This window comes from Streptomyces sp. M2CJ-2, assembly GCF_016757295.1.
In the GTDB taxonomy this organism is placed as follows: Bacteria; Actinomycetota; Actinomycetes; order Streptomycetales; family Streptomycetaceae; genus Streptomyces.
Window position 1 is genome coordinate 1 of record NZ_JAESIF010000018.1, and the last position, 113,145, is coordinate 113,145.

Consider the following 113,145-nt stretch of genomic DNA (forward strand, 5'->3'; position numbering starts at 1 on the left):
GCCATTCTCGCAGGCCAGCCCGCGAATCCGCCGACCACGTGTGCCTACCTACTGATGAAGTCGGGGTGCAGGCCTCATGTGTGCTGAATCCGTTCTGGCGGGCCCTCCTCGAGGAGAACCGTTGGGCTTGTGAAGGGGAACGCCCGGCTTGACTTCAGGGCGACGGCAAAGGCGCACTCGGCGGACCGACGTCGGGTGCGAAGCCCGGAGCCGTGCGCCTATCGCGTGGGGTGATCAGCGGATTCGCCCCAGGGGTATGGGCGGCCCGCTCTGACGCTCGTCGGTCGTGACCGTTGTCGGCCCCGCCGTGTCAGCACGGCGACCGTCCGTCGGGGGCGGTCGCCGCTCCGACGCGTCATGCCCCAGCCGAAGCCGCGCGGCTGCGGCGGCACAGGGGCCGCCGGTGTAAAACCTTTCACTCGCATGGGCTGAAATCTGTCGTGTCTGCTGTAGACATGCGTACGCGGTGAGGTTAGCGTGTCTGCTGTATCCAGGAAGTCGGTGAGGCGTGGCAGACACGAACTGCCCGCGTGGAGACAGAGGTTCTGGCACGGCGGTGGAGTGGTGGGGCCAAAGAGGGTTTCGGGCTCCCTCGCTGACCGCCGGGCCTGGTGGCCGCAGGAGGGCTGCCGGCAGTACGCAGGAGTGAGAAGTTCGTCAGAAAAAAGAGAGAAGGAGGAGGACGCCATCAGGATCGCCCGGGCGGGAAGGGTCCGCCCGGGTGCCGCAGGCCCCCGGAACGGAAGGTGGTCCCACGGTCACGCATCCGCGATCCCCGCACTCTCCGCCCCCCGTCGGGGGCCGGTGCGGAAACAGAAGGCCGGCATCGCAGTAGGCCGGTCGATGGTGTTACAAATCCCTCGGGGCCTTGGTGCCGTACGGCACCAAGGCCCCTCGACGCATTCCCCATCAGAGGTGCAGATGACCACAGACACACCGCTCGACCCAATCGACGACGACGACTACCCCGCTTACACCATGGGACGAGCAGCGGAGATGCTCGGTACCACGCCCGCCTTCCTGCGGGCCCTCGGTGAGGCCCGGCTGATCACGCCGCTGCGCTCCGAGGGCGGCCACCGTCGCTACTCCCGCTATCAGTTGCGCATCGCCGCCCGCGCCCGGGAGATGGTCGACCAGGGCACCGCCATCGAGGCGGCCTGCCGCATCATCATCCTGGAAGACCAGCTGGAAGAGGCCCGGCGCATCAACGACGAACTGCGCCGCGGGGAGGTCGGGTCCAGCCACAAGGCGGACGCCTGACCCGCACCCGCACAGCGGACGGTGGCCCACCAGGCCCGCGGCCGGCAGCCGATCAGGCTGGGCATCGCGATCCGGCCTGGGAGGGCGGTCCGAGGAGACGGGGCACCGGCGCTGCCGTGTCGACGATCAGGCCGGCCATCGAGTCTCACCGTCCGGTCCGCACGCGATGTGCCGGGCGCGCAGGCCGCGGCTCACCGGGTGTCCTTCGTGGGAGCACCCGGAACCATGGTCGCCCTCGCCCTCCTCGCGCCGGGCCGACGCGGCTGTGGCCGCGGAACCGGGCGGGTGTGCCACCCGGAGCAGGGCACAGACCGACGGCGACGCTGTAAGAGATCGCGCCAACCTGCTCGACCGGCTGACGAGGTCGGGGAAACAAGCCGAATCGGGCTTTCGCTGCTGTCCTGGTACCGGCTCGCACCTCTCCCGTCGGTCAGATGGACATGGGGGCGCCAAGCATCGCGGAAGCCCGCTGGAGCGGGTCGACGATCCTCGCCGCTGAGGCCGCTGAGGCCGCTGAGGCCGCTGAGGCCGCTGAGGCCGCTGAGGCCGCTGAGGCCGCTGAGGCCTTGGGGACAGTGCGGCAGGTGAAGCCGAGCCGGGTCATGGCCCTGAGGACTTCGCCGTCGCTGAAATCACGGCGGTCCTGGCGGGTGATGACCTGGCCGACCTGCTTGGCGGGATAGTGGCGGCGCCCGATGACCACGGAGTCGCCGGTGACCGGCTCGGGTTTGACGCCCTTCATCGCTTCCAGCACGCCGCCCTTGGTGAGCTCGAACGGAAAGCGGGCGATGACACAACGCATGATGCCTCACAAGGAGAAGGGGAAGGGGCCGACCATGGTGTGGCGGTTCAGCGGGAGAGGGCGACGACGCCCAGGGCGTTGCCGTGCTCGTCGACCACGGGCAGGGCCCCGAGCCGCCGGTGGCGCATCGCGTGCTCGGCTTCGGCCACCGTGGTCAGCGGCAAGGCGAAGGGCCCGCCGTCGTCGGAGATGTCGCGCAGGCGGACCCGGTCGGTGTATCCGGGACTGTCCCGCACGGCGGTGAGCCGGGCCTGGGTGACCAGGTCGGTGTACTGGCCGTCCTCGTCACAGACGACGAGGTGACCCGTGCGGGCGGCGGCCATGACGGACAGCGCCACCTCGACGGTCATGGCGTCCCAGACCTGAGGCCCGGCCGAGTCCATGGCATCGGCAACCGTTCTGGGCACGGCGTTGGTGCTAGTTGAGCGGGAATGCATCTGGACCAGCGTCAAGAGGTGCCTCCTGCAGAGATGTGTCAGCTTCCTGATCAAGACGGTTCTAGGCCGCGTCGGAGACGGACCGTCGTGCGGGCGCGCGCCGGGTCGCCGAAACGGAGCGGCGCCGACCGCGTGAGGTGGCGCCACGCTTGGGGCGTTCGACCACCGGTGCGGTGATGACGACAGGGATGCCGGAGGGGGCCTGGGCACCGGTGATGCGGTGCAGGGCCTCCGCGCCCGCGCGGACCTGGGTGGTGTGCGGGACGATGCCGGCCATTGCCATGAGACGGGTCATGGCGCGGCGCTGGTTCGGGGTGACCAGGGTGACGACGCTGCCGGACTCGCCGGCGCGGGCCGTGCGGCCGCCGCGGTGGAGGTAGTCCTTGTGGTCGGTCGGAGGGTCGACGTTGACGACGAGGTCGAGGCTGTCGACGTGAATGCCGCGCGCAGCGACGTTGGTCGCCACCAGCACGCTGACGTGTCCGTTCTTGAACTGCGTCAGCGTACGGGTGCGCTGCGGCTGCGACTTGCCCCCGTGGAGGGAGGCGGCCCGCACCCCGCTGTTCAGGAGGTGCTCGGTGAGGCGGTCGACGGCGTGCTTGGTGTCCAGGAACATGATCACGCGGCCGTCGCGTGCGGCGATCTCGGTGACGGCCGCGTGTTTGTCGGCGCCGTGGACGTGGAGCACATGGTGCTCCATCGTCGTGACCGCGCCGGCCGACGGATCGACGGAGTGCACGACGGGGTCGCTCAGGTAGCGGCGCACGAGCAGATCGACGTTGCGGTCGAGAGTGGCGGAGAACAGCATGCGCTGACCCCCGGGGCGAACCTGGTCGAGCAGGGCGGTGACCTGCGGCATGAAGCCCATGTCGGCCATCTGGTCCGCCTCGTCGAGAACGGTGACCAAGACCTGGTCCAGCCGGCAGTCGCCGCGCTCGATGAGGTCCTTGAGGCGTCCGGGGGTGGCGACGACGATCTCGACGCCGCGGCGCAGCGCGCCGGCCTGCCTGCCGATCGGCATCCCTCCCACCACCGTGGCCAGGCGCAGCTTCACGGAGCGGGCGTACGGCGTGAGCGCGTCGGTGACCTGCTGCGCCAGCTCACGCGTCGGTACGAGGATCAGCCCCAGCGGCTGCCGGGCCTCGGCGCGCTGCCCGGCCGTACGGGCCAGCAGGGCCAGCCCGAAGGCGAGGGTCTTGCCGGAACCGGTGCGCCCCCGGCCCAGAACGTCCCGGCCGGCGAGGGAGTTCGGCAGCGTCGCGGCCTGGATCGGGAACGGGGCGGTCACGCCCTGGGAGCCGAGCGCGGCCAGCAGCTCCGTGGGCATGGCGAGATCGGCGAAGCTCGCCGCGGCGGGAAGCGCGGGGGTGATTGTCTTCGGGAGGGCGAACTCACCCTGCACCGCGGCGGGGCGGCGGCTGTGACCGTGGGAACGAACCGGTCCGCCGGAGCGGCTCGGGGACGATGAGCCGAACCGTTTGCCGTTCTTCCCGGGGGCGGTGCTGCCGTTCCGAGCGCGGGCGAAGCGGTCGTTCGTGCGTGTGCGGTTCATGCGGAACCTTCCTCGATGCGGCGCATATCAAGGAATTCCCGAGCAGTGCGCAGCATGGAGAATTGCAAGAACGGGCCGAGTGGGAAACGAAAATAAATCGTGCGCCAAAATGTGATCGAGGGGAGATTTTCTGGTTCCCCGAAAAGGAATCCGTGTGCGTAAGTCCGCGGATTCTTCGCAGTCGTCCCGCAGGCGAAACCACTACGGGAAGTGCATACAGCTGGGGCCCGCACCCCGAAGGATGCGGGCCCCAGCTGTAAGTGCGCGCCGACGTCAGGCGGGAACGATGTTCTCGGCCGTCGGGCCCTTCTGGCCCTGCGCGATGTCGAAGCTCACCTTCTGGCCTTCGAGCAGCTCGCGGAAGCCCTGGGCGGCGATGTTCGAGTAGTGGGCGAACACGTCAGCGCCGCCGCCGTCCTGCTCGATGAAGCCGAAGCCCTTTTCTGCGTTGAACCACTTCACGGTGCCAGTAGCCATGTCTTGTCTCCTTCGGGGCAGTGAGTCGGCATCCGCACTGCACGGACGCCGTGTCGCCGCGATGATCACCCCGCCCGGAAAAAGACCGGTGCCAAAAGGCGCTTCCAGTGGCGCAGAAGCCGACTGAGAAGAACTTGGAATTCGGGAACCACAACTGCAACTGAGACCGACAGTAGCACGTTGCGGCGGTCCGTGTGAGTTGAATAATTCTGCTCCGATCGTTCCTGCAAGGAAACTGCCCGCACGGTTTCGTAAAATCCTCACCCCGCGGATGCAGATATGCTGTTGTCCAGACCCTGCTGGCCCGTAAATCCCCGACTTAGGCCATGAGGACGACGGTCCGGACTGGTGAAGGCGGACAGGTGTACCGGGGCCCATTCCGATGTGTCCCGGCCGCCGTGAGTGGCAAGTGGAGGGCGACGTCGGCGACCAGCCGCCGGTCCGGAGCGGCACGCTGCTGCGGGCACCGGCGGACCCTGCGTAGCGGTTCAGCCGCAGGACAGGCCCTGGAGGCCGACCACGCGCAGCGGGCGCTTCCGGATCGGGACGGTTGCCGGGGTTGCTGTACTTCGCTGCTGCACAGCAACCCCGGCAGTTCGCGATGGCTGCGCCCGTCGCTCAGGCCCGCGCGTAGGTGAGGCAGTCGACTTGCTCGTGCTCGTAACCGACGGTGATGGATGGGGCATGGCACTCCAGTCCGGTGTTGTGCCGACAGTCGGCCATCTTGCACGCGCCGACCCGGCCGGTGACGGACGGCTCTCCACCCTCCATGTCCGCGCTCATGAACGTGTCACAGACGGGGGTGCTGGCGTCTCCTACGGTGATCGCCACGGCGTGGCAGGTGTGGTCGTGGTTGTAGGCGCAGCTCTCGGCCGCGCATTCGCTGATGACTGGCAGTTGCATGACGGGCGTGGCTGCCATGAGGGGGCCTGCTTTCTTGAGGTGCTGTACGGGACGGTCGCCGTGGTGGTGGCCCTCCCCGGGCGACGTGGCACACCGCCGCCACGATCAACGGTCACTGCTCCGGCTTGCCGGACCGGCGCCTCAGCTCATCCACGTCCCGCCGAAGCCTGGCGATCTCCTCCTGGAGCTGTCGCAGGTGGTCCCTGATTTCCTCCGCGGTTTCCTCCGCAACTGCGGCGCGGGCGCGAGGCTCCGGCGGCGGTGCGTAAGGATGGGGTGCCGGACAGCAGCCACGGGGTGGCGGGTGCGAATGTGGACATAGTGGTGCCAGGGGTCGTGTCCACACCAACGGCTCACGGAACGCTCCCTTCCCGGTTTCCACTTTCCGCGATGTTCGGTGTGGGCGCACTTCGGCTGGGGGCAGACGGCCTGAGGCCGACAAGCCGAACGCTTCCCTCTTCCCAGAGGGATGGGGCGATCGTCCCTCTCGGTGTGGTCCGTACAGCCGTGGACGTCGACGATGATCGGAGCGGTCCCTGGCAGCCACCGGGCGCCGGGCTGGAGATCGACGACGAGGGCCACGCCGGCTGCCCCGCCCCTGGCGCACGTCTACGGTTCGCCCGGGCAAGGTTTCCGTACCGGTGAAGATCGTCGGCCACCCCCGGCTCAAGGCCATGCAGAGGTGGGCGAAGATTTTTCGCGCGACTCGTATCGCACGTCCGTCGACGCCGCCGACGGTCCAGCGGCTCCGGCCGCGGGCCTCGCCCAGGGCTCGGGCCGTCCGCCGGGCCCGAGCCGGCCCGGGGTCGGCCAGGTCGGCGTGCCGTTTCCGGTTGGGGCATACGAGGCACAAGTGGCGCGCTGCCGGGTGATGTCCCATAGTGGACCGGACGTCACAAGGAGCAGGCTGCTCGATGAAGAGCGCCTGCGTCGCCTCGCGGCGGCCGGGACCGAAGTGCTGGGCCCCGTTCAGGGACCCGCCCGGGTAGCCCGCCCTCACTTCCGACAGCACAGCTGACCTCACCAGCGGCGCCACTCCCGACAGCACCCGCGACACCGACCGCGGCCGCGTGCGACAGCACGACGGTCGCCGGACGCCGGTGAGGGGTCGCTGGACACCCGGCCGAAGAACTCGTCGCGCGATGCATCCGAGAAGCCGCTCACCCGGAAGCCGGGCCCCACGTGTGTGACCGGGGTCCCCACGAAGGGAGTTCCGATGACGAACTCGCGCAGCAGGAAGATCGCCACCGCCACCGCCAGTGCCTGCGTCCTGTCCCTCGCCGTGGCCGTCCCCGCCTCCGCGGAGGGTGCGGCGCAGGAGGACGGCAAGGCGTCCGTGTCCGTCTTCCACGGCGTTCCGGGCCTCACCGTCGACGTGTACGCCAACGGGAACGAGCTGCTTCCCGACTTCAAGCCCGGCACCCTGACCGCACCCTGGTCCCTGGACCCGGGCACCTACGACATCGAGGTCTTCGCCGACGGCAAGGGCCCCGACGGCGAGCCCGCCATCCGGAAGAGCGTCGAGATCCCGGCCGGGGCGAACGCCACGCTCGCAGCCCACCTCGACGCACAGGGCACCCCCGTGCTCACCGCGTTCGTCAACGACACCTCCAAGGTCCCGGCCGGCCAGTCGCGGCTGACCGTCCGTCACGTGGCCGCGGCACCCGCCGTGGACGTCCGCGCGGGCGGCAAACCGATCATCGAGGGCCTGACCAACCCGAACGAAAAGTCGCTCGAGGTGCCCGCCGGCACGGTGAACGCCGATGTCGTCCTGGCCGGGACCGACACCGTGGTCATCGGCCCTGCCGACCTCGACCTCGCCGAGGGCGCCAACACGGTCGTCTACGCCTGGGGCAGCGCCAAGGACAAGAATCTCGCGCTGAAGACGCAGACGATCAGCAGCATGGAGTCCGCGCCGCGCGGTGTGAACGCCGGTGAGAGCGGCGCGATGGCCGCCGACAACGAGTCCGCCACCCTCTGGCTCGCCTGGGGCGCCACGGGTGCCGTCGCGGTCGCCGGTCTGCTGGCCGCCCGCCGCCGGTACACCCGGAGCGACTGACGGCCATGCCTCCCTCCCCCAGGGGCGGGCGGCCCTCCGCGGCGGCCGTCAAGGCCGCCGCGGTGGTCGCCGTCGTCCTGGCGGCGCTGCTGTTCTGGTCGCTGTGGCCGTCCGGAGCCTCGGTGCCGTCGGACTTCGGCACCCGGCCGAGGGCCCAGGAGCCCACGGCCAGGCCCTCGGCCGGGGTCCACGACAGTGGGCCGGGCGAGACGGAGAACGCGTCCGGCCCCGTACCCGAGCCGACGGCGCTGCGCGTCCCACGGGTCTCTCTGGACGCCCGGCTCCAGGACGTCGGCGTCAAGGACGACGGAACGGTGGAGATCCCCGACAGCGTGGGGCAAGCCGGCTGGTACCGCTACGGCCCCGCGCCGGGCGCCCCCGCCGGATCCGCCGTCCTCATCGGCCATGTGGACCACCGCACCGGCGACCTGGGTGCTTTCGCCAAGCTGTACGAGGTCCGGAAGGGCGACGACGCGACCGTCACCCGCGAGGATGCGCCCCCCGTGAGGTACAAGGTGACGGCCCGCGAGGTGGTCGACAAGGACAGGCTCCCCGACGAGGTGTTCCGGCGCCACGGACGGCCGGTCCTGACCCTGGTCACCTGCGCGCCCCCGTACGACCGCGAACGCGGCGGCTACCAACGGAACTTGCTGGTGTACGCCGTTCTCGCCCAGGAGCGCGACCAGGGGTGACCGGCAACGAGGCCCACGGCCAGGACCCCCGCCGACGAACTGGAGGCGGTGGCCTGATGGGCCATCAGCGCAAGCGGAACCCCAACGGCGCCGGCACCATCACCAAGCGCAAGGACGGCCGCTTTCAGTGCGCGGTCCACGTCCTCCAGCCGGACGGCACCCGTGCCCGCAAGTTCGCCTACGGCAAGACCTGGGCCGAGTGCGATGCCAAGCGTCGGGAACTGCTCGACAAGGTCGACCAGGGCGTGCCCGTGCCGACCCGGTCGGCCAGGCTCGCCGAGTGGCTGCCGTACTGGCCGGACAACGTCATCAAACCCCGGCGCAAGCTCAGCACGTACGACAAGTGCGAAGCGCACGTCCGGCTCTACCTGGTGCCGCTCCTCGGCGCGAAGCGGCTCGAATCGCTGGGCGTCGCCGCCGTGCGCCGCTTCCTGGTCCGCCTGGAGGAGAAGACCACTGCGGCGACGGCCAAGGAGGCACACCGCGTGCTGCGTTCGGCGCTGTCCTCGGCGTGCCGCGAGGAGCTGATCACGCGGAACGTCGCCAGGCTCGTCGAGCCTCCTCAGCGGGGGAGACCTGGCGCGAGTCGGGCTACGTCTTCACCACCCGCACCGGCCGCCCGATCGAGCCGCGGAACGTCTACCGGTCCTTCACCCGCGTCGCCCGGTCCGCCGGCCTCCGGGTGATCCGGCTGCACGACGCCCGGCACGGCGCGGCCACACTCTTCACGGTGGCCGGGGTCGCACCCCGCGTGGTGATGGAGATCCTGGGGCACTCCCAGATCAGCATCACCATGGATGTCTACACGCACGTCGTGCAGGACACGCAGCGCGAGGCCATGAGCCCCATGGACCGGCTGCTCAGGAAGAGGCGTCCCGGTCGTCGGTGACCGTCCTCGTTGATGTCAGACGTGGATGTCGAAGGCCCCGGACCGTGATCGGTCCGGGGCCTTCGCGCTGGTGCCCCCGGCAGGATTCGAACCTGCGACACCCGCTTTAGGAGAGCGGTGCTCTATCCCCTGAGCTACGAAGGCGAGGGCGTCCCCCGTGAGGAGGTGAGCCCACTGGTCGGACATGGTGCGCGGTGCTCCGCGGTCTTGCTCGGTTGCGTGGCGCGGCGTACCGATGACCGACCAGGGACAGCGTAGCGGATACGTGCCGGTGAGGGTCGTCGGTATAGGGCAGGGAGTGGGGGCGGGGCCCGGGATGGCAGGGTGTCCCGCCCGGGCCCCGCCCGCCCCACTCGTCCCCGTCAGGGTGTGATGAGGATCTTTCGGCCCTGGCCCGCTGCGAACTGGGCCAGTGCCTCCGGGTAGCGGTCGAGTGGGATGCGGTCGCTGATGAAGACGTCCGGGTCGAGTACTCCGGTGGCGAAGAGGTCCGCGGCGCGTTCGAAGCTGTGCAGGACGGCCATGGAGCCGGTGATGGTGATCTCCTGGTTGTAGATGCGGTACGGGTCGATCGTCACGCGGGTCGCGTAGTCGGCGACGCCGAACTGCAGGAAGGTGCCGGCCTTGGCCACGCGGTCCAGGCCGTCCTGGATGGCGGCCGCGTTGCCGGTCGCGTCGATGACGACCTCCCAGCCGTTCGGCCGCTGGAACTCCTCCGCCGAGGCGGCCGCCCTCGAGCAGCCCAGCTTCTCGGCGGTGGCGAGGCGTTCGGGGTTGACGTCGATGACGTCCACGGAGGCGGCGCCGGTGCGTTTGGCGAGCTCCAGCATCATCAGGCCCATGGTGCCGCTGCCGTAGATGAGCACATGCGCTCCCACCTTGGCGTTGAGCACGTCGTATCCGCGGACCGCGCAGGACAGCGGTTCGATGAGGGCGGCGTCGGCCGTTTCGACGTGGTCGGGCAGCTTGACGCAGTTGGCGACGGGGGCGACGGCGTACTCCGCGGCGCCGCCGGTGACGGTGACGCCGATCGCGGCCCACCTCTCGCAGAGGTTGTTGCGGCCGTGGCGGCAGTAGCGGCACTCGTTGCAGTACAGGGAGGGGTCCACGGCGACCCGGTCGCCGACGGAGAGTTCGGTCACCGCGCTGCCGACGCCGACGACCTCCCCGGCGAACTCGTGGCCGGGGACGATGGGCAGCTTCGGCGCGAACTCGCCCTGGAGGATGTGCAGGTCCGTCCCGCACAGCCCGCAGGCGGCCACGTCCACCACGACGTCGCGAGGTCCCGGGGTGGGGTCGGGGACCGTGGTGACGGTGACCTTGCCGGGGGCTTCGATGAGGGCGGCTTTCACTTGACTGCTCCTAGGGACAGACCGCGGACCAGCTTGTCCTGGGCGGCCCAGCCGGCGATGAGGACGGGCAGGGACACCAGGGTGGCGGCGGCGCACAGACGGGCGAGGAAGAGGCCCTCGTTGGTGATGAACCCGACGAGGAACACCGGGGCGGTGGAGGCGTTGGTGGCGGTGAGGTTGACGGCGAACAGGAACTCGTTCCAGCTGAAGATGAAGCAGATCAGCGCGGTGGCGGCGACGCCGGGCATGGCGACGGGGGCGACGATGCGCAGCAGCACGGTGGGGAGTCCGGCGCCGTCGACCTCGGCGGCCTCCAGGATCTCCTTGGGGACTTCGGCGAGGAAGGAGCGCATCATCCACACCGCGATCGGCAGGTTCATGGCGGTGTAGAGGACGATCAGCGTCCAGACGTTGTCCAGCATCCCGGCGTCCTTGGCGATCAGGTACACCGGCAGCAGCGCCGCGATGACGGGCAGGAACTTCGTCGACAGGAAGAAGAACATCACGTCGGTCCACTTCTCGACCGGCTTGATGGACAGCGCGTAGGCCGCCGGAATCGACAGGGCGAGGACGAGGAGCGTCGAAATGACGCTCGCCATGGCCGAGTTGAGAAGGTACGGCGTGATGTCCCGGCCCAGCAGCAGTTCGTACTGGTCCAGGGTGAAGGGCGCGAGCAGGCTGGGCGGGTTGGTGGCGGCGTCGGCCTCCTGGTGGAAGCTGGTCAGCACCATCCAGGCCACCGGGGCGAAGAAGACCAGGGTGGCGAGCCAGGCGACGAAGGCCCACACCGGGCTCAGCCGCGGTGAGTCGCCCTGACCGCCCTGGTCGCCCTTGCGGCGGAGGAACTTCTTGAGCCCGGCCGCGGGAGCGGCGGCCGGCGCCGCTTGGGTGGTGGTCACCGGGAGACCTCCTCGCGGAACAGCGACGCGATGGTGCGCAGGGCGAACGTGGCGACGACGATGGAACCGATCACCACGACCACGCCGGCGGCGGCCGCCTCGCCGTACTCGTACTTGCGGAACATGGTCAGGTAGATCTCGTAGGGGAGGTTGGTGGTCTGCGAGCCGGGGCCGCCCTGGGTGATGGTGAAGACCGCGTCGAAGGTCTGCACGACGTAGATGGTGCCGAGCAGGACGCCCAGTTCGATGTACTGCCGCAGGTGGGGCAGGGTGATGTGACGGAAGGTCTGCCGGGCCGAGGCGCCGTCGACCCGGGCGGCCTCCAGCACGTCGCCGGGCTGGGCCTGGAGCCCGGCCAGCAGGATGAGCATCATGAACGGGGTCCACTGCCACACCAGCGCGACGACGACGGCCGGCATCGCGGAGTTCGACACCCAGTCGACGGTGGGGCCGTTCTCGGCTCCGAAGAGGCGGTACACCGCGTTGAGGGTGCCGTTGAGGAGGCCGTAGTCGGGGTTGTAGATGGCGTGCTTCCACAGCAGCGCGGCGGCGACGGGCATCACCAGGAACGGTGTGATGAGCAGGGTGCGGGCCAGTCCCCGGCCGGGGAAGCGGCGGTCGAGGAGGAGCGCCAGCCCCAGTCCGAGGACCACACTGAGGATCACCACCGAAGCGGTGAGCACGATGGTGTTCAGTACCGCCGTGCGCAGCCTCTCGTCGGTGAAGACGAAGCCGTAGTTGGACAGGCCGGTGAAGTGCCGTTCGCCCGGCTTGAGGATGTTCCACTGGAAGGTCGAGATGACGAGCGTGGCCACGAACGGCAGCTGGGTCACGACGATCGTGAAGACCAGCGCCGGCAGCAGGGGGATGCGCCGCCGCCATCTGTGCGGTGTTTCCCGCTTGCCTGGCCGGTGCGGAGGGTCTGTGCGCACCGCTCGGGGTGCGGGAGTGAGCGTGGTCATGAGGGGTCCTTGAGCCGGCCGGTCGCAGCCGATCGCGGCCGGGGATGGGGAAGCGGTGCCCGGTCGGCCGAGGGCTGACGGGCAGCGTCCGCCGATGCGGTGGGAGTGCGTGCCGGGCACCGCGACGGGGGCGGACGCTGCCCGTCAGGTCTCCGGTGTCCGACGGGCGGGAGGAGTCACCGGAGAGTCACCGGGGGAGTCACCGGTAGTTCTTGGCGACTTCCTCCGCGAGCTTCTGGCCGTTGTCCAGGGCCTTGTCCACGCTGGTCTTGCCCGCGATGGCCGCGGAGATGTCCTGCGTCACCTTGGTGCCGAGGTCCTGGAACTCGGGGACGGCCACGAACTGGACGCCCACCGTGGGCCGCGGCTGCACACCGGGGTTCGTCGGGTTCGCCTGCTCGATGGACTTGACGGTGATGTCGCCGAAGGCCGCCGACGCCTCCTTGTACTGGGGGATCTCATAGGTGCTGGCCCGCTTCCCGGCGGGAACGCGCGACCAGCCCAGCTTCTCGCCGACGAGCTTCTCGTACTCCTTGCCGGACGCCCAGAGCATGAACTTCGAGGCGGCGTCGGCCTTCTTGGTGGTCTTCGGCATCGCCCACGCCCAGGTCCACAGCCAGCCGGAGCTGTCCGTCCTGTCCACCGGCGCGTAGGCGTAGCCGACCTTGCCCGCGATCTTGCTGGAGCTGGGGTCCTCCAGCGGTCCCGCCGCACTGGTCGCGTCGTACCACATCGCGACCTTGCCCTGGCTCATCGCGTTGAGGCACTCGGTGAACCCGGACTGCGCGGCGCCCGACTGACCGTGCTTCCTGACCAGATCGACGTAGAAGTCGGTCGCCTTCTTGAACTCGGCGCTGTTGACCTGGGCCTTCCAGTCCTCGGTGAACCAGGTGCCGCCGAAGGTGTTGACCACGGTCGACAGTGACGCGCCGAGTTCGCCCCAGCCGGCCAGGCCGCGCAGACAGATGCCCTTCATACCGGGGCGCGCGCCGTCGGCCTCGGCGGCGATGTCGGCGATCTGCTGCCAGGTCGGCCTCTCGGGCACGGTGATGCCCTTCTCCGCCATGACCTCCTTGTTGTACATGAGGAAGGACGACTCGCCGTAGAACGGAAGCGCGTACAGCTTGTCGTCGTCGCCGGACAGGGACTGGACCATGGGCTTGAGCAGGTCGTCCTTGTCGAAGGCGGAGTCCTTCTCGGCGTAGGAGCTCAGCTCCTGCAGCCAGCCGTTCTCGTTCCAGATGGGCACCTCGTAGGCGCCGATGGTGGCGACGTCGTACTGGCCGGCCTGGGTGGCGATGTCCTGGGTGACCTTGTCGCGCAGTTCGTTCTCGGGAAGGATCGTGAAGTTGACCTTGATGCCGGTGTCCTTGGTGAAGGTGTCCTTCGTCAGCTTCGCTATGTCCTCCATCTGCGGGTTGCCGACCATGAGGACGTTGATGCTCTCGCCTCCGGCTTCCGAACTCGACCCGCCGGCCCCGCTGCACGCGGCCAGCAGTGAACCGGCGGAGACGGCGACGAGCACGGCGCGGGTGGTTCTCCGGACTCGGGTGGTCTGGTGGGTGGGCATGGTTGGCTCCAGAGGTGTTCGAGGGCGTGGAAGGCCCGCGCCCGGTCGGGCGAGTGGCGAGTGCGTGGTGAGTGGTGCGTGGTGGGTGGTGCGTGGCGTGTGTGGAGGGGAGAGCCGCGGGTCAGGCCCGGATGACCTGTGGTCCCAGGAGGACGTAGCGACGGGCTTCGGAGGCGGGGAGCCCGGTGTCGGTGACGATCGCCTCCAGGTCCCCGATCCCGGCGAAACGGCAGAAGCTGGCCGCTCCGAACTTGCTGTGGACGCCCGAGAACACCCGGCGTCGGGAAACGGCCATGACCCGTGTCTTCACATCGCTCACCGCGGGGTTCGGAGTGGTGAGCCCCCATTGGCGGGAGATGCCGTTCGCGCCGACGTAGGCCAGGTCGATGACGAGGTCGGACAGCGTGTGGGTCACCCAGTGGTCGACGGTCGCCAGCGTGGCGCCGCGGACGCGGCCTCCGAGCAGCAGCACGGTGATGTTCTCGACGGAGGCCAGGGTGCCGGCCGCGGCGAGGGAGGAGGTGATCACGGTCAGCGGCCGGTCGCGCGGCAGGCCGGCGGCGATGAGCTGCGGGGTGTAGCCCTCGTCGATGTACACCGTCTTCGCGTCACCGAGCAGCTCCACGGCTGCGGCGGCGATCCGCGACTTCTCCCTGACCTGGCTGGTGGTGCGGTAGGAGAGCGTCGTCTCGAAACCGGCGCTCTCGACGGGGTAGGCGCCGCCGTGGGTCCGTCGCACCAGCCCGTGAGCCGCCAGCAGGTTCAGGTCGCGCCGTACGGTTTCCTTGGAGATGCCCAGGTCGGCGGCCGTCCTGGCGACGTCCACCGAGCCGTCCCGGCGCGTCACTTCCAGGATGGAGCGTCGGCGTTCTTCGGCGTCCACGGTGACACCCCCCTGCACGACTCAGGCCGACACCCGGTCGGGCCGTTTCCGGTGTGGCGCGATCGCGCCCCACAGAGTCCGTCCGTTCGGACTCTTGCGGACTATTTATGGCTACGCCCAGGGTTATGACCAGGCAAAACGTCATGCGTTCCGTGACCGGATGTGCCCGCTTCGCGGGGCCTGTTCCCGCAGACAGGGGCCTTCTTCGGCCAAAAACGGAGCATGATCCTCACCCGGTCCGCCCGGAACGGTGCCCGTTCGCTGCCCGCTTCCTTTCCGCGCCGCCTGTTTTCCGACGGTGGAAGTGAGCCCCCGCCCGCCCGGCCGGGCATCCGCGAGGGCCTCGGACGAGGGTTCAGCCTCGGGTGATCCGCACTCGGTACTCCGGCGTTCTCGAGCCCGATCCGGAGCCGGAACCGGAGCCCGTGTCAAAGGCCGAGTCCGTGTTCGGGGTGGTCGGCTCCAGCACCTTGACGCGGATTCCCGCCTTGCGGTCGATGAAGGTCTCGCCGGGGGTGAAGGTGGCGTCGGAGAGTTCCGCGTGGACGTTGGGGCTACGGGTGCAGCCGCCGCTGCCCCGGCGGGAGTCGTAGACGGTGACGGGACCCATTCCGGTGTCGACGTCCGCGTCGACCTTGTAGATGAGGACGCCGGGGCGGCACACCGCCTCGTCGTTGCCCGCCCGGGTACGGAACTCGACGGCGTAGCCGGAGCCGGTGTCCAGCGGGAGGAAGACGAGTTTCGGGCCGCCCGACTCGGCCAGCGGCGTCAGGGTGTGCTCGCTGGTGCCCTTGCCCGCCGCGCAGTGCACCTGGGGCGCGTCCAGCCAGCCCAGTTTCCACTTGTGCCAGCCGAGCAGGTCGTTGTTGGCGCCCCAGTCCTCGCTCATGATGTCCCAGTGGCCCACGGCGCCACCGCCCTCGGCCGTGTAGAGGTCGGGCAGGCCGAAGACGTGGCTGTTCTCGTGGGGGAGGACGCGGTAACCCGTGCGGTCCAGGGAGCCGGAACCGTCGTCCTGGCGGGAGTAGACGAACGACGCGTTGGCGACGGGGACGCCGTCCGCCGTCGGGGCCTCCGCGTTGCCGGCGAAGGTCACCGACAGGACCGTGTCCAGGGCGGAGGGCCCCGCGTTCGGGGTCACCAGTACGTTCACCAGGTCGTACGCACCGAAGTCCACCTTCGGATCCGCCTCCGCCACGAGGTCCCGGACCAGTTCGCGGTAGTCGGGGTCGAAGGGGGCGCCGCGCTCTATGCCGTAGTCCCGGAACGACTTGGGCATCCGCAGCCAGCCGGATATCGGCAGCTCGGGGCGGTAGTCGAGGCGGCCGTAGGAACTGGTCCGGAACCACTCCTGCGTCTGCGGGAAGAACTCCCGGTAGCGGTCGAGGGCATCGCCCTCGCCGGGGGCGTCCGAGAAGTCGATCATGAGGGTGAGGGCGCGGACGGTGCCGGTGGAGCGGGCGTAGCCGGCTTCCGTGGGGATGCCCTCCGACATCTGCACCTCGCGGGCGCTGCTGATCATGCACGGGCCGTGTGAGGAGGTGGGGGCCAGGGCGCTGGGGCCGGCGCCGGGGGCCGAGGTGTACGGGGAGAGGTGGCCGTTGCCGGCCGAGGGTATGGCGGTGAGGGTCAAAGCGGTCACGGACGCCAGGGCGGCCAGTCGGCGCGGGGATATCCGGCTGCTGGTCGACTGCGACTGCATGCGGGGGACCTCCGCTCCACACGGCAGCCGCCGGTCTCCGGCTGCACCCTTTCGATCACCCTCTGTCGCGGGGTACGCGGACGCGCGTTGGAGGGGCCGATCGTGCGGTTTCCGGGCGGGAGGGAGGGAGGGGAGAGGGGAGAGGCGGCGGCGGACGTCCGCGTGGGTGTGACTCAGTTCACATCGAGAGTTTCCCGGGTGGGAAATAAGCGGGGACTGCTTCCCCGTTTGGATCTGTGTTCGCGTGAAACGGGGAGTTCTTCCCCGGATCGCGAGAGCGGGCAGAACATCAGCGAGCAGAGCGCCGGTGAGCAGAGCGTCGGCGAGCAGAACGACAGGAGTGCATCGTGCGGACCGCCCCTTCCATATCGCGCAAGGTGTCCCGGCCCCGTGCCGACGCCCTGCGCAACCGGGAGCGGATCGTCACCGCCGCCCGGGAGATGTTCGTCGAGTTCGGCCCCGACGTGCCGTTCGACGACATCGCCCGCCGGGCCGGCGTGGGCAATGCCACGGTGTACCGCAACTTCCCCGACCGCGACGCGCTGGTGCGCGAGGTCGTGTGCGCCGTGATGGACCGTACGGCGGAGGCGGCCGAGCGTGCACTCGCCGAGACCGGGGATGCCTTCGAGGCGCTGGAGCGCTTCGCGCACACCGCCGCCGATGAACGGATCAGCGCGCTGTGCCCGATGATCGCCGGCACCTTCGACCAGAACCACCCCGACCTGGGGGCCGCACGTGTACGTGCCGAGGGGCTCGTCGCACAGATCATGGACCGCGCCAAGGCCGCGGGTCAGCTCCGTGCCGACGTGGACTTCGGTGATCTGCTGGTCGGTATCGCCCAGCTCAGCCGGCCGCCGGCCGGTACGGGGTGCCTCGACGCCGACCGGTTCGTCCACCGCCATCTTCAGCTGTTCCTGGACGGGATGCGGGCCCCGGCCCGCGGCGTCCTGCCGGGCGCGGCGGTGACCGTGGAGGACCTGCGCGCGCGTTGAGCGCTCCCTGACCGAGATTCGATCCGAGTTCCAGACCGACTTTCAGGCCGAGTTCCAGACCGAGTTCCAGCCGAGTTCCAGACCGAGATCCGTAGAGCTGCCTCAGCGGCCGTCCTCCGTGGGCGAGTCGTTCCCTGACGACATCGTTTTTTCATCGCAAGCTCTGAATTTTCCGTCACGAAGTCCCGAAGTGGGTATCCCCATGACTGAAACAGCGTCAAAGTCCCCCGGCGTACCGGGAGCACGGAACACGCCAGGAGCACAGAACTCACCGGATGCACGGAACGCACCGGACGCCAACCGCTGGAAAGCGCTCGTCTTCATCGCGCTCGCCCAGCTGATGGTCGTCCTGGACGCCACCATCGTGAACATCGCCCTGCCCTCCGCCCAGCAGGACCTGGGCATCTCCGACGGCAACCGGCAGTGGGTCGTCACGGCCTACGCCCTCGCCTTCGGCGGACTGCTCCTCTTCGGTGGGCGGATCGCCGACCTGTGGGGCCGCAAGCGGGCCTTCGTGCTCGGCCTGAGCGGCTTCGCCGCGGCCTCCGCGCTGGGCGGCGCGGCCACCGACGAGGCCATGATGTTCGGCGCCCGCGCGCTGCAGGGCGTGTTCGGCGCGCTGCTCGCGCCGGCCGCGCTGTCCCTGCTCGCGGTGATGTTCACCGACGGCAGGGAGCGCGCCAAGGCGTTCGGCATCTACGGTGCGATCGCGGGTGGCGGTGGCGCCGTCGGCCTGATCCTCGGCGGTTTCCTCACCGAGTACCTGGACTGGCGCTGGACGTTCTTCGTGAACATCCCGTTCGCCGTCGTCGCCGCGGCCGGCGCGTACTTCGTCATCCGTGAGCCGAAGGGCGGCCGCAACCGCTCGCCGCTGGACATCCCCGGCGTGGTGCTGTCCACCCTGGGCCTGGTCGCGCTCGTCTACGGCTTCACCCGCGCCGAGTCCGAGGGCTGGAGCGACTCGCTGACCGTCGGCATGTTCGTCGCGTCGGCCGTCCTGCTCCTGACGTTCGTCCTGGTCGAGTCCCGGGTCAGGGCGCCGCTGCTGCCGCTGCGCGTGATCACCGAGCGCAACCGCGGCGGGGTCTACCTCTCACTCGGGCTGGCGGTCATCGCGATGTTCGGCCTGTTCCTCTTCCTGACCTACTACCTGCAGGTCGTGAAGGGCTACTCGCCGGTCAGGACCGGCTTCGCCTTCCTGCCGATGGTCGCGGGCATGATCACGGGCTCCACCCAGATCGGCGCCCGCCTGATGACCCGGGTCGCGCCCCGGCTGCTGATGGGCCCCGGCTTCCTGGTCGCCGCCGTCGGCATGCTGCTGCTGACCCGGATGGAGATCGGCACCTCCTACGTCGCCGTGCTGCTGCCCGGCATGCTGCTGCTCGGTCTCGGCATGGGTACGGCGTTCATGCCGGCCATGTCGCTGGCCACCCAGGGCGTCGAGCCCCGGGACGCAGGCGTCGCCTCCGCGATGGTCAACACCTCGCAGCAGGTGGGCGGCGCGATCGGTACGGCCCTGCTGAACACGATCGCGGCCTCGGCCACCACGTCCTACATCGCCGACCACATCGGCGGCGCCGCGAGCCGGTCCCAGCAGCAGGTGGTGCGGCTCGAGGGCATGGTGCAGGGCTACACCAGCGCGATCTGGTTCGCCGTCGGCATCCTCGTCCTGGCCGCGCTCGTCGCCCTGGCCCTGGTCGACGCGGGCCGCCCGGGAACCACGGTCACCGGGTCCTCCGACGGGGCCGGCCGGGGTGCGGGGGGCGCCGAGGGCGCTCAGGAGGAAGCGGCGGTGCCGGTCGTCGCCCACTGACCGGCCGCCCTTTCGGGCCACCCGTACGGATGAGGAGGGGACGCCTCGTCCGTACGGCTCCCAGGACCTGCCCCGGCTCCCGCGCTCAGCGGAGCCAGGGCAGGTCCGCACCCGCTTCGCTGGGCTGGAGTCCCTCGGCGACGATCTCCATGATCTCGCCGAGGGACTTCTGCTGTTCGGGGGTGAGCCGGTCGAGGAGCGCCTGCCGCACGGCGTTCACGTGACCGGGCGCGTGCCGGCGCAGCACCTCGAAACCCTCGTCCGTCAGTACGGCGAACTGGCCGCGCTTGTCGGAGGGGCACTCCTCGCGGCGCACCCAGCCGTTCTTCTCCAGGCGGGCCACGGCGTGCGAGAGCCGGGAGCGGGTGATCTTCGCCAGCATCGCCAGCTCGGTCATCCGCAGCCGCCGCTGCGGTGCCTCGGCGATTTTGACCAGCAGGCTGTAGTAGAGGTGCGGCATGCCCGCGTCCCGCTGGAGCTGGCGGTCGAGGTGGTCCTCCAGGAGGGTGCTGGCCTCGATGTACGAGCGCCAGACGCGCTGTTCCTCGTCGTTGAGCCAGCGCGGTTCGTCGGTGTGCGCCGGGCCGGGGGCCGACCCCGGGGCCGATGCGGAGGTGGGTGCCGTCGTCATGTACTCCACTGTACGACGCTTCTGCTTGAAGGTTAAACAAAATTACGATAGGGTTTGTGGAAGAGGTTGAGGTTTCAAGTAAAAACCGTGCCAGCCCATGGCAGTCCGTGTCAGTCCATGACGGATCTGCGCCGATCACCGGAAGGAGTCGCAGCCATGACCGCCGCCACTCAGGAACGCATGCCCGCGCTGTACCTCAGCCACGGCGCCCCGCCGCTGGCCGACGACCCCATCTGGCCCGGTCAGCTGGCCGCCTGGTCCGCCGGACTGCCCCGCCCGAAGGCGATCCTCGTCGTCTCCGCCCACTGGGAGGAGGCCCCGCTCGCCCTCGGCGCCACCGAGACGGTCCCCCTCGTCTACGACTTCTGGGGCTTCCCCGAGCACTACTACCAGGTGAAGTACGGCGCCCCCGGCGCTCCCGCGCTCGCCGAATCCGTACGCAAGCTGCTGCGCGCCCCCGGTACTCCTGTGCAGGACGTTCCCGACCGGGGGCTGGACCACGGCGCCTACGTCCCGCTGGTCGAGATGTTCCCCGGGGCCGACATCCCGGTGCTCCAGGTCTCCATGCCCACGTTGGACCCGGTGAGGCTCATGGACATCGGGCGGAAGCTCGCGCCGCTGCGTGACGAGGGTGTGCTGATCATCGGTTCCGGTTTCTTCACCCACAACCTGGCCGCGCTGCGGCAGGGCGGCATCCCCAGGTGGTCGGTGGAGTTCGACGACTGGGGGAACCGGGCCCTGGACGCCGGTGACGTGGACGGGCTGCTCGACTTCACCCGCAAGTCCCCGGCGGGCGCGCTCGCCCACCCGCGCACCGAGCACTTCGCACCGCTCTTCGTGACCATGGGCGCCGCGGACGCCGCCGGCGACCTGGACACGCAGAAGTCGGTGATCGACGGGTTCTGGCTGGGGCTGGCGAAGCGGTCGGTCCAGTTCGGCTGAGGGCAGCGGTCGCAGTCGCGGTGACGGGCGACGGGTGGCGGGTGGCGGGCGACCGGAGCGCCCGGTGCCCGCCACCCGTCGCCGTTCGGAGCGACTCCGTGACAACCGTCGGACGGTACGGACCGCCTACAGGGAGGAGAGCAGTCCGGGGCGGGGCGGTACTCCTCCGGAGTGAGGACCACGGTGTCGAACGTGATTACCGTCTCACGCGCGTACCGGTCCTACGGATCGACGAGTGGTGTCAGATCACCCTCGGCCCCAGGCCTGACCTGGGCGTTCGCAGGAGGCGACGGCATCCGCGCCCCCTGCGGCCCGACAGGGTACTGCATGATCAGAAAATTCGGGGGGCAGGTTGGGAATTCTGTCCGGATTCCAGTCGTTGTTTCCAGCAGATGCCGGGCACTCGAGCAGAGTCCGCATGAGACCGAGACGCAGACCTGACCGTACGTGTCGAGTATCCGCAGGAACCACCCGCTGACCTCATCATCGTAAGGGAGCAAGCATGGCAACCCGTGCCGTCGCCCGTCGTAAGTCCGCCTCCGGCGAGACGGCCGACTCGGCAAGCAGTGTTCGCGCCCATCGCGGCGAGATAGCCGACCGTGACCTGGTCGGGATGTACCTCGACGAGATCGCGCGCACGCCGCTGCTCGACGCAGCCAAGGAAGTCGAGCTGTCCCAGATCATCGAAGCGGGTGTGTTCGCACGGCAGATCCTCGACGGCACCGAGGAGAACACGGTGGGGGCCACCACCGAGGAGCTCCAGGAGCTGTACGACGCGAGTGAGCGGGCCAAGGACGTCTTCATCCGTTCCAACCTGCGTCTGGTCGTCGCGGTCGCCCGCCGCTACCCCCGCAGCGGTCTGCCGCTGCTGGACCTGATCCAGGAGGGCAACGCCGGCCTGGTGCGCGCGGTCGAGAAGTTCGACTACCGCAAGGGCTTCAAGTTCTCCACCTACGCCACCTGGTGGATCCGTCAGGCCATCACGCGGTCGATCGCCGACCAGTCCCGCACCATCCGCCTGCCCGTCCACCTGGTGGAGGAGCTGGGCCGGATCCGGCGCGTGCAGCGCGAGTTCAACCGCGAGCACGGCCGGGACCCCGAGCCCACGGAGATCGCCGCCGAGCTCGGCTCCACCCCGGAGCGGGTGACGGACGTGCTCGACTGGGCCCGCGACCCGGTCTCGCTGAACATGTCGGTGGACGACGAGGGCGAGACCCAGTTCGGCGACCTCCTGGAGGACACGTCGGCGGTGTCGCCGGAGCAGTCGGTGATGACGCTGCTGCGCAGCGAGGAACTGGACGACCTCATCGGCCGCCTCGACCAGCGCACGGCCTCCATCATCAAGATGCGGTACGGCATCGAGGACGGCCGGGAGCGCACGCTGACCGAGGTCGGCAAGCAGCACGGCCTGACCCGTGAGCGCATCCGCCAGATCGAGAAGCACGCGCTGCTGGAGCTGAAGAAGCTGGCCCGCGACACCGGTTTCGACGCGGTGGCGTAGTGCCGGCGCGGAGCAGGAGTGTTGTGCCGTCGCCGTGAGTGCCGGATGGTGGAAGACGGCGCAAACCTGACGCCGTGACACTGCTTCAACTCCCCGGGCCCAGGGAACAAGAAGGCAAGGCCCAGGAGTTCGGGTCTCGGGGTCTCGGCCCCCTGGGCCTTTCGGACCACGTCCCGTCGCACCACCCCCCCCGGCGCCGGGACTTCCCGAGCCGGGTTCGGCGCCCTCCCCCCGGGTGCCGAACCCGGCTTTTCCCGTGCCCACCGGAACCCCCACCGGACGGACGGAAAAGAGCGGGCCACCCCGAACCTGAACCCCGGGGTGGCCCACCAGATGGCAGATTGTGCCACATGGGCATAGCCTGCTGGGCGTGAGCAGCACCACCCCCACACCTTCGACGCCTTCGGTGACAGCAGCGTCATCGGAGGTCTCGGCCCCGCAGACCCCGCAGACCCCGCAGACCCCGCAGACCCCGCAGACCCCGCAGACCCCGCAGACCCCGCGGGCCCCGCAGGACCCGTCGGCTCCGCGGGCCTCGCTGACCGAGCGGCGCAAGGCCGAGACCCGTATGGAGATCGCCCGCGCGGCGGCCGGCCTCTTCGTCCGTGAGGGCCTGCGGGCCACCCGTGCCGAGGACATCGCCCAGGCGGCGGGCATCGCCCCGCGTACCTTCTACCGGTACTTCACCGCCAAGGAAGAGGCCATCGCCCCCCTCTACGAGGCCGGGGCCCGGCGCTGGGTGGAGGCGGTGCGGGCGGCGCCGCCCGGAACATCCGTGCCGCAGGCCCTGGAGGACGCCGTGCGGTACACCCTGACGCCGGGTGTCGGGGCGTCGGAGGCCTCCTGGGCGTGGGTGCGCACCCTGATCCGGCTGGCCCACACCGACCCGTCCCTGCGCCGGGTGTGGGCGGAGGCGTGCCAGGCGTCGGAGCGTGCGCTGGCGGAGGCGCTGGCGTCGCGGCTGCCGGTCGGCGGGCCGGGGGAGGATCGGGTGACGGATGGTCGACTTCCGTCCGACAACGTTGCCGTGGACACACGGCTGCGCTTCGCCGCCGCCGTCGCCAGTGCCGCCGTACGCACGGCGACGGAGGGGTGGGCGGCGGGCGACGACCCGGCCGAGGGCCCGCGGGGGCCGGCGGAACTGGCCCTGGCCAACCTCGCGGTGCTACGGGACTTCCCCTGGGGCGATCTGACGGCGAGGTCCTGACGGCGATGTTCTGACGGCGAGGTCCTGACGGTGGAGGTCCGCGTGTCCTTCCTTCAGTGCTCTGCCGCCGTCCTCGTCATGCGTTCTCCCAACTTCCTTACGTTCTGCGCAAGTTCAGCGGGTTCCCGCACCGTGAAGTCGTAGCCGAGCATGGCCAGGCGTACCGCCGTCCAGTCCTTGGGGCCGTCCATCGTCGTGCGCAGTCGGCAACTCCGCTCGTCCAGCGGCTCGGGTGTGCCCAGCCAGTCCGGCAGCCGTGCCGCGACGGCCTCGGCCGGTGCGGCGAAGGTCACGTCGAGGTCGTACGACTCCTGCGCGCGGTACATGGACTGCCGCAGGTACTCCGCCGCGCTCCCGGTCGGCAGCTCACGCGGCGCGAACCTCGCCCCGGTCGCGAACGGCTCGCTCACCCGGTCGACGCGGAACGTGCGCCAGTCGGCGCGGTCGAGGTCGTACGCCACGAGGTACCAGCATCGCCCGCACCGGGTGGCCGAGGTCGCGCAGCCGGTCGATGTCCCGCCGGATCGTGCGCCGGGAGACCCCGAGACGGCCGGCGAGTTCGCCGCCGGGCCGTTCGCGGGGCGTCTGGAGGAGGGAGAGGAGTCGGAGGAGCCGGGCGGGCGTGTCCGTCGTCATGGGCTCGGGGGTGCCGCAGAACCAGGACACGATCTGACCTGTTTCGGGTGCCCGTTCACCCGTTGCCGTGTCGCCCGCAGGAGCGCCGCCAGAGAACAGACACAAACAGAAGTCCGTTCATGCCCGTTTGGATCCGTTCCTGTTTACTTTTCGGGCATCTCGCCGTAGCCTTCGAAGAGAAACCACGCATTCGGGCATTGGTCGGAGATGAGTGAGCATGTACGCACCGGAGCGTCAGCAGGAGATCCTGCGGCTCGCCCGTGACGGCGGCCGGGTGGATGTGGTCTCGCTGGCCGAGCATTTCCAGGTGACGGCGGAGACGATCCGCCGGGACCTGAAGTCCCTCGACCGCGCGGGCCTGGTCCGCAGGGTGCACGGCGGGGCCATTCCCGCCGGGCGCCTGGACCTCGAGCCGGACCTCGCCGAGCGGGAGACGACCGCCGCCGACGAGAAGGAACGCATCGCCAAGGCCGCCCTCGCGGAACTCCCGAACGAGGGCACGATGATCGTCGACGCCGGTTCGACGGCGGCGTTGTTCGCCGGCTCCCTGCCGATGGAGCTCTCGCTCACCGTCGTCACCCACAGCCTGCCCGTCGCGGCCCGCCTCGCCGACCACCCCGGCATCCAACTGCACCTGATCGGCGGCCGGGTGAGGCACCGTACGCGTGCCGCCGTGGACGCCTGGGCGCTGCGCGCGTACGGCGAGATCCGCGCGGACGTGCTGTTCGTCGCGGCCAACGGTTACTCCGTCGAACACGGTCTGACCACCCCCGACCTGGCCGAGGCCGCGGTGAAGCGCGCGGCCATGGCGGCCGCCCGTCGCGTGGTGCTGCTCGCCGACTCCTCCAAGCACGGCCAGGAGCACTTCGCCCGCTTCGGCGGCATGAACGACGTGGACCTGCTGATCACCGACAGCGGGCTGAGCCTCGAAGACGCCCTCGCGATCGAGTGCGGCGGCACGGAAGTAGTGCGTGCATGATCCTCACCGTCACCCCCAACCCGTCCCTGGACCGTACGTACGAGGTCCCCGCGCTGGACCGCGGCGAGGTCATCCGGGCCACCGGCGAACGCGTGGACCCGGGCGGCAAGGGAGTCAACGTCTCCCGCGCCGTCGCCGCGGCCGGCCGGCGCACCGTGGCCGTACTGCCCCTGGGCGGCGCGCCGGGCGCCCTGGTCGCCGAACTGCTGGACGCGCAGGGCATCGAGGTCGCTCCGGTTCCGGTGGCCGGTGCCACCCGCTCCAACATCGCGCTCGCCGAGGCGGACGGCGTCCTGACGAAGATCAACGCACCCGGTCCGGAACTGACGGCGGACGAACGGGAGTCGCTCCTGGAAACGGTCCACCTGCAGTCGCGGGGCGCCGACTGGATCGCCTGCTGCGGCAGCCTTCCGCGCGGTCTGGAGCCCTCCTGGTACGCCGAGCTGGTCGCCCGGGCGCACGCCTCCGGGGTGCGCATCGCCCTGGACACCTCCGGGCCCGCACTGGTCGCGGCGCTGCGCGAGCGGCCCGACGTGGTGAAGCCGAACGCCGAGGAACTCGCCGAGGCCGTCGGACGCCCCCTGGCCACCGTCGGCGACGCGGTGAAGGCGGCCGGGGAACTGCGCGAGATGGGCGCCCGTGCGGTTCTCGCCAGCCTGGGCGCCGACGGGCAGGTGCTCGTCGACGAGAACGGCACCTGGTTCGGCACCGCCCGGGTGGACGTCGTCCGCAGCAACGTGGGGGCGGGGGACTCCTCGCTCTCCGGCTTCCTCATCGCCGGCGGGCACGGGCCGGAGGCACTCGCCTCGGCGCTCGCCCACGGAGCGGCGGCCGTCCAGACACCCGGCAGCGTGATGCCCACGCCGGGCGACCTGGAGCCGGCCGCGGTGACGGTCACGGCGACGGTGCCGGTCGACCGTGCACTCAGGGAGCCGGTGTCGTGAACGCCCGTACCACCCGTACCACCCGTGCCGCCCGTACCGCGCACGCCGCCTCGGGCGCCGGTCGTGGCGCCGACCTCCGCAGCCCCACCGTCCCCCACCGCATCACCGGCATCACCGTCCCCGTTACCCCTTTCGCCCACCCCACGCCACGGGCGATACGCGTGCGAAGGAGCCCGCGATGAGCGAGATGATCACCGCGGATCTGGTCGACCTCGACCTGTCCGCCGACACCAAGGAAGCGGCGGCGCGAGCCCTCGCCGAGCGGATGGTGACCCTCGGCCGGGTGACCGACCTGGAGGGTTTCCTCGCCGACGTGGCCGCCCGTGAGGCCCAGATGCCGACGGGCCTCGACGGCGGCATCGGCATCCCGCACTGCCGCAGCGAGCATGTCACCGAGCCGACGCTGGCCTTCGGGCGCAGCGCCGCCGGGATCGACTTCGGTGCCGCGGACGGGCCCGCCGACCTGATCTTCCTGATCGCCGCGCCGCGGGTGCGGACGACGCCCACCTGACGATCCTTTCGTCGCTGGCCCGGAAGCTGATGAACGCCGAGTTCACCGACGCGCTCCGGTCGGTCGGCGACGCGGAGGGCGCGGCGGCGCTCGTCCGCGGGGACGAGCGGCCGACGGCGGACGAGTCGGCATCCACGGCGTCCACGGCGGGTACGGAGGGCACGGCTGGGGCCGACAGCCCCGCCGGTGCCACGGACACCGCGGACGTCACGGACACCGCAGACTCCGTGGCGGCGCCGGTGGCGGCCTCCACCGGTGCCGCCACGGGCACCACCGACGCGGCGGGCGCGTCCGGTGCGGACGAGGACGCACGTCCCTTCCGGATCGTCGCCGTCACCTCCTGCCCCACCGGTATCGCCCACACGTACATGGCGGCCGAGGCACTGGAGAACGCCGGCCGGGAGGCGGGCGTCGAGATCGCCGTCGAGCCCCAGGGCTCGGCGGGTTTCGAGCGGCTCGACCCGGCCGTGATCGCGGCGGCGGACGGTGTGATCTTCGCCCACGACGTGCCCGTCCGGGAGAAGGAGCGCTTCGCGGGCAAGCCGACCGTCGACACCGGCGTCAAGGCGGGCATCAACCGCCCCGCCGAGCTGATCGCCGAGGTCCGCGGCAAGGCCGAGCGCGGTGAGGTCACCGCGGCCGCCGCATCCACCGGCACACCCGTGGACCGCGCCGGTGAACCCGGCGAGGGCTACGGCACCAAGCTGCGCAAGTGGCTCATGTCCGGCGTCAGTTACATGGTCCCGTTCGTCGCGGCGGGCGGTCTCCTCATCGCCCTCGGCTTCGCGATCGGCGGCTATGAGATCAACGAGGCGCCGTCGGTGATGGAACACTTCGTGTGGACCCAGGCCGACAGCTGGGGCGCCCTGCTCTTCCAGATCGGCGGCGTCGCCTTCGGCTTCCTCGTCCCGGTCCTGGCCGGTTACATCGCCTACGGCATGGCCGACCGGCCCGGACTCGTGCCCGGCTTCGTCGGCGGTGCGATCTCCCTCACCATCAACGCCGGCTTCCTCGGCGGCCTCGCGTCCGGTCTGATCGCCGGTGCGGTCGTGCTGGCGATCCAGCGGGTGCGCATCCCGGCGGCGCTGCGCGGCATCATGCCGGTGGTGGTGATCCCGCTGATCTCCTCGGCGGTGGTCGGCTTCCTGATGTTCGTGGTGATCGGCAAGCCGATCGCCTCGGCGCAGAAGGGCATGACCGACTGGCTGAACGGCCTCACCGGAGCCAACGCCGTCCTGCTCGGCGCCCTGCTCGGCCTGATGATGTGCTTCGACCTCGGCGGCCCCGTCAACAAGGTCGCGTACACCTTCGCCACGGCCGGTATCGCGGTCGCGAGCCCCAGCGACTCCGCGATGAAGATCATGGCTGCGGTGATGGCGGCCGGTATGGTTCCGCCGCTGGCGATGGCCCTGGCCACCACGGTCCGCGGCAAGCTCTTCAACCGGACCGAGCGGGAGAACGGCAAGGCCGCCTGGGTCCTGGGAGCCTCCTTCATCTCCGAGGGTGCGATCCCGTTCGCGGCGGCCGACCCGCTGCGCGTGATCCCCGCCTCGATGGTGGGCGGTGCGGTCACCGGCGCCCTGTCGATGGCCTTCGGTGCCACCCTGCGCGCGCCCCACGGCGGTATCTTCGTGGTCCCGCTGATCGGCAACCCGTTCCTCTACCTGGTCGCCATCGCGGCGGGTGTCTGCGTCACGGCGGCTCTGGTGATCGTCCTGAAGGGCCTGCGCAAGTCGGCTCCGGGAGTGGACGGCGCGAGTGCGGGCAAGGGTTCGGTGGCCTCGTCGGCCGAGGCGAAGCAGCCGGTGGCCGCGTGACGCGGCAGCCGGGAACGGGCGACGGATTGCCCCTTTAGGCTCGTATAGATGCGCCCTGGGTGCATATAGGCAACTCGAGGCGGTTCGCAGCCGTTCACGTCAACTGCGATATAGATCACGTTCACCACGGTCCGGGACCAAAGTCCCGGACCGTGGTGTGTACTGGGGCGCATGCCTGAGCACGACTCGATCTTGAGGGTGGCGGGCGCCGCCGTCCTCACCGTGGTGGCCGTGGCCTGCACCGTGGGCCTGGCCGGTGTCCTGCGGCGCGAACGCGAACGCGGGCGGGGCAGGGGGATTCACCCCTGGCCGGAGCCGGAGCCGGTATCGGGGCCGCGGTCCGGACCGACGCCGGGGTACGCGGCCCCGGCGGGGCAGGCGCTCCAGGCGCTGCGCGCGATTCCGCGTCAGCGGCGGACGGGGCCGTGGGCGGAGGAGGTGCGGCTCACGCCGGCGGAGCGCGAGGCGTTCGCCGTGCTGGTGCGGCGCTTGGCCGACGGCACCGCGGGCGACCGTTGAACCGAATCGGGGCGGAGCCCGGGGCCGTCGGGGCCCGGGGTCAGGAAACCTGTGCCGCGCGGCGCTCCATCGCGTCCCGGGCGGCGTCCTCGGTGACGTACACCTCGCACATGTGCCGTCCGTCGGGCGTGGCCGTGTGTTCCACTTCCCAGAGGGACATCTCCACGCCGTCACGCAACAGGAACGCGTGCTCGTACAGGGAGAAGCTCAGTCCTGAACGCCCCGGGCGCCCCGGGCGCCCCGCGCGGGACGGGCGGCCGAAGGCCTGGGTGATCTGGTGGGCGAACGCCGTGGTCAGCAGCGCAGCCGTCCCGGGGCCCGGACGGTCCGCGTTCTCCGCCCGGCGCAGTAAGCGGCGCGCGTGGTCCGCCGAACCGTCGGGGACGTAGACCGGCCGGGGCGTGGGGATCCGGGACAGCTGCACCACCACCGGCAGCTCGAAGTCCGGGGTCTCCGGCGGCAGCGGCAACCGGGCGGTCGCGACCCGCAGTTCCTCCTCGTCCGCGTACACCTCGTGCTCGGGCTCGCCGCCCGGGGTGGCGTTGTGGACGAGTTCCCAGAGCGTGAGCGCCGAGCCGTCGGCGAGCAGCCAGGTGTGCCGGTACGTCTCCCGGTGCAGACCGGCGCTGTGATGCGCGGAGTGCAGCGAACTGTCGTGTGCCAGCGCGCAGTCGAGCCGGTGCACCGCTTCGTCGGGCAGTTCGAAGGAGTTCAGGGCACGGCCGAGCAGTCGCGCGAGGTGCTCCTCAGGAGACTCGGGCGAGTCGGCTGGTTCGTACGCTGCCGTCTCGTACGGAACGCTCAAGGTTTCTCCCGGCGTCGCTGCATGTCACCCAGTGGGTGCATACCGTAGCCCCTCGGGCGGACATCATGTCCGGGAACTGAGAAAAAGGTACGGCGGGGGAACGAACGAGAGGCGCGAGAAATTCCCCCCGCTGCGGCGGGCCTCCCGTACCTCCTGCTCAGTCGCCCCCCTGGTGCGAGCAGCCGGGTCGTCGGCCGTCGAACCCGGACCCCGCTCAGCGGTCACCGCTCTCCGCCCACCGGTCGGCGCCTGTTCGCCCGTCGACCCCCGCGTGTCCACGCGTCCGCCTCGCCGTACAACTCCCGGTACGACGGCCAGACTCCGCCCGGCCCGTCCACCGACTCGGCCGCGCGCACGGCCCGTACGATCGCGCGCGTCACCAAGTCGGCGCCGGCCGCGAGGATCCCGTTCAGGGCGAGGGGGTTCGCGGCGTCGAGCGGACGGGTGCCCGTGGCGAGGGCGAACACCGTGTCCCCGTCGTTGAGCAGATGCACCGGCCGCACCGCCCGCGCGATGCCGTCGTGCGCGGTGCCGGCCAGCTTCTGCGCCTGGGCCTTGGACAGGTCCGCGTCGGTGGCGACCACCGCGAGTGTGGTGTTGAGCGGGGGAGGGCCGTTCCGCTCGGCGAGGTCGGCGAGCCGCCGGAGCGCCGCCCGGTGCACCTCCGGGTCCGGGTGACGGACCCGGCCACCCTGGAACAACTCCCCGTACAGCACCCCTGTTTCCGGATCCGTCACCGCCCCCGCCGCGTTGGCCACCACCAGCGCGGCCACCGTGATTCCCGAATCCAGTACCCTGCTGGCGGTGCCGATCCCGCCCTTCACCGCTCCGACCACGGCCCCCGTGCCGGCGCCCACGCATCCCTCCGGCACCCGGGCCCCCGGTGCGGTCGCCGCTGCCGCCTCCACCGCGGCCCGACCGGTGGCCGCGTCCGGACGGGCCCGGAAGTCGCCGCCCCGGCCCAGGTCGAAGACGCAGGCGGCCGGCACCACCGGCACCACGTGCGCGGGTTCCGGCCCGACGCGGACCCCGCGGCCCCGCTCCTCCAGCCAGGCCATCACCCCGGAGGCCGCGTCGAGTCCGTAAGCACTGCCGCCGGTCAGGACGACCGCCTCGACCTTCTGCACGAGGTTGCGGGGATCGAGCGCGTCGGTCTCCTTCGTGCCGGGACCGCCGCCGCGTACGTCCACGGCGGCCACGGCCCCGCCCTCGGGCGCGAGCACGACCGTGGTGCCGGTGAGCAGGCCGCCGCCGGAGCGGGTCGCGTGTCCCACACGAACGCCGGCCACATCTGTGAGCGCGTCAACTGTCATGGCGCCAGTCTCGTGCAGGGCCCTCCTCCCGCACGGTCACCGACGGAGGAGGGGCATGGCGAGGCCGTACTCTGGGGGTATGAGCACTGCCCCCGAACCCCGGCCGCGCGAGCCGAAGCCCGCGCTGGTCTTCGACGACCCGCTGGACCAGCAGTCCTCGGACGACACGGACCGGGGATGGGGCGAGCGCCCGTCCGGCGACAGCGCCTCGGACCTGAAGCGCTTCCTCGACGAGAAGCCGCCCCACCACATCTGACCGGGCGCGGCCGGCGGTCCGACGACCGGACGCCGTGCCGGTGCCGGCTATCGCCCGCCGTTGTTCGAGCCGCGCTGTGCGACCAACTCGTCGCGGATCTCCTTGAGCACCTCCAGCTCGGAGATCTCGACGACCTCCTGCATGCCTTCCCTCGCCTTCCTGCGGGCCTCCACCCGGGCCAGGTAGCGAGCCATCGGCAGCACCATCAGGAAGTAGACGACAGCGGCCGTGATCACGAACTGGAGCGTCGAGCCGAGGACCGAGCCCCACAGGATCCTGACCCCCGTCGCGGCGTCGCCGGTGCCCGTGCAGGGGCCCTTCAGGCACGAGCTGTAGCTGTCCAGGTTCTGGGTGCCGAAGGCGCCGACCAGCGGGTTGATCACGCCCTTCACCACCGAGTTGACGATGTTGGTGAAGGCCGCGCCGATGACCACGGCCACCGCCAGGTCGACGACGTTCCCGCGCATCAGGAAGGCCTTGAAGCCCTGCCAGATGCTCGGTTCGTTCTTCTCGCTCACCTCGGAGCTCCATCTCGTATGCGTGACGCCGGGAATCGAACGCTCCGCAACCTACGACAGGGCACCGTCCATCTGCCCAGTGGGGCCCCTCGGACGAGGTGCTTGACATGAAGGTGGTGTCAACCGTCGGCGAACCCCTCACCCCAGCGTCACCGCCAGCCGTGCCGTGGTGCTCGCGGCCGCGAGCCCGGCAGCGGTGGCACGTGGAACCGACAGCACCACCAGGGCCCCGCCCGAGTCCGGGGCCTCCAATGGCTCCGGCACCTCCGTGACCCGTGCTCCACGCGCGACCACGCGGGCTCCACCGCCGGCCGCACCGCCCGTGCCCCGCTCCTCGGCGGCGATGACGTCGACCCGGTCGCCCGGCCGCAGCAGTCGCACCGTGGCGGCGTCGGCGATCCGCACCGGCGCCGTGACGCGGGCTCCCGCACGCCGGGTCCGTACGGCACGGTCTCCCGTGGACCCGCCCGCCGAGGCGGCCGACGCCGACGCGACGCGTGTGCCCGAAGCGCCGTCCGGATGCCCGCGGGACCGGTCCGTCTCCCGTGGGCCCGCCGCCACCAGCACCACCGCCGTGACGGCGAGGCCGACCGCCGCGGCCCGCCGCCGGTGCCGGACGAGCCGACCGGACCGCAGCAGACCGCCACGCACCCGCACCGGTGCGAAGTGCGGCACCTCGCACCGGGGCGGGACCCCGGCACGGGGCGGGTGCGGGACGGCGGCCGAGAGGGAGGAGGAGAGGGAGGAAGGCGAGGGAGAGGAGGAAGAGAAGGTGGGGGAGTGGCACGAGGACTCACGGGGCGGAGGGAACGGCACGGGGACACCACCTGCGGCGAGGGAACGGCTTGCGCACCCCACGATGGGGCTTCCCGCCGTTCTCCGCCGGAGCCTGTGGACACACCGCGCCCTGTGGAAAACTCCCTCACCCGAACGTGCGGCCCTACGGCAGCGCGAACCCCGGATCCATCCCACCCAGCGCCGAGCCGCACAGGCAGTCCCGCTCCTCCGCGGCGGGCAGCGCCGCCACCGTGTCGAAGAGCACGTTCCGCAGGCGGTCCACGTTCGCCGCGAACACCCGCAGCACCTCGTCGTGCGAGACACCCTCGCCGGTCTCGGCGCCGGCGTCGAGGTCGGTGACCAGGGTCAGGGACGTGTAGCAGAGCTCCAGCTCGCGGGCGAGCACCGCCTCGGGATGGCCGGTCATGCCCACCACCGACCAGCCCTGCGCCCGGTGCCACAACGATTCGGCGCGGGTGGAGAAGCGCGGCCCCTCGACCACGACCAGCGTGCCGCCGTCCACCGGCTCCCAGTCCCGTCCGCGCGCCGACTTCAGGGCGGCCGCCCGGCCGGCGGGGCAGTAGGGGTCGGCCAGCGACACGTGCACGACGTTCGGCACCGTGCCGTCGGGCAGCGGCAGCCCGTCGAAGTACGTGCCGACCCGGGACTTCGTACGGTCCACGAGCTGGTCCGGGACCAGCAGCGTCCCCGGCCCGTACTCGGGCCGCAGCCCGCCCACCGCGCACGGTCCGAGCACCTGGCGGGCGCCGACCGACCTGAGCGCCCACAGGTTGGCCCGGTAGTTGATCCGGTGCGGCGGCAGATGGTGGCCGCGCCCGTGCCGGGGGAGGAAGGCGACCCGCCGACCGGCCAGCTCGCCGAGGAAGAGGGAGTCGCTGGGCGCCCCGTACGGGGTGTCCACCCGGACCTCGGTCACATCGTCGAGGAAGGAGTAGAAGCCGGAGCCGCCGATCACGCCGATCTCGGCGTTCGCCTTGTGCGCCATGTTCGCCATGCTCCGCACCCTAACCGCCCCGAAAACGCCCCCGGGCCGCCCCGGAAAACGCCGAGGACCCCGTCGTCGGACGACGACAGGGGTCCGCGGGAAGGCGGCCTTACGCGGCGGTGGTGCTGGTGGACCCCGCCGACGAACCCGAACTCGAGCCCGAGGACGACGACGCCGAAGAAGCTGGCGACGCCGAGGACGACGACGAGCTCGTCGAGGAGTCGGACGACTTCGACGCCGCCGGGGTGCTGCTCGACGAGGAGCCCCGGCTGTCGTTGCGGTAGAAGCCGGATCCCTTGAAGACAATGCCGACCGCCGAGAACACCTTCTTCAGGCGGCCCTGGCAGTTCGGGCACTCGGTCAGAGCGTCGTCGGTGAACTTCTGCACCGCCTCGAGGCCCTCGCCGCACTCGGTGCACTGGTACTGGTAGGTGGGCACTGTCTTCCTCCTGGCACTCTCACTCGATGAGTGCTAAACGACGATTCATAGTGCCGTATTCCCCGTGCTCAGTCCACTGCGACGGGCGAGCGGTGACCCACGCCACGTGCGACGGTGCGTCCGTGCGGGGCCGGCACCAGCCGTGACCGCAGCGCCAGCAGGGTCACCAGGGCGAGCACCGTGCCGCCCATCGGCACCAGGAAACCGGCGCCGGCCCACAGGCGGTCCTCGAACTGTCCGGAGACCGTGACCGCGGCCGCCTGGCCGAGTGCCACGGCGCCGGTCAGCCAGGTGAAGGCCTCGGTGCGGGCCCCCGCCGGGACCAGGTCGTCGACCATGGTGAAGCCGGTGATCAGGGCGGGCGCGATGCACATGCCGACCAGGAGCCCGAGCCCTGCGAGGAGCAGCGGCGACTGGGCGGTCCACAGGGCGGACGCGGTCACCGCGAGCGCCGCGTACCCGACGACGAGGCGCCACTGCGGGGCGACCTTCCAGGCGATGGCGCCGCAGGCGATGCCGGAGAGCATGTTGCCCGCGGCGAAGACGCCGTACAGGACGCCGTTCAGGCCGGGTTCGCCGATCGACTCGGCGTACGCGGCCAGCGACACCTGCATGCCGCCGAAGACGGACCCGATGCCCAGGAAGGTGACGATCAGGACGCGCACCCCGGGGACGCGCAGGGCGGAGGCGTGCTTCACGCGCGCGTGCCCGCCGGTGGCGACCTCGGGCTGCGTGCCCTTCTGCGTGGCGAAGAGCAGACCGCCGACCAGGGTCAGCGCGGCCTCGGTCACCAGGCCCGCGGCCGGGTTCACGGCCGTGCACAGGGCGGTGGCCAGCAGCGGTCCGACGACGAAGGTCAGCTCGTCGGTGACGGACTCGAAGGCCGCCGCGGTGGTCATCAGCGGGGAGTTCTTGAGCTTCACGCCCCAGCGGGCGCGCACCATGGGCCCGATCTGGGGCACCGAGGCGCCGGTGGGCACGGCCGCGGCGAACAGCGCCCACAGCGGGGCGTCGGTCAGCGCCAGCGCGGTCAGGACCAGCGCGGACAGGGTGTGCAGCAGAACGCCGGGGACGAGTACGGCGCGCTGCCCGTGGCGGTCGGCGAGCCGGCCGCTGAAGGGCGCGAACAGGGCCATGGACACACCGGTGACCGCCGCGACGGCGCCGGCCGCGCCGTACGAACCGGTGGTGTGCTGCACCAGCAGCACGATGGAGATGGTGAGCATCGCGAACGGCTGGCGTGCCGCGAAACCGGGGAGCAGGAACGTCCAGGCGCCGCGGGTGCGCAGCAGTCGGCCGTATCCCGGACGGGAGGCGGCCGCAGAGTCCTTCGACGTGGTGACCGTGGATGCCACGGCCCGTGCCTTTCTGCCGCCTGGTGGCGCGCGGCCCTTCACAGTCGGGCTTCGGGCACGCCGAGAGCTGTCCTCTTGCGCTGACTGCGGTAGATGCCGGGTGCCACAGCTCGGGACGGGCCGGCCGCCATACGGTCGCGCCAGCTCTGCGTCAGGCAGAGTTGGTTCGATCTGGGTACTCCATGCATGGTACAGGCGTCGCCTCGGCGCGATCGGGTGTCCACAGGCGGCAAGGGCTTGTGAGCCTGTGAAACCGGGCGCCGCGGGACCGTGACCCTGTGAATGACGGGCGTGTCAGCGCCTCGGGCCCTCGCCGTCGGTGCCCAGCCAGCCGGCCAGTTTGCCGCCCTGGCCCACCGCGCGCAGGCGGCGTTCGGCGGCGTCCCGGACCGGGTCGGTGGCGACGACGAGGAGCTCGTCCCCGTGCCGCAGCATCGTCGTCGGCAGCGGGACGAACGAGGTGCCCCCGCGCACGACGAGTGTGACGGCCGCCCCTTTCGGCAGCCGGAGTTCGGCGACCTCCACACCGTGCATCTTCGACTCCTCCGGGATGTCGACCGACAGCAGGTGCCCGCGCAGCCGCTCCAGGGGCGCCGACTCGATGCCCAGGTCGGCGGCCTCCGCACCCGCGCCGAGACGCAGCTTGCCGGCCAGCCACGGCAGCGTCGGCCCCTGGACGAGGGTGTAGACGACGACCAGGACGAAGACGATGTTGAAGAGCCTCCGGCTGCCCTCGACGCCCTCCACCATCGGAATCGTCGCCAGGATGATGGGCACGGCGCCGCGCAGTCCCGCCCACGACATCAGCGTCTGCTCCTGCCAGGGCACCCGGAACGGCAGCAGGCACAGCACGACGCTCAGCGGACGGGCCACCACGGTCAGCGCCAGTCCGATGAGCAGCGCGGGCACGATGTCGTCGCCCAGTTCGTGCGGGGAGACCAGCAGTCCGAGCAGGACGAACATGCCGATCTGGGCGATCCAGCCGAGCCCTTCGGCGAATCCGCGGGTGGCGGGCCAGTGCGGCAGTCTGGCGTTGCCCAGCACCATCGCGGCGAGGTAGACGGCGAGGAAGCCGCTGCCGTGGGCCATGGCGCCCGCCGCGTAGGCGGTGACGGCGATGGCCATGACGGCGATCGGGTAGAGGCCGGAGGCGGGCAGCGCCACATGTCTGAGGCCCCAGGCGCCCAGCCAGCCCACCGCGAGTCCGATGACGGCGCCGATGGCCAGCTCCAGGGTGATCTCGCCGAGCAGGGCGTACCAGTGCTCGATCGGGCCGGCCGTGGAGAAGGCGAGCACCAGGATGACCACGGGGGCGTCGTTGAAGCCGGACTCGGCCTCCAGCGTGCCCGTCACGCGCGGGGGGAGCGGAATGCGCCGCAGCACGGAGAAGACGGCCGCCGCGTCGGTCGAGGACACCACCGCGCCGATGATGAGCGCCTGCCGCCACTCCAGCCCGACCAGGAAGTGCGCGGCCGTCGCGGTGACCCCGACGCTCACCGCGACACCGACGGTCGCGAGTGCGGCGGAGACGGGCAGGACGGGTCTGATCTCGGTCCATTTGGTGCCCAGACCGCCCTCGGCCAGGATCACCACCAGGGCCGCGTACCCGAAGACCTGCGTCAGCTCGGCGTTGTCGAACTGGATGTCGCCGATGCCGTCCTGGCCCATGGCGATGCCGATGCCGAGATAGACGAGCAGGCTGGGGAGCCCGCTGCGCGAGGAGATCCGGACCGCTGCGACGGCGACGAGCAGGACCAGCGAGCAGAGGAGCAGGAGCTGGTTGAGGTGGTGGACAGTCAGCGGCCGTTCCCTTCCCTGGCTCACGCGTGGTGCGCCCGACCTCGGCTGCGGGGCGCGGGGAGCCGACGCGTTCGCGGCGAACCGCTTCGTTACCTTACCTAACTCTTGACGCGTTCTTGACGCGCCCGCCTGGCATCATCGAACGTCCGTCCGGGCTGGTTCCCGACTCCGCGTCAAGCGGCACGGGGCCCTGCGCCTATCGTTGCTCCAGCGCTCAGTTAAAAGCACAGCCCGCCCTGCCGCTCGCGTAAGGACAGCAAGGACAGCGATGCCCACCGACACCACCGTCTCCACGGGTCAGCAACCCGGCAAGTCCGGCAGGAAAAAGGGGCGCAAAGCCCGTCTGCTCGTGTTCGTCCTGGTGCTGGCCCTGATCGGCGGTGTCGCCTACGGGGCGTACTGGTCGATCGGCACCGTGCGCGCCTCCTTCCCGCAGACCAAGGGATCGATCACGCTCAAGGGCCTGTCGGGCCCCGTCGACGTCAAACGTGACGGCCACGGCATCCCGCAGATCTACGCCTCCTCCGACGAGGACCTGTTCATGGCGCAGGGCTACGTCCAGGCGCAGGACCGGTTCTACGAGATGGACGTGCGCCGGCACATGACCTCCGGACGCCTGTCGGAGATGTTCGGCGAGAGCCAGATCGAGAACGACGAGTTCCTGCGCACCCTGGGCTGGGACCGGGTCGCGAAGCAGGAGTACGAGAAGAAGCTCTCCCCCGCCACGAAGAAGTACCTCGACGCCTACGCCAAGGGGGTCAACGCCTACCTGGAGGGCAAGGAGGGCGCGGACATCTCCCTGGAGTACGCGGCGCTGGGCTTCACCAACGACTACACGCCCGGGCCGTGGACCCCGGTGGACTCCGTGGCCTGGCTGAAGGCGATGGCCTGGGACCTGCGCGGCAACATGCAGGACGAGATCGACCGCGCCCTGATGACCGGCCGCCTGGGCCCCGAGCAGATCGCCGACCTGTACCCGGCGTATCCGTACGGCCGGAACAAGCCCGTGGTCCAGGAGGGCCGGTACAACGAGCTGACCGGGGCCTACGAGTCGGGCGGCGGCGAGAGCGGCACGGGCGACGGGGCCGGGACCGGAATCGGCGACGGTACCGGCGTGGGCGCCGACCCGGGCACGGGTACGGGCGTCGGCACGGGCACCGGCGGTGTGGAGGGCGAGTCCGGGACCGCCGCCGGCGTCGGGGACGGTCTGGAGAGCCAGCTGTCGGGCCTCCAGGAGGTCCTGCAGAACCTGCCCACGGCCGTCGGCGTCAACGGCGACGGCATCGGCTCCAACTCCTGGGTGGTCTCCGGCGAGCACACCGTCACCGGTGAGCCGCTGCTGGCCAACGACCCGCACCTGTCGGCCGCGCTGCCGTCCGTCTGGTACCAGATGGGCCTGCACTGCCGCAGCGTCTCCGCCGCGTGCCAGTACGACGTCACCGGCTTCACCTTCGCGGGCATGCCCGGCGTGGTCATCGGACACAACGCGGACGTCGCCTGGGGCCTGACCAACTCCGGTGTCGACGTCACCGACCTCTACCTGGAGAAGATCACCGGCGAGGGCTACCAGTACGACGGCAAGGTGGTGCCCTTCGAGGCGCGCGAGGAGACCATCAAGGTCGCCGGCGGCGCGTCGCGGAAGATCATCGTCAGGGAGACCGGCAACGGCCCGCTGCTCTCCGACCGGTCCCCCGACCTGGTGCGGACCGGGAAGAAGGCCACCGTCGACTCCGCCGCGCCCGACCGGGGCGACGGCTACGGCGTCTCGCTGCGCTGGACCGCGCTGGAGGCGGGCCGCACCATGGACGCCGTCTTCGCGATGAACCGCGCGAAGGACTGGGACGACTTCCGCGAGGCGGCCACCCTCTTCGAGGTGCCCTCGCAGAACCTCGTCTACGCGGACACCGAGGGCCACATCGGCTACACCCTGCCGGGCAGGATCCCCACCCGCGCGAAGAACCACGACGGTTCCGTCCCGGCGCCCGGCTGGAACTCGAAGTACCGCTGGACCGGCTGGGTCGACCAGGACGCGCTGCCCTACGAGTTCGACCCCGACCGCGGCTACATCGTCACCGCCAACCAGGCCGTGGTCGACCCCGAGGCGTACCCGTACACCCTGACCACCGACTGGGGCTACGGCGCCCGCAGCCAGCGGATCAACGATCTGATCCAGTCGAAGATCAAGGACGACGGCAAGATCTCCACCGACGACATGCGGCAGATGCAGCTCGACAACAGCAGCGGTATCGCCAAGCTGCTGGTGCCCGAGCTGCTCAAGATCGACGTCGAGGACCCGGAGGTCCGCAAGGCGCAGAAGCTGCTGGAGGGCTGGGACTACACCCAGGACGCCGACTCCGCGGCCGCCGCCTACTTCAACTCCGTCTGGCGCAACGTCCTCAAGCTCTCCTTCGGCCACAAGCTGCCCAAGGAGCTGCGGGTCAAGGGCCAGTGCCTGTGGGTGGACCCGGTCAACCCCACCGGGCCCGCCGACGAGAGCGCCAAGGTGCGCGAGTGCGGCATGCGCGAGGCCGACCAGGCCCAGCCCGACGGCGGCGACCGCTGGTTCGAGGTGGTCCGCACGCTGATGGAGAAGGAGGACAGCGACTGGTGGACGACTCCGAAGGCGGGCTCCCGCGACGGCGCGGAGAACCGCGACGAGCTGTTCAAGCGCGCCATGGTCGACGCCCGCTGGGAGCTCACCGCCAAGCTCGGCAAGGACATCGACACCTGGAGCTGGGGCCGGCTGCACCGCCTGTTCCTGAAGAACCAGACCCTGGGCACCTCCGGCCCCGACTTCCTGCAGTACGTCCTCAACCGCGGCCCCTGGAAGCTCGGCGGCGGCGAGGCCACGGTCAACGCGACCGGCTGGAACGCCGCGGGCGGCTACGGGGTGGTGTGGGTGCCGTCGATGCGGATGGTGGTCAACCTCGGTGACCTCGACAAGTCGCGGTGGATCAACCTCACCGGCGCCTCCGGCCACGCCTACAACTCCCACTACGTCGACCAGACGGACAAGTGGGCCGAGGGCGAACTGCTCGAGTGGGCGTACTCGGACAAGGCGGTCGAGGGCAGCACCAGCGACACGCTGCTGCTCAAGCCCTGAGAGGTCCGGCCCCGACGCACGAGGCATGAGGCATGGGAGAGCGGCCGCCACGCACGTGGTGGCCGCTCTCCCATGCCGGGACCGCCGGGACCGCCGTGGCCACCGGAACGGTGTCGTCTTTCAGCCGAACCGCCGTACCCCCGACGGGGTCACCGCCGCGTGCACCGGCCGGTCGTGGGGCTGCTCGGGAACCCGCTCGACCACCTCGGTGTCGTACAGCAGCACCACCAGGGCCGGATGCGCGCCCGCGCGCTCCAGCCGGGCCAGCACCCGGTCGTACGAGCCGCCGCCGCGCCCCAGCCGCATCCCGCGGGCGTCCACGGCCAGGCCCGGCAGCAGCACGGCGTCCGCTCCGGTCACGGCGTCCGGCCCGAGACGCTCCCCGGCCGGCTCGAGCAGGGCCATCCGCCCGCCGTGACGCACCCGCGTGAGCGAGCCCTCGCCGGTGTACGCGCCCCAGTCCAGATCGTTGTCGGGGAGCAGGGCCGGCAGCAGCACGCGTACGCCCCGCGCGCGCAGCGCGTCGAGCAGCACGAGCGTGCTGGGCTCGCTTCCGACGGAGACGTACGCCGCCACCGTGCGCGCGTGCGCCAGTTCGGGCAGCCCGAGCGCGCGGTCGGCCAACGCGGTCGCGGCCTCCCGCACGTCATCCGCCGTCAACCTGTTCCTCGCCTGGAGGATCTCCCGGCGCAATACCCGCTTGTCAGGATCGTTCGCGCGGCCGTCGTGTTTCAACTCTGTCCTTGAACTGTCTTATTGCGGTCATACGAGCATTAAGTATGCGGAGTCGCAGATTCCCCGCAAAGGCACCGGATATGGTTACGGGCATGATTCAGTCGCACCCTCGGATCAGCAAGGCTGTCATCCCCGCAGCAGGCCTCGGCACCCGGTTCCTCCCGGCCACCAAGGCCACTCCCAAGGAGATGCTGCCGGTCGTCGACAAGCCGGCGATCCAGTACGTGGTCGAAGAGGCCGCAGCCGCCGGTCTCGACGACGTCCTCATGGTGACGGGCCGCAACAAGCGCCCCCTGGAAGACCACTTCGACCGCAATTACGAACTGGAGTCGGCACTCGACAAGAAGGGTGACGCCGCCCGCCTCACCAAGGTCCAGGAATCCAGCGACCTCGCGACCATGCACTACGTCCGCCAGGGCGACCCCAAAGGGCTCGGCCACGCCGTCCTGTGCGCCGCCCCGCACGTCGGCGACGAAGCCTTCGCCGTCCTTCTCGGCGACGACCTGATCGACCCGCGGGACTGCCTGCTCCAGCGCATGATCGAGGTCCAGGAGCAGCACGGCGGCAGCGTCATCGCGCTCATGGAGGTCACCCCGGAGCAGATCCACCTCTACGGCTCCGCCGCCGTCGAGACCACCGCCGACTCCGACGTGGTCCGGGTCAGCGGCCTGGTCGAGAAGCCCGAACCGGCCGAAGCGCCCTCCAACTACGCCGTCATCGGCCGCTACGTCCTCGACCCGGCCGTCTTCGACGTACTGCGCAAGACCGAGCCGGGCCGCGGCGGCGAGATCCAGCTCACCGACGCCCTCCAGCAGCTGGCCGCGGACGAGAAGGTCGGCGGCCCGGTGCACGGCGTGGTCTTCAAGGGCCGCCGCTATGACACCGGCGACCGAGGCGACTACCTGCGTGCCATTGTCCGACTCGCGTGCGAACGTGAAGACCTGGGCCCGGACTTCCGGACCTGGCTTCGCCGTTACGTCACCGAGGAGATGCAGGAAAGTTGAGCACCGCCGCGCCCCGCACCGCAGGCCCGGACCATCTCTGGTCGGTGGACGAGCACCTGGACGACATCCTCGCCACCGTCCGCCCCCTGGAACCCATCGAGCTGAACCTCCTCGACGCCCAGGGCTGCGTCCTGGTCGAGGACGTCACGGTGCCGGTGTCGCTGCCGCCGTTCGACAACAGCTCCATGGACGGGTACGCGGTACGGGTCGCGGACGTCGCGGGCGCGAGCGAGCAGTACCCGGCCGCCCTCGAGGTCGTCGGTGACGTCGCGGCCGGCCAGTCCGACCTGTTCCGGGTCGGCCCCGGCCAGGCGGCACGGATCATGACCGGGGCCCCGATCCCGCCCGGCGCCGAGGCCGTCGTCCCCGTCGAGTGGACCGACGGCGGGCTCGGCGAGGGCCCGGTCACCGGGATGCGGGCCCGCAGCCTGGCCCCCGAGGGCGCCACCGGGCAGGTGCTCGTCCACCGCCCGGCTCGGGCCCGCGCGCATGTGCGCGCCGAGGGCAGCGACGTACGGGCCGGTGACCGCGCCCTGACGGCCGGGACCGTCCTCGGCCCGCCGCAGATCTCCCTGCTGGCCGCGATCGGCCGTGGCACGGTGCGCGTGCACCCGCGCCCGCGTGTGGTGGTGATGTCCACCGGCAGCGAACTCGTCCAGCCCGACGAGGAGCTGAGCGCCGGTCAGATCTACGACTCCAACAGCTTCTCCCTCACCGCCTGCGCCCGGGACGCCGGCGCCATCGCCTACCGCGTGGGCGCCGTCGCGGACGACGCCGACACCCTCCGCGACACCATCGAGGACCAGCTGGTGCGCGCCGACCTGATGGTCACCACCGGTGGGGTGAGCGTCGGGGCGTACGACGTCGTCAAGGAGGCGCTGTCGTCCGTGGGCGACGAGGACGAGCCGGGCAGCGGCATCGACTTCCGCAAGCTCGCCATGCAGCCCGGCAAGCCCCAGGGCTTCGGCTCCATCGGTCCCGACCACACCCCGCTGCTGGCCCTCCCCGGCAACCCGGTCTCCTCGTACGTCTCCTTCGAGCTGTTCGTGCGTCCCGCCATCCGCACCCTGATGGGCCTCACGGACGTCCACCGGCCGAGAGCCCGCGCGACCCTGACCGCGGACGGGCCGCTGACCTCGCCGAAGGGCCGGCGCCAGTTCCTGCGCGGCCGGTACGCCGACGGCGAGGTGACCCCGGTCGGCGGCGCCGGATCCCACCTGGTGGCCGCCCTCGCCCAGGCGAACGCGCTGATCGTCGTCCCCGAGGACGTCGAGTCCGTCGCGCCCGGCACCGAGGTCGAGGTGGTCCTGCTCGGCTGAGCTCCACCGGTTGGCGGTACCGTGTCGCGCACAGCAGGCCCGCGCGCCGCACCGGCGGCGGGCCCGGACCGGGAGCGCCACACGATCATGACCGTGCCTTCCCGGGGGGAGACCCCCGGACACCCCGACCAGCGCCGTCTGACGCACATCGACGAGGCGGGCGCCGCCCGGATGGTCGACGTGTCCGGCAAGGACGTCACCGCGCGCGCCGCCCGCGCCACCGGCCGCGTCCTGGTCTCGCCCCGCGTGATCGAACTGCTGCGCGGCGAGGGCGTCCCCAAGGGCGACGCCCTCGCCACCGCGCGGATCGCGGGCATCATGGGCGCCAAACGCACCCCCGACCTGATTCCGCTGTGCCACCCCTTGGCGGTGTCCGGTGTGAAACTGGACCTGTCGGTCGCGGACGACGCCGTGGAGATCACGGCCACGGTGAGGACGACGGACCGCACGGGCGTGGAGATGGAGGCGCTCACCGCGGTCTCCGTCGCCGCGCTCACCGTGGTCGACATGGTCAAGGCGGTCGACAAGAAGGCGGTCATCACGGACGTGCGGGTGGAGGAGAAGACGGGCGGCAAGTCGGGCGACTGGAGCAGGGCATGACACTGGACGCATCCGTCGGCGGCGCACTTCTCGCGCCGTACAGCGCCCTGGTGGTCACCGCCTCCAACCGGGCCGCCGCAGGCGTCTACCAGGACACGGGCGGCCCCCTGCTCGCCGAGGGTCTGCGGCGCTTCGGCTTCGCCGTCGACGGCCCGCAGGTGGTTCCGGACGGCGACCCCGTGGAGGCCGCGCTGCGCGCGGGCGCCGAGGCCGGGTACGACGTCGTCGTGACCACCGGCGGCACCGGCGTCTCGCCCACCGACCGCACCCCCGAGGCGACCCGCGCGGTGCTCGACCACGAGGTGCCCGGCATCGCGGAGGCCATCCGGGCGTACGGCCGGGACAAGGTGTCCACGGCGGCCCTCTCCCGGGGCCTCGCGGGCGTCGCGGGCCGGACACTGATCGTCAACCTGCCCGGGTCCAGCGGCGGGGTGAAGGACGGTCTGGCCGTCCTGGAACCGCTGCTGAAGCACGCGGTCGACCAACTGCGCGGCGGCGACCACCCCAGAACCGGCACCAGTGGCGGGGGTGCGAGCTGAACGGTTCATCCTGGCCCGTGGAGCTGGTGGTCGGCGACGTCGTCCTCCGGCCGATAAAGCTGCGCGACCAGCGGGCCTGGCGCGAGGTCAACCGGCGCAACCGCGACTGGCTGCGCCCCTGGGAGGCGACGATCCCGCCGCCCACCCCGTCCGGTCCGATCGTGCACCGGCCGACCTACCGCCAGATGGTCCGTCACCTGAGGGCGGAGGCGCACGCGGGGCGGATGCTGCCGTTCGTCATCGAGTACCAGGGGCGCCTGGTCGGCCAGTTGACGGTCGCCGGGATCACCTGGGGCTCGATGTGCTCGGGGCACGTCGGCTACTGGGTCGACGAGGCGGTGGCCGGCCGCGGGGTGATGCCGACGGCCGTGGCGATGGCCGTGGACCACTGTTTCCGTACCGTCGGACTGCACCGCGTCGAGGTGTGCATTCGCCCCGAGAACGGGCCCAGCCGCCGGGTCGTGGAGAAACTCGGATTCCGCGAGGAGGGGCTGCGCCCGCGGTATCTGCACATCGACGGCGCCTGGCGCGACCATCTCGTCTTCGCGCTCACGGCGGAGGAAGTGCCCGAGGGGCTGCTCGGGCGCTGGCAACGGGCACGCTCCCGGAACGAGCGGCCGGGCGGGGACGGGCAGCCCGGTGAGGAGCGAGCCGGTGACGAGCGCTTCGGAGACGGGCGGCGTAATCCCGGAATCTCGCACCGCCCAAATAATTGAATAAATGTTCGAATTTGATCGCGTGATGACCGTCTGAAGATGGGAAAATTCCCGGCTTAGGTGCCAGCTGATCGCATCGTTCGCAAAAAAAGTTCGAAATATCAGCCGGATCGTGCGACACACCGGCTCAATTGGCGGATGGCCTCACCTAAACCCCTCTACCGTGTGAGGCGTGAGCAGCAGCGGCCTCATCTACGCAGTCATTGTCGGGGCCTGGGCCGCCTACTTGGTGCCGATGTGGCTCCGTAGGCAGGACGAGCTGAACGAGGCCCGTCCGACGGAACGCTTCAGCACCGCCATCCGATTGTTGTCCGGACGGGCGGGAATGGAGCGCCGGTACGCCAAGGACCTGCGGGCGCGCTCCGCCGACGAGGGGGAGCAGGGCGTCCACGACCCGGACGCGGTCACCGATTCGGTGGACGTCCGGGCCTTCGCCGTGTCCCAGACCCGTCCGCAGCAGGTGCAGGCGCCCGTACGGCCGCACCCCGCGCAGCGGCCGGAACGGGGGGCGGTGCCCGAACCGGCCCCCGACGAGCCGACCGGACGCCCCCCGCGCGAGCGCGTCCCGCCCGCCCGGCGCGGAGCGCCCCCGCGAAGGGCGCAGCCCGCGCTCCCGGCCCAGCAGACCCCGCCGTCGCAGGCCGTCGCTTCCTCCCAGCCGTCCCAGCAGCCCCAGCCGTCTCCGTCGGCGCAGGCCGCCGCGGCGCGCGCCCGGCGCTCGAGGGTGCTCGCCCGACGCCGGCGCACCACCACGATGCTCTTCCTCGCCTTCACGCTCGGCGCGGTCGTCGCCGCGGTCGGCGGGCTCGCCTTCCTGTGGGCGCCCGGAGTGCCCGCGGTGCTGCTGAGCGTCTACATCGCCTACCTGCGCTCCCAGGAACGCCGCCGTTTCGCGTACCAGATGGACCGCCGTCAGGCCGAGGTCGCGGCGCAGCGGTTGCGGGAGCGCCAGCCGCGCCGCCGCCCGTCCGTCGACGACATCGATCCCGACGAACCGGAGGGACCCGCGCCGAGCCTCGACCCCGACGTCGAACCGGGTCCGGAGACCGACCCCGGCCTCCTGGCGCTCGCCGCCGACCGGCGCGCGCTCGTCGAGCAGACCGACCACGCCGAGTGGGTCGACCAGCAGCGGGAGCGCCGGCAGCGGCCCGGCCAGGGCGGCGACAGTTGGGACCCGGTCCCGGTGCCACTGCCCACGTACGTGACCGCCCCGGTCGCCCCGCGCGCCACCAGCGACGTGGACCTCGGCGCCGCGGACACCTGGAGCTCGGCGCGTTCGAGCGCCGTGGCCCCGGGCCCGGAGGGGACGGCCGGCTCCGCCGACGACACGGCTCCGGAAGGGGACCGGGCCGGTGCGGAGGAGCATGCCGGCGCCGACGGGCGCAATGACGCCCTCCGCGCGGCCTCCGCCCGCCGTGCCCGCGAGCGTGGCCGCACCCCGCTGTTCGACCAGTACGAGGACGGCGACCGCCCCCGGGCCGTCAACGAATGACCTTGGAAAACCCGCAGCCGACCCCCCGCCGGCAACGGATTTCCGAGCACCCCGATCGGGGTGCTAAGGTTTCACTCGTTGCAAGGGCCTGTGGCGCAGTCTGGTAGCGCACCTCGTTCGCATCGAGGGGGTCTGGGGTTCAAATCCCCACAGGTCCACCGCAGCTGAAAGCCCCCACCGGGAAACCGGTGGGGGCTTCTTCGCGTCGACGCGAGCGGCCCTCCTGGTCCTGTGGCGGGCGTCACGCCGTTCTCGTCAGCGATCCGTTGCCCGCGGATGTCCGGTGCTTGCGAAGGTGATCCAGCAGGTCGCCCGTGCGGTGTCGACGAGGTACCAGATGCGGCCTCCACCGGTGACCTCGATCTGCCACTGTTCGCAGGTCTGCCCGCGGTGGGTGCCATGCGCCAGACTGCCCTTGAGCCGGTGGTGCCGGGGCGTCTCCGTGGTCGGCTTGGGCGCGGTACGCATGGTGACCCAGGCGCGGTAAGTGTTCTCGCGGGCCTGCCGGGTGAGGCTCTCCCAGCCCTTGGCCGAGGCGGCGTCGGCGAAGCGGACTTCCCGGTGCCCCTCCGGCGCCGGAGGAGCGGCTCGGTCGCCGCGGCCCGCTGTCACGCGGCATCCCTCGGGTCGGGTACGGGCCCGTAGTCCTCGCCGTGGTCTGTGGTCAGCGCGGCCAGCAGCTCAGGGTCGGAGTGGATCTCCGCGGTGTGCTGCCAGGCGGTGAGCAGTTGGGCGACGGACGCACTGTTGCCGAGCGAATCGGCGGCACGCATGGTGTCGACCAGTTCGACGGCGAAGGCGTGCATGTCGGTCTCGGGCAGGAAGCGGACCCAGGGGAAGGCGTCCGGCAGTATGTCCAGGAGCAGCTCCATGCTGCCGGGCTCCCGGCGCGCCATCGCGGCCAGCATCCGGGTGGCTGCCGACACCACGGTCTGGTCCTGCTCGGCCCGCGCCGCAGTGGTGAGGACCAGATCCTCGCCGTCTCTGCGGTGCAAGAGCAGTCTCGGCGATTCCTGGAGCCGGGCAAGCGTCTGCTTGTTCTTGTTCACCAGCTCGGAGAAGTTCACGGCGGCGCTCTCGGTACCCATGACTTTGAAACTACTTTGAAACTCTTGCCCCCGCCATCACCCGAAAGAGGGGCGCACGGCCTGTCCGAGTGGACGATCCCACCCTGTCGGAAGCTTGCGGGGCTCATCGGCCGGAAGGGCTTCCCGCATCGCCTTTGCGACGCCGGTCGGTTCGTAGCCCTCGGGCACGCCTTCGACCAGGATGATGTCGCCCTCGATGTGCCGCGAGCGCAGCGGTGCGATCTCCCGGTACGCGGGTGAGTCCCACCAGGCCCGTGCCTCGGCGACCCCGGGGAAGCCGATCATCACGACGTGCCCGGGCCAGCTGCCCTCCTTCACCTCGTGCTGCGTGGCGTGCACGAGGAAGCGTCCGCTGTACGGCTCGAAGGTGGCGGGGATGCGCTCGATGTACTCGACGATCTCCGGGTGCGGAGCGGCCTCTTGCAGGTGAGCTATGACGTAGGCGGGCATGGTGTCCTTCCGGTCGGTCGAACTCCGTACACCGGGAGCTTGGCACGCCGAGGCGCCGGGGACGATGACCTGACAGGTAAGCGAACTCCGCGCGCAGCGTGGACTGGTGGCGCATATGCCCCGGCTGCCCGGATCCGGTTACGCGACTCAAGACGGGTGCTGTGCAGCATTCACGAGATCCCGGACGATCCGATGGGTGCGTGGGGTGTTCTGGGCGGTACGGCGGCGAAAACGGGGGCGTATCAAGCAAGTTCAGCAGTCACGCACCTGCTGCCCGTCGGCTTCCTGCTGCCGCAGGTCGCCAGGCTGCACCATGTGCGTCGCCCGCGCTGGTCGAGGAAGAGCCAGCCGCAGTCTTCGCTGGGGCAGGTACGGATCGTGAAGCGCCGCGGGTCCGCGAGCAGTTCGGAGGCGCTGCGGGCAGCCGCACAGACAGGCAGCCGCAGACCTGCGGCGCGGGACGTCAGCCAGCGCCCCAGGCCGTCCTCGCCGCGGGTGAACACCGACACCTTGGCGGCGTCCTCCACGACACCGGCCACCGCCTTGAAGGCGCGAGCGTCGTGGGGATCGGTCAGGCAGGCGTACAGGTTTCCGCGAAATTCCCGGGCCTCGTCCAGGGCGGCGACGGCCTTCTCGGGTTGCTGCCGCGCCTGTTCGAGCAGCCAGGTGACGATCCGGTCCTCCGCCAGGTCCATGTGTCCGGCCCACACGGCGAGCGTGGCGTAGCTGCGCAGCCACTCCGAGCCCGGTGGACGAGCGCCGCCCCAGCCTGCGTAGGTGTTGCAGAACTCCAGTGCCGGATGTCCGCTGGTGTTCCACGGCAGCCATTCTCCGCCGACCTGCACCGCGTAGACGGGCACGGGCGGCCGGTCCAGCCGGGGATCGTTCTGCAGGATGCGGTCGTGCAGCGTCCGTAACGCGGGGCCCGGCTCAATGCCGAATTCGGTCACCAGTACTTGGCGCGTGCTGCGGTACAGCTGGAGGGCATCGGCCTGGCGGCCGCTCCGGTACAGCGCGGTCATCTGGCCGGCGACCAGCCTTTCCCGCTCCGGATGTTCCTGGGCCGGCACCATCAGATTCGCCGCGACCCGCTCATGCCGTCCCATGGTGAGCTGGGACTCGGCCCACTGCTCCAGGGCGGACAGGCGCAGCTCCCCGATGTGGGCGCCGAGCCGGTCACGAAGCCGGTCGTCGGCCACATCGGCGAGCAGCGGGCCCCTCCACAGCCCGAGGGCCTGGTCGTAGAGGCGCACCCGCTCCGCGGGATCGCCCGTGGCTGCCGCCTGCCGGACGAGGAGGACGAACTCCTGCGCATCGATCACATGCCGACCGGGCTCGACTGCATAGCCGTCGTGTGTGGTGCCGATGTGCAGTCCGTACGGCTTGAGGCCGGCGCGCAGCCTGCCGACGTAGGTGTGGACGGTGCTGCGGGCCGAGGACGGCGCGTCGCCGTTCCACAACAGGTCGATGAGGCGTGCGGTCGTCACCGTACGGCCCGCGTGCAGCAGAAGGATCGACAGCAGGCACCGCTCCTGGCGGCGATTGCCCACCAGCACCCGCTGTCCCTCGTGGCAGGCCTGGAACGGACCGAGCAGCTGGAACTCCATGACTCGGGGCAGCCTAGCCGGAACCGGAAGGGCTTCCTACCCGTGGGGAACGCGGGAAACGCGGTGAGGATTTGGTCAGCGGCAGGGGCGAGGCTGGTGCCCGGATCACCTGAACGCCCCACTCGGACCAGCCTCACCGAGGAGAAGCCATGCGCCGAACCGTCTTTGTCCTGCTCGCTCTTGCCGCTGCCGTGCTCCCGGGTGCGGTGCCCGCCGCGGCGGCGCCCGCCGGCACCGGCAGGGGCTGGGAACCGGCGCCCTCCGCGCCGTGGGACGTCGCCGCAGGCGTTCGGTGCGACTTCCCCGTCCATGGCGAGCCCGTCGTCGACGAAGTGGTGCAGCGCGTGCTGGACACCCATCCCGACGGCTCCGCGAAGCGGGTCGCGTACAAGGGTGACCTGGTCGTGCGGGTCACCAACACCGGGACCGGTGCCTTCCACGACGCGGACGCGAGCGGCACAGCCGTCGTCGACCACCGCACCGACGGCTCCCAGCACTGGTCCGTGCTCGGCCCGGTACTGGTCGGCGTCGGGGAGGACCGGGGCAACCTGCCGCGCGGCCTGTACATCGTCGACGGGGTGTACACCTTGGACATCAGCTCCACCGGACACAAGACCGTGAACATGGCGTACGGGACGCAGGACGACCTCTGCGCGCGCATCGACTGACCACTCGGCAGCCTTACGGCGCGGTGTACGCCGGGGACGAGCCTTCACGTACACCCGGTCCGCCGCGCAATGGGTATCCTGCCGCTGCCGCAGCCCTCAGGGCACGGCCGGACACGTCCTCAGGAGATACATTCCCGGTCGGCTCGGCCTTCGTCGGGCCGCCGCCGACGCTCGCACCGTGGAATCCGCGGAAAGGACCGACATGCGGCTTCGCTGTGCCGTGCTCGACGACTTCCAGAGCGTCGCCACCACCCTGGCCGACTGGAGCCCCCTCCAGGAACGTGTGGAGGTCGTCAGCTTCACCGAGCACATCGCCACCGAGGACGAACTGACCCTCGCGCTCGAGGACTTCGACATCGTGGTGACCCTTCGGGAGCGGGTGCCCTTCCCCGCATCCCTGCTCGACCGGCTTCCCCGGCTCAAGCTGCTCATCGCCTCCGGCATGCGCAACTCGGTGATCGACTACGCGGCCGCCGAGCGCAACGGAGTGACCGTGTGCGGTACGGAAAGCACGTCGACCCCGCCGGTCGAGCTGACGTGGGCGCTGCTGCTCGGCCTCGCCCGCGGCATCGTCACCGAGAACGACGCGCTGCGCGCGAACGGCCCCTGGCAGTCCACGGTCGGCGCCGACCTGCACGGCCGCCGTCTCGGTCTGCTCGGCCTCGGGAAGATCGGCGGCCGGGTGGCCCGGGTGGGCCTCGCCTTCGGCATGGAGGTGGTCGCGTGGAGCCGGAACCTCACCGAGGAACGCGCGGACGAGGTCGGCGTCCAACTGGCCGGCTCCAAGGAGGAACTCCTCGCCACCAGCGACTTCGTCTCGCTCCACCTCGTCCTGAGCGACCGGACCCGCGGGCTGCTCGGCGCGCCCGAACTGGCCCTGCTCAAGCCGACCGCCTACCTGGTGAACACCTCGCGGGCGGCCCTCGTCGACCAGGACGCACTCCTCGCCGTGCTACGGGAGGGACGGATCGCCGGAGCCGGAGTCGACGTGTTCGACGTCGAGCCCCTGCCCGCCGACCACCCCCTGCGCACCGCGCCCCGGCTCCTGGCCACCCCCCACCTCGGCTACGTCTCGCAGAACAACTACCGCACCTATTACGGCCAGGCCGTCGAGGACATCGAGGCGTTCCTGGCGGGCGAGCCCGTACGACGCCTCGGCTGAGCCATGCGGTCGTAAATCCGTGAGCACTTCGGCCATCACTGTCCATATGCCGCTCGTTTGAGCGCGAAAGGGACACTTGCTCGCCATCTGCTCACGGTTTTCAGCAAGGTACCCGCCCCCGGTCTCTCGGTTCCGGGTCAGCGAGTTCCCGGTCGCTGCCCGCATGGCCGGCGTCGTCGCACGGTGCCCGGCAACGAAACACGGAGTCGACTGAGCAGGCGCGTCGGCGGCACCGTCGCCGGGTTCTCCTGCTCGCCGCCGGCTTCGGTGCCGACCTCGACCAGCACACCAGCGGCGTTCGGAAGGCGGCCGCGTGACGAACTCGCTCACCGCGCTCCGGCTGCTGCCCTGGCTGTCGCCGGAAGGCAAGCCCTGCTTCCTCGTCCCCGGCGAGGAGGGCGGGATCGTGTCCCGGTTCGCCGACGCGACGGAGGCCCGGCAACTCGCGGACGGGCTGGATGTCCTCCGCGCCGCCCGCCGGGTGTTGGGCGACCCCCTGACCCCGAACGTCGAGGTCCGCTACACCGCGCTCCGCCTCACCGAGTGCCTCGCCGACGCGCTGCGCGTCGCGGAGTCCCGAGGCCGACGCCTGCCCTCGCCGGAAAGTCCGGAAGGCGGAGGGGCGGACGGGTGGTCGGTGAACGGTGGTGCCGAGCGCTGCTACAGCGGCTTGGCGTAGCAGAGGCTGCTCTCGTGGAAGCGGTAGTAGCCGAACTTCTCGCAGGGCTCGTAGCCGCTGGAGGTGTAGAGGGCGACGGCCTCCGGCTGCTGGGTGCCCGTCTCCAGGACCATGCGGAGGCGGCCGGCCGCGCGGGCGTCGCCCTCCAGGGCGGCCAGGATGCGGCGGGCCAGACCCCGGCCGCGCATTCCCTCGGTCACGTACATCCGCTTCAGCTCGGCGTCCCCGTCGCGGTTGCCCTCGCCGTTGGTGTTCTGGACGCGCCAGCCGCCGGAGGCGACGGGGGTGTCGTTCTCGTCGTAGGCGAGCAGGTAGATGCCGTTCGGCGGGCGGAAGTCCGCGGGGTCCATGGGGGTGGCGTCGCCGCCGTCGCCGTAGCGGACGTGGTACTCGGCCTGGACCTCGTCGTTCAGCTTGACGGCGTCGGGGTGGTCGTAGGAGACGCGGCGGATATTCATGCGCAGTAAGGTATATCAATCCGGGTGGGGTGAGGGTCCGGTTTTCGGGCCCGGAACGGGACCCGTCCAGTGTGCCGGTATCGTGCCCTGATGTTCACTGTGACCTCCGTCAACGTCAACGGACTGCGTGCCGCCGCGAAGAAGGGCTTCGTGGAGTGGCTGGAGCGGACCTCCGCCGATGTGGTGTGTCTGCAGGAGGTGCGCGCGGAGCCGCAGCAGCTGCCCGAGCACGTCCGGGAGCCCGAGGGGTGGCATGTGGTGCACGCGCCCGCCGCGGCGAAGGGGCGCGCGGGGGTCTCGCTGTACACGCGGCGTGCTCCCGATCGCGTCCAGGTCGGGTTCGGGTCGGCCGAGTTCGACGACAGCGGGCGGTACGTGGAGGTGGACCTCCCCGGCGTCACCGTCGCCTCGCTCTACCTGCCCTCCGGCGAGGTCGGCACCGAGCGACAGGACGAGAAGCTCCGCTTCATGGGGGAGTTCCTCGCCTATCTGAAGGGCCTGCGGGAGCGGGCCGCCGTCGACGGCCGGGAGGTCGTGGTGTGCGGGGACTGGAACATCGCGCACCAGCAGGCCGACCTGAAGAACTGGCGCGGCAACACCAAGAACTCCGGGTTCCTGCCGGAGGAACGGGAGTGGCTCTCCCGCGTTCTCGATCCGGCCGAGGGCGGGTACGTGGACGTCGTGCGGACGCTGCACCCCGATGTCGACGGGCCGTACTCGTGGTGGTCGTACCGGGGGCGGGCCTTCGACAATGACGCAGGTTGGAGGATCGACTACCACGTCGCGACCTCCGGGCTCGCCGAGCGGGCGGTCAAGGCGTACGTAGAGCGGGCCGCCACTCATGCCGAGCGGTGGTCGGACCATGCTCCGGTGACCGTGGTCTACGACCGCTAGGAGTCGTACGTCAGTCCTGCTTGCGCAGGCGGCGGTCCATCGCCAGGGAGAGTTCGGCGTCGACCACGCTGCGGGCCAGGGGGCGCAGACGGGGGACGGCGTCCTCGGGGGCGTGGCGGAGGATCAGCTCGGCGAAGAGGTCGGCCATGGCCTCGGCGTGGGCGCGGACCTCCCCGCCCGCGCGCAGCACCTCGGCGAGCGGGATGCCCTCGCGGACCAGGGCGGAGGAGACGTCCAGCAGGCGGCGGCTGATGTGGAAGATCTCCTCGCCGTCGGTGCCGAGGTGGCCGAGGTCCATCGCGGCGGCCAGGTTCTCCGGGGTGACCTCGCCGGTGAAATGGTCGGCGAGTTCCTCGGGGGTGAGGCGGACCGGGGTCTCCTCGGTGGGGGTGTCCATGCCGAGGAGTTCGCCGACGTCGCGGCCGTGGTCGAAGGCCTCGGCGAGTTCCTCGGGGGTGAGGCGGACCGGGGTCTCCTCGGTGGGGGTGTCCATGCCGAGGAGTTCGCCGACGTCGCGGCCGTGGTCGAAGGCCTCGGCGAGTTCCGCTATGCCGTTCAGGGTGTGGCCGCGTTCCAGGAGTGCCGTGATCGTCCGCAGCCGGGCCAGGTGCCGGTCGTCGTACCAGGCGATGCGGCCCTCGCGGCGAGGCGGTGGGATCAGCTTGCGTTCGCGGTAGAACCGCAGCGTGCGCACGGTGATGCCGGCCCGTCGGGCCAGCTCCTCCATGCGGTACTCGCGCCGCTCACCGGGTCCTGCGTTCTCCTCTGCCACGGCAGCAGCCTAGGGCGTACCGGCGGTAACTTTCCTTGCGCGCACCCTACCCATCAGTACGGCACTGCTCTACGCTCCATTGCGCCAGTGGTCACTGGCAGGGTTCTCGGTGGTGCATGAGGGCGGGAGGCTTCGGGATGGCCGAGCACGAGCATGTACGGGTCGCGGTGGTGGGGTCCGGGTTCGGCGGGCTGGGGGCCGCCGTGCGGCTGCGGCGCGAGGGGGTCACCGGCTTCGTCGTCCTGGAGCGGGCCGGCAGCGTCGGCGGCACCTGGCGGGACAACAGCTATCCCGGGTGCGCGTGCGATGTGCCGTCCCATCTGTACTCGTTCTCCTTCGCGCCCAACCCCGACTGGCCGCGCTCCTTCTCGGGGCAGGAGCACATCCGCGCCTACCTGGAGCGCGTCACCGACACCTTCGGCCTGCGCCCGCACCTCCGCTTCGACTCGGAGGTGAAGCGGATGGTGTGGGACGCGGAGCGGCTGTGGTGGGAGATCGAGACCGGCAGCGGCACCCTCACCGCCGATGTCGTGGTCTCCGCCACCGGGCCGCTGTCCGAACCCAAGGTCCCCGACATCCCCGGGCTCGACACCTTCCCCGGCAAGGTCTTCCACTCCGCCCGCTGGGACCACGACTACGACCTGCGCGGCAAGCGGGTCGCCATGGTCGGCACGGGCGCCTCGGCGATCCAGATCGTGCCGTCGATCCAGCCGCTCGTCTCCCGGCTCACCCTCTTCCAGCGCACCCCGCCCTGGGTCCTGCCCCGCCTGGACCGGGCCATCGGCGGCGCCGAACGGGCCCTGCACCGAACGCTGCCCTTCACCACCCGGCTGCGCCGCGGACTGCTGTGGGGGGTCAGGGAGCTGCAGGTGCAGGCGTTCACCAGGCACCCGGGCGAGCTCGGCCTCGTCGAGCAGTTGGCCAGACGCAACATGGCGCGCGCCGTCAAGGACCCGGCCCTGCGCGCCAAGTTGACCCCCGACTACCGCATCGGATGCAAGCGGATCCTGCTCTCCAGCACGTACTATCCGGCGATAGTCCAGCCCAACGTCGAGGTCGTCGCCGGCGGGTTGAGCGAGATCCGCGGGTCGACCGTCGCCGCCGACGGGACCGAGGCCGAGGTCGACGCGATCGTGTTCGGCACCGGTTTCCATGTGACCGACATGCCCATCGCCGAGCGGGTCGTCGGCGCGGAGGGCAGGACCCTCGCCGAGACGTGGACGGGCGGGATGGAGGCCCTGCGCGGCGCCTCGGCCGCCGGCTTCCCCAATTGGATGACGCTCATCGGGCCGAACACCGGCCTCGGGAACTCGTCGATGATCCTGATGATCGAGTCCCAGTTGAACTACCTCGCCGACTACCTCCGCCAACTCGACGTCCTGGGCGGCCGGGTGGCCCTCGACGCCCGCCGGAGCGCCGTCCGCGTCTGGAACCACCGGGTGCAGCAGCGGATGAAGCGCACGGTGTGGAACACCGGCGGCTGCACCAGCTGGTACCTGGACGCGAACGGCCGCAACACCACCGTCTGGCCGGGCACGACCGGTGAGTTCCGGCGCGAGACCCGGCGCGTGGACCTGTCCGAGTACGCCGTCCTGCGCGCACCCGCGAAGAAGACCGCCGCGCCCCACGAGAACGCCGAGGTGGCCGCATGAGCAGGGGCAGTCTCGAAGGGAAGGTCGCCGTCGTCACCGGAGCGGCCCGCGGAGTGGGGGAGTTGCTCGCCCGCAAGCTCTCCGCGCGCGGGGCGAAGGTGGCGCTGGTCGGACTGGAGCCGGACGCGCTCGAGCAGGTCTCGGCGCGGCTGCACGGCGAGAGCGGCCACTGGCACGCCGACGTCACCGACCACGAGGCGATGGCCCGGGTCGCGGGGGAGGTCGGGGAACGGTTCGGGCGGGTCGACATCGTGGTCGCCAACGCCGGTGTGGCCAACGGCGGTCCGTTCGCCGACTCCGATCCGCAGGCCTGGCGGCGGGTCGTCGAGGTCAACCTGATCGGATCGGCGGTCACCGCCCGCGCGTTCCTGCCCCTGCTGATCGCGAGCCGCGGCTACCTGCTCCAGATCGCCTCGCTCGCCGCGATCACCCCGGCGCCGATGATGACCGCGTACTGCGCCTCCAAGTCCGGTGTGGAGGCGTACGCGCACTGCCTGCGGGCCGAGGTCGGACACCGGGGGGTGCGGGTCGGCGTCGGCTATCTCTCCTGGACCGACACCGACATGGTGCGCGGGGCCGACCAGGACGAGGTGATGCGGGAACTCAGGCAGCGGCTGCCGTGGCCGGCGAACAAGACGTACCCGCTGGGGCCCGCGGTGGACCGGATCGTGGCCGGGATCGAGCGGCGCTCGAGCCATGTGTACGGGCAGTGGTGGCTGCGCGGGATGCAGGGCGTGCGCGGGTACCTGCCCGGCGTGATCGGGACCGTCGGGCAGCGGGAGATGCGGCGGTTCGCGGATCGTCTCACCGGCATGCGCACGGGCCTGGTCGGGGCCGGCGGCAACGCCGACGAACAGCACAGGATTACGGTGCGTGACTGATCGACATGCGCGGGGTGACCGCTCGTGTGAATCTGGTCGGGCAAGATCCCCCACACCCCAACGGGAGTGAACCCACATGGGCATGAAGGACCAGTTCCAGGAGAAGTCCGAGCAGATGCAGGAGCAGGCCAAGCGGAAGGCCGGCCAGGCCAAGGAGCAGATCCAGAACCGCGGTCGCCGTCGCGAAGAGGACCCGAACAACCCGCAGCGCGGGCGGCAGGAGTCCGAGGAGCGTTACGACCGGGACTACGACGCCTGACGTCGTGTGCTGAACGCCGCTGCTCGGCACGGCCGTTGAAGGCCGTTTGCTGAAGCGGGAAGGGGCGCCTCCGCGGGGGGCGCCCCTTCCCACGTCTCCATGCCCCCTGCGGCCCCTGCGTCCCTTGCGCCTATGGCTCCTTCACGTCCTGCCCGTCCTCGGCGGCAGCTTCGGGCGGGAGCGGTCGGGGACGTCGCTGTAGGTCGGGGGAGTGGCCGGAGGCTCCGTCTCCAGGAGTTCCAGGGCCAGTCGGACCGCGTCGTCGAGCACCGGGTACCGGCCTTCCGCCCAGTCCAACGGAGTACGCAGCGCCTCGAGGTCGGGGGCGACGCCCCTGTTCTCCACCGACCAGCCGTACGCGTCGAACCAGGCCGCGTTCATCGGCACCGTGATCACCGTGCCGTCCCCCAGCCGGTGCCGGCCGGTCATGCCGACCACCCCGCCCCAGGTGCGCTGCCCGACCACCGGCCCCAGCTTCAGCAGCTTGAACGCGGCCGTGATCATGTCGCCGTCGGAGCTCGTCGCCTCGTCCGCGAGGGCGACCACCGGCCCGCGCGGGGCGTTGGCCGCGTACGACACCGGCTGGGCGTCGCGGGTGAGGTCCCAGCCCAGGATGGTGCGGGTCAGCGTCTCGACGACGAGTTCGCTGATGTGGCCGCCCGCGTTGCCGCGCACGTCGACGATCAGCGCCGGGCGGGACACCTCCATGCGCAGGTCGCGGTTGAACTGGGCCCAGCCCGAGCCGCCCATGTCGGGGATGTGCAGATAGCCGCACCGGCCGCCGCTCAACTCCCTTACCACCTCACGGCGTTTGGCCACCCAGTCCTGGTAGCGCAGGGGGCGTTCGTCGATCAGCGGGACGACGGCGACCCTGCGGGGCGGGCCCGTGTCCTCGGCCGGGGCGAACGTCAGCTCCACCGTCGTGCCGCCCGTCCCCGCGAGCAACGGGTAGGGCCCGGCGACCGGGTCCACCGGGCGGCCGTGGACATGGGTGAGGACCGCGCCCTCACGTATGCCGGTGCCGGCCAGCGGCGAACGCGCGCGGGAGTCGGAGGAGTCACCGGGCAGAATGCGTTTGACCGTCCAACCGTCCTCCCGGGGCACCAGGTTGGCGCCGAGGAAGCCCTGGCGGCGCTGGTAGTGCGGGGGGCCCTCGTTGCGGCGGGCGGCGGTGACGTAGGCGTGCGAGGTGCCGAGTTCACCGAGCAGTTCACGCAACAGGTCCGCGAACTCGTCGGGGGAGGCGACCCGTTCGATCAGCGGGCGGTACTGGTCGAGCGCCGCGCCCCAGTCGATGCCGCACATGCCGGGTTCCCAGAAGTAGGCCCGGATCAGCCGTCCGGCCTCCTCGTACGACTGCCGCCACTCGGCCACCGGGTCGGCCTCGTGCACGATGCGGCGGACGTCGATCCAGACGGTGGAGTCGCTGTCGCCCGGCTCGGTCGCGGGCACCGCGCGCGGCTCGCCCTCGTCGGCCACGACCAGTCGCGTCCCGTCGCCGCTGACCGCGAAGAGGTCCAGGTGACCGACGAGTTCGGACTTCTTCGCCTTGCCGATGTCGAAGTGCTCGAGGGTCGGCCGGCCGCTGGTGTCGTCCGGGTTCGCGAACGTCTCGCCGAGCGCGCCCGAGATCGGCCAGCGCAGCCAGACCAGCCCGCCGCCCGCGACCGGGTGCAGCGCCGAGTACTTGGAGGCGGTGACCGGGAAGGGGGTGACCCTGCTCTCCAGGCCCTCGGTCTCGACGGTCACCGCGCCGCCGCTGTCGCCGATGCCGCCGATGTCGTCCTCCTCGGCCTCCACCGGGTCCAGGCCCCCGGCGGCCGGCCGGCCCTCGGGGCTGAGGGCGAACGGGGAGAGGGTCGCCGAGGACAGCGGCACCAGGTACGGGCGGCAGCCCAGCGGGAAGGACAGGTCACCGGTGTGCACGTCGTAGACCGGGTCGAAGCCGCGCCAGGACAGGAAGGCGAGGTAGCGGCCGTCCCGGGTGAAGACCGGGTTCTCGTCCTCGAAGCGGCCGTTGGTGACGTCGATGACGAACCGGTCCTTGATCCGGGCCAGTTTGATCTGCCGCAGCGTCCGTCCGATGCCGGGATGCGACCAGGTGAGCCACCCGCCGTCGGGCGAGAACGCGAGGTCGCGCACGGGCCCGTTGACGGAACGGATCAGCTCGGCGACCGGGTTGTCGGGGTCGAGGTCGGAAGCGGGATCGGAGTCGGGGGCGGATCCCTGGCCGCCGTCGGTCCCGACGGTGCCGGTCTCGCTGGTGCCGGTCTCGCCGGTGTCGGCCTCGCTGGTGCCGACCTCTCCGGTGTCGGCCTCGCTGGTGTCGATGAGCAGCAGGCGGCCGTCGTGGGAGGCGACGGCCAGGCGTTCGCCGTCCGGGTCGGCCACCATCTCCAGCACCCGCCCCAGCCTCCCCGAGGCCAGCCGTCGGGTGGGGCGGTGGCCGCTCGCCCGGGGCAGGGAGACGATCTCGATCGCGTCCTCGCCCTCGGCGTCCGTCACATACGCCACCCGCCCGCTCACGCCGAGCATCTCCGGCAGCCGCACCCGCACACCGGGGGTGTCGGCGAGGGTGCGCGCGGGGCCGTCGCGGTGGGTGAGCCAGTACAGGCTGCCGCGTACGACGACGGCGCTGGCCCGGCCCGTCTCGTCCACCGAGACGCCGTCCAGGTGGTGCGCGGCGGGCACCTGGTAACGGCGCCGCCCGGCGCGCGGCCCGCTCAGCGTGATGTCCAGCCGGTGCGGCACGGAGTCCGGGGACAGGCCGTCGACGATCCACAGATCACCGGCGCACTGGTAGACGACCCGGGTGCCGTCGCTAGACGCGTGCCGGGCGTAGAACGCGTCGTGGTCGGTGTGGCGGCGCAGATCGGAGCCGTCGTACGCGCAGGAGTACAGGTTGCCGACGCCCTCGTGGTCGGAGAGGAAGGCGATCCGGCCGCCGGCGAACATCGGGGACTGCAGATGTCCGTCGACCCTGGCGAGCCCGTCGTGCCCGTCGAGCAGGCGTCGTCCGTGCAGCCACAGCCTGCCCGTCGCCCCGCCCCGGTACCGCTTCCAGCCGGCCGGCTCGTGCGGCGGGGTGCCGGTGAGCAGCAGGGTCCTGCGTTCCCCGTCGATCTCGGCGACCTGGATGTCGCTCACCGGCCCCCAGGGCAGTTTGCGGCCCGGATCGCCGTCGGCGGAGAGCTTGTAGGCCCAGCTGAAGTACGAGAACGGCTGGCCGTGCGAGGCGACGGCGAGGATCTCGGGGCTCTCGGCGCCGTCGGGGTTCGGGGGCGTCCAGCCGCAGACCCGGGTGTCGGGGCTGCCCCAGTAGGTCAGCCGGCGGCCCGGCCCGCCGTCCACCGGCACCAGATGGACCTCGGGGTCGAGGCTGCGCCAGCTCGTGTACGCGATGTGGCGGCCGTCGGGGGAGAAGCGGGGGTGGCCGAGCTTGGTGCGGTCCACGGTGAGCCGCCAGGCCCGGCCCGGGGCGTCGAGCGGGGCGAGCCAGAGGTCGTCCTCGGCCACGAAGCACAGCAGGTCGCCGTGGAGGTGCGGCAGGCGCAGATAACTCACTCTTCCCATGCTTTTCCCGGTGGCGGACCACAGCAACTCGTGCGGAGCTCCGACGGCTTTCCCGACGTGACCCAGCGCACGTACGAAACGGTTTCGTTCCCATGGGGGCTGCGGTACATTCTTCGTGTACGAAACCGTGTCGTTCGGCGCGGTGAGATCCGGAGCGAGAAGAGGTGGGCGGGATGACCGAGGCCGCGACGGCGCGGCGCAGCCGGATCACCCCGGAGCGCGTGGCCGAGATCTACGCGGCCGTGCTCGACCTGCTCCGCGAGGTCGGGTACGACGCCCTCACCATGGACGCCGTGGCCGCCCGCACCCGGTCCAGCAAGGCCACCCTCTACCGCCAGTGGGGCGGCAAGGCCGAGCTGGTGGTGAGAGCCATGCGATACCAGAAGCCGGGCAGCATCGGTGACATCGACACCGGTTCCCTGCGGGGCGACCTGCACGGTCTCATCGGCCGCGAGAACGACTGCGTCATGGAGCAGAACGCCGCCCTGATGCGGGCGCTCGCCATGGCGGTCCACACCAACGACGACCTGCGGCGCGCCTTCAGGGACCTGTTCGTGGAACCCGAGGTCGACGAGTTCCAGGGGATCGTCCGGCGCGCGGTCGAGCGCGGCGAGGTCCGCCCGGACAACCCGGCGCTGGACTACATGGTGCACATGCTCGTCGGCGCGTTCGCCACCCGGACGCTGATCGACGACCTGCCGCCCACGCGGGACTTCCTCACCTCGTACATCGACGCCGTGGTCCTCCCCGCCCTCGGCGTGACCCCCCGCTGACCGCCCCGGTCGGCTCTCTCCCCCCATCACCATCCTCGCCACCCTCACCACCTGACGGACGCCACCGCTCACGTCGTCGGGCTGGACCACCCTGCCCTGAGAATCCACGACCTGACCGGGAGTACTCCCTCGTGGCCACATTCCTCTATCGACTCGGACGCTTCGCCTTCCGGCGACGACACTTCACCGCCCTGTTCTGGGTGGCGCTGCTGGCACTCGCCGGCGTCGGCGCGGCCGGCGCTCCCGCGGCCGGCAACACCTCGTTCTCCATCCCCGGCACCGAGGCCCAGAAGGCCTTCGACGTGCTGGAGGAACGCTTCCCCGGCGCCAGCGCCGACGGAGCGACCGCACGCGTCGTCTTCAAGGCGCCCGCCGGCGAGAAGATGACCGACGCCGACAACAAGGCGACCGTCCAGAAGACCGTCCAGGAGCTCTCCGGCGACTCCCAGGTCGCCCTCGTCACCGACCCGTACCAGGGCGGAGGCGTCAGCCAGGACGGCGCGGTCGCCTACGCGTCGGTGAGCTACAAGGTCTCCGGCATGGAACTGGAGGACTCCTCGCGCGACGCCCTGAAGGCCGCCGCCGAGGGCGCCCGTGACACCGGACTGACCGTGGAGATCGGCGGTGACGCGCTGCAGGCCGTCCCGGAGACCGGCGCCGCCGAGATCATCGGCATCGGTGTCGCCGCGGTCGTCCTGGTCATCACCTTCGGCTCGCTGATCGCGGCCGGCCTGCCGCTGCTCACCGCGATCATCGGCGTCGGCATCGGCGTCGCGAGCATCTCCGCGCTGGCCGCCACGCTGGAGCTCGGCTCCACCACCTCCATCCTGGCCACGATGATCGGCCTCGCCGTCGGCATCGACTACGCGCTGTTCATCGTCTCCCGCTACCGCGCCGAACTGGCCGAGGGCAGGGAACGCGAGGAAGCGGCGGGCCGCGCCGTCGGCACCGCGGGCTCCGCGGTGGTCTTCGCCGGACTCACGGTCGTCATCGCCCTCGTCGGTCTGTCGGTCGTCAACATCCCGATGCTGACCAAGATGGGCATCGCCGCCGCCGGCACCGTCGCCATCGCCGTCCTCATCGCGCTCACCATGGTCCCGGCGCTGCTCGGCTACGCGGGCGGCAAGGTCCGCCCGGCCGGCGAGAAGAGCAAGCTGCTCGGCGGCGGTCGCGACAAGGGTGCGGACAAGGCGCAGCGCCCGAACATGGGCACCCGCTGGGCGAGCTTCGTCGTACGCCGTCCCGTGGCCGTCCTCCTGCTCGGCGTCGTCGGCCTCGGTGCGGCGGCCGTCCCGGCGGGCTCCCTGGAACTGGGCCTGCCCGACGACGGTTCGCAGCCGACGTCCACCACCCAGCGCCGTGCCTACGACCTGCTGTCCGAGGGCTTCGGCCCCGGCTTCAACGGTCCGCTGGTCGTCGTGGTCGACGCCAAGAACAGCGACGACCCGCAAGCCGTCTTCCAGCGGACCGGCGACGAGATCAAGGGCCTCGACGGCGTCATCACGGTGGCCCCGGCGACACCCAACGAGGCCGGCGACACGGCCACGATCACCGTCATCCCGGACTCCAAGCCGTCGTCCGTGGCGACCGAGGACCTGGTGCACGACATCCGGGACACCGGAGCGGACATCAAGGCCGACGCCGGCGCCGACATCCTGGTCACCGGCGCCACGGCGATGAACATCGACGTGTCGCAGAAGCTCAACGACGCGCTGGTGCCGTACCTGACCCTGGTGGTCGGGCTGGCGTTCCTGCTGCTGATCGTGGTCTTCCGGTCGATCCTGGTCCCGTTGAAGGCGGCCCTCGGCTTCCTGCTCTCCGTGCTGGCCGCCCTGGGTGCCGTGGTCGCGGTCTTCCAGTGGGGCTGGCTGTCCGGCCTGATGGGCGTGGAGGAGACCGGCCCGGTCATGTCGATGATGCCGATCTTCATGGTCGGCGTGGTCTTCGGACTGGCCATGGACTACGAGGTGTTCCTCGTGACCCGGATGCGGGAGGCCTTCGTCCACGGGGAGAACCCCAGCCAGGCCGTGGTGACCGGCTTCCGGTACAGCGCCCGGGTCGTGACCGCCGCAGCGGTGATCATGATGGCCGTCTTCTCCGGCTTCATCGGCTCCAGCGAGGCGATGGTCAAGATGATCGGCTTCGGCCTCGCCGTCGCCGTCCTCTTCGACGCGTTCGTCGTCCGCATGGCGATCGTCCCGGCGGTGCTGGCGCTGCTGGGCAAGAAGGCCTGGTGGCTCCCGAAGTGGCTGGACCGCGTCCTGCCCAACGTGGACGTCGAGGGCGAGGGCCTGCGCACGCAGGACGACAGGAAGGACGAGGACCGGGAACTGGTCCGTGTCTGACGGCAGCGGATGACCGCACCGGACCGCAGAGTCGACGTCCTGCGGTCCCCAGTACCAGCCGGTGAGGGCCCCGTGGGGACGGGGAGCCCTCACCGGCTTCCTCGTTCCGCGCCTGCCGCGCCCGCCACCGGGACAAACCCGGTCGCCCGCCGCCCGCGCCGCCCGCTAGCGTGCCCCGCATGACGACAGCCGTCACTGACCACGAGGGCTCCGCCGCCCACCCCCGATTCGCCGAGGCCCTGCGGGAGATGGGGCTTCCGGAGGTGATCGGGCAGGTCCGGCGCTTCCCCGACGCAGCCCGTACCGCCCCCGAGGCCGCCGCCGCGATCGGCTGTGAGCTCAGCCAGATCTGCAAGTCGCTGATCTTCGCGGTATGGGGGTCCCCCCTGCTCGAGGGAAGTCGAGAGCCTGGGGGAAGCGTGCCCGTACTGGTCCTGATGGACGGCGCCTCCCGGGTGGACCTGGAACGGGTCCGGCAGGAACTCGGCGCACAGAAGGTCACCCGCGCGAAGGCGGACGTCGTACGGGAGACCACCGGGTACGCCATCGGCGGCGTGCCGCCCTTCGGGCACCGCACCACGACCCGCGTCCTCGCCGACCGCTCCCTGCTGGAGCACGATCTCGTGTGGGCGGCGGCCGGCACCCCGTACACCGTCTTCCCGATGGAACCCAAGACGCTGATCGCCCACGCCGACGGCGTCCTGACGGACGTGCGCGAGCGCCGGGCGTGACCCCACTGGTCACCGCGGCCGTCCTGCTGGCCGCGGTCACCCACGCCGCCTGGAACGCCATCGCGCACCGGATCGCCGACAAACTGGCCGGCTTCGCCCTGATCTCGGGCGGCGGCCTGCTGATCGGGCTCGCACTGCTGCCGTTCGTGCCGCTACCGGCGGCGGGGGCATGGCCGTACCTGCTCGGTTCGGCCGCGATCCACATCGCCTACTACGCCCTGCTGATGAAGTCCTTCGAACTGGGCGACTTCGGGCAGGCGTACCCGATCGCCAGAGGCAGCGCGCCGCTGCTGGTCACGGTCCTCGCCGCCGTGTTCGCGCACGAGGTGCCCGACGGATGGGCCGCCGCCGGGATCACCCTGTCCTGTGCGGGACTGACCGGCGTCGCCCTGTGGGGGCTGCGCGGGCACCGGCCCGACCGGGCGGCGATCGGGGCGGCACTGGCGACCGGGCTGACCATCGCCGCGTACACCGTCGTCGACGGCCTCGGCGTACGGGCCGCCGGCTCCTCCCTCGGTTATATCGCCTGTCTCATGGCTGTCCAGGGCACGGTGATCCCGGCGTACGTGCTCTGGCGCCGGCGGGGCGGCACCACCGCCCTGCTGCGTCCGTACGCGGCCCTCGGCCTGCTCGGCGCGGCCCTCTCCGTCACCGCGTACGCCCTCGTCCTGTGGGCCCAGACCCGCGCCCCCCTCGCCCCGGTCGCGGCCCTGCGGGAATCGTCGATCATCGTGGGAGCCGGTATCGGGGCGCTGTTCTTCCGGGAGCGCTTCGGTGCTCCGCGCGTCGCCGCGGCCGGGCTGCTGGTCGTAGGGATCGGGCTGATGCTGCGGGCCGGGTAGCGGCGGCGGGGCCGGGCGTGATGGAGTGCGGCCGGGCGGGAGGAGGGGCACCCTGGAAGCAGGACTTCCGGAGGTGACCGTCATGACGAGCACGATGCGCACCACGGTCGGGTGGCACGTCGACATGGAGTTCATGGAGGACGACCAGCACACGCGCGCGGTGGCGATGGTCCGGCTGCCCGACGGGACCGAGGTACGGGCCCACGGGCACGCGAGCCGGCACCACGTCGACGCGAACCAGCCCAGGGTCGGGGAGGAGGTCGCCGGCGCACGCGCGTTGAACGAACTCGCGATGCAACTGCTGACCAAGGCGCACGACGAGATCGACGAAGTGTCCGGCCGGACCTCGCACCCGATCCACGTATGAGTCAGCCGGCGAGAGCCGAGCGCACCGCCCGCACCAAAGCCTGGGCGCGGGGGTCGGAGGTCACCGTCGTGCGGAAACCGTTGGTGACGTAGCCGAAGGCGATGCCCGACTCCGGGTCGGCGAAGCCCAGGGAGCCGCCGCGGCCGGGATGACCGAAGGAGCCCGGGGCCAGGAACGGCGACGCGCTGCCGTGCAGCATGTAGCCGAGGCCGAAACGGGTGCCCACGATCAGGACGCGGTCCGGGCCCGCCGACTCCTCGGCGCGGGCGCGTGCGACGGTGGCCGGGTCGAAGAGGCGTACGCCGTCGACCCGGCCGATCAGCGAGGCGTAGAAGCGGGCGAGTCCGTCCGCCGTCGCGATGCCGTTGGCGGCGGGCTGGGCCACCGCGCGGGACGCCGGGTCGTTCGGGTCCGGGAACGGGCTGATCGCGGCGAAGGCCCGGCGGGTGACGGAGGCGGGGTCGTCGTAGGCCGCGGTGACCGAGCGTTTGGGGCGGGCACGGAGCGCGCCGGACGGCTCGGGCCCCTCGACCGGGCCGACCCGCCCCACCCGGCCGGCCTCCGCGGCGGGCAGTCCCAGCCAGAATTCGAGCCCCAGCGGAGCGGCGATCCGGTCCGCGATCCACTCGCCGGCTCCCCGGCCCGTCACGCGCCGGACCAGTTCGTCGAGCAGCCAGCCGTAGGTGAGGGCGTGGTAGCCGTGGTCGGTGCCCGGCTCCCACACGGGCGCCTGGGCGGCGAGCGCCTCGGCGCCCCGCAGCGGGTCGAGCGCCTCCGCCGGGGTGAGCGGGCGGTCGAGGAGCGGGAGTCCGGCCCGGTGGTTCAGCACGTGCCGGACCAGCACCCGCTCCTTGCCGTGGGCCTTGAACTCCGGCCAGTAGTGGCCGACCGGTGCGTCCAGGTCCAGTTCGCCGTACTGGTGCAGCAGCAGGAGTGCGGCGGCGGCGACGCCCTTGGTCGCCGAGCGCACGACCTGGGCGGTGCCCCGCCGCCAGGGCTCGGCGCCGTCGGTGCCGTCAGTGCCGTTGGCGTTCTTGACACCGCCCCACAGGTCGACGACCCGGTGCCCGTCCCGGTAGACGGCGACGGCGGCGCCCCGGTCCCCGAGGTGCTCGAAGTTCCGTGCGAATGCTTCCTCGACCGGCTCGAAGCCCTCGGTCACCGTGCCGTGCACCTCGACGCCCACGTCCGTCGGTCCTCTCTGTCCACCTGTCGCCAGTCCCGGCGTTCACCTCTGACATGGGGTGCAACAGCGGCCGTCTGCCTGTGATTCCTGGGCTGTTTCGAGCGGAGACCGACTCATCAGTGACGGGAACCGTACGGAGGGTGGGATTCCGGAATGTGTGCGACATTGTACGTACACGTGGGTATACGGCTTTCGTACAGGTAGAGCACCGTGAGGGGCCACCCATGAACGCAGTCGAGCAGTACGCACGCGCGCAGATCGTCACGGACGCGGACGCCCCGCAGGCCGCGGACCGCGGAGCGGTACCCGTGACGCTGAGCTACGACGCCGAGCGCGCCCCCCGCACCGTGACGGTGCGGATGCCGGGCCCCGGGAACCGCGAGTGGACCGTCCCCCGTGCGCTGCTCGAACAAGGGCTGCGCACCCCCGTGGGAAGCGGCGACGTGCAGGTGTGGCCGTGCGGCCGGGTGCAGACCGTCGTGGAGTTCCACTCCGCGCAGGGGGTGTCGGTGGTGCAGTTCGATACGAAGGCCCTGACCCGGTTCCTGCGGCGTACGTACGTGGCCGCGGCGCCCGCCGAACCGGTCCCGCACTGACCGCGCCGACGGGCGGCGGCCGGTGAACCGCCGCCCACGCCCGGGTCAGCCGCCGAGCTTCAGCAGGCTCGCCACGATCGGGCCCGCCGTCTTGCCGCCGTGGCCGGCCGACTGCACGACGGCCGCCGCCGCCAGGTCCCCGCGGTACGCCGTGAACCAGCCGTTGGGCTTCTTCTGACCCTCGACCTCGGCCGACCCGGTCTTCGCGCCCTTGTCACCGCTCACCCCGGCCATCGCCGTCGCCGCCGTGCCGCTGGTCGCCGTGTACGACATCAACTCCCGCAGCTGCGACAGCGTTTCCGGCGACATGGTGCGCGAGGCCGTGGCCAGCGCGCGGTTGTCCACCTCCGGCGACACCAGGTACGGCTGGTGGAACACGCCCGCCTTGACGGTCGCCGACACCGACGCCATGTTCAGCGGGTTCATCCGCACCCCGCCCTGACCGATCAGGGAGGCCGCCATGGGGGCGTCCTTCTGCACCGGCACCGCACCGTCGAAGGACGACACCCCGACCTGCCAGTCGTTCTTCGCGAGCCCGAAGACCTGCTGCGTGTGCTTGGTCAGGTCGTCGTCCGCCAACTCGGGCGCCTGGCTGATGAAGGCGGTGTTGCAGGAGGCGCCGAAGCTGTCCCGGAACGTTCCGCCCTTGATGTCGAACTTGTCGAGGTTCTGGAACTTCCAGCCGCCGTAGCTGAAGTACTTCGGGCACGGGTGCTTCTCGTCGATGGACGCGAGGCCCTTCTCGATCAGCATCGAGGCGGTGAGCACCTTGAACGTCGAGCCGGGGGCCAACGACCCCTGGAACGCGGTGTTGAAGCCGCGCGAGGCGTTCGCGGCGGCGAGGATCTCGCCGGTCGACGCCCGCAGCACCACCACCGACGACCTGGCCTTCTTGGCCACCTGCTCCTCGGCCGCGGCCTGGAGCTTCGGGTCCAGCGTGGTCCGCACCGTGCCGGGGGTGCCCTTGCTCAGCTCCAGCACGGTCTTGTCGGAGGCCTCCGCCTTCTTGGACTCCTTGCCGCGGACCACGCGCAGTTCGATGCCGGCCTCGCCGCCCGCCGTCTTGCCGTACTTCTCGCGCAGCCCGTCCAGGATCAGCCCGATGGACGGATAGGTGGCGGTGGTCAGTTCACCGCCGTCCCGGTCCAGCGCCTTGACCGGCGGGGTGCCCGCCTCCTCGGTGACCAGCCTGTCACCGTCCTTGAGGTCGGGGTGCACGACGGAGGGCGCCCACGCGACCTGCGGTTCGCCGTCCCCGTCCCGGCGTACGACGGTCAGCGCGCTGTCGTAGGCGAGCGGCTCGGTGAAGTCCCCGTACGTCACCGTGCCCTTGACGGAGAACGGGACCTTGTCGCCGGTGCGGGCGCCGGCGGTGAGGGTGACGTCCTCGACGCCGGCGTCCTTGGCGTAGCCGGTGAGCAGGGCGGTGGCCGCCTCCGGGTCGTCGGTGGCCTCGGCGGCCTCGCTCACCTTGCCCTGCTGCCAGGCGGTGAGGAAACGGTCCGCCGCGGCGGTGACCTCGGCGGCGGACAGCGGGCCGGTCCTGGCCTCCTCGGCCTGCTGGGCGGAGGACGTCCGGGTGCCGTCCCCGTCCCCGCCCCCGAACAGCGCGTAGGCGCCGAGCCCGGCACCGCCGACGACGACGGCGATCACCCCGCCGAGCACGGCGGGCGGGGTCTTCCGTCGCTCGGCGACGCGCTTTCTGTTGCTCACTGCTTGTCCGATCCTCCGCAAGAAACTCCGCCGGGCTCCCCCGATGCCCGCACGCTGCCCTCGTGGCGCTCACCCGCCATGGCTCTCACCCGCCATGACGCTCACATGCCAACGACGGCCACCAGCCTAGAGTCCCCCCTCCCGCGCGTCGCGCTCAGCCACCCGCTCGTAGCACGGCTGCGACAATCGGACCGGCCGCGTCGCCGCCGTGGCCGCCCTGCTGGCTCATGGCCGCCGCCGCCACGTCGTTCCGGAAACCGGTGAACCAGCTGTCGGAGGTGGCGTTGCCGTCGACCTCGGCGGAGCCGGTCTTCGCGCCGATGTCGCCGCCGAGCCCGGACATGGCCTCCTGGGCGGTGCCCCGGGTGGCGGTGAGCCGCATCATCTGCTTCAACTGGGCGGCGGTGCCCGCCGGAAGGCCCTTCGCCTGAGCCAGCTGCCGGCCGTCGAGCTCCGGGGAGACCAGGTACGGCTGGCGGAAGGCCCCGGTGATCGCGGTCGCCGTCACCGACGCCATGTTCAGCGGGTTCATCTGCACCTGGCCCTGGCCTATGGCGCCGGCGGCCCGGTCCGGACCCGCGACGGCGGGAACACTGCCGTCGAAGGAGACGATGCCGGTCTTCCAGTCGTCCCGGCCCAGCCCGAACCGCTCCTGGGCCTCCTGGGTCAGTGAGGCGTCCGTGAGCGGGTCCTCGTCGACGAGCTTGATGAAGGCCGTGTTGCAGGAACGCAGGAAGCTGTCGGCGAGGGTGGCGTTCTCGTTCGGCTCCATGCCGGTGAGGTTCTTGAACGTCTGGCTCTGCCAGGTGGCGGTGGGCGGGCAGGGCGCCGGGCCGTTCATCGAGGCCACGCCGTTGTCGATGAGCATGGCCGCGGTGACGATCTTCATGGTGGAACCGGGGGCGACCCGGCCCTGGAACGCCGCGTTGAACCCGTCCTCGCGGTGGTTGGCGACCGCCAGCACCTCGCCGGTGCTCGGCCGCACCGCCACCACCGACGACTCGGCGAACCCCTTCACCGCCTTCTCGGCCGCGGCCTGCACCCCCGCGCTGAGCGTCGTACGCAGTCGGCCGGGTTCGCCCTTGGCGAGGGTCAGCAGCGTCGTGTCGCCGGCGTCCTCGCCCGCGGCCCCGGCGGCGTGCCGGATCACCAGCTCGACGCCGGGGGTGCCGCCCGCCTCGTCGCCGTACTTCTCGCGCAGGGTGTCCAGGATCGGGCCGAGGGAGGGGTACTTCTCCTCGGTGAGCACCGTGCCGTCCCGGCCCAGGGCCTCGATCGGAGGCTGCGCCGCCTCTTCGGTGACCAGGGTGTCGCCGTCCTTCAGATCCGGGTGGACCACGGACGGCTGCCAGTCGACCAGCGCGCGCCCGGTGGTCTCCCCGCGCACGACGGTCAACTCACTCCTGTAGTCGAGGGGTTCGGACTTCCCGTCGTAGGAGACGGTCGCCTTCACCCGGAACGGCACGGTGGTGCCGGTGGCCGTGCCCGGTGTGATCTCGACGTCGGTCAGGTGGGCGTCCTCGCCGTAGGCCGCCAGCAGCGGGGTCGCCTCCCCGGCGTTGTTCGTGTACGACGCGGCCTGCTCCGCCTGCGCCTTCTCCCAGGCCGCGAAGAACGCCCCGCTCGCCTCCGCGACCTCCTCCTCGTCCGGCGGCCCGGACTTCTTGGTCACGGCCGCGTCCGAACCGCCGCCTCCCCCGCCGCCGTTCACCGCCGACACGATGTTGTAGACCCCGTAACCGGCCCCACCCACCATGACCGCGAACACACCACCGATGACGGTGGCCTTGACCCCCTTGCCCATCGGGCTTCCCCTCCCCGCCGGACCCCCCACGTCTTCTGAACGTGTTCAGGACGTTCGGCGAGTGAGCACTTTACGCACAAGGAGTGACGACCGGGACGGCTGTTTCCGATTGTTGTCCGAACGGAGACGGGTGGTCAGGGGGGCCCGAAGGCCGTCGCCTGTCTTCTCCGGCTCGCCCGGCTCGCCCGGCTCGACACCCTCCGGCGACCGGGGGTGGCCCTTTTGTCCGGGCTGCTCGGGGTCCGTGCGGTACGTTCGCGCTCATGGCGCGGAGACGATGGCTGTGGGTGGGGATCGCCGCGATGCTGACCGCTTGCTCGGGTCCGGGCCGCGTCCCCGGCGGCCGGAACGCGGCGATCGAAGGGACATGGCAGAGCACCGGGTACGGCTACGTCTTCGACATCGCCCGGGACGGTGCGGGAAATACGCGGCTCACCTCCTACGACCGGACGGCGGGGAGCTGCCTCGGCGGGGACTCGTCGGCACCGGTGGGCCGCGAGGGCGACGCGACGTCCTTCGGTGAGGACGGTGAGGCCGAGCTGGTCGTCCGCAGGCGGGGAGACCGCCTGATCGTGCGGGAACCGGGGTCGGCCGGGCACATCCGCATGAACCGGCTCCAAGAGCTGCCCGACTGCCCGTCCGCGATCTCGGGGAACGCGGCCGACCGGCGTCTGCAGACCTTCGACGTCTTCTGGCAGAACCTCACCGAGCACTACCCGCCCTATGCGCACCGGAAGCTCGACACGGCGGACAGGAAGCGCGACCGGGCGGCCCTGGCCGAGCACAACACCGACCGGACGCTCGGCGAGCTGCTGGGTGACACGGTCCGCGAACTCGGCGACATGCACACCGGCGTCGAGGGGGAGGACCTCAGCCTCTACGGCAGACGGCCGGGCACGCGCGAATCGGACGACGTGGACACCGACGCCCTCCGACCCGCGATCGAAGCAAGGCTGGGCGAGCGGCTCACCCCCGTCATCGACGACAAGGTGGAGTACGCCGGCGGACTGCCGGACGGTCTGGGATACCTGCGCGTCACCCAGTTCGACGACTTCGCGGACGAGTCGTACGACGCCGACCGGAAGAAGTTCGAACAAGCCCTGGACACGGTGTTCGCCGTCGCGGAGCAGGACGGCTGGCGCGGCCTCGTGCTCGACCTGCGCCTCAACGACGGAGGTTTCGACGACCTCAGCCTCGCACTCGCCTCCCGACTGACGGACGAGCCGCACTTCGCGTTCCAGAAGCGGGCGCGCGACACGCGGGCGGCCTCGGGGTTCACGCCGTACCAGAAGCTGCGGGTGTCGCCCAGTGCCCGCCCCGGCTTCCACGGGCCGGTCGCGCTGCTGGTCAGCGACCTCACGGTGAGCGCGGGCGAGACGGCGGTCATGGCGCTGCTGAACCGCTCGCCGAAGCCCACCTTGATCGGCCGCCCGACGCAGGGCGTCTTCTCGGACCAACTGTCGCGGACACTGCCCGGCGACTGGTTCCTCGACCTCAGCAACGAGGACTACCGGGACGCGGCCGGACAGAGCTTCGAGGGCCGCGGCATCCCGGTGCCGCGGGAATTCCGCACGCCTGTCTTCACGGCCACGGAGATCGGACGCCGCTGCGACTCGGCCGTCGCCCGTGCCCTCGACCACCTCGCCGACAAGCCGCCGGGAACGACAAGGCCGTGCCCTCGCGGATCCACCTGACGGCATCGTCGGCCGACCGGCCTGAAACGACCCGGGAGCCGATCGTGCCGGGGAGAGGAACCCCGGCGGCGGTCATGCCGTCCCGGTGTCGTCCGCCTGCTCGCCCTCCGCCTGGGACGGCTCGGTCCTGGGGACGTCCGGGTGCGTGGCCGCGCGTTCGGCGGGATCGTCACGCTCGCCTTCGGCCTGTGAGGGAGTGTGGGAGTACAGCCACGGGTCGTAGGCCGATTCTCCGGTGTCTCCGGTTTTCATGACGGGCCTCCTCGGTCGCTCGCCTTCCATGCTCCTCCGCTCCTGCGCGGACCGCAGCAGAGCCGGGGTCGGGCCGTCCGAGGGGGCCGACGAGGACCACCGACGAGCACGGGGGCGCGGCGGTCCGCCGCGCCCCCGTGTCGCGTCCGCCCGGCTGGACCCAGGGGTCCAGCCACATCCGGGAGCGCCAGTCGTCGATGGGGATGGAGGTGCCGGTGTAGATGGGCCAGAAGTAGATGAAGTGCGCGTGATCCGGCCCTGTGGGGCCCCGACCAGGGCGTCTGCCTCTGTACGGGGCCGGGTCAGGCGGCTTGGACCGTCTCTGGGCCGTGATCTTGAGGACTCGACGCCAGATAGAGGCTGTCGACGGCCTTCCGCGTACGCCCCTCGCTGCTCGGCATGAGATGTGTGTAGGTCCGGAGCGTGAAGCCCGGGTCGCTGTGACCGAGGTGCTGACTCAGGGCCCGGATGTTCTCGCCCGCGTCCAGCAACACGGACGCGTAGAAGTGCCTGAGCGCGTGCATCCCGTGCTCGCGAGCGGATGTGCTCGGGCTTGAAGGAGCCGAGCGGGCGCGAGCCGATGTGGGGATAGGCGTGCAGCCGGAGCCGAGCCTCCGCAGCCTCACGGCTGTTGATCTCGCCGGTGTGCGTCTGCACCCAGCGTTCTGCGTACTGCCGGAACGTCGTTCGGGAGGCTCGGGGGTCGACGTAGTGGCCGCGGGACATGTCCGCCTCGATGTGCGCGAGCCACTGCTTGGCGAGCCGCAGTTCCTTGTCACGGAACGACTTGCTCTTCTCGGTGCCGTCCGGGCCGACGTACCGGGCGCGGTGGCGGAGACCCGTTCCGTGACGGTCGGTCCTGGCCTTGACGGGCTTCCCATCGGCGTCGGTTTCGGTCTTGTACCAGCGGTCTTGGATGTGGCCTGCCATGTGGCGGCGGTCCTCTCTCGACAGACAGCAGGGAGAGCCGCACACGGCGGCTCTCCCTGCTGTCTGTGGTGGTGTCCGGCTAGGCGGCGGTGGTGGCGGGCGGCGCGGAAGCGCTGCAACCGCTCCTCCCACTCCTCGGCCGCCTCCAGGTTCCCCGCGGCTTCCGCCGCCCGGATCATCCGCTCGTACCGGGCGCCGGTGCGGCCGTCCCAGGTGCGGCGGGCCACGATCCGGCCGCCGTTGAGGGTGTAGAGGCCGTGCCGGGCCACGGCGCGGGCGGTCGCCCGGGTCGTCTCGTGGGTGACGGCCGTCTTCACCGCGCGCCCGGAGCGGACCCACAGCGGCACCGGCCGGGCGGGCGGCGCGTCGGGGACGACGGTGAGGACGGTGAGGACGGTGGGGGCGGTGTCCGGGGTCGGGGGGTCAGTGGGCTTGTGGAGGTGGACGACGTTCTCGGACATGCTGGAAGTGCTCCTGACTGCCCCGACAGGGGCGGGAGTAAGGGAGAGAGCCGGGGTGGCCGGGTCCGTGGAAAGAGCGGCCACCCCGGCGTGATGGCTGGTCAGAACCAGCCGGACGACTTCCGCTTGGCCTTGTCGTGGGCAGCCTCGGCGATGAGCCGCTGCCGCTCGCCGTGCAGGGCGGTCAGCTCCGCGCTCAGCCGCATCTCGGCGGAGTTGCCGGTGGCGTCCATGCGCTGCTCCTCTCGGCCCGCGCTACGGCCCCGGGCCACTTTGTAGCCGCCGGCGGCCAGGGCCCGGGCCATGGCCCGGCGCTCACTGCCGTTCAGCGGCCACACCTCACCCCGGCGGACCGCTTCGAGCTTCTTCGTGGTCGCCTGGATCTCGCGGTCCAGGCGGCGGATGTCGGCGTTGCGCATGGTCGGGTGCTCCTCGGGTTGGTTGCGAGGGGTGCGCCGCTACGGTGTGCGGCATGGGTGGGGGATCCGCAGGTCGTACGCGGCCGTGCAAGTGGTGTCATGCGCCGGTGCAGCAGCCACGCAGTCGGTGGCGCAGGCGGCGGTACTGCAGCAAGCGGCATCGCCGCTGGTATCGCCTCTGGGAGGCCGGCTGGACCTTCCTGGACAGCCTGTAGCGGTCAGGGGCCAGAGCCCGTGGTGTCGGGGTAGGCGCAGGTCACGCACATGCCGAGCGCGGCGGGGATGACGTAGCCGGCATCGCGCGGGCAGGTGCGGCGGGCGGCGCCGGCCTTGGCCGGCGCCGCCCGTCGGGCCGGGGTCATCGGCCGGACCGGCACGGCCAGGTCGACGCGGTAGAGGTAGGCGACCAGCGGCCCGCGCCGACGGCGGGGGCGTTCGAGCTGCGCGGCCACGTCCTGACCACCGGGCCGCAAGCCGCGGGCGCGGAGTTGGCGGCGGGTGGCGTAGCCGTCCGGGGCGAGCCGCCAGCGGTACACCGGCAGCGCCCCCATCACGCGACGCGCTTCCACGCGGCCCGCAAACGGACCTCGGAGGCGGAGCGGCCGGCCGCCCGGAACCGGGCGGCCATCTCCCGGTACGACAGAGCGGGCGTCTCGCTGGTGCGGATCTCCTCGACGATGACGTCCAGCGCCTCATCGGTGAGCGCGGGAGCCGCCTCCAACGAGAGGGCGGCGACCGGCTCGGTGGGCCCCCAGACCGGGAGCTCCCAGCGGGGTGTGACACCGGGTGTGACGCGGCTCGTCACGCTGGTCAGCGCCCTGCCGGTATCCTTGCCCTCCCGCGCGCTCTCCAGCGTCGACCACGCCTTTGCGAGGGTGTCGGCGGTGGTGGCCTGGACGCGGGCGACGCGCGCCCCGGCCTGCGTCACGGCCGTCAGCCGGGTCTCCTCGGTGGCTGCCTCGGCGCGCAGCCGGGCGCGGGCCACGGCCGCCTCGTCGCGGGCCTCCTGCTGAATCCCGCGGATCGCATCCAGCGCCACCGGGGTGAGCGCGGTCCGCTCCCACAGGCCGTGCGCCAGCCACAGCGCCTTGGCCGCGATCGGCAGCCACGCCACGGCCAGCCACGCCCCGGCGGAGTGCTCCGCGGTCAGCGCGTGCGCGACCAGAACGGCGGTGGCGACCAGTCCGAAGCCCCAGCCGACGGCGGTCACCGTGCGGTTGTGGTCACCCTGCGCGGCGAGCCGGCGTTCATAGGCGAGGGTGGCCAACCATCCCCCGTCGATGCCGAGACCGACGACCAGGGCGACGGGCCACGGCATCGCCGTGCCCAGCCACATCACGACCACGGCGAGGGTGAGGACCATGGACACGGCCGTCATGGCGACGGCCGGCAGTACGGTCTTGGCACTCATGCGGCGCCCCCGTCCCGGCCGCGCACCGTGACGGCCGCGATCAGCAGGACCGGGGTGGAGTCGCCGTCGGGGTCCCGGCTGTCCTCCGTCCAGGACCACGCCGCGCCCGGCGCCACCTCGTAGCCGAGGGCGGCCAGCACGCACCGGCGCTCCGCCCCGGTGGGCACCGGGCCGGTGCGCTCCCAGCGGAAGGTGGGCCAGTCCGGCTCGCCGTACAGCACGACGTACAGCCGCCATGCCCCGCCGTCGCTCGACATCTGCGCGGTCAGCGTCTTCACGCCGAACCCCCGGGCAGGCTCGCGCCGGCGGTGCGGTTGACCAGCGCGACCCGGGCGGCCAGCGCCCGGCGGCGGGCCCGGCGGATGCGCCGGGCGTCCAGCTCGGTCGGCGTGCGGTCCAGCGTCACGATGTGCGCGTCCAGCAGCTTGACGTCCGCCAGGATGACGGGCATCTCCCGCTCGATCGCGTCCAGCTCGGCGTCCGTCGGCTCCACGAAGTCGGCAGATCCGAGAACTGGTCGAAGCCGGTGAAGGGTCGAAGTCCACAGTCCACGCGGCCTACAAGGCGTTGGAGTCCGAAGGGCTGGTCACCTCCTCGCGTGGGCACGGCACCGTCGTGCGGGAGCCGAGGCCTTTGAAGCGGCTGGGGATCGCCCGGTACGACAAGGCGAAGTGGCGCGACGGCGACGAGGTGGCGTTCATCGCCGACCGGGTCGCGTCCGGGCGTACGTACCAGCGGAACGAGCAGACGCAGACCGTCCGCAAGGAGAAGGCGTCTGCCGCAGTCGCCGAAGCTCACGGACTGCCAGAGGGGGCGGACGTCTACGCACGCGCCTGTGTGGTCAAGGAGGGTGCACAGCCGTCGCACACGTTGACCAGCTACTACCGTCCCGAGCACGTCGAAGGCACGCGCATCGTGGACCCGACGCCGGGCCCCGCCGGCCGAGGTGGTGGATTCCGCGTCCTGTACGACGCCGGATACGAGATCGACCGCATGAAGGAAGAACTCTTCGCCCGTGTCGCCACCGCAGAGGAAGCCCAGTTGCTTCAGCTCTCACCGGGTGAGTGGGTCGTTGAGTTGCACCGCACGACATACACGGCCGACGGGACTGTGGTGGAGTTCGCCATCGGAGTGCACGCAGCCACACGATTCGCGTGGGCCTACGAGTTCAAGGTCCCCGACTCGGCGAACACGGAGGACGAGAGCACGTGATCTCGACACAGGCATGGGCCGACGCTCAGCGGCTCTGGGACTTCCAGCAGATGGGCCACGAGCCGCGCCCGTGCTCTGTGGCGATCGGCCTCGGCAGCCACGACCTGGGTGTCGCCGACACCACCGCCGAGCTGTACCACCGAGGCATGGCGCCGGTGATCGTCTTCACCGGCGCCACCAGCCGCACGACGCGCGAACGAATGCCCCGCGGCGAGGCCGAGCACTACCGAGAGCGCGCGATCGAGCTGGGGGTGCCGACGAGCGCCATCATCGTCGAGCCCGATGCCAGGAACACGGGCGAGAACCTCCGCTTCTCCCGTGCACTGCTGGAAGCACGAGGTATTCCGGTGTCATCCGCTCTGCTGGTCAGCAAGCCCTATGAAGAGCGACGGGCGTACGCGACGGCGTGCGAGGTCTGGCCCGAGGTGGAGTGGGTGAGCGCGTCGACTCCCATGTGCTTCGCCCAGTACGTCGACTCGCTCCAGGACGTGCACCTGGTCGTCGACATGCTGGTCGGGGCTCAGCAGCGACTCGAGGTGTACCCGCGGCAAGGGTTCATGATCGAGCAGCCAATCCCGGACGACGTGGCCGTCGCGTACGAGCGGTTGAAGGCTGCAGGGTTCACGAGCCGACTCGTAGCGGAAGAAGCGCGGTAGAACTTCCTCTGCTTCATCAAGCACGCGTCGTCGCTCCGCTCCTCCGGGCGGGCGCGGGCGGCCGGCGGCGCCCGCGCCCTTGTCTCCGCCCCGCTCGGCATCGCCGGCCGCCCGCTCCCGCCCAGGAGGCAGGCACACGGGCATGAGGTCAGAACACGTCGTGGCTGGGGCGGTCGGCTCCACGGCTTCAGGCAGCCACTTTGGGGCGAGCCTCGAAGATCATGGCCCCAACGTCGTGCTTTAACAGGCAGGTCCACAGACTGCCCGACGCGCCGGAAGCTTACGGGGCCATGATCACTCGCTCCAAAGCAGCTCACAGGCTCAGCCGCAGTGAGCCGCCGCACGTAAGAGACCTGGCTCATCACTTCACCTGGTTCCTCGGCCGACGCGAGGGCTGAGCACCACGGGCCCCGCGGCTCGGATCGGCGCATCGGTATGCGGTGAATGCTGCGTTTTCCCCTGGCTGGCCCCATGGCGTCACACCTTGAACATGTACGAAATGACAGCTATGAGGGCCTTCGCTACGTTCATCGCAGGTCGGTCGCCCGGCCGACGTCCGTGCGACAGAGAGAAGTGACATGCCCACGCGTACATTTGCTGTGGCCGCTGCCGGAGTAGGCGCGGCGGTCCTTGCAGCCACCGGTATCACCTACGCCTCGACCTCCGGATCCGCCCCGGCGTCCCTGTCTGTCCACCAGGCAGCCGCATCTGCCCAACGGGTGGCCAAACCTGTCCAACGAGCCGCCCCTGCCGCGGCTCCCGCGAACGGCGGCAGCGCAAGCGGAGAGAAGAAGGACGAGGGCCGCGACCGCGAGGGCGGCGGACGCGGCTACGGCCACAAGGAAGAGGGAAAGATCTACTTCAACGAACGTGTGTACTCCGCCTCCGCTGAGGGCTGCGTCACTGCGGCCAGCGGACTGGGCTCCAGCAGCTTCAATGTTTTCAATGACAGCCGAAGGACTGTCGAGGTCTTCCGCGGCCTCACCTGTGACAACGGCGCTCCGGTCGCCACCGTGGGTCCCCACGGCGCCACCAATGGCGTTGTGACCCGTACCGTCCACGGAAGCCTGTTCGGTGACGATGGCGTCGTGGGCAGCTTCCGGGTGCTCGGCGACTACGACGAGTGGTGACAGCGCCGCCCGGAGTGCAGGAAAGATCCCGGCCCGCCGTAATCGGGCCGATGTTCCCGGCTTCGTGGATGTACGTGGGGCCACGGCGGGCACCTGCGCGGATGGTTGATTTTCGAATCAGACTCCGCCGGACTATTCGTTCCCCCACCGCAACCACAGCGTCTCGTGCCAGTAGTCGGCGTCGGGAGCGGGACGAGCCACTGAGGGCACCGGTCCAGGGCCCGTCTCGATCAGGTGCACCAGCGTCCAGGCGACGCCGTAGCAGTCGTCGGGCCCGAAACACGTGGCCAGCGCCTGTGCCTCCTCCGTCGTAACCGGTCGGGAGATTGCCCGAAGCTGCTTGTCGCGCCTGTCGATCTCTTCTTCACTCGCGTCGCAGTCGGGGAGTGGACCGTCGGCGACAAACGTCTGCACTTCGGGTCTCATGCTCGAATGATCGGCAGCTGTAGCCGTCGCGGCAAGGCGTCTTGGCAGATCATTCGGCCACTGCCTCAGTCGGCATGGCGCCCGTGCCCGCTGTGTACCCGTCCGGTCAATGGGGGCCGCCTCCGGGCCGTCGGAGGGCACTCGACGACAACCAACGCTGACAACCAGCGACAGCTAAGTCGCAGGTCGCAGCATTGATCGATTACATGGCCGCAGGTCAGAGACCCGGCTCTTCACTTCTTCGGCATCTGGTAGCAACTGGGGGCTTGACTGGCTCCTGAGCATGCCGCGTCTGCAGCTACGGACAGGCACAGCCGGTCGGCAGCTACGGGAGGTCGCTATTGCCTCCGAGGTTGGCGATCATCCGGCGGAGCACGTTCAGGGTGGTGACATAGTCGTCGGTCTCCACGCCGTTGTGCATCTGCTCGTGGACCTTGAGGTTGCGGGCCGTCGCGCGCTGTCGTCCCTCTTCGCCGGCCTCGGTGAGTGTGAGGCAGCCATTGAGCTCCGCGGTCCAGCCGCGGGAGGCGAGGTCGGCGTAGACGGCCTCAAAGTCGGTGTCCTGGCGGTCGAAGGGGGAGAGCTTGGCAGTGAGGGAGACGCGGGTCCACTGCGCGGGGGCACCGGCGACGTGGTTGAGGATCCACCAGTGCGGTTGCGTGAGCCCTTCCTCCGCGAGGGCGGCACGGATGCTGCCGACGATGCTCTCGTTTGCGACCCCGCTCCAGTAGCCGATGGGCTGGGCAGCAAGCCGGTCCCGTGAGTACTCCGTGATCGTCATGCCGGGAGCGTAAAACCTGAAGCGCAGTTGAGGTCAACAGCTGACATCCAAGCCTGACATCAACGGCGATGGACGACCGTGCATCGTGAAGGTTGGTCATGGAGCCGACAGTGCCGACTGGAAACCGCTGAGTAGCGTAGAGACGACAGGCGGATCGAACTCCTGAAGCGGTGTTCTTGGGACCTCCTCCCCCAGGCATGCCCCAGGGGTGCCTATCAATGGAGAAGCCGCAGGTGAGCAGGGTTGAGGGGAGCCCGCTGTAAATCTGCTGCGGGGCCAGTGACGGGCCGTCTCCGGGCCGTCCGAGGGTGGCCCACGACAACCGCTGACGACCAACGACGACCACGAGGGCGCGGCAGGCTGCCGCGCCCTCGTGGTGGGTCTGGCCAGCTAAACCCACGTGTCCAGCCACATCCGGGAACGCCAGTCGTCGATGGGGATGGAGGTGCCGGTGTAGATGGGCCAGAAGTAGATGAAGTTCCAGGCGATCAGGAGGACCAGGACGCCTGCCGCCGTCGCGCCCGCGACCCTGCGGGTGTCGCTGGAGCGGGGCGGGCCGACGAGCGCGCCCAGGAGCATCGCCACCGTCAGGCACAGGAACGGCAGGAAGACGATGGAGTAGAAGAAGAAGATCGTGCGCTCCTGGTACAGGAACCACGGCAGATAGCCGGCCGCGACGCCGCAGGCGATGGCGCCCGCACGCCAGTCACGGCGGAAGAACCAGCGCCACAGGACGTAGAGGAGCGCGAAGCAGGCCACCCACCACAGCATGGGCGTGCCCAGGGCCAGCACCTCGCGGGCGCACTTCTCGCCCGCGTCGGCCGGGCAGCCGTCCGTGCCGGGCGCCGGGGACTCGTAGAAGTAGGAGACCGGGCGGCCGGTGACGATCCAGCTCCACGGGTTGGACTCGTAGGTGTGCGGCGAGGACAGGCCGACGTGGAAGTCGTACACCTGGTTCTCGTAGTGCCAGAAGCTGCGCCACCAGTCGGGGAACAGCCAGGACCAGCTGCTGTCCTTGCCGTCGGTCACCGCCCAGTCGCGGTAGTAGCCGCCGCTGCCGTCGTCCGCGGAGAGGAACCAGCCGAGCCACGAGGCGACGTACGTCGCGAGCGCGACCGGGACGGTGGAGAGGAACGCCCAGCCCAGGTCGCGCCGCAGCACCGCCCGGTAGGGGCGGCGGGCGCCGGCGGTCCGGCGCGCGCCGACGTCCCACAGCACCGCCATCACGCAGAGCGCGGCCATGACGTACAGCCCGTTCCACTTCGTGGCGAACGCCAGACCCAGCATCAGCCCCGCCGCCAGCCGCCAGGGCCGCAGGCCCAGCCGGGTGTTCTCGGCGATGTCCGGGTCCGGCGGGGTCCGGCCGTCGGGGCCCACGGGCAGCGCGGCGGCGAGCCGCGCCCTGGCCCGGTCCCGGTCGACGAGCAGGCACCCGAAGGCCGCGAGCACGAAGAACATCAGCACCCCGTCGAGCAGCGCGGTGCGGCTCATCACGAAGTGCAGTCCGTCCACCGCCATCAGCGCGCCCGCGAGGCAGCCCAGGAACGTGGAACGGAACAGGCGCCGGCCGATACGGCACAGCATCAGGACGGAGAGCGTCCCGAGCAGGGCCGTCATGAACCGCCAGCCGAACGGGTCGAACCCGAACATCAGCTCGCCCAGCCCGATGACGTACTTGCCGACCGGCGGATGCACGACGTACGCCGCTTCGATCGGGACGGGGACGTCCGAGCCCCGGGAGAGGACCAGGTCGTTGGCGTTCTTGGCCCAGTCGACCTCGAAGCCGCGGTGGACGAGCGCCCACGCGTCCTTGGCGTAGTACGTCTCGTCGAATATCACCGCCTTGGGGCTGCCCAGGTTCCAGAACCGCAGCACCCCCGCGAACAGGGTGACCAGCAGCGGGCCGCCCCACGCCGACCAGCGGGTGATCCGGTCGGCGAGCACCGGAGGCACCCCGAGCGTGCTCCACAGCCTGCCGGACGGCTCGGCGTACGGCGGGACCAGGCGGTCACGGATGTCGGGAACCGCGGGGGCACCGCCCCCGGTCCCCGTCGCCGGGTGGCCGAAGCGGCGCAGCCGCTGCTGCCACGACGGTTGCCGCTCCTGTGGCGACTGGTCCTGCCGGGTGTCCGTGGAGGACGCGGTACTGGTCACCGCGCCATCGTAGGGAACGGCGCTGTGGGAGTCCCGCGCATGGGCGGTATGCCCGGCTCTCCCTCGGTTCCGCCCCTGGCCGGAACCGAGGGAGAGCCGGGGTCCTGGGAGGATGGGGGAGTGACCGGAATCCTCGTACTCGCAGGCACCCCCATCGGCGACGTCTCCGACGCCCCGCCCCGGCTCGCCGAGGAACTGGCCGGCGCCGACGTCGTCGCCGCCGAGGACACCCGGCGGCTGCGGCGGCTGGCCCAGGCGCTCGGCGTCACCCCCAAGGGCCGGGTGGTGTCGTACTTCGAGGGCAACGAGTCCGCCCGTACGCCCGAACTGGTCGAGGAACTGGCCGGCGGCGCGCGTGTGCTGCTGGTGACGGACGCCGGCATGCCCTCCGTGTCCGACCCCGGGTACCGGCTGGTCGCGGCCGCCGTCGAGCGGGACATCAAGGTCACCGCGGTGCCCGGACCGTCCGCCGTGCTCACCGCGCTCGCCCTGTCCGGGCTGCCCGTCGACCGGTTCTGCTTCGAGGGCTTCCCGCCCCGCAAGGCCGGGGAGCGGCTCGGGCGGCTGCGGGAGGTGGCCGGGGAACGGCGCACCCTCGTCTACTTCGAGTCCCCGCACCGGCTCGACGACACGCTCGCCGCGATGGCCGAGGTGTTCGGTGCGGAGCGCCGGGCCGCCGTCTGCCGCGAGCTGACCAAGACGTACGAGGAGGTCAGGCGGGGCTCGCTCGCCGAGCTGGCCGCGTGGGCGGCCGAGGGGGTGCGCGGGGAGATCACCGTCGTGGTCGAGGGCGCGCCGGACCAGGGCCCCGAGGAGGCGGACGCCGCCGAGCTGGCGCGCAGGGTGCGCGTGCGCGAGGAGGCGGGAGAGCGGCGCAAGGAGGCGATCGCGGCGGTCGCGGTGGAGGCGGGGGTGCCCAAGCGGGAGGTCTTCGACGCGGTGGTGGCGGCGAAACGCCCCGCGGGGTGAGTGGGGCGGAGGCGGCTCGGGACGTCGCTCAAGCGCTTGGGAGCCTTCGGCAACGAAACCCTTAAAACGGCGCCAATACTCCGCCGCCCCTACTGCTTTCGCGCCTCCTGAGGAGTCCACTGGAAGCAGGGACGGGTCGCATCGGTCCGTCCCGTCGTGGACCGACAGGAGCCGGGATGACCGAGATCGCAGGAAGGGCCGGACACCGCGCCGACGGCATCGTCAGGGAGTCGTACTCGTTCGCCTGCATGCGCTGCGGGTACGGCTGGGAGCAGTCGTACGAGATAGAGCACCACACGGACACCGACGGCCACGACACCGTGCGCTACGTGGCGGACGGTCGGGTCGTGCCCTCCCCGCTGAGCCGTCCGACGTGCCGGCACTGTGACGGCCACGTCGTGCGGATCATGCGGCCCGGCCGGGTCGCCTCCGCACGGGGCGCGGCCCACAGGGAGCACCACGAGCACCACGAACACCGCAAGCATCACGACCACCGCTGGCACCTGTCCGACCTGCTGCCCTCCTTCCGCAGGGCGGGCTGACGAGCCGGTGCCCCGGCGGTGGAACGGGTCCCTTCCGCGCGATCCGTAGGATCGGGGCATGCCTTCGAACACCCCCGACAAGAACGCCGCCCCGCCGCTCCCGGAGCCCCTGCGGGTACCGGTCGCGGACTCGCACACCCACCTCGACATGCAGTCCGGCACGGTGGAGGAGGGGCTCGCCAAGGCCGCGTCGGTGGGCGTGACGACGGTGGTGCAGGTCGGCTGCGACATCGAGGGGTCGCGCTGGGCGGCGGAGACGGCCGCCCGGTACGACAGCGTGCACGCGACGGTCGCGCTGCACCCGAACGAGGCCCCGCGCATCGTGCTCGGCGACCCTGGGGGCACCTCCCAGCCCCCCAGGGCTGGGGGAGGGTGGTCGCGGCAGGGGGCGCGGGAGCCGGGCGGGGACGCCGCGCTGGACGAGGCGCTCGCCGAGATCGACCGGCTGGCCGCGCTGCCCCAGGTCAAGGGCGTCGGCGAGACCGGACTGGACTACTTCCGCACCGGGCCGGAGGGCAAGGAGGCGCAGGAGCGGTCCTTCCGTGCCCACATCGAGATCGCCAAACGGCACGGAAAGGCCCTGGTGATCCACGACCGCGACGCCCACGCCGACGTGCTGCGCGTCCTCAAGGAGGAGGGCGCGCCGGAGCGCACCGTCTTCCACTGCTACTCGGGCGACGCCGAGATGGCGGAGGTCTGCGCCCGCGCCGGGTACTTCATGTCGTTCGCCGGCAACATCACCTTCAAGAACGCCCAGAACCTGCGCGACGCGCTCGCCGTGGCCCCGCCGGAGCTGATCCTGGTGGAGACCGACGCCCCCTTCCTGACGCCGGTGCCGTACCGCGGCCGGCCCAACGCCCCGTATCTGGTGCCGGTCACGGTGCGCGCCATGGCGGCCGTACGCGGTGTCGACGAGGACACCCTCGCCACCGCGCTCGCGGCGAACACGGCCCGCGCTTTCGGTTATCCACAGGCGTGACCTGCGGGGTGCCCGCGCCCCGTACCCTTGTCCCGTGACCAGCCCCACCCCCGACGCCCTCCTGGGCCCCGCCGACGTCCGCGAACTCGCGGCCGCCCTCGGCGTGCGGCCCACCAAGCAGCGCGGCCAGAACTTCGTGATCGACGCGAACACGGTCCGCCGGATCGTCCGCACCGCCGAGGTCCGCCCCGACGACGTGGTCGTCGAGGTCGGCCCGGGGCTCGGCTCGCTCACCCTGGCGCTGCTGGAGGCCGCCGACCGGGTCACCGCCGTCGAGATCGACGACGTGCTGGCCGCCGCGCTGCCCACCACCGTCGCGGCCCGCATGCCGGAGCGCGCCGAGCGGTTCGCGCTGGTCCACTCCGACGCGATGCACGTCACCGAGCTGCCCGGCCCCGCCCCGACCGCGCTGGTCGCCAACCTGCCCTACAACGTGGCCGTGCCGGTGCTGCTGCACATGCTGGAGACCTTCCCGAGCATCGAGCGCACCCTCGTCATGGTCCAGTCGGAGGTCGCCGACCGGCTCGCCGCCCCGCCCGGTTCGAAGGTGTACGGCGTGCCCTCAGTCAAGGCCAACTGGTACGCGCAGGTCAAGCGGGCCGGCGCCATCGGACGGACCGTGTTCTGGCCCGCCCCCAACGTCGACAGCGGGCTGGTCTCCCTCGTCCGCCGGAGCGAGCCGCTGAGGACCACCGCCTCCCGGCGCGAGGTCTTCGCCGTCGTCGACGCTGCCTTCGCCCAGCGCCGCAAGACCCTGCGGGCGGCCCTCGCCGGCTGGGCGGGCTCGGCTGCGGCGGCCGAGGCCGCCCTCGTCGCCGCCGGAGTGTCGCCGCAGGCGCGCGGCGAGTCCCTGACCGTCGAGGAGTTCGCGCGCATCGCCGAACACAAGCAGCCCGAGCAGCCCAAGCAGTCCGAGGAGTCCGCCGCGTGAGCGTCACCGTCCGCGTGCCCGCCAAGGTCAACGTCCAGCTCGCGGTCGGCGCGGCCCGCCCCGACGGCTTCCACGACCTGGCCAACGTCTTCCTCGCGGTCGGCCTCCACGACGAGATCACCGTGACCCCGTCGCCGGACGGGCTGCGCGTCACCTGCGCGGGCCCGGACGCCGCCGAGGTGCCCCTGGACCGTACGAACCTCGCCGCCCGCGCGGCCCTCGCTCTCGCCGGGCGGTACGGCCGGGACGCCGACGTGCACCTCCACATCGCCAAGGACATCCCCGTCGCCGGCGGCATGGCGGGCGGCAGCGCGGACGGCGCGGGCGCGCTGCTGGCCTGCGACGCGCTGTGGGGGACCGGCGCCTCGAGGGCGGAACTGCTCGACATCTGCGCCGAGCTGGGCAGCGACGTGCCGTTCGCGCTGGTCGGCGGGGCGGCGCTGGGCACCGGGCGGGGCGAGAGGCTGACCGAGCTGGAGGTGGGCGGCACCTTCCACTGGGTGTTCGCGATGGCCGGGCGCGGGCTGTCGACCCCGGCGGTCTTCCGGGAGTTCGACCGGCTGGCGGAGGGCCGGGACATCCCTGAGCCGGTGGCCTCGCAGGACCTGCTGGACGCCCTCGCCAAGGGCGACCCGGACGCGCTGGCCGCCACGGTCTCCAACGACCTTCAGCCGGCGGCGCTGTCGCTGTTCCCGGAGCTGGCGGACACGCTGGCGGCGGGGCGTGCGGCCGGGGCACTGGCTTCGCTGGTCTCGGGCTCGGGTCCGACCACGGCGTTCCTCGCCCGGGACGCGGAAGCGGCGGACGGGATCGCCGACGCGATGGAGGCTTCCGGCACCTGCCGCACGGTGCGTACGGCGGCAGGGCCCGTGCCGGGTGCGATGGTGATCTGAGAGGGCTCCGATCAGAGCTCGTCGATGGCTGTGAGATCGATGTCGATGGGGTATGGCTCGTCGACCTTGATCCGGTCGCGGTGCATGCCCATGTGCACGTATGAGCGAGTGAGCGGGTCCAGCTCGTACACGTGAACGAGTGGGATGCGGCCGCTTCCGTCCCGCTCGACGCGCCAGAAGTGGGGGATGCCTGCGGTGCCGTACTTGTGCGGCTTGGTCGTACGATCGCGGGACTCCGAGTCCGGGGACACGACCTCGATGGCCAGGATTACGTCCTGGGCCTGGTAGCTCGTCTGGTCCGGGCCCCGGACCGCATCGGCGAAGACCACGCTCACATCGGACTCTGGTCCGTTGCGCCGGTCCAGGACGATGGTCATCTCCCGTTTCACCCTGTACTTCTTCGGCGCGCTTCGCCGCAGGCCACTGACCAGCAGGTCGATCACGTCTGCGTGGAAATTGCGCTGCGGACTCACGGTGATGAGGCTCCCGTCGATCAACTCGGTGTGCGGCGGGAGATCGGGCAGTGTGAACAGGTCGTCCACGGTGTAGCCGTCCACGGGCGGCACCTGCCAGTGACGGCGGTGCTCTACGGACTCGGCGGTCATGGTTCCTCCCATGGACGGGATCCTGCTGCCTGCCCTCTACGGTAGCCGCCTGTTTCCGATCACGTCATCACAATGAGTGACTGTCGCCTCGCGCGTCGGCCGCTCTCCGGCAGGCCCTACGCTTGAAAGCTGATCGATCCACCGGGCAGGAGAGAAATGGCCGTCAATCTGGTCAATGTCGAGAACGTCAGCAAGGTGTACGGCACCCGTGCCCTCCTCGACGGCATCTCCCTCGGCGTCTCGGAGGGGGACCGCATCGGTGTCGTCGGGCGCAACGGCGACGGCAAGACCACCCTCATCCGGATGCTCGCCAAGCTGGAGGAGGCGGACACCGGGCGGGTGACGCACTCCGGCGGGCTCCGCCTCGGCGTGCTCACCCAGCACGACTCCCTCGACCCCGCCGCCACCGTCCGGCACGAGGTCATCGGCGACATGGCCGACCACGAGTGGGCGGGCGACGCCAAGGTCCGCGACGTGCTGACCGGGCTGTTCGGCGGGCTGGACCTGCCCGGCTTCCCCAAGGGCCTGGACACCGTCATCGGACCGCTGTCCGGTGGCGAACGGCGCCGGATCGCGCTCGCCAAGCTGCTCATCGAGGAACAAGACCTGATCGTCCTCGACGAGCCCACCAACCACCTCGACGTCGAGGGCATCGCCTGGCTCGCCCGGCACCTGCGGGAGCGGCGCTCCGCGCTCGTCTGCGTCACCCACGACCGCTGGTTCCTCGACCAGGTCTGCACCCGCATGTGGGACGTGCAGCGCGGTGCCGTGTACGAGTACGAGGGCGGCTACTCCGACTACGTCTTCGCCCGCGCCGAACGCGAGCGCATCGCCGCCACCGAGGAGGTCAAGCGGCAGAACCTGGTCCGCAAGGAGCTGGCCTGGCTGCGCCGCGGGGCGCCCGCGCGGACGTCCAAGCCGCGCTTCCGCGTGGAGGCCGCCAACGAGCTGATCAAGGACGTGCCGCCGCCGCGCGACAGCAGCGAGCTGATGAAGTTCGCCTCGTCACGGCTCGGCAAGACGGTGTTCGACCTGGAGGACGTCACCGTCCAGGCAGGGCCCAAGGTGCTGCTCAAGCACGTCACCTGGCAGCTCGGTCCCGGTGACCGGATCGGCCTGGTCGGGGTCAACGGCGCGGGGAAGACGTCCCTGTTGCGGGCGCTGGCGGAAGCGGCCCGGAGCGAGGGCGAGGTGCAGCCCGCGGCGGGCCGGGTCAGCGTCGGCAAGACGGTCAGGCTCGCCTACCTCTCCCAGGAGGTCGCCGAACTCGACCCCACCTGGCGGGTGCTCCAGGCCGTACAGGCGGTGCGGGAGCGCGTCGACCTCGGCAAGGGGCGGGAGATGACCGCCGGGCAGCTGTGCGAGACGTTCGGCTTCAACAAGGACAAGCAGTGGACACCGGTCGGCGACCTGTCCGGCGGTGAGCGGCGGCGGCTCCAGCTGCTGCGGCTGCTCATGGACGAACCCAACGTCCTCTTCCTCGACGAGCCCACCAACGACCTCGACATCGAGACCCTCACCCAGCTCGAGGACGTCCTCGACGGCTGGCCCGGCTCGATGATCGTCATCTCCCACGACCGGTTCTTCGTCGAGCGCACCACCGACCGGGTGTTCGCCCTGCTCGGCGACTGCACCCTGCGGATGCTGCCGCGCGGCATCGACGAGTACCTGGAGCGGCGCAAGCGCATGGAGGAGGCCGCCGCGGCCGCCGCCGCCGGACCCGCGGCGAAACCGGCCCCGGAGGTCCCCGAGAAGAGCGCCGCCGACGTGCGCGCCGCCAAGAAGGAACTGCAGAAGATCGAGCGGCAGCTGGACAAGCTCTCCGAGAAGGAGTCCACGCTGCACGCCGCCATCGCCGAGCACGCCACCGACTTCGCGAAGGTGGCCGAACTCGACGCGGAGCTGCGCGAGACGGCCGGTCAGCGCGAGGCGCTGGAAACGCGGTGGCTGGAACTCGCCGAGGACGCCTGACGCCCGTACCGGGGTCCGTACCGCCCCGCAGCGCCCCGCGCACAGGTCCGTGCGCGGGGCGCGCGTTGTGTGAAGGGTGTGTGGAGGCGCGTGGGGGCGCGTAACGAGGGCATCACAGGCCGGTCCTCCCTTGGGAACAGGGGTGGACGCGGCCCGGTGACCCGTCGGTACCGGGTGATAGAAAGACCCCGTCTGAGAACTGTAAGGACCACCTCAAGACGACTCTGGGAGCATCGCGTACCTCAGGGTGTGGCTAAAAAATCAGTGAGCAAGGGGGGAACGCGCTGATGGCTCAGCCGCCCAACCAGCCGCCGCAGGGCGGCTTCGGAGCACCACAGGATCCGTCCGCGTCGGGTGGCGGCTTCGGAGCTCCGACCCCGCCGCCCCCGCAGGGTCCGCCCCAGACCCCGCCGCCCCCGCCGTCCGGTGTGCCGCCGCAGCCGGGCTACGGCTACCCGCAGCAGGCTTCGCCCCAGCAGCCGGGCCCGTACGGTCAGCAGCCGGGTCCGTACAACCAGCAGCCGGGGCCGTACGCCTCCGGCCCGTACGCCTCCGGGCCCTACGGCCGGCCGCAGCAGCCCGGCCCGTACGGGCAGCCGGGCTACGGCTACCCGCAGCCGCAGTACCCGGGCGCGCCCGGTGCCCCGCAGCCGGGGCCCGGCTCCCGCAACCCCTTCAAGGGCAAGCCCGCCATGATCATCGGTGCCGCGGTGGTGACGGCGCTGCTGGTGGTCGGCGGCACCGTGTGGGCGGTCTCCGGCGACGACGGGAAGCCGGACAAGAAGCCCGTCGCCCAGCAGAGCGACGACCCGAAGCCCGACGCCTCCGGCGCCCCGGTCGATCCGGGCGACGGCAGCGGCGACGGCGGCTCGGACCCGGAGGACCTCAACGAGGGCCGCAAGTCCGGCGAGTCCAAGGTGCTCTGGTACAAGGAGGCGCCCGACGCACCCGGTTCCGGAGCCGAGGCCCCCGGCATGTGGATCACCGACAAGGCGGCGGTGAAGGCGGCCTACAAGGAGCTCTCCGCCTACAACGTCGCCGACGGCAAGCCGACCTGGGAGCCCGTCACCTTCCCCGAGAAGATCTGCGCGGTCACCCCGGAGAAGACGTCCGACGACAAGGTCGTCATCGCGTACATGAGCGGCAGCAGCGACCGGGCCAAGTGCAACCAGCTCCAGCTCGTCGACCTCGACACCGGAGAGAAGGGCTGGACGCAGAAGGTCGAGGACGGCGCGCTGTTCGACTCCGTGGTCTCCATCAAGATGACCCTCAGCGGCAACACGCTGATGGTGAGCCGCTCGCAGTCCGGCACGGCCTTCGACGTCACCTCCGGCGACAAGATGTACGACAAGAAGAAGTACGGCGAGGCCTGCTTCCCCGCCGGTTTCGCGGGCGGCGAGCGGCTGATCCAGGTCGCTTCCTGCGGCGCCGGCGGCAACAACGAGCACGACGAGGTCCAGGAGCTCGACCCGAAGACCGGCAAGGTGCAGTGGACCCGGAAGTTCGGCAAGGGCTGGCGCGTCGAGCGCACCTACTCCGTCGACCCGGTGGTCGTCTACAGCACCAACAAGGACAAGAAGGCGTGGAACATCTCCACGCTCGGCGCCGGCGGCTCGGTCCGCTCCCAGGTCGCCGTCGACGAGGACTTCGCCGCCGATTGCGGCTGGGCCATTTTCGCCCGTGACCTCCAGGGCTGTGAGGGCGTCGCCGCCGACGCGGACACCCTCTACCTGCCCACCAAGGCGACCACCGGGGCCAACGAGATCGTCGCGATCAGCCTCGCCACCGGCAAGGAGAAGTGGCGGGTGAAGTCCCCGGTGGCGGACTCGATGGTGCCTATGAAGGTCGAGGGCGACAAGCTCATCGCCTACGTGGAGCCGTCGTACGACGCGGGCGGCCGGGTCGTGTCCGTCCCGACCACCGGCAGCAGCCACGAGCCGGTCACGCTGATGCAGAACCCGCAGGGCGCCGCGAAGATCGAGAACGGTTTCTTCAGCAGGGCGATCGACTGGGTCGACGGCCGTTTCTACGTCTCGACGACCCGGCTGTCCGGCAACGACGAGTCGAAGGAGAAGCTGATGCTCGCCTACGGCAAGTGAGGCGCGCAGCAGTGGTGGGGCGCGTCGGCCGGGTACGGCCGGCGCCCTCGCTCCGTCCGGCCACTTCCCCGCCGTCCTTCCCCTCCTTCGAGTTCTTCGGGCTCTTCGATCCCTTCGAGGTCTACACGTCATGACGCAGCCGCCCCAGCCGCCCAACCAGCCTCCGCAGCAGCCCGAGCCGTCACAGCCCGAGCAGCCGGCCGCACCGGCTCCGCCGCCGGGCTTCGGTCCGCCGACCGAGCCGTCGCAGCCGCCGGCCCAGCAGCCGCCGTCCGCCCCGGGCGGGCCGGACCTCAGCAAGGCCCCGGCGCCGGGATACGGCTACCCGCAGGCCCCGCCCACACCGACGGGCCCGACGCCGCCGCCCGGGTACGGCTACCCGCAGCAGCCCCCGGCCGGTTACGGCTACCCGGGTCAGCCCGGTCAGCCGAGCCCGTACGGCCAGCCGCAGCAGCCGTACGGCCAGCCAGGTGCGTACGGACACCCGCAGCAGCCGTACGGCCAGCCCGGTTACGGCCATCCGCACCCGACCGTGCCGATGCAGCCACACCCGGGCGGCGGCGTCGGGTCCGGCGGCGGGCGGAAGATCAACGCGCAGCTGGCCATCATCGTCTCGGCGGTCGTGGCCATCGCCCTGATCGTCGGCGCCGGCGTCTGGTACTCGTCCTCGTCCTCGTCCGGCGGCGACAAGGAGACCACCGCGGACTCGGGCGGCACCGACGGCGGTGAGAAGGACGCCAAGAACGGCGGCGGCTCCGCCGCCGGCAAGGAGAAGGCCCCGGCCGACCCCTCCGCCAAGGTCCTCTTCCAGGTCCCGGCGCCGAAGGTCTCGAAGGACGACTCGACCGTCTCCGTCTCCGGTTCCTGGCTGACCGACACGGTGTACGCCAAGAGCGGTGTCGCCGAGGTCGTCGGCTACGACGCCGTCAAGGGCAGCAAGGTGTGGACGCTCGACCTGCCCGGGCCGGTGTGCGAGGCCAGCGGTCACGTCACCGAGGACGGCAAGACGGCGATCGTCTACAAGCCGAGGATGCCGAGCAAGAACGATCCGCAGCGGTGCACGCAGGTCGCGGCCTTCGACCTCGCCACGGGCGAGAAGCTGTGGTCCGAGACGGCCAAGTCCGGCACCCAGGAGATCAGCTTCAACAACGTCACCGTCAGCGGGAACACCGTCGCGGCGGCCAGCACCAGCGGCGGCGCCGCCTGGGACCTCACCTCCGGCAAGCCCCTGTGGGCGCCCAAGACGTCCGACTCCTGCTACGACTCCGGGTACGGCGGCGGCCCGAAGCTGGTCGCGGTGCGCAAGTGCGGTTCGTACGAGCAGCGGCAGCTGCACATCCAGACCATCGACCCGAAGTCCGGCAAGGTGCTCTCCGAGTACAAGATGGCCGAGGGCATCGAGTACGCCGCGGTCGTGTCCACCGACCCGCTGGTCGTGGCCGCCGACGTCGGCGACTCCGCCGGTGACGGCAGCGGCATCTCGGACTTCTTCTCCATCGACAACAAGACCGGCGAGCTGCGTACCCGCATCTCCGCGCCCGGTGAGGAGTTCGCGGCCGACTGCGACGGCATCACCAGGATCGAGCACTGCAGCGGGCTGGCGGTCGGCAACGACCGGCTGTACATACCGACCGAGGAGCACGAGGGCACGGGCGAGTACAGCAGGACCAACGAGGTCGTCGCCTTCGACCTGGCCACCGGCAAGCAGACCGGCCAGCGCGCCGACGCCGGCGACGGCTACACGATCACCCCGCTGCGCATGGACGGCGGCAACATCCTGGCGTACAAGCAGCCGCCCTACGACAAGGGCGGGCAGGTCGTGAGCATCGACGGCGGCACCTTCAAGCAGACCAGGCTGCTGGAGAACCCGGCGACGGATGCGGTGCGGGACGTGGAGACGAGCATGTCGCCCGAGCACTCCGAGGTCCTGTTCGGGCAGGGACGCCTGTACATGTCGGAGGTGTACGCCAGCGAGTCCACTTCGGACCGGGAGGAGTACCTGGCGATCGCCTTCGGTACCGACTGATCGTTCCGTCGGCCCGTCCGTACGGCCCCGCCCCTGCTCAGGGGCGGGGCCGTACGCGTACCGCTCATCGGGTGCCCATCGCCACCGAATGCGAGAATTTCGGTGATCCGGGGCGATTCTCGCCGTTAGGGGGAGCGCGACGTCGAACAAGCGTGTAGCTTCCGGGACCGGACGGGGAGGCGGCGCACGGGGGTGCGCTCGCGGTATGGGGGGTTGATACATGGGCGTGCGGTTGATGGTGGTCGACGACCACCGGCTGCTCGCCGAGGCGCTGGCCTCGGCGTTGAAGCTGCGGGGACACCGGGTGCTGGCCGCGGCGGCACCGGTGGCGGGGGCTGCGGATCTGGTGATCAGCAGGGCGCCGGAGGTGTGCCTGCTGGGGACGGCGGCGCCGGCGGAGCCGGGCATCTTCGATCCGGTGGTGAAGATCAAGCGGGAGCGGCCGCAGGTGGCGGTGCTGGTGCTGGGTCCGGTGCCCAGCCCTCGCGGGATCGCGGCGGCGTTCGCGGCGGGGGCGTCCGGCTACGTGCGGCACGACGAACGCATCGAGGGCGTGGAACGGGCGATCATGAAGGCGCGGGCGGGGGAGGCCGCGGTGGCGCCGCAGTTGCTGCAGGGGGCGTTCGGCGAACTGCTGAATCCGGCGGCGCAACCGGACGACGAGGGGCAGCGGCTGCTGCGGATGCTGACCCCGCGCGAGGTGGAGGTCCTGGTCCGGGTGGCCGACGGTGAGGACACCCGGCTGATCGCGGCGGGCATGGGCATAGCGCCGTCCACGGCACGGACGCATGTGCAGCGCGTGCTGATGAAACTGGGCGTGGGCTCCAGGCTGGAGGCGGCGGCACTGGCGGCCCGGACGGGACTGCTGGACCGGGTGGGGCCGTTGCGGGGGACGGCGCACTCGGGGCAGTAGGGGCAGGGAGCAGAGGTGGGGGCGTCCGCGATGCCGGACGCCCCCACCTCTGCTCCCTGCCCCTCTTTCCCCGGCGTGGTGCCCGCGAGGGTGACATTGACGGCTGTGGTGTGTTGTGTTTTGGTGTGTTGGGTTCTGTTGGAAGAGTGTGAAGGTGGCGCTGTGCAGAAAACAGCGCTGCGCGGAAAGCAGTGCGGTGAACGGCTCGAATGGAGCGTCCGGCGTGAAGAAGACCTCGACCCGGCTGGCCGACGGTCGCGAACTCATCTACTACGACCTGCGCGACGACACCGTGCGCGACGCAGCCGACCGCCGCCCCCTGGCCGCCACCGTCACGACGTCCGAGATCCGCCGCGACCCGCTGCTCGGCGACCGTGTCGCCATCGCCTCCCACCGCCAGGGCCGGACCTACCACCCCCCGGCCGACGAATGCCCCCTGTGCCCCTCCGAGGGCGACCGGCTCAGCGAGGTCCCGGACTCCTCGTACGACGTCGTGGTCTTCGAGAACCGCTTCCCCTCGCTGGCCGGTGACTCCGGGCGCTGCGAGGTCGTCTGCTTCACCTCCGACCACCACGCCTCCTTCGCCGACCTGAGCGAGCGGCAGGCCCGGCTGGTCCTGGACGCCTGGACGGACAGGACGTCGGAGCTGTCCCATCTGCCCTCCGTGGAGCAGGTGTTCTGCTTCGAGAACCGGGGAGCCGAGATCGGCGTCACCCTCCAGCACCCGCACGGGCAGATCTACGCCTATCCGTTCACCACCCCCCGCACCGCCCTGATGCTGCGCCGAGTGGCCGCACACAAGGAGGAAACCGGAGGGGGAAATCTGTTCGACGCCGTCCTGGCGGAGGAACTCGCGGGCGAGCGGGTCGTCCTGGAGGGGGAGCACTGGGCCGCCTTCGTGCCGTACGCGGCGCACTGGCCCTACGAGGTCCACCTGTACCCGAAGCGCCGGGTGCCCGACCTGCTCGGGCTCGACGAGGCGGCACGCGCGGAGTTTCCCCGGGTCTACCTGGAACTGTTGCGGCGGTTCGACCGGATCTTCGACGGGGAGGGCGAGTCTTCGACGCCGTACATCGCGGCCTGGCACCAGGCCCCGTTCGGCACGCCGGCGGAGCTCGGCGGGGTCACGCGCGACGACTTCGCGCTCCATCTCGAGCTTTTCACCATTCGCCGAACACCCGGCAAGCTGAAGTTCCTCGCGGGTTCCGAGTCCGGTATGAACGTGTTCATCAACGACGTGCCGCCGGAACGCGCGGCCGAGCGACTGCGGGAGGTAGCGAGTTCATGAGCGGGAAGTACCTGGTCACGGGTGGCGCGGGCTATGTCGGAAGTGTCGTGGCCCAGCATCTGCTGGAGGCCGGCCACGAGGTCGTCGTCCTCGACAACCTCTCCACCGGACTGCGCGAGGCCGTTCCGGCCGGTGCGTCCTTCGTCGAGGGCGACATCCGCTCCGCCGCCGCCTGGCTGGACCCCTCCTTCGGCGGCGTCCTGCACTTCGCCGCGTTCTCCCAGGTCGGCGAGTCGGTGGTGCGACCCGAGAAGTACTGGGAGAACAACGTCGGCGGCACCATGGCGCTGCTGGACGCGATGCGCTCGGCGGGCGTGCGCCGGCTGGTCTTCTCCTCCACCGCGGCGACCTACGGCGAGCCCGAACAGGTCCCGATCCCCGAATCCGCCCCGACCCGGCCCACCAACCCCTACGGCGCCTCCAAGCTCGCCGTCGACCACATGATCACCGGCGAGGCGGCGGCGCACGGCCTGGGCGCGGTCTCGCTGCGCTACTTCAACGTGGCCGGCGCGTACGGCGACTTCGGCGAGCGGCACGACCCCGAGTCCCACCTGATCCCGCTCGTCCTCCAGGTCGCCCAGGGCCGGCGCGAGGCGATCAGCGTCTACGGCGACGACTATCCGACGCCGGACGGCACCTGCGTACGCGACTACATCCACGTCGCCGACCTGGCCGAGGCGCACCTGCTGGCGCTGAAGGCGGCGACCCCCGGCGAACACCTGATCTGCAACCTCGGCAACGGCAACGGCTTCTCCGTCCGGGAGGTCGTCGAGACGGTCCGTCAGGTCACGGGCCACCCGATCCCCGAGGTCGTGGCCCCCCGCCGGGGCGGCGACCCGGCGGTCCTGGTGGCGTCGGCCGCCACGGCCCGCGAGAAACTGGGCTGGAAGCCGTCCCGCGCGGACCTCAAGGGCATCGTCGCGGACGCGTGGGAGTTCGCGCAGCGGCACACCGGGCAAGGCGTTTAGCAGTATGTGACACAGGTGACGAAGGGTCAGGGGCAGGGTATGAGCGAGTCCGACGCCGACGAGACGGCTGCGGGAACGGCCGGCGAGCGGTTCCGGGAACTGTACGGAGCCGCACCGCACGGCGTCTGGGCGGCACCGGGCCGGGTCAACCTCATCGGCGAGCACACCGACTACAACGACGGCTTCGTCATGCCGTTCGCCCTGCCGCACACTGTGGTCGCGGCGGTCTCCCGACGCGACGACGGCGTCCTGCGCCTGCACTCCGCGGACGTGGACGCGCCCGTCGTGGAACTGACGGTGGACTCCCTCACCCCCGGCACGGACAAGGACTGGACCGCCTACCCGGCGGGCGTCGTATGGGCCCTGCGCGAGGCCGGCCACGCGGTGACCGGCGTGGACATCCACCTCGCCTCCACGGTCCCGGTCGGCGCCGGCCTGTCCTCCTCGGCGGCCCTGGGGATCGTCGTCGCCCTGGCCCTGAACGACCTGTACGAACTGGGCCTGCGCGGCTGGCAGTCGGCCCGCCTGTGCCAGCGCGCGGAGAACGTCTACGTCGGCGCCCCCGTCGGCATCATGGACCAGACGGCGTCCGCCTGCTGCGAGAGCGGCCACGCCCTGTTCCTCGACACCCGCGACCTCTCCCAGCGGCAGATACCCTTCGACCTGGCCGCCGAGGGCATGCGCCTGCTGGTCGTCGACACCCAGGTCAAGCACAGCCACAGCGAGGGCGAGTACGGCAAGCGCCGGGCCGGCTGCGAGAAGGGCGCCGCCCTGCTGGGCGTCGACGCCCTGCGCGACGTGGCCCACGCGGACCTGGACGCGGCCTTGGCCCGGCTGGGCGACGAGGAGGAGGTCCGCCGCCTGGTCCGCCACGTCGTGACCGAGAACGAGCGGGTGGAACGGGTGATCGCCCTGCTGGAGTCGGGTGACACCCGCGCCATCGGCCCGGTCCTCGTCGCCGGCCACGCCTCCCTCCGGGACGACTTCCGCGTCTCCTGCCCCGAACTCGACCTGGTCGTCGACACGGCCCTCGCCTCCGGCGCCCTCGGCGCCCGCATGACCGGCGGCGGCTTCGGCGGCTCCGCCATCGTCCTGGCCGAGGCGACGGAGGTGGCCACCATCACCGAGGCGATACGGAAAACCTTCACGACGGCCGGCTTCACGACCCCCCGGATCTTCGAGGCGGTGCCGTCGGCGGGGGCGCGACGGCTCCGCTGAGCACCGGACGCACCGTGCCGCGCAGCGGGAGAAGCGCTCGGGCTCCGATGACGTGATGTGGTGGCGGGGCGGTGTCACCCTCGGCGTGGCCGGCGGGTTTCAGCGGCCGGCTCCAGGTGCTTGGTCAGGGTGTACTCCGTGATGCCCGGGGGGTAGTCGGGGATGGCGCAGACCACCTCGTAGCCGTGGCGGCGGTAGAAATCCGGGGCCTGGAAGTCCCAGGTCTCCACGCGGGAGGAGCGGCAGCCGCGCCGGTCGGCGGCGATGCGTTCCGCCGTGGACAGGAGGAGGGTGCCGAGGCCCGCTCCCCGGTGGCGTCCGTCGACCCACAGGTACGTCACGTGCAGCCAGGTCGTCCAGGTGTGGCCGACCAGGCCGCCCGCCAGAACGCCGGCCGGGTCCGATGCCCACACGTGCAAAGGGGACTCGCGTTCGTCGGGGGTTCCGCGCAGGGCGCGCAGCACCGGTGAGGCAGCCGTGTTCGTGTCCCGCAGCCGCCTGCGGAGCAGATCACGTCGGGCTCTGTCGACTTCTGTCTCAAGACGAAACATGCGGCTCACCATAAACGCGCAAGGCCGCCAGTTCTGCAAATAACCTTCCGCCGGCCGCCCCCGCCCGTACTCTGATGAACAGCGCCGGTGGGGGCCGGCGCCGTTCAGGGGGCGAGACACTCGGGTACGAAGCCCGGGGCGGGGCGGCGGGGGCGCACGGCGGCGGCCGGGCGGTGCCGAGCGGTCCGTCCCGGGTCCGGTCGAGCCCGGTCCGGTGAGTCCGGTACCGGGCTCCGGGTTCGCACCCGCACCGGGGTGGGCGTCGTCCTTTGACCATGGGGTAGTCCCCAGCTCTGCAGAGAGCTCGGGGAAGGGGGTTTCGTGCAACGTGTCCGAGTCCTGGTCGTCGATGACCATCGCATCTTCGCCGAGTCGCTCGCCGCGGCCCTGGCCGCGGAGCCCGATGTCGAGGTGTCCGCGGCGGGCAGCGGCCCGGCCGCGCTGCGCTGCCTGGAGCGCGCGGTCGGCGAGGGGCGGCGGTTCGACGTGGTCCTCGTCGACGCCGACCTGGGCGGCACGGTGACGGCCGGCCGGTCCGCCGTACCGGTGCAGGCGGCCGACGAGGACGGCCTAGTCGACGGGATGTCCCTGGTCTCCGGGGTGCGTTCGGTCCACCCGCAGGTACGGATCGTGGTGCTCGCCGAGAAGGACGACCCGCGCCGCGCCGCGCTCGCCCTGCAGGCCGGCGCCGGCGGCTGGGTGGCCAAGGACTGCTCGTTGAGCCGGCTGCTCACCGTCATCCGGGGCGTGCTGCGCGACGAGACGCATCTGCCGCCCGCCCTGCTCACCGGCGTCCTGCGCGAACTGACCGCCGCGCGCAAGCACCGCACGGAGAGCGAACGGCTCGTGGAGGCCCTGACCCCGCGGGAACGGGAGGTGCTGCGGTGCATGGTCGCGGGCCTGGGGCGCAAGGCCGTCGCCGAGCGCCTGTATCTGTCCCCGCACACCGTCCGTACGCACATGCAGAACGTGCTCGGCAAGCTGGGCGTGCACTCCACGCTCGCCGCCGTCGCCCTCGCCCGGCGGGCGGGCGTGGGGCCCGTCGACCTGGGGCAGACCTCAGCCCGGGACGTTGTCGAACGGGGCGGTCAGCCGGCGTAGCAGGCCCGCCAGTTCGCCGCGCTGGGTGTGGGAGAGCTCGGCGAGGATCGCCCGCTCCTGCGCCAGCAGTCCGGCCAGTGCCTGGTCGGCGCGGTCGCGGCCCTCGTCCGTGAGGCGGACCAGGACGCCGCGCCGGTCGTTGGGATCGGGCAGCCGAGCGACCAGGCCCTTCTTGGTCAGGCGGTCGATGCGGTTGGTCATCGTGCCCGAGGTGACCAGCGTCTGGGTGAGCAGTTGTCCCGGCGAGAGCTGGTAGGGGGTGCCCGCGCGGCGCAGTGCGGTCAGTACGTCGAACTCCCAGGGCTCCAGCTCGTGCTCGGAGAACGCGAGCCTGCGGGCCCGGTCCAGATGCCGGGCGAGCCTGCTCACCCTGCTGAGGACCTCGAGCGGTTCCACGTCGAGGTCCGGGCGCTCCCGGCGCCATGCTGCGACCAGCCGATCGACCTCGTCCTCCATGGCGATCAGTGTAGTGGTTGTGTCGATGTGAAGTCTCTTGAGGTCAAGTTTCTTGACGGCGAGACAGCGTGTGCGGGACGCTGGGTACCCGTCGGCCGACTCCAGGAGGCGCCATGTCCGCGGTCACCGATCCCACCTGGGACCCCGTCCAGTACCTGCGTCACGCCGGTCCGCGCACCCGCCCCTTCCTCGACCTCCTGGCCCACGTCCCCGAGCTCCCCGGTGACCCGCCCCGCATCGCCGACCTCGGCTGCGGCGCCGGAAACGTCACCGCCCTGCTCGCCGACCGCTGGCCGGCCGCCCGCATCACCGGCTACGACAACTCGCCCGAGATGCTCGACAAGGCCCACGTCGACCACCAGGGCCCGACCCCGGGCGGCGGCCGGCTGGACTTCGCTCGCGCCGACGTCCGCACCTGGACGCCCGACCGGCCGTACGACCTGATCGTCAGCAACGCCACCCTGCAGTGGGTCCCCGGGCACACGGACCGGTTCGCCGACTGGATCGCCTCGCTCACCCCCGGCGGCACCCTCGCCTTCCAGGTGCCCGGCAACTTCGACGCCCCCAGCCACACCCTCCTGCGCGAACTCGCCCACTCCCCCCGCTGGCGGGCCCGCCTCTCCGGCACCCTGCGCCACGCCGACGCCGTCCTCACCCCCGCCGCCTACCTGGACCGCCTCACCGGCGCCGGCTGCGCGGCCGACGTGTGGGAGACGACGTACATCCACCTGCTGCACGGGCCGGACCCCGTCCTGGACTGGGTCGGGGGCACCGGCCTGCGGCCCGTCCTCACCGCCCTCGCCGACGACCCCGAAGCGCGGGACGCCTTCGTTGAGGAGTACCGCACCGCCCTGCGCGCCGCCTACCCGACGGGCCCGCACGGCACCCCGTTCCCCTTCCGCCGCGTCTTCGCGGTCGCCGTCAAGGAGGCGTGACGGATGCTCGCCGCCGTCGACCATGTGCAGCTCGCCGCACCGCCCGGCTCCGAGGGCCGCCTCCGCGTGTACTACGCCGATGTCCTCGGCATGACCGAGGTGCCGAAGCCGCCTGCTCTGGCCGTGCGCGGCGGCTGCTGGTTCCGGGCGGGAGGCGTACAGCTCCATCTGGGCATCGAGGACGACTTCCGGCCCGCCGGGAAGGCCCACCCCGGCCTGAGGGTGACCGGCATCGAGGCGTACGCCGCCCGCCTGGCGGGCCACGGTGCCCCGGTCATCTGGGACGACGACCTCCCCGGCCACAGGCGCTTCTACTCCGAGGACCCGGTGGGCAACCGGCTGGAGTTCCTGGAGCCGGCCGGCTGACGTTCCCGTCGGCTCACGGACGCAGGCCCAGCAGGCGTCCGACCTCCGCGTGCGGGATGCCCTCTCCGAGGGTTCCCTCGGCCTTCTGGCGTCGGTACTCGGCGATGGCCAGGGCGTCTTCCAGATCCTCGATCACCTGGGGAGCGACGAGGAGCGCGGTCACGCCGTTCTCGTCGGCGAGAGCGACGGGCTCGCGGCTGCCACCCAGCCGGTGGACCAGATCCTCCAGCCGGGAGGCGGCCTCGCCGATCGTCATCTCGGTCACGGGCACACGATGCCACGTGCCCGGACCGGGGATTCAGTTCTTGCGGTGTCCGATCAGCCGCGGCTTCGGCTCCAGGCCGTCCAGGCCGTGCCAGGCCAGGTTCACCAGGTGCGCGGCCACCTCCGCCTTCTTCGGCTTGCGGACGTCCAGCCACCACTGGCCGGTCAGCGCGACCATCCCCACCAGCGCCTGCGCGTACAGCGGAGCCAGCTTGGGATCGAAGCCGCGGCTCTTGAACTCGCGGCCCAGGATGTCCTCCACCTGGGTGGCGATGTCCGAGATGAGGGAGGCGAAGGACCCCGTCGACTGCGGGATCGGGGAGTCGCGGACCAGGATGCGGAAACCGTCCGTGTACTCCTCGATGTAGTCCAGCAGTGCGAACGCCGCCTGCTCGCACAGCTCCCGCGGATGCCCCGCGGTCAGCGAACTCGTCACCATGTCCAGCAGGCGCCGCATCTCGCGGTCCACCACCACCGCGTACAGGCCCTCCTTGCCGCCGAAGTGCTCGTACACCACCGGTTTGGACACCCCGGCCTTCGCCGCGATCTCCTCCACCGACGTGGCCTCGAAACCCTTCGCGGCGAACAACGTACGGCCGATCTCCAGCAGCTGCTGACGGCGCTCCGCACCGGTCATCCGGGTGCGGCGCGTCCGCCGCGGCTTGTCGTTGCTCGAGGTGTTGCTGGAGTCGGTCGCCACAGCGACCATCATGCCGCCTCAGCCGTCTCCCGCCCGCGCCGGGAGCCGCCCTCCCCGGTATCACGGCGGTTACGGCGCGAATCGATACGCGAGCGTGACGGCCACCGCACGTCGTACGCCCAGCCCAACTGCTCGAACCAGCGGATCAGCCGGGCCGAGGAGTCCAGCTGCCCCCGCTCCACCCCGTGCCGCGCTGACGTGGGGTCGGCGTGGTGCAGGTTGTGCCAGGACTCACCGCAGGACAGGACCGCCAGCCACCACACGTTGCCCGAACGGTCCCGCGACTTGAAGGGCCGCTTGCCCACCGCGTGACAGATCGAGTTGATCGACCACGTCACATGGTGCAACAAAGCCACCCGAACGAGTGACCCCCAGAAGAAGCCGGTGAACGCGCCCCACCACGACATCGTCACCAGACCGCCGATCAGCGCCGGCAGCGCCAGCGACAACGCCGTCCACAGGATGAACTGGCGGGAGATCGCACGCAGCGTCGGGTCCTTGATCAGATCCGGTGCGTACTTGTCCTGCGGGGTCTGCTCCTCGTCGAACATCCAGCCGAGATGAGCCCACCACAGCCCCTTCAGCAACGCCGGCACCGACTCCCCGTACCGCCACGGCGAATGCGGGTCGCCCTCCGCGTCCGAGAACTTGTGGTGCTTGCGGTGGTCCGCCACCCAGCGCACCAGCGGCCCCTCGACCGCCATCGACCCCGCCACCGCCAGCGCGATCTTCAACGGCCGCTTCGCCTTGAACGAACCGTGCGTGAAGTGACGGTGGAAACCGATGGTGATGCCGTGGCAGCCGAGGAAGTAGAAGAACACCAGCAGCCCGAGATCCAGCCAGCTCACCCCCCAGCCCCACCCCAGCGGCACCGCCGCCAGCAGTGCCAGGAACGGCACGATGATGAAGAGCAGCAGAGTGATCTGCTCGATGGAACGCTTGCGCTCGCCACCCAGCGTGGCGGACGGGACGGCGGCGGTGTCGGAGTCGGGCGCGGGCCTCTTGGAGGCTTCGTCGATGACATCGGGGCCTGAGGTCATGCGTGTCCCCTGTGAGGTATGAGGGTTGAGGGTGATGCCGGGCAGCGGAACCACGCGACACTCCCTACGGTCCCGTAACCTACGGCAACGTAAGTATGGCAGTGCGCGGCCCGGCGGCACGAGCCCACGAGCCTGCGCGCCCCGGCCGAGACCTATCCTGGAAGCCGGTCGGACAGCGCGGTCCGCTCTGATTCCTTCCCGGATGCCCGGCCCGTATGCGGCACCAGCCGCCCGAGAGGCCGTCCGGGATTCCTCCAGACCAGCTTCAACACTGCAAGGAGCCGCACCTGTGAGCAGTGCCGACGACCAGAACGTGTCCACGGCGACCACGAGTAGCGAACTGCGGGCCGACATCCGCCGATTGGGTGATCTCCTCGGAGAAACCCTCGTCCGCCAGGACGGCCCCGAACTCCTCGACCTCGTCGAAAAGGTCCGCCGCCTCACCCGCGAGGACGGCGAGGCCGCAGCCGAACTGCTGCGCGGCACCGAACTCGAAACCGCCGCCAAGCTGGTCCGCGCCTTCTCCACCTACTTCCACCTGGCCAACGTCACCGAACAGGTCCACCGCGGCCGCGAACTGCGCGCCCGACGCGCCACCGAGGGCGGACTGCTCGCCCGCACCGCCGACCGCCTCAAGGACGCCGACCCCGAGCACCTGCGGGAAACCGTGCGGCACCTCAACGTCCGCCCCGTCTTCACCGCCCACCCCACCGAGGCCGCACGCCGCTCCGTCCTCAACAAGCTGCGCCGCATCGCCGCCCTCCTCGACACCCCCGTCATCGCCTCCGACCGGCGCCGCCTCGACATCCGCCTCGCCGAGAACATCGACCTCGTCTGGCAGACCGACGAACTGCGCGTGGTCCGCCCCGAACCCGCCGACGAGGCCCGCAACGCCATCTACTACCTCGACGAACTCCACGCCGGCGCCGTCGGCGACGTCCTCGAGGACCTCACCGCGGAACTCGAACGCGTCGGCGTCAAGCTCCCCGACGACACCCGCCCCCTCACCTTCGGCACCTGGATCGGCGGCGACCGGGACGGCAACCCCAACGTCACCCCCCAGGTGACCTGGGACGTCCTCATCCTCCAGCACGAACACGGCATCAACGACGCCCTGGAGATGATCGACGAACTCCGCGGATTCCTCTCCAACTCCATCCGCTACGCCGGAGCCACCGAGGAACTGCTGGCCTCGCTGAAGGCCGACCTCGACGCCCTCCCCGAGATCAGCCCCCGCTACAAGCGCCTCAATGCCGAGGAGCCCTACCGGCTCAAGGCCACCTGCATCCGGCAGAAGCTCGAGAACACCAAGCAGCGCCTCGCCAAGGACACCCCCCACCAGCCCGGCCGCGACTACCTCGGCACCGGCGACCTCCTCACCGACCTGCGGATCGTCCAGGCCTCACTGCGCGAACACCGCGGCGGCCTCTTTGCCGACGGCCGGCTCGCCCGCACCATCCGCACCCTCGCCGCCTTCGGCCTCCAGCTCGCCACCATGGACGTACGCGAGCACGCCGACGCCCACCACCACGCCCTCGGCCAGCTGTTCGACCGGCTCGGCGAGGAATCCTGGCGCTACGCCGACATGCCCCGCGACTACCGCACCAAGCTCCTCGCCAAGGAACTGCGCTCGCGCCGCCCCCTCGCCCCCGTCCCCGCGCCCGTCGACGCGGCCGGCGAGAAGACCCTCGGCGTCTTCCAGACCGTCAAGCGGGCCCTGGAGATCTTCGGCCCCGAGGTCATCGAGTCCTACATCATCTCCATGTGCCAGGGCGCCGACGACGTCTTCGCCGCCACCGTCCTCGCCCGCGAGGCCGGACTCATCGACCTGCACGCCGGCTGGGCGAAGATCGGCATCGTCCCGCTCCTCGAAACCACCGACGAGCTGAAGGCCGCCGACACCATCCTCGAGGACATGCTCGCCGACCCGTCCTACCGGCGCCTGGTCGCGCTCAGGGGCGACGTCCAGGAGGTCATGCTCGGCTACTCCGACTCCTCCAAGTTCGGCGGCATCACCACCAGCCAGTGGGAGATCCACCGCGCCCAGCGCCGACTGCGCGACGTCGCCCACCGCTACGGCGTCCGCCTGCGCCTCTTCCACGGCCGCGGCGGCACCGTCGGCCGCGGCGGCGGCCCCACCCACGACGCCATCCTCGCCCAGCCCTGGGGCACCCTCGAGGGCGAGATCAAGGTCACCGAACAGGGCGAGGTCATCTCCGACAAGTACCTCATCCCCTCGCTCGCCCGGGAGAACCTGGAACTGACCGTCGCCGCCACCCTCCAGGCGTCCGCCCTGCACACCGCTCCCCGCCAGTCCGGCGACGCGCTCGCCCGCTGGGACGCCGCCATGGACGTCGTCAGCGACGCCGCCCACACCGCCTACCGCCGGCTCGTCGAGGACCCCGACCTGCCCGCCTACTTCTTCGCCTCCACGCCGGTGGACCAGCTCGCCGACCTGCACCTGGGATCGCGTCCGTCGCGCCGCCCCGACTCCGGCGCCGGACTGGACGGCCTGCGCGCCATCCCCTGGGTGTTCGGCTGGACCCAGTCCCGGCAGATCGTCCCCGGCTGGTACGGCGTGGGCTCCGGTCTGAAGGCCCTGCGCGAGAGCGGCCTGGACACGGTGCTCGACGAGATGCACGAGCAGTGGCACTTCTTCCGCAACTTCATCTCCAACGTCGAGATGACCCTCGCCAAGACCGACCTGCGCATCGCCCGGCACTACGTCGACACCCTCGTCCCCGACCACCTCAAGCACGTCTTCGACACCATCCGCGCCGAACACGAACTCACCGTCGCCGAGGTGCTCCGCGTCACCGGTGAGAGTGAACTCCTGGACGCCGAACCGGTGCTCAAGCAGACCTTCGCCATCCGCGACGCCTACCTCGACCCCATCTCCTACCTTCAGGTGGCCCTGCTCAAGCGCCAGCGCGACGCCGCCACCGCCGGCACGGAGCCCGACCCCCTGCTCGCCCGAGCCCTCCTGCTCACCGTCAACGGAGTCGCCGCCGGCCTGCGCAACACCGGCTGACCCCCGCGGCACACGACGGTGCCCCGAGCCGCACACCGGCTCGGGGCACCGTCGTGTGCCGTGCACCGGATCGCGCACGGGCCGGTGTTCACATCACCAGGAACGCCGCCGTCGCCAGCGCCACGCCCGACAACCCCATCACCCACGCCGGCCGCGTCCGCAGCAACCCGCCCGCCACCACCACCGACGCCAGCATCAGCGCCCCGCCCAGCGGAACCCACGCGTAGAGCACCCCCGCCGGACCCGAACGCACCACCTCGGTCCCGTCCGGCTTCACCACCACCGTGTACGTCCGCCCCTCCGCCACCGCCGCCGTGTCCTCCAGCACGACCTCGGCCCGCGGCTGCGACCCCGGCGACAACGGCGTGTACGCCCCCTCGCAGGTCCCCGCGCCGCACGAGGTCACGGTGACCGTGCCCCGCTCCCGGCCCTTCGTCAGCATCACGTACTGCGCCGTCCCCCACGACGCCCACACACCCGCGATCAGGATCAGCACGGTGACCGTGCCCATCACCGCGAGCCGGCACAGCCGCAGCGCGGCGGAGGCACGCCGGGAGGCACGCCGGGAGGAGCCTCGACGGGAGGGGACGGCAGAAGGCATGGCCGAGATCCTTGGCCATGCCTGTACGGTCGGTCAACCTCGGCCGGGCGTGAGGCGCCTGATCCGGCTCACGAGTTGTAGGTGCCCTGCGCCCGCTCCAGCCCCTCGATCACCAGACACTCCACCGCGTCCGCCGCCCGGTCCACGAAGTAGTCCAGCTCCTTGCGCTCCGCCGACGAGAAGTCCCGCAGCACGTAGTCCGCCACCTGCATCCGCCCCGGCGGACGCCCGATCCCGAACCGCGCCCGGTGGTACTCCCGCCCGAACGCCTTCGTCATCGACTTCAACCCGTTGTGACCGTTGTCCCCGCCGCCCAGCTTCAGCCGCAGCGTCCCGTAGTCGATGTCCAGCTCGTCGTGGACCGCCACCACATGGGCCACCGGCACCTTGTAGAACTCCCGCAGCGCGTTCACCGGACCGCCCGACAGGTTCATGAACGACATCGGCTTCGCCACGATCACCCGTCGGCTCGCCGGACCCGGCGGCCCGATCCGCCCCTCCACCACCTGCGCCTGGGCCTTCCCGGCCCGCTTGAACCGGCCCCCGACCCGCTCCGCCAGCAGGTCCGCCACCATGAACCCCACGTTGTGCCGGTTCATCGCGTACTCCGGCCCCGGATTGCCCAGCCCCGCGATCAGCCAGGGTGCCGCCGCGTCCTCGGTCGTCACGTCCGTGTCTCCCTCATGCACGTATTCACGTATTCACACATCCGCGCATCCGCGTCCTGAATGCGCGTCGGCCGCTGTCCCCGCACGGGAACAGCGGCCGACGCGCCTCGAAGAATACGAAGCCTCCGCGGGCGACGAAGCCCGCGAGGACGATCAGGCCTCGGCGGCCTCTTCCTCGCCCTCCGCGGCTTCCTCGGCCTGCGCGGCCAGCACCTGCAGCACGACGGTGTCCTCCTCGACCGCCAGCTTCACACCCTCCGGCAGCACCAGGTCCTTGGCGAGGATCGCGGCGCCGGCCGCCAGACCCTGCACCGAGACGGTCACGTTGTCCGGAATGTTCGTGGCCTCCGCCTCGACCGGCAGCGCGGAGAGGACGTGCTCCAGCAGGTTGCCGCCCGGGGCCAGTTCGCCCTCGGCGTTCACGGGGATCTCGACGGTGACCCGCTCGCCCCGCTTCACCTTCAGCAGGTCCACGTGCACCAGGTCACCGCGCAGCGGGTCACGCTGCACCGCCTTCGGGATCGCCAGCTGGCTGCCCTCACCGTCGATGACCAGATCGATCAGCACGTTCGGCGTACGCAGCGCCAGCAGCAGCTCGTGGCCCGGGAACGTCAGGTGCAGCGGCTCGAGACCGTGCTCGTACACCACACCCGGGACCTTGTTGTCACGACGGACACGACGCGCGGCACCCTTGCCGAACTCGGTACGGGTCTCGGCGTGCAGCTTCACATCGGCCATGCTCATCACTCCTCGAAGTCAGTTACGGACGTGGTCACCCGGCCACGAACGGCCTGCTACGAAGAGCACGTCGATTACGGACCGCCGTACCCCGCTCCTCAGAAGCGGTACGGCCTCCCTCGCCGAGCAACTGCAGCAGTCTACTCGGCCAGGGAGGCCGCACCCAAAACGATCACCCGGGCCACCAGGGGGACCGGGCTGCAGAACCCTTACTGCTCGTCGAACAGGCTCGTCACCGAACCGTCCTCGAACACCTCACGCACCGCACTCGCGATCGTCGGCGCGATCGACAGCACCTTGATCTTGTCCAGGTCGGCACTCAGCTCGTGCGGAGTCGGCAGCGTGTCCGTGAACACGAACTCACTCACCCGCGAGTTCTTCAGCCGGTCCGCCGCCGGACCCGACAGCACACCGTGCGTCGCCGTCACGATGACGTCCTCCGCACCGTGCGCGAACAACGCGTCCGCCGCCGCACAGATCGTGCCACCCGTGTCGATCATGTCGTCCACCAGGACACACACGCGGCCCTTCACCTCACCGACCACCTCGTGGACCGTGACCTGGTTCGCCACATCCTTGTCCCGCCGCTTGTGCACGATCGCCAGCGGCGCGCCCAGCCGGTCGCACCAGCGGTCCGCCACCCGCACCCGGCCCGCGTCCGGCGAGACCACGGTCAGCTTCTCCCGGTCCACCTTCGTCCCCACGTAGTCCGCGAGCAGCGGCAACGCGAAGAGGTGGTCGACGGGACCGTCGAAGAAGCCCTGGATCTGATCCGTGTGCAGATCCACCGTCAGCACCCGGGTCGCACCCGCCGTCTTCATCATGTCCGCGATCAGACGCGCCGAGATCGGTTCACGGCCCCGGTGCTTCTTGTCCTGCCGCGCGTAACCGTAGAACGGCACGATGACCGTGATGGACCTGGCCGACGCACGCTTCAACGCGTCGATCATGATCAACTGCTCCATGATCCACTTGTTGATCGGTGCCGTGTGGCTCTGGATCAGGAAGCAGTCGGCACCACGGGCCGACTCCTCGTACCGCACGTAGATCTCGCCATTGGCGAAGTCGAAGGCCTTCGTCGGGACAACCTCGACCCCCAGCTGGCGGGCGACGTCCTCGGCAAGCTCGGGGTGGGCGCGGCCGGAGAAGAACATCATCTTCTTCTGGCCGGTCGTCTTGATCCCGGTCACAGCACTTTCTCCTCAGAGGTTTCGCAGGTATCGCGGGGACTCGCGGATGGCGAGGGGGTACGCGGCTCGGTCACGAGCGGCTTCTCGGTCCGTACACGAGGAGCCGTCTCGGCAGGTGGGGTGTAGATGTGCATTTATCACGGTACGCCGAATCGGTCGCGCCGCTTTCCGGTCAGTCCTCCTCGGCCGCCCCCCGCGAAGCCGCCTCCGCCGCCTTCGCGGAAGCACTCCCCGGACGCTTACGAGCCACCCACCCCTCGATGTTCCGCTGCTGGCCACGGGCCACAGCCAGTGAACCGGGCGGCACATCCTTCGTGATCACGGAGCCGGCAGCCGTGTAAGCGCCGTCCCCGACGGTGACAGGTGCCACAAACATGTTGTCCGACCCCGTCTTGCAGTGCGACCCGACCGTCGTGTGATGTTTGTCCTGTCCGTCGTAGTTCACGAACACACTCGCCGCACCGATGTTCGAGAACTCGCCGATCGTGGCATCCCCCACATACGACAGATGCGGAACCTTCGTCCCCTCACCGATCGACGCGTTCTTCGTCTCCACGTACGTACCGATCTTGCCCTTGCGCCCGAGCCGCGTCCCCGGACGCAGATACGCATACGGCCCGACGGTCGCCTCCGGCCCGATCTCGGCACCCGCCGACACCGTGTTGTCCACCCGCGCGCCGGCCCCCACCCGCGTGTCCGTCAACCGCGCGTTCGGGCCCACCTCAGAGCCCTCGGCGAGATGCGTCGCACCGTGCAACTGCGTCCCCGGATGCACGATCACGTCCTGCTCGAACGAGACCGTCACATCCACCCACGTCGTCGCCGGATCGACCACCGTCACCCCGGCCAGCATGGCCTCCGTCAGCAACCGGTCATTGAGGATCCGTCGCGCCTCGGCGAGCTGCACACGATTGTTGATCCCCGCGATCTCCCGGTGATCACCCGCCACCGACGCGCCCACCCGGTGCCCGGCCTCACGCAGGATGCCCAGCACATCGGTCAGGTACTCCTCACCCTGGCTGTTGTCCGTCCGCACCTTCCCCAGCGCGTCCGCCAGCAGCCGCCCGTCGAACGCGAACACCCCGGAGTTGATCTCCCGGATCGCCCGCTGCACGTCGGTGGCGTCCTTGTGCTCCACGATCGCCGTCACGGCACCGGTGTCGTCCCGCACGATCCGGCCGTACCCGGTCGCATCCGGCACCTCGGCCGTCAGCACGGTCACCGCGTTGCCGTCGGCGGAGTGCGTGGCGGCGAGCTCCCGAAGCGTCCCGGCGGTCAGCAGGGGCGTGTCCCCGCAGACCACGACCACGGTCCCCTCGACGGCGCCGCCCAGCTCCTCCAGCCCCATCCGCACGGCGTGCCCGGTGCCGTTCTGCTCCGCCTGCACGGCGGTGCGGACGTCGGGGGAGACCTCGGCGAGGTGCGCGGTCACCTGCTCGCGGGCGTGGCCCACGACGACGACCAGGTTCTCCGGCTTCAGCTCACCGGCGGCGGCGAGCACATGGCCCACCAGGGAACGGCCGCAGATGTCGTGCAGGACCTTCGGAGTGGCCGACTTCATACGGGTGCCCTCACCCGCTGCGAGTACGACGACGGCTGCCGGGCGGTTGGCGCTCACAAGGATGCCCTTCGGCTGTATGGGGGCGGGGGTGACAACCGCAGGATACCGGGGGTGTTCGAGGGGGGTATGAGTGCGGGCCCTGACAGTGGTGTCAGGGCCCGGGTGAACAGCTCCGCCGCTAGGACTCGAACCTAGACCGAAACACCTCCAAAGGGTGCCGTGCTGCCAATTACACTACGGCGGATTGCTGCATCAGACCTTACCGGAGCCTGGCAGGGTGCCAAGAACGATTCCGTTCCACCACCCCTCGATCCGCCGGTACAGGTCGGCGCTCTGGGTGACGCCGATGACGAGGCAGCCCCGATAGTGCTCCCCGACGTTCTTGCGGACTGTCTTCGGGTTGTGTCTTTTCAGCGTGGTTTTGCCGAAACGGGAGCTGTCCACGCCTACGAGGGCAGCCCAGTGGTGTTCCGCGCCCTCCACGTCGGCGGACTCGTGGATCATCACGCGGAAGCGCAGGCGCTCAGGCTCGACCTTGAGCAGGTCGAGCCATGCCATGAACACCGTGATCATGCCTGGGTCGCTGTTGACGAAGAGGACGAACTCGCGGCGGCTGTATGCCTTGTCCTTCGCACCCTCTGCCCAGTAGAGGCCAACGCCGAGAAGGAACAGCTCTCGCTCGGTGAGGGAGCCGATCTCCTGGCGTGCCGCCGCCTTGGTTTCTTCGCGCTCCGCGTCGCGGATCGCCAGCGTGTGTTCCCACCTCTTCCGAGCCGCCAGCTTCGCCTGTTCCGTGGGGTCACGTCGCTCCGGCTTCGGCAGGTCCCTGACCCACAGCGAGATCGAACTCTTGGAGCAGCCCAGCTCGACCTGGATCTGGTCGTACGTCCAGCCCTGGAGCCGGAGTTCCCTCGCCTTGTCCCGTAGGCCGTCCTTCGCGTTCGGGCGCTTCGTCCACTCCGGGGCCGGCTCGCCCTCCAGGAGGCGGTTGAGGATGTCGTTGTTGTCGACGTGGAGTCGGTCGCGGATCTGGCGTCGGCTCAGTCCCGCCCGCCGCAGCGCCACCGCCCGCTCCCGCAGTCCCTCGAAGTCAGCGTATTTGCCTGGTTCGTGTGCCATATGCGTACTGTCCGGGCGGAATTCGGGCTTCCGGGGTCGAACGATGTGCGATTCAGTAGTTCGAGTGATTTCGGCTCGTATCGCATCCGAACGGTCACGGATCGTGATGGAGTTCGGTCGGGGAAACTGCCCGGAAAACCGGCACCGTGCGCCCGTAGGGTGGAGGGCATGACCACGACGGGGGAAGACCATGTGGCGGCCGGCGGAGGGCCGTGGTGGTGGGGCAGGCGGCGGAGTGCCGCGCTGGATGTGAGCCTTGCGGCGGTGTCCGCGCTGGAGTGCGGGCTGGAGGGGATCCCGTTCGCGCGGGACGCGGGGATCCCGGCGGCCGCGGGGGTGCTCTTCGGCCTGCTGGCGGGTTCCGTGCTGGTGGTGCGGCGCCGCTGGCCGATCGCCGTGGTGCTGGTGGTGATCGCCATCACGCCGGCCCAGATGGGCTTTCTGATGGGGCTGGTCGGCCTGTACACGCTGGCCGCGTCGGAGTTGCCGCGCCGGATCATCGGCTCGCTGGCGGGGATGTCGCTGGTGGGGACGCTCATCGTGACGTTCGTGCGGGTGCGGCAGGACATGGCGCGCGGGGAGCTGACCCTGGGGGACTGGTTCGTTCCGTTCGCGTCGATCACGACGTCGCTGGGGCTGACCGCGCCGCCGGTGCTGCTGGGGCTGTATGTGGGGGCGCGGCGGCGGT

General features: G+C 71.0%; 105 protein-coding genes, 3 tRNA genes and 6 pseudogenes (1 of these 114 only partly in view). 57 read left to right on the top strand and 57 right to left on the bottom strand.

The window, feature by feature from the left end:
• Window positions 1-921: 921 nt before the first annotated feature.
• Window positions 922-1,260: a MerR family transcriptional regulator gene (locus JL475_RS16250; RefSeq protein ID WP_202278424.1), complete on the top strand. Its 339-nt coding sequence runs from the start codon at window positions 922-924 to the stop codon at window positions 1,258-1,260.
• A gap of 430 nt (window positions 1,261-1,690) precedes the next feature.
• Here the strand turns inward: JL475_RS16250 and JL475_RS16255 are convergent, their stop codons facing one another.
• The 5 genes from JL475_RS16255 to JL475_RS16275 form a co-directional block, all read right to left on the bottom strand.
• Window positions 1,691-2,062 (bottom strand): SCO5918 family protein, encoded by a 372-nt coding sequence (locus JL475_RS16255; RefSeq protein WP_202278425.1) that lies wholly within the window; start codon window positions 2,060-2,062, stop codon window positions 1,691-1,693.
• Between the two features lie 47 nt (window positions 2,063-2,109).
• The gene (locus tag JL475_RS16260; protein WP_202278426.1) at window positions 2,110-2,514 is read right to left on the bottom strand and encodes a CBS domain-containing protein; all 405 of its coding nucleotides are present in this window, start codon (window positions 2,512-2,514) and stop codon (window positions 2,110-2,112) included.
• Window positions 2,515-2,560: 46 nt separating this feature from the next.
• A complete protein-coding gene (locus tag JL475_RS16265) occupies window positions 2,561-4,051 on the bottom strand; it encodes a DEAD/DEAH box helicase (RefSeq protein WP_202278427.1) in 1,491 nt (496 codons plus the stop codon).
• A 273-nt stretch (window positions 4,052-4,324) separates the two neighbouring features.
• A complete protein-coding gene (locus tag JL475_RS16270) occupies window positions 4,325-4,528 on the bottom strand; it encodes a cold-shock protein (protein ID WP_004986771.1) in 204 nt (67 codons plus the stop codon).
• Window positions 4,529-5,146: 618 nt separating this feature from the next.
• Window positions 5,147-5,449 (bottom strand): DUF1540 domain-containing protein, encoded by a 303-nt coding sequence (locus tag JL475_RS16275; protein ID WP_202278428.1) that lies wholly within the window; start codon window positions 5,447-5,449, stop codon window positions 5,147-5,149.
• A 1,198-nt stretch (window positions 5,450-6,647) separates the two neighbouring features.
• Between JL475_RS16275 and JL475_RS16280 the strand changes: the two genes are divergently transcribed.
• From JL475_RS16280 to JL475_RS16290, 3 genes and pseudogenes are all read left to right on the top strand, one after another.
• Window positions 6,648-7,490 carry a DUF4397 domain-containing protein gene (locus JL475_RS16280; RefSeq protein ID WP_202278429.1) on the top strand — a complete coding sequence of 281 codons (843 nt, stop codon included), beginning with the start codon at window positions 6,648-6,650 and terminating at the stop codon, window positions 7,488-7,490.
• A 5-nt stretch (window positions 7,491-7,495) separates the two neighbouring features.
• A complete protein-coding gene (locus JL475_RS16285; protein ID WP_202278430.1) occupies window positions 7,496-8,182 on the top strand; it encodes a class F sortase in 687 nt (228 codons plus the stop codon).
• A 56-nt stretch (window positions 8,183-8,238) separates the two neighbouring features.
• Window positions 8,239-9,071, top strand: a pseudogene (locus tag JL475_RS16290) (tyrosine-type recombinase/integrase).
• Between the two features lie 68 nt (window positions 9,072-9,139).
• Here JL475_RS16290 and JL475_RS16295 read toward each other — a convergent pair.
• The 7 genes from JL475_RS16295 to JL475_RS16325 all read right to left on the bottom strand — a co-directional run bounded on the left by JL475_RS16295 (window position 9,140) and on the right by JL475_RS16325 (window position 16,439).
• A tRNA-Arg gene (locus JL475_RS16295) sits at window positions 9,140-9,215 on the bottom strand.
• Between the two features lie 218 nt (window positions 9,216-9,433).
• Window positions 9,434-10,423 (bottom strand): zinc-dependent alcohol dehydrogenase family protein, encoded by a 990-nt coding sequence (locus JL475_RS16300; RefSeq protein ID WP_202278431.1) that lies wholly within the window; start codon window positions 10,421-10,423, stop codon window positions 9,434-9,436.
• Window positions 10,420-11,220 (bottom strand): carbohydrate ABC transporter permease, encoded by an 801-nt coding sequence (locus JL475_RS16305; protein ID WP_237407320.1) that lies wholly within the window; start codon window positions 11,218-11,220, stop codon window positions 10,420-10,422. The genes JL475_RS16300 and JL475_RS16305 overlap by 4 nt, the downstream gene beginning before the upstream one ends.
• 98 nt (window positions 11,221-11,318) lie before the next feature.
• Window positions 11,319-12,284 (bottom strand): carbohydrate ABC transporter permease, encoded by a 966-nt coding sequence (locus JL475_RS16310; RefSeq protein ID WP_202278432.1) that lies wholly within the window; start codon window positions 12,282-12,284, stop codon window positions 11,319-11,321.
• A 199-nt stretch (window positions 12,285-12,483) separates the two neighbouring features.
• Complete coding sequence (locus JL475_RS16315) at window positions 12,484-13,854, bottom strand: sugar ABC transporter substrate-binding protein (RefSeq protein ID WP_202278433.1); 1,371 nt, start codon at window positions 13,852-13,854, stop codon at window positions 12,484-12,486.
• 121 nt (window positions 13,855-13,975) lie between these two features.
• The gene (locus JL475_RS16320; RefSeq protein ID WP_202278434.1) at window positions 13,976-14,737 is read right to left on the bottom strand and encodes a DeoR/GlpR family DNA-binding transcription regulator; all 762 of its coding nucleotides are present in this window, start codon (window positions 14,735-14,737) and stop codon (window positions 13,976-13,978) included.
• Window positions 14,738-15,092: 355 nt separating this feature from the next.
• Entirely contained in the window at window positions 15,093-16,439 is a 1,347-nt protein-coding gene (locus tag JL475_RS16325; protein ID WP_202278435.1) for a M6 family metalloprotease domain-containing protein, read from the bottom strand.
• A 347-nt stretch (window positions 16,440-16,786) separates the two neighbouring features.
• Here JL475_RS16325 and JL475_RS16330 point away from each other — a divergent pair, with 347 nt between their 5' ends.
• Together JL475_RS16330 and JL475_RS16335 are read left to right on the top strand one after the other, a co-directional pair.
• On the top strand, window positions 16,787-17,431 hold the full coding sequence (locus JL475_RS16330) for a TetR/AcrR family transcriptional regulator (protein WP_202278436.1): 645 nt from the start codon (window positions 16,787-16,789) through the stop codon (window positions 17,429-17,431).
• A gap of 202 nt (window positions 17,432-17,633) precedes the next feature.
• The gene (locus JL475_RS16335) at window positions 17,634-19,244 is read left to right on the top strand and encodes an MFS transporter (protein ID WP_202278437.1); all 1,611 of its coding nucleotides are present in this window, start codon (window positions 17,634-17,636) and stop codon (window positions 19,242-19,244) included.
• Between the two features lie 85 nt (window positions 19,245-19,329).
• On the opposite strand, the gene JL475_RS16340 is transcribed toward JL475_RS16335, so the two are convergent.
• A complete protein-coding gene (locus tag JL475_RS16340) occupies window positions 19,330-19,875 on the bottom strand; it encodes a MarR family winged helix-turn-helix transcriptional regulator (RefSeq protein WP_202278438.1) in 546 nt (181 codons plus the stop codon).
• 156 nt (window positions 19,876-20,031) lie between these two features.
• Here JL475_RS16340 and JL475_RS16345 point away from each other — a divergent pair, with 156 nt between their 5' ends.
• The 3 genes from JL475_RS16345 (at window position 20,032) to JL475_RS16355 (ending at window position 23,525) form a co-directional block, all read left to right on the top strand.
• Window positions 20,032-20,817 carry a dioxygenase gene (locus JL475_RS16345; protein WP_202278439.1) on the top strand — a complete coding sequence of 262 codons (786 nt, stop codon included), beginning with the start codon at window positions 20,032-20,034 and terminating at the stop codon, window positions 20,815-20,817.
• Window positions 20,818-21,319: 502 nt separating this feature from the next.
• Window positions 21,320-22,318 carry an RNA polymerase sigma factor RpoD/SigA gene (locus tag JL475_RS16350; RefSeq protein ID WP_202278440.1) on the top strand — a complete coding sequence of 333 codons (999 nt, stop codon included), beginning with the start codon at window positions 21,320-21,322 and terminating at the stop codon, window positions 22,316-22,318.
• Window positions 22,319-22,886: 568 nt separating this feature from the next.
• Window positions 22,887-23,525: a TetR/AcrR family transcriptional regulator gene (locus tag JL475_RS16355; RefSeq protein WP_202278527.1), complete on the top strand. Its 639-nt coding sequence runs from the start codon at window positions 22,887-22,889 to the stop codon at window positions 23,523-23,525.
• A gap of 53 nt (window positions 23,526-23,578) precedes the next feature.
• Here the strand turns inward: JL475_RS16355 and JL475_RS16360 are convergent.
• Window positions 23,579-24,161: pseudogene (locus JL475_RS16360) on the bottom strand (WYL domain-containing protein).
• 217 nt (window positions 24,162-24,378) lie between these two features.
• Here JL475_RS16360 and JL475_RS16365 point away from each other — a divergent pair.
• From JL475_RS16365 to JL475_RS16380, 4 genes and pseudogenes are all read left to right on the top strand, one after another.
• Entirely contained in the window at window positions 24,379-25,140 is a 762-nt protein-coding gene (locus JL475_RS16365) for a DeoR/GlpR family DNA-binding transcription regulator (RefSeq protein ID WP_202278441.1), read from the top strand.
• Window positions 25,137-26,084: a 1-phosphofructokinase gene (pfkB, locus tag JL475_RS16370; protein ID WP_202278442.1), complete on the top strand. Its 948-nt coding sequence runs from the start codon at window positions 25,137-25,139 to the stop codon at window positions 26,082-26,084. The genes JL475_RS16365 and pfkB overlap by 4 nt, the downstream gene beginning before the upstream one ends.
• A 178-nt stretch (window positions 26,085-26,262) precedes the next feature.
• A pseudogene (locus JL475_RS16375) lies at window positions 26,263-28,412 on the top strand (fructose-specific PTS transporter subunit EIIC).
• A 171-nt stretch (window positions 28,413-28,583) separates the two neighbouring features.
• Entirely contained in the window at window positions 28,584-28,931 is a 348-nt protein-coding gene (locus JL475_RS16380) for a hypothetical protein (protein ID WP_202278443.1), read from the top strand.
• A gap of 40 nt (window positions 28,932-28,971) precedes the next feature.
• On the opposite strand, the gene JL475_RS16385 is transcribed toward JL475_RS16380, so the two are convergent.
• Window positions 28,972-29,736, bottom strand: coding sequence for a DUF6227 family protein (locus tag JL475_RS16385; protein ID WP_202278444.1), 765 nt, complete (start codon window positions 29,734-29,736; stop codon window positions 28,972-28,974).
• Between the two features lie 221 nt (window positions 29,737-29,957).
• Complete coding sequence (locus tag JL475_RS16390; RefSeq protein ID WP_202278445.1) at window positions 29,958-31,049, bottom strand: P1 family peptidase; 1,092 nt, start codon at window positions 31,047-31,049, stop codon at window positions 29,958-29,960.
• Between the two features lie 79 nt (window positions 31,050-31,128).
• Here JL475_RS16390 and JL475_RS16395 point away from each other — a divergent pair, with 79 nt between their 5' ends.
• Window positions 31,129-31,305 (top strand): hypothetical protein, encoded by a 177-nt coding sequence (locus JL475_RS16395; RefSeq protein ID WP_109380318.1) that lies wholly within the window; start codon window positions 31,129-31,131, stop codon window positions 31,303-31,305.
• 47 nt (window positions 31,306-31,352) lie between these two features.
• Here the strand turns inward: JL475_RS16395 and mscL are convergent, their stop codons facing one another.
• The 6 genes from mscL to JL475_RS16425 all read right to left on the bottom strand — a co-directional run bounded on the left by mscL (window position 31,353) and on the right by JL475_RS16425 (window position 37,224).
• A complete protein-coding gene (gene mscL / locus JL475_RS16400; protein WP_202278446.1) occupies window positions 31,353-31,823 on the bottom strand; it encodes a large conductance mechanosensitive channel protein MscL in 471 nt (156 codons plus the stop codon).
• Between the two features lie 138 nt (window positions 31,824-31,961).
• Window positions 31,962-32,498, bottom strand: a complete 537-nt coding sequence (locus tag JL475_RS16405; RefSeq protein ID WP_202278447.1) for a hypothetical protein — start codon at window positions 32,496-32,498, stop codon at window positions 31,962-31,964.
• A gap of 265 nt (window positions 32,499-32,763) precedes the next feature.
• The gene (locus JL475_RS16410; protein ID WP_202278528.1) at window positions 32,764-33,606 is read right to left on the bottom strand and encodes an S-methyl-5'-thioadenosine phosphorylase; all 843 of its coding nucleotides are present in this window, start codon (window positions 33,604-33,606) and stop codon (window positions 32,764-32,766) included.
• A gap of 109 nt (window positions 33,607-33,715) precedes the next feature.
• Entirely contained in the window at window positions 33,716-34,045 is a 330-nt protein-coding gene (locus JL475_RS16415) for an FmdB family zinc ribbon protein (protein ID WP_202278448.1), read from the bottom strand.
• Between the two features lie 68 nt (window positions 34,046-34,113).
• On the bottom strand, window positions 34,114-35,400 hold the full coding sequence (locus JL475_RS16420; protein WP_202278449.1) for an MFS transporter: 1,287 nt from the start codon (window positions 35,398-35,400) through the stop codon (window positions 34,114-34,116).
• A 294-nt stretch (window positions 35,401-35,694) separates the two neighbouring features.
• Window positions 35,695-37,224, bottom strand: coding sequence for a potassium/proton antiporter (locus tag JL475_RS16425; RefSeq protein ID WP_202278450.1), 1,530 nt, complete (start codon window positions 37,222-37,224; stop codon window positions 35,695-35,697).
• Between the two features lie 244 nt (window positions 37,225-37,468).
• Here JL475_RS16425 and JL475_RS16430 point away from each other — a divergent pair, with 244 nt between their 5' ends.
• On the top strand, window positions 37,469-40,303 hold the full coding sequence (locus JL475_RS16430) for a penicillin acylase family protein (protein ID WP_202278451.1): 2,835 nt from the start codon (window positions 37,469-37,471) through the stop codon (window positions 40,301-40,303).
• Between the two features lie 120 nt (window positions 40,304-40,423).
• Here JL475_RS16430 and JL475_RS16435 read toward each other — a convergent pair whose 3' ends face one another.
• Window positions 40,424-41,038: a 5-formyltetrahydrofolate cyclo-ligase gene (locus JL475_RS16435; RefSeq protein ID WP_202278452.1), complete on the bottom strand. Its 615-nt coding sequence runs from the start codon at window positions 41,036-41,038 to the stop codon at window positions 40,424-40,426.
• Window positions 41,039-41,130: 92 nt separating this feature from the next.
• On the opposite strand from JL475_RS16435, the gene galU reads away from it, so the two are divergent.
• The 7 genes from galU (at window position 41,131) to JL475_RS16470 (ending at window position 46,866) form a co-directional block, all read left to right on the top strand.
• Window positions 41,131-42,042 carry a UTP--glucose-1-phosphate uridylyltransferase GalU gene (gene galU, locus JL475_RS16440; RefSeq protein ID WP_202278453.1) on the top strand — a complete coding sequence of 304 codons (912 nt, stop codon included), beginning with the start codon at window positions 41,131-41,133 and terminating at the stop codon, window positions 42,040-42,042.
• Window positions 42,039-43,361: a gephyrin-like molybdotransferase Glp gene (glp, locus tag JL475_RS16445; protein ID WP_202278454.1), complete on the top strand. Its 1,323-nt coding sequence runs from the start codon at window positions 42,039-42,041 to the stop codon at window positions 43,359-43,361. The genes galU and glp overlap by 4 nt, the downstream gene beginning before the upstream one ends.
• Window positions 43,362-43,448: 87 nt before the next feature.
• A complete protein-coding gene (gene moaC, locus JL475_RS16450; protein WP_202278455.1) occupies window positions 43,449-43,961 on the top strand; it encodes a cyclic pyranopterin monophosphate synthase MoaC in 513 nt (170 codons plus the stop codon).
• The gene (locus JL475_RS16455; RefSeq protein WP_202278456.1) at window positions 43,958-44,500 is read left to right on the top strand and encodes a molybdenum cofactor biosynthesis protein B; all 543 of its coding nucleotides are present in this window, start codon (window positions 43,958-43,960) and stop codon (window positions 44,498-44,500) included. Before moaC ends, JL475_RS16455 begins: the two co-directional genes overlap by 4 nt.
• 17 nt (window positions 44,501-44,517) lie before the next feature.
• Window positions 44,518-45,216, top strand: a complete 699-nt coding sequence (locus JL475_RS16460) for a GNAT family N-acetyltransferase (protein ID WP_202278457.1) — start codon at window positions 44,518-44,520, stop codon at window positions 45,214-45,216.
• Window positions 45,217-45,388: 172 nt separating this feature from the next.
• Window positions 45,389-46,708 carry a gephyrin-like molybdotransferase receptor GlpR gene (glpR, locus tag JL475_RS16465; RefSeq protein WP_202278458.1) on the top strand — a complete coding sequence of 440 codons (1,320 nt, stop codon included), beginning with the start codon at window positions 45,389-45,391 and terminating at the stop codon, window positions 46,706-46,708.
• Between the two features lie 84 nt (window positions 46,709-46,792).
• Window positions 46,793-46,866: transfer RNA gene (locus JL475_RS16470), tRNA-Ala, on the top strand.
• Between the two features lie 97 nt (window positions 46,867-46,963).
• On the opposite strand, the gene JL475_RS16475 is transcribed toward JL475_RS16470, so the two are convergent.
• The 4 genes from JL475_RS16475 to JL475_RS16490 all read right to left on the bottom strand — a co-directional run bounded on the left by JL475_RS16475 (window position 46,964) and on the right by JL475_RS16490 (window position 49,853).
• Window positions 46,964-47,320, bottom strand: a complete 357-nt coding sequence (locus JL475_RS16475; protein ID WP_202278459.1) for a hypothetical protein — start codon at window positions 47,318-47,320, stop codon at window positions 46,964-46,966.
• Entirely contained in the window at window positions 47,317-47,796 is a 480-nt protein-coding gene (locus JL475_RS16480) for a hypothetical protein (RefSeq protein ID WP_202278460.1), read from the bottom strand. The genes JL475_RS16475 and JL475_RS16480 overlap by 4 nt, the downstream gene beginning before the upstream one ends.
• A 36-nt stretch (window positions 47,797-47,832) precedes the next feature.
• Window positions 47,833-48,246: a DUF1330 domain-containing protein gene (locus JL475_RS16485; protein WP_202278461.1), complete on the bottom strand. Its 414-nt coding sequence runs from the start codon at window positions 48,244-48,246 to the stop codon at window positions 47,833-47,835.
• A 242-nt stretch (window positions 48,247-48,488) separates the two neighbouring features.
• The gene (locus JL475_RS16490; protein WP_202278462.1) at window positions 48,489-49,853 is read right to left on the bottom strand and encodes a BTAD domain-containing putative transcriptional regulator; all 1,365 of its coding nucleotides are present in this window, start codon (window positions 49,851-49,853) and stop codon (window positions 48,489-48,491) included.
• A gap of 149 nt (window positions 49,854-50,002) precedes the next feature.
• On the opposite strand from JL475_RS16490, the gene JL475_RS16495 reads away from it, so the two are divergent.
• From JL475_RS16495 to JL475_RS16505, 3 genes are all read left to right on the top strand, one after another.
• Window positions 50,003-50,521, top strand: coding sequence for a hypothetical protein (locus JL475_RS16495; RefSeq protein WP_202278463.1), 519 nt, complete (start codon window positions 50,003-50,005; stop codon window positions 50,519-50,521).
• Between the two features lie 202 nt (window positions 50,522-50,723).
• Complete coding sequence (locus JL475_RS16500; RefSeq protein WP_202278464.1) at window positions 50,724-51,683, top strand: D-2-hydroxyacid dehydrogenase family protein; 960 nt, start codon at window positions 50,724-50,726, stop codon at window positions 51,681-51,683.
• Between the two features lie 313 nt (window positions 51,684-51,996).
• A complete protein-coding gene (locus JL475_RS16505; protein ID WP_202278465.1) occupies window positions 51,997-52,362 on the top strand; it encodes a hypothetical protein in 366 nt (121 codons plus the stop codon).
• Here the strand turns inward: JL475_RS16505 and JL475_RS16510 are convergent.
• On the bottom strand, window positions 52,344-52,820 hold the full coding sequence (locus tag JL475_RS16510; protein ID WP_202278466.1) for a GNAT family N-acetyltransferase: 477 nt from the start codon (window positions 52,818-52,820) through the stop codon (window positions 52,344-52,346). The genes JL475_RS16505 and JL475_RS16510 overlap by 19 nt on opposite strands.
• 90 nt (window positions 52,821-52,910) lie before the next feature.
• On the opposite strand from JL475_RS16510, the gene JL475_RS16515 reads away from it, so the two are divergent.
• The gene (locus JL475_RS16515; protein WP_202278467.1) at window positions 52,911-53,714 is read left to right on the top strand and encodes an exodeoxyribonuclease III; all 804 of its coding nucleotides are present in this window, start codon (window positions 52,911-52,913) and stop codon (window positions 53,712-53,714) included.
• A 10-nt stretch (window positions 53,715-53,724) separates the two neighbouring features.
• On the opposite strand, the gene JL475_RS16520 is transcribed toward JL475_RS16515, so the two are convergent.
• The gene (locus tag JL475_RS16520; protein WP_202278529.1) at window positions 53,725-54,441 is read right to left on the bottom strand and encodes a MerR family transcriptional regulator; all 717 of its coding nucleotides are present in this window, start codon (window positions 54,439-54,441) and stop codon (window positions 53,725-53,727) included.
• 182 nt (window positions 54,442-54,623) lie between these two features.
• Between JL475_RS16520 and JL475_RS16525 the strand changes: the two genes are divergently transcribed.
• The 3 genes from JL475_RS16525 to JL475_RS16535 all read left to right on the top strand — a co-directional run bounded on the left by JL475_RS16525 (window position 54,624) and on the right by JL475_RS16535 (window position 57,278).
• Window positions 54,624-56,138 carry an NAD(P)/FAD-dependent oxidoreductase gene (locus tag JL475_RS16525; RefSeq protein ID WP_202278468.1) on the top strand — a complete coding sequence of 505 codons (1,515 nt, stop codon included), beginning with the start codon at window positions 54,624-54,626 and terminating at the stop codon, window positions 56,136-56,138.
• Window positions 56,135-57,019 (top strand): SDR family oxidoreductase, encoded by an 885-nt coding sequence (locus JL475_RS16530; RefSeq protein ID WP_202278469.1) that lies wholly within the window; start codon window positions 56,135-56,137, stop codon window positions 57,017-57,019. The genes JL475_RS16525 and JL475_RS16530 overlap by 4 nt, the downstream gene beginning before the upstream one ends.
• Before the next feature lie 76 nt (window positions 57,020-57,095).
• Window positions 57,096-57,278 carry a hypothetical protein gene (locus tag JL475_RS16535; RefSeq protein ID WP_202278470.1) on the top strand — a complete coding sequence of 61 codons (183 nt, stop codon included), beginning with the start codon at window positions 57,096-57,098 and terminating at the stop codon, window positions 57,276-57,278.
• 141 nt (window positions 57,279-57,419) lie between these two features.
• Here JL475_RS16535 and JL475_RS16540 read toward each other — a convergent pair whose 3' ends face one another.
• Complete coding sequence (locus tag JL475_RS16540) at window positions 57,420-60,842, bottom strand: S41 family peptidase (RefSeq protein WP_202278471.1); 3,423 nt, start codon at window positions 60,840-60,842, stop codon at window positions 57,420-57,422.
• A 182-nt stretch (window positions 60,843-61,024) separates the two neighbouring features.
• Here JL475_RS16540 and JL475_RS16545 point away from each other — a divergent pair, with 182 nt between their 5' ends.
• The 5 genes from JL475_RS16545 (at window position 61,025) to JL475_RS16565 (ending at window position 65,909) form a co-directional block, all read left to right on the top strand.
• Entirely contained in the window at window positions 61,025-61,624 is a 600-nt protein-coding gene (locus tag JL475_RS16545; RefSeq protein WP_202278472.1) for a TetR/AcrR family transcriptional regulator, read from the top strand.
• A 131-nt stretch (window positions 61,625-61,755) separates the two neighbouring features.
• Window positions 61,756-63,969 carry an MMPL family transporter gene (locus JL475_RS16550; protein WP_202278473.1) on the top strand — a complete coding sequence of 738 codons (2,214 nt, stop codon included), beginning with the start codon at window positions 61,756-61,758 and terminating at the stop codon, window positions 63,967-63,969.
• Window positions 63,970-64,148: 179 nt separating this feature from the next.
• Window positions 64,149-64,700: a YbaK/EbsC family protein gene (locus tag JL475_RS16555; RefSeq protein ID WP_202278474.1), complete on the top strand. Its 552-nt coding sequence runs from the start codon at window positions 64,149-64,151 to the stop codon at window positions 64,698-64,700.
• On the top strand, window positions 64,697-65,542 hold the full coding sequence (locus tag JL475_RS16560) for a DMT family transporter (RefSeq protein WP_202278475.1): 846 nt from the start codon (window positions 64,697-64,699) through the stop codon (window positions 65,540-65,542). Before JL475_RS16555 ends, JL475_RS16560 begins: the two co-directional genes overlap by 4 nt.
• Before the next feature lie 82 nt (window positions 65,543-65,624).
• Complete coding sequence (locus tag JL475_RS16565; RefSeq protein ID WP_202278476.1) at window positions 65,625-65,909, top strand: DUF1876 domain-containing protein; 285 nt, start codon at window positions 65,625-65,627, stop codon at window positions 65,907-65,909.
• 1 nt (window position 65,910) lies between these two features.
• Here the strand turns inward: JL475_RS16565 and JL475_RS16570 are convergent, their stop codons facing one another.
• Entirely contained in the window at window positions 65,911-67,095 is a 1,185-nt protein-coding gene (locus tag JL475_RS16570; RefSeq protein WP_202278477.1) for a serine hydrolase domain-containing protein, read from the bottom strand.
• A 224-nt stretch (window positions 67,096-67,319) separates the two neighbouring features.
• Here JL475_RS16570 and JL475_RS16575 point away from each other — a divergent pair, with 224 nt between their 5' ends.
• Window positions 67,320-67,691 carry an SsgA family sporulation/cell division regulator gene (locus JL475_RS16575; RefSeq protein ID WP_202278478.1) on the top strand — a complete coding sequence of 124 codons (372 nt, stop codon included), beginning with the start codon at window positions 67,320-67,322 and terminating at the stop codon, window positions 67,689-67,691.
• A gap of 45 nt (window positions 67,692-67,736) precedes the next feature.
• Here JL475_RS16575 and JL475_RS16580 read toward each other — a convergent pair whose 3' ends face one another.
• Together JL475_RS16580 and JL475_RS16585 are read right to left on the bottom strand one after the other, a co-directional pair.
• Window positions 67,737-69,404, bottom strand: a complete 1,668-nt coding sequence (locus JL475_RS16580) for a penicillin-binding transpeptidase domain-containing protein (protein WP_202278479.1) — start codon at window positions 69,402-69,404, stop codon at window positions 67,737-67,739.
• 154 nt (window positions 69,405-69,558) lie between these two features.
• Window positions 69,559-71,208: a penicillin-binding transpeptidase domain-containing protein gene (locus tag JL475_RS16585; protein ID WP_202278480.1), complete on the bottom strand. Its 1,650-nt coding sequence runs from the start codon at window positions 71,206-71,208 to the stop codon at window positions 69,559-69,561.
• 263 nt (window positions 71,209-71,471) lie between these two features.
• Here JL475_RS16585 and JL475_RS16590 point away from each other — a divergent pair, with 263 nt between their 5' ends.
• Window positions 71,472-72,902 (top strand): S41 family peptidase, encoded by a 1,431-nt coding sequence (locus tag JL475_RS16590; protein WP_202278481.1) that lies wholly within the window; start codon window positions 71,472-71,474, stop codon window positions 72,900-72,902.
• Between the two features lie 72 nt (window positions 72,903-72,974).
• Here JL475_RS16590 and JL475_RS16595 read toward each other — a convergent pair whose 3' ends face one another.
• The 8 genes and pseudogenes from JL475_RS16595 to JL475_RS16625 form a co-directional block, all read right to left on the bottom strand.
• Window positions 72,975-73,154, bottom strand: coding sequence for a hypothetical protein (locus JL475_RS16595; RefSeq protein WP_202278482.1), 180 nt, complete (start codon window positions 73,152-73,154; stop codon window positions 72,975-72,977).
• Between the two features lie 302 nt (window positions 73,155-73,456).
• A pseudogene (locus tag JL475_RS16600) lies at window positions 73,457-74,084 on the bottom strand (hypothetical protein).
• An 80-nt stretch (window positions 74,085-74,164) separates the two neighbouring features.
• Window positions 74,165-74,545, bottom strand: a pseudogene (locus tag JL475_RS40020) (ATP-binding protein); the annotation flags it as partial.
• Window positions 74,546-74,646: 101 nt separating this feature from the next.
• A complete protein-coding gene (locus tag JL475_RS16605) occupies window positions 74,647-74,964 on the bottom strand; it encodes a hypothetical protein (RefSeq protein ID WP_202278483.1) in 318 nt (105 codons plus the stop codon).
• A 218-nt stretch (window positions 74,965-75,182) separates the two neighbouring features.
• On the bottom strand, window positions 75,183-75,515 hold the full coding sequence (locus tag JL475_RS16610) for an RRQRL motif-containing zinc-binding protein (protein WP_202278530.1): 333 nt from the start codon (window positions 75,513-75,515) through the stop codon (window positions 75,183-75,185).
• Window positions 75,515-76,375 carry a protein spdB gene (locus JL475_RS16615; protein WP_202278484.1) on the bottom strand — a complete coding sequence of 287 codons (861 nt, stop codon included), beginning with the start codon at window positions 76,373-76,375 and terminating at the stop codon, window positions 75,515-75,517. The genes JL475_RS16610 and JL475_RS16615 overlap by 1 nt, the downstream gene beginning before the upstream one ends.
• Window positions 76,372-76,653: a DUF6303 family protein gene (locus JL475_RS16620; protein WP_202278485.1), complete on the bottom strand. Its 282-nt coding sequence runs from the start codon at window positions 76,651-76,653 to the stop codon at window positions 76,372-76,374. The genes JL475_RS16615 and JL475_RS16620 overlap by 4 nt, the downstream gene beginning before the upstream one ends.
• Entirely contained in the window at window positions 76,650-76,922 is a 273-nt protein-coding gene (locus tag JL475_RS16625) for a DUF6284 family protein (protein WP_202278532.1), read from the bottom strand. The genes JL475_RS16620 and JL475_RS16625 overlap by 4 nt, the downstream gene beginning before the upstream one ends.
• On the opposite strand from JL475_RS16625, the pseudogene JL475_RS16630 reads away from it, so the two are divergent.
• From JL475_RS16630 to JL475_RS16640, 3 genes and pseudogenes are all read left to right on the top strand, one after another.
• Window positions 76,877-77,587: pseudogene (locus tag JL475_RS16630) on the top strand (GntR family transcriptional regulator); the annotation flags it as partial. The gene JL475_RS16625 and the pseudogene JL475_RS16630 sit on opposite strands and share 46 nt — an antisense overlap.
• Entirely contained in the window at window positions 77,584-78,243 is a 660-nt protein-coding gene (locus tag JL475_RS16635) for a YdcF family protein (protein WP_202278486.1), read from the top strand. The pseudogene JL475_RS16630 and the gene JL475_RS16635, both read left to right, overlap by 4 nt.
• A gap of 578 nt (window positions 78,244-78,821) precedes the next feature.
• Entirely contained in the window at window positions 78,822-79,373 is a 552-nt protein-coding gene (locus JL475_RS16640) for a hypothetical protein (RefSeq protein ID WP_237407317.1), read from the top strand.
• A 132-nt stretch (window positions 79,374-79,505) separates the two neighbouring features.
• Here the strand turns inward: JL475_RS16640 and JL475_RS16645 are convergent, their stop codons facing one another.
• From JL475_RS16645 to JL475_RS16655, 3 genes are all read right to left on the bottom strand, one after another.
• Complete coding sequence (locus tag JL475_RS16645) at window positions 79,506-79,799, bottom strand: hypothetical protein (protein WP_237407318.1); 294 nt, start codon at window positions 79,797-79,799, stop codon at window positions 79,506-79,508.
• A 325-nt stretch (window positions 79,800-80,124) separates the two neighbouring features.
• Window positions 80,125-80,580, bottom strand: coding sequence for a MarR family transcriptional regulator (locus JL475_RS16650; protein WP_202278487.1), 456 nt, complete (start codon window positions 80,578-80,580; stop codon window positions 80,125-80,127).
• Window positions 80,581-80,970: 390 nt separating this feature from the next.
• Window positions 80,971-82,734: a dolichyl-phosphate-mannose--protein mannosyltransferase gene (locus JL475_RS16655; RefSeq protein WP_202278488.1), complete on the bottom strand. Its 1,764-nt coding sequence runs from the start codon at window positions 82,732-82,734 to the stop codon at window positions 80,971-80,973.
• Window positions 82,735-82,854: 120 nt separating this feature from the next.
• Here JL475_RS16655 and rsmI point away from each other — a divergent pair, with 120 nt between their 5' ends.
• The 5 genes from rsmI (at window position 82,855) to JL475_RS16680 (ending at window position 87,048) form a co-directional block, all read left to right on the top strand.
• Entirely contained in the window at window positions 82,855-83,703 is an 849-nt protein-coding gene (gene rsmI, locus JL475_RS16660) for a 16S rRNA (cytidine(1402)-2'-O)-methyltransferase (RefSeq protein WP_202278489.1), read from the top strand.
• A gap of 176 nt (window positions 83,704-83,879) precedes the next feature.
• On the top strand, window positions 83,880-84,245 hold the full coding sequence (locus JL475_RS16665) for a hypothetical protein (protein WP_202278490.1): 366 nt from the start codon (window positions 83,880-83,882) through the stop codon (window positions 84,243-84,245).
• Window positions 84,246-84,303: 58 nt separating this feature from the next.
• Entirely contained in the window at window positions 84,304-85,224 is a 921-nt protein-coding gene (locus JL475_RS16670) for a TatD family hydrolase (RefSeq protein WP_202278491.1), read from the top strand.
• A 34-nt stretch (window positions 85,225-85,258) separates the two neighbouring features.
• Entirely contained in the window at window positions 85,259-86,155 is an 897-nt protein-coding gene (rsmA, locus tag JL475_RS16675) for a 16S rRNA (adenine(1518)-N(6)/adenine(1519)-N(6))-dimethyltransferase RsmA (protein WP_202278492.1), read from the top strand.
• A complete protein-coding gene (locus JL475_RS16680) occupies window positions 86,152-87,048 on the top strand; it encodes a 4-(cytidine 5'-diphospho)-2-C-methyl-D-erythritol kinase (RefSeq protein ID WP_202278493.1) in 897 nt (298 codons plus the stop codon). The genes rsmA and JL475_RS16680 overlap by 4 nt, the downstream gene beginning before the upstream one ends.
• Before the next feature lie 11 nt (window positions 87,049-87,059).
• Here the strand turns inward: JL475_RS16680 and JL475_RS16685 are convergent, their stop codons facing one another.
• The gene (locus tag JL475_RS16685) at window positions 87,060-87,665 is read right to left on the bottom strand and encodes a Uma2 family endonuclease (protein ID WP_237407319.1); all 606 of its coding nucleotides are present in this window, start codon (window positions 87,663-87,665) and stop codon (window positions 87,060-87,062) included.
• A 144-nt stretch (window positions 87,666-87,809) separates the two neighbouring features.
• On the opposite strand from JL475_RS16685, the gene JL475_RS16690 reads away from it, so the two are divergent.
• The 8 genes from JL475_RS16690 to galK all read left to right on the top strand — a co-directional run bounded on the left by JL475_RS16690 (window position 87,810) and on the right by galK (window position 98,136).
• A complete protein-coding gene (locus tag JL475_RS16690; protein WP_202278494.1) occupies window positions 87,810-89,624 on the top strand; it encodes an ABC-F family ATP-binding cassette domain-containing protein in 1,815 nt (604 codons plus the stop codon).
• Between the two features lie 287 nt (window positions 89,625-89,911).
• Entirely contained in the window at window positions 89,912-91,723 is a 1,812-nt protein-coding gene (locus JL475_RS16695) for a PQQ-binding-like beta-propeller repeat protein (RefSeq protein WP_202278495.1), read from the top strand.
• Window positions 91,720-91,857, top strand: coding sequence for a hypothetical protein (locus JL475_RS16700; RefSeq protein ID WP_202278496.1), 138 nt, complete (start codon window positions 91,720-91,722; stop codon window positions 91,855-91,857). Before JL475_RS16695 ends, JL475_RS16700 begins: the two co-directional genes overlap by 4 nt.
• Window positions 91,854-93,749, top strand: coding sequence for a PQQ-binding-like beta-propeller repeat protein (locus JL475_RS16705; protein ID WP_202278497.1), 1,896 nt, complete (start codon window positions 91,854-91,856; stop codon window positions 93,747-93,749). Before JL475_RS16700 ends, JL475_RS16705 begins: the two co-directional genes overlap by 4 nt.
• A 220-nt stretch (window positions 93,750-93,969) precedes the next feature.
• A complete protein-coding gene (locus tag JL475_RS16710; protein WP_202278498.1) occupies window positions 93,970-94,662 on the top strand; it encodes a response regulator transcription factor in 693 nt (230 codons plus the stop codon).
• A 223-nt stretch (window positions 94,663-94,885) separates the two neighbouring features.
• Window positions 94,886-95,950, top strand: coding sequence for a galactose-1-phosphate uridylyltransferase (galT, locus tag JL475_RS16715; RefSeq protein WP_202278499.1), 1,065 nt, complete (start codon window positions 94,886-94,888; stop codon window positions 95,948-95,950).
• Window positions 95,947-96,918 (top strand): UDP-glucose 4-epimerase GalE, encoded by a 972-nt coding sequence (gene galE / locus JL475_RS16720; protein WP_202278500.1) that lies wholly within the window; start codon window positions 95,947-95,949, stop codon window positions 96,916-96,918. The genes galT and galE overlap by 4 nt, the downstream gene beginning before the upstream one ends.
• Before the next feature lie 39 nt (window positions 96,919-96,957).
• Entirely contained in the window at window positions 96,958-98,136 is a 1,179-nt protein-coding gene (gene galK / locus JL475_RS16725; RefSeq protein ID WP_202278501.1) for a galactokinase, read from the top strand.
• Between the two features lie 74 nt (window positions 98,137-98,210).
• On the opposite strand, the gene JL475_RS16730 is transcribed toward galK, so the two are convergent.
• Window positions 98,211-98,699: an N-acetyltransferase gene (locus JL475_RS16730; protein WP_202278502.1), complete on the bottom strand. Its 489-nt coding sequence runs from the start codon at window positions 98,697-98,699 to the stop codon at window positions 98,211-98,213.
• 309 nt (window positions 98,700-99,008) lie between these two features.
• Here JL475_RS16730 and JL475_RS16735 point away from each other — a divergent pair, with 309 nt between their 5' ends.
• On the top strand, window positions 99,009-99,788 hold the full coding sequence (locus JL475_RS16735; protein ID WP_202278503.1) for a response regulator transcription factor: 780 nt from the start codon (window positions 99,009-99,011) through the stop codon (window positions 99,786-99,788).
• Here JL475_RS16735 and JL475_RS16740 read toward each other — a convergent pair.
• Window positions 99,747-100,244, bottom strand: coding sequence for a MarR family winged helix-turn-helix transcriptional regulator (locus tag JL475_RS16740; protein WP_202278504.1), 498 nt, complete (start codon window positions 100,242-100,244; stop codon window positions 99,747-99,749). The two genes, JL475_RS16735 and JL475_RS16740, sit on opposite strands and share 42 nt — an antisense overlap.
• A 113-nt stretch (window positions 100,245-100,357) precedes the next feature.
• Between JL475_RS16740 and JL475_RS16745 the strand changes: the two genes are divergently transcribed.
• Window positions 100,358-101,179, top strand: a complete 822-nt coding sequence (locus JL475_RS16745) for a trans-aconitate 2-methyltransferase (RefSeq protein ID WP_202278505.1) — start codon at window positions 100,358-100,360, stop codon at window positions 101,177-101,179.
• 3 nt (window positions 101,180-101,182) lie between these two features.
• The gene (locus tag JL475_RS16750) at window positions 101,183-101,545 is read left to right on the top strand and encodes a VOC family protein (RefSeq protein WP_202278506.1); all 363 of its coding nucleotides are present in this window, start codon (window positions 101,183-101,185) and stop codon (window positions 101,543-101,545) included.
• A gap of 13 nt (window positions 101,546-101,558) precedes the next feature.
• On the opposite strand, the gene JL475_RS16755 is transcribed toward JL475_RS16750, so the two are convergent.
• From JL475_RS16755 to JL475_RS16765, 3 genes are read right to left on the bottom strand one after another with little or no spacing between them, the layout of a single operon-like run.
• Entirely contained in the window at window positions 101,559-101,810 is a 252-nt protein-coding gene (locus tag JL475_RS16755; protein WP_202278507.1) for a type II toxin-antitoxin system prevent-host-death family antitoxin, read from the bottom strand.
• A gap of 33 nt (window positions 101,811-101,843) precedes the next feature.
• Window positions 101,844-102,521 carry a TetR/AcrR family transcriptional regulator gene (locus JL475_RS16760; protein ID WP_202278508.1) on the bottom strand — a complete coding sequence of 226 codons (678 nt, stop codon included), beginning with the start codon at window positions 102,519-102,521 and terminating at the stop codon, window positions 101,844-101,846.
• A complete protein-coding gene (locus JL475_RS16765; protein ID WP_202278509.1) occupies window positions 102,518-103,549 on the bottom strand; it encodes a fatty acid desaturase in 1,032 nt (343 codons plus the stop codon). The genes JL475_RS16760 and JL475_RS16765 overlap by 4 nt, the downstream gene beginning before the upstream one ends.
• Window positions 103,550-103,838: 289 nt before the next feature.
• On the opposite strand from JL475_RS16765, the gene ppc reads away from it, so the two are divergent.
• Window positions 103,839-106,580 (top strand): phosphoenolpyruvate carboxylase, encoded by a 2,742-nt coding sequence (ppc, locus tag JL475_RS16770; RefSeq protein WP_202278510.1) that lies wholly within the window; start codon window positions 103,839-103,841, stop codon window positions 106,578-106,580.
• Between the two features lie 88 nt (window positions 106,581-106,668).
• Here ppc and JL475_RS16775 read toward each other — a convergent pair whose 3' ends face one another.
• The 7 genes from JL475_RS16775 to JL475_RS16805 all read right to left on the bottom strand — a co-directional run bounded on the left by JL475_RS16775 (window position 106,669) and on the right by JL475_RS16805 (window position 112,457).
• Window positions 106,669-107,181 carry a hypothetical protein gene (locus tag JL475_RS16775; protein ID WP_202278511.1) on the bottom strand — a complete coding sequence of 171 codons (513 nt, stop codon included), beginning with the start codon at window positions 107,179-107,181 and terminating at the stop codon, window positions 106,669-106,671.
• A gap of 68 nt (window positions 107,182-107,249) precedes the next feature.
• On the bottom strand, window positions 107,250-107,849 hold the full coding sequence (pth, locus tag JL475_RS16780) for an aminoacyl-tRNA hydrolase (protein ID WP_307825066.1): 600 nt from the start codon (window positions 107,847-107,849) through the stop codon (window positions 107,250-107,252).
• 153 nt (window positions 107,850-108,002) lie between these two features.
• Window positions 108,003-108,587, bottom strand: a complete 585-nt coding sequence (locus JL475_RS16785; RefSeq protein WP_202278513.1) for a 50S ribosomal protein L25/general stress protein Ctc — start codon at window positions 108,585-108,587, stop codon at window positions 108,003-108,005.
• 209 nt (window positions 108,588-108,796) lie between these two features.
• On the bottom strand, window positions 108,797-109,777 hold the full coding sequence (locus tag JL475_RS16790; protein WP_202278514.1) for a ribose-phosphate diphosphokinase: 981 nt from the start codon (window positions 109,775-109,777) through the stop codon (window positions 108,797-108,799).
• Window positions 109,778-109,949: 172 nt separating this feature from the next.
• Window positions 109,950-111,395 carry a bifunctional UDP-N-acetylglucosamine diphosphorylase/glucosamine-1-phosphate N-acetyltransferase GlmU gene (gene glmU / locus JL475_RS16795; protein ID WP_202278515.1) on the bottom strand — a complete coding sequence of 482 codons (1,446 nt, stop codon included), beginning with the start codon at window positions 111,393-111,395 and terminating at the stop codon, window positions 109,950-109,952.
• Between the two features lie 113 nt (window positions 111,396-111,508).
• Window positions 111,509-111,582, bottom strand: a tRNA-Gln gene (locus JL475_RS16800).
• A gap of 8 nt (window positions 111,583-111,590) precedes the next feature.
• Entirely contained in the window at window positions 111,591-112,457 is an 867-nt protein-coding gene (locus tag JL475_RS16805) for a hypothetical protein (RefSeq protein ID WP_202278516.1), read from the bottom strand.
• Window positions 112,458-112,625: 168 nt separating this feature from the next.
• On the opposite strand from JL475_RS16805, the gene JL475_RS16810 reads away from it, so the two are divergent.
• Window positions 112,626-113,145, top strand: the 5' end (the start) of a protein-coding gene (locus tag JL475_RS16810) for a sensor histidine kinase (RefSeq protein ID WP_202278536.1). 800 nt of this gene lie beyond the right edge of the window; the window shows 520 of its 1,320 coding nt (coding positions 1-520); it begins with the start codon at window positions 112,626-112,628; the stop codon falls past the right edge of the window.

Excerpts from the sequence above, each read along its gene's own strand:
- JL475_RS16250 (WP_202278424.1), top strand. The coding sequence starts at position 922 with ATGACCACAGACACACCGCTCGACCCAATCGACGACGACGACTACCCC.
- JL475_RS16255 (WP_202278425.1), bottom strand. The coding sequence starts at position 2,062 with ATGCGTTGTGTCATCGCCCGCTTTCCGTTCGAGCTCACCAAGGGCGGC.
- JL475_RS16265 (WP_202278427.1), bottom strand. The coding sequence starts at position 4,051 with ATGAACCGCACACGCACGAACGACCGCTTCGCCCGCGCTCGGAACGGC.
- JL475_RS16270 (WP_004986771.1), bottom strand. The coding sequence starts at position 4,528 with ATGGCTACTGGCACCGTGAAGTGGTTCAACGCAGAAAAGGGCTTCGGC.
- JL475_RS16275 (WP_202278428.1), bottom strand. The coding sequence starts at position 5,449 with ATGGCAGCCACGCCCGTCATGCAACTGCCAGTCATCAGCGAATGCGCG.
- JL475_RS16280 (WP_202278429.1), top strand. The coding sequence starts at position 6,648 with ATGACGAACTCGCGCAGCAGGAAGATCGCCACCGCCACCGCCAGTGCC.
- JL475_RS16285 (WP_202278430.1), top strand. The coding sequence starts at position 7,496 with ATGCCTCCCTCCCCCAGGGGCGGGCGGCCCTCCGCGGCGGCCGTCAAG.
- JL475_RS16310 (WP_202278432.1), bottom strand. The coding sequence starts at position 12,284 with ATGACCACGCTCACTCCCGCACCCCGAGCGGTGCGCACAGACCCTCCG.
- JL475_RS16315 (WP_202278433.1), bottom strand. The coding sequence starts at position 13,854 with ATGCCCACCCACCAGACCACCCGAGTCCGGAGAACCACCCGCGCCGTG.
- JL475_RS16325 (WP_202278435.1), bottom strand. The coding sequence starts at position 16,439 with ATGCAGTCGCAGTCGACCAGCAGCCGGATATCCCCGCGCCGACTGGCC.
- JL475_RS16335 (WP_202278437.1), top strand. The coding sequence starts at position 17,634 with ATGACTGAAACAGCGTCAAAGTCCCCCGGCGTACCGGGAGCACGGAAC.
- JL475_RS16340 (WP_202278438.1), bottom strand. The coding sequence starts at position 19,875 with ATGACGACGGCACCCACCTCCGCATCGGCCCCGGGGTCGGCCCCCGGC.
- JL475_RS16345 (WP_202278439.1), top strand. The coding sequence starts at position 20,032 with ATGACCGCCGCCACTCAGGAACGCATGCCCGCGCTGTACCTCAGCCAC.
- JL475_RS16350 (WP_202278440.1), top strand. The coding sequence starts at position 21,320 with ATGGCAACCCGTGCCGTCGCCCGTCGTAAGTCCGCCTCCGGCGAGACG.
- JL475_RS16355 (WP_202278527.1), top strand. The coding sequence starts at position 22,887 with ATGGAGATCGCCCGCGCGGCGGCCGGCCTCTTCGTCCGTGAGGGCCTG.
- JL475_RS16365 (WP_202278441.1), top strand. The coding sequence starts at position 24,379 with ATGTACGCACCGGAGCGTCAGCAGGAGATCCTGCGGCTCGCCCGTGAC.
- pfkB (WP_202278442.1), top strand. The coding sequence starts at position 25,137 with ATGATCCTCACCGTCACCCCCAACCCGTCCCTGGACCGTACGTACGAG.
- JL475_RS16380 (WP_202278443.1), top strand. The coding sequence starts at position 28,584 with ATGCCTGAGCACGACTCGATCTTGAGGGTGGCGGGCGCCGCCGTCCTC.
- JL475_RS16390 (WP_202278445.1), bottom strand. The coding sequence starts at position 31,049 with ATGACAGTTGACGCGCTCACAGATGTGGCCGGCGTTCGTGTGGGACAC.
- JL475_RS16395 (WP_109380318.1), top strand. The coding sequence starts at position 31,129 with ATGAGCACTGCCCCCGAACCCCGGCCGCGCGAGCCGAAGCCCGCGCTG.
- JL475_RS16410 (WP_202278528.1), bottom strand. The coding sequence starts at position 33,606 with ATGGCGCACAAGGCGAACGCCGAGATCGGCGTGATCGGCGGCTCCGGC.
- JL475_RS16430 (WP_202278451.1), top strand. The coding sequence starts at position 37,469 with ATGCCCACCGACACCACCGTCTCCACGGGTCAGCAACCCGGCAAGTCC.
- galU (WP_202278453.1), top strand. The coding sequence starts at position 41,131 with ATGATTCAGTCGCACCCTCGGATCAGCAAGGCTGTCATCCCCGCAGCA.
- moaC (WP_202278455.1), top strand. The coding sequence starts at position 43,449 with ATGACCGTGCCTTCCCGGGGGGAGACCCCCGGACACCCCGACCAGCGC.
- JL475_RS16455 (WP_202278456.1), top strand. The coding sequence starts at position 43,958 with ATGACACTGGACGCATCCGTCGGCGGCGCACTTCTCGCGCCGTACAGC.
- JL475_RS16480 (WP_202278460.1), bottom strand. The coding sequence starts at position 47,796 with ATGGGTACCGAGAGCGCCGCCGTGAACTTCTCCGAGCTGGTGAACAAG.
- JL475_RS16485 (WP_202278461.1), bottom strand. The coding sequence starts at position 48,246 with ATGCCCGCCTACGTCATAGCTCACCTGCAAGAGGCCGCTCCGCACCCG.
- JL475_RS16490 (WP_202278462.1), bottom strand. The coding sequence starts at position 49,853 with ATGGAGTTCCAGCTGCTCGGTCCGTTCCAGGCCTGCCACGAGGGACAG.
- JL475_RS16495 (WP_202278463.1), top strand. The coding sequence starts at position 50,003 with ATGCGCCGAACCGTCTTTGTCCTGCTCGCTCTTGCCGCTGCCGTGCTC.
- JL475_RS16500 (WP_202278464.1), top strand. The coding sequence starts at position 50,724 with ATGCGGCTTCGCTGTGCCGTGCTCGACGACTTCCAGAGCGTCGCCACC.
- JL475_RS16510 (WP_202278466.1), bottom strand. The coding sequence starts at position 52,820 with ATGAATATCCGCCGCGTCTCCTACGACCACCCCGACGCCGTCAAGCTG.
- JL475_RS16515 (WP_202278467.1), top strand. The coding sequence starts at position 52,911 with ATGTTCACTGTGACCTCCGTCAACGTCAACGGACTGCGTGCCGCCGCG.
- JL475_RS16520 (WP_202278529.1), bottom strand. The coding sequence starts at position 54,441 with ATGGAGGAGCTGGCCCGACGGGCCGGCATCACCGTGCGCACGCTGCGG.
- JL475_RS16525 (WP_202278468.1), top strand. The coding sequence starts at position 54,624 with ATGGCCGAGCACGAGCATGTACGGGTCGCGGTGGTGGGGTCCGGGTTC.
- JL475_RS16530 (WP_202278469.1), top strand. The coding sequence starts at position 56,135 with ATGAGCAGGGGCAGTCTCGAAGGGAAGGTCGCCGTCGTCACCGGAGCG.
- JL475_RS16535 (WP_202278470.1), top strand. The coding sequence starts at position 57,096 with ATGGGCATGAAGGACCAGTTCCAGGAGAAGTCCGAGCAGATGCAGGAG.
- JL475_RS16545 (WP_202278472.1), top strand. The coding sequence starts at position 61,025 with ATGACCGAGGCCGCGACGGCGCGGCGCAGCCGGATCACCCCGGAGCGC.
- JL475_RS16555 (WP_202278474.1), top strand. The coding sequence starts at position 64,149 with ATGACGACAGCCGTCACTGACCACGAGGGCTCCGCCGCCCACCCCCGA.
- JL475_RS16565 (WP_202278476.1), top strand. The coding sequence starts at position 65,625 with ATGACGAGCACGATGCGCACCACGGTCGGGTGGCACGTCGACATGGAG.
- JL475_RS16575 (WP_202278478.1), top strand. The coding sequence starts at position 67,320 with ATGAACGCAGTCGAGCAGTACGCACGCGCGCAGATCGTCACGGACGCG.
- JL475_RS16585 (WP_202278480.1), bottom strand. The coding sequence starts at position 71,208 with ATGGGCAAGGGGGTCAAGGCCACCGTCATCGGTGGTGTGTTCGCGGTC.
- JL475_RS16590 (WP_202278481.1), top strand. The coding sequence starts at position 71,472 with ATGGCGCGGAGACGATGGCTGTGGGTGGGGATCGCCGCGATGCTGACC.
- JL475_RS16595 (WP_202278482.1), bottom strand. The coding sequence starts at position 73,154 with ATGAAAACCGGAGACACCGGAGAATCGGCCTACGACCCGTGGCTGTAC.
- JL475_RS16605 (WP_202278483.1), bottom strand. The coding sequence starts at position 74,964 with ATGCGCAACGCCGACATCCGCCGCCTGGACCGCGAGATCCAGGCGACC.
- JL475_RS16610 (WP_202278530.1), bottom strand. The coding sequence starts at position 75,515 with ATGGGGGCGCTGCCGGTGTACCGCTGGCGGCTCGCCCCGGACGGCTAC.
- JL475_RS16615 (WP_202278484.1), bottom strand. The coding sequence starts at position 76,375 with ATGAGTGCCAAGACCGTACTGCCGGCCGTCGCCATGACGGCCGTGTCC.
- JL475_RS16640 (WP_237407317.1), top strand. The coding sequence starts at position 78,822 with ATGCCCACGCGTACATTTGCTGTGGCCGCTGCCGGAGTAGGCGCGGCG.
- JL475_RS16645 (WP_237407318.1), bottom strand. The coding sequence starts at position 79,799 with ATGAGACCCGAAGTGCAGACGTTTGTCGCCGACGGTCCACTCCCCGAC.
- JL475_RS16650 (WP_202278487.1), bottom strand. The coding sequence starts at position 80,580 with ATGACGATCACGGAGTACTCACGGGACCGGCTTGCTGCCCAGCCCATC.
- JL475_RS16665 (WP_202278490.1), top strand. The coding sequence starts at position 83,880 with ATGACCGAGATCGCAGGAAGGGCCGGACACCGCGCCGACGGCATCGTC.
- JL475_RS16670 (WP_202278491.1), top strand. The coding sequence starts at position 84,304 with ATGCCTTCGAACACCCCCGACAAGAACGCCGCCCCGCCGCTCCCGGAG.
- JL475_RS16685 (WP_237407319.1), bottom strand. The coding sequence starts at position 87,665 with ATGGGAGGAACCATGACCGCCGAGTCCGTAGAGCACCGCCGTCACTGG.
- JL475_RS16690 (WP_202278494.1), top strand. The coding sequence starts at position 87,810 with ATGGCCGTCAATCTGGTCAATGTCGAGAACGTCAGCAAGGTGTACGGC.
- JL475_RS16695 (WP_202278495.1), top strand. The coding sequence starts at position 89,912 with ATGGCTCAGCCGCCCAACCAGCCGCCGCAGGGCGGCTTCGGAGCACCA.
- JL475_RS16705 (WP_202278497.1), top strand. The coding sequence starts at position 91,854 with ATGACGCAGCCGCCCCAGCCGCCCAACCAGCCTCCGCAGCAGCCCGAG.
- JL475_RS16710 (WP_202278498.1), top strand. The coding sequence starts at position 93,970 with ATGGGCGTGCGGTTGATGGTGGTCGACGACCACCGGCTGCTCGCCGAG.
- galE (WP_202278500.1), top strand. The coding sequence starts at position 95,947 with ATGAGCGGGAAGTACCTGGTCACGGGTGGCGCGGGCTATGTCGGAAGT.
- galK (WP_202278501.1), top strand. The coding sequence starts at position 96,958 with ATGAGCGAGTCCGACGCCGACGAGACGGCTGCGGGAACGGCCGGCGAG.
- JL475_RS16730 (WP_202278502.1), bottom strand. The coding sequence starts at position 98,699 with ATGGTGAGCCGCATGTTTCGTCTTGAGACAGAAGTCGACAGAGCCCGA.
- JL475_RS16740 (WP_202278504.1), bottom strand. The coding sequence starts at position 100,244 with ATGGAGGACGAGGTCGATCGGCTGGTCGCAGCATGGCGCCGGGAGCGC.
- JL475_RS16745 (WP_202278505.1), top strand. The coding sequence starts at position 100,358 with ATGTCCGCGGTCACCGATCCCACCTGGGACCCCGTCCAGTACCTGCGT.
- JL475_RS16750 (WP_202278506.1), top strand. The coding sequence starts at position 101,183 with ATGCTCGCCGCCGTCGACCATGTGCAGCTCGCCGCACCGCCCGGCTCC.
- JL475_RS16760 (WP_202278508.1), bottom strand. The coding sequence starts at position 102,521 with ATGATGGTCGCTGTGGCGACCGACTCCAGCAACACCTCGAGCAACGAC.
- JL475_RS16765 (WP_202278509.1), bottom strand. The coding sequence starts at position 103,549 with ATGACCTCAGGCCCCGATGTCATCGACGAAGCCTCCAAGAGGCCCGCG.
- JL475_RS16775 (WP_202278511.1), bottom strand. The coding sequence starts at position 107,181 with ATGCCTTCTGCCGTCCCCTCCCGTCGAGGCTCCTCCCGGCGTGCCTCC.
- JL475_RS16785 (WP_202278513.1), bottom strand. The coding sequence starts at position 108,587 with ATGGCCGATGTGAAGCTGCACGCCGAGACCCGTACCGAGTTCGGCAAG.
- JL475_RS16805 (WP_202278516.1), bottom strand. The coding sequence starts at position 112,457 with ATGGCACACGAACCAGGCAAATACGCTGACTTCGAGGGACTGCGGGAG.